Source organism: Mesorhizobium sp. MC2-1-1, assembly GCF_057597255.1.
In genome coordinates, this window is record NZ_CP195205.1 from 2,446,238 (window position 1) to 2,558,499 (window position 112,262).

General features: G+C 64.1%; 112 protein-coding genes, 2 tRNA genes and 1 riboswitch (2 of these 115 running past the window's edge). Of the genes, 43 read left to right on the forward strand and 71 right to left on the reverse strand.

Annotation, left to right across the window (positions count from 1 at the left end; translation table 11 throughout):
- On the reverse strand, positions 1–159 hold the 5' end (the start) of the coding sequence (locus tag ACR64R_RS12305; protein WP_487361891.1) for an MFS transporter. It extends 1,041 nt beyond the left edge of the window; only the first 159 of its 1,200 coding nucleotides appear in the window; its start codon is at positions 157–159; its stop codon lies off the left edge, out of view.
- A 228-nt stretch (positions 160–387) separates the two neighbouring features.
- Between ACR64R_RS12305 and ACR64R_RS12310 the strand changes: the two genes are divergently transcribed.
- Both ACR64R_RS12310 and ACR64R_RS12315 read left to right on the forward strand, forming a co-directional pair.
- On the forward strand, positions 388–1,389 hold the full coding sequence (locus ACR64R_RS12310; RefSeq protein WP_487361892.1) for a heparan-alpha-glucosaminide N-acetyltransferase: 1,002 nt from the start codon (positions 388–390) through the stop codon (positions 1,387–1,389).
- The gene (locus ACR64R_RS12315) at positions 1,386–1,865 is read left to right on the forward strand and encodes a methyltransferase family protein (RefSeq protein WP_487361893.1); all 480 of its coding nucleotides are present in this window, start codon (positions 1,386–1,388) and stop codon (positions 1,863–1,865) included. The genes ACR64R_RS12310 and ACR64R_RS12315 overlap by 4 nt, the downstream gene beginning before the upstream one ends.
- Before the next feature lie 75 nt (positions 1,866–1,940).
- On the opposite strand, the gene ACR64R_RS12320 is transcribed toward ACR64R_RS12315, so the two are convergent.
- Positions 1,941–2,327 (reverse strand): MerR family transcriptional regulator, encoded by a 387-nt coding sequence (locus tag ACR64R_RS12320; RefSeq protein WP_027168973.1) that lies wholly within the window; start codon positions 2,325–2,327, stop codon positions 1,941–1,943.
- 142 nt (positions 2,328–2,469) lie between these two features.
- Positions 2,470–3,888 carry a magnesium transporter gene (gene mgtE / locus ACR64R_RS12325; RefSeq protein ID WP_487361894.1) on the reverse strand — a complete coding sequence of 473 codons (1,419 nt, stop codon included), beginning with the start codon at positions 3,886–3,888 and terminating at the stop codon, positions 2,470–2,472.
- Between the two features lie 359 nt (positions 3,889–4,247).
- On the opposite strand from mgtE, the gene ACR64R_RS12330 reads away from it, so the two are divergent.
- The 5 genes from ACR64R_RS12330 (at position 4,248) to sucD (ending at position 9,325) form a co-directional block, all read left to right on the forward strand.
- Positions 4,248–4,919: a LuxR C-terminal-related transcriptional regulator gene (locus ACR64R_RS12330; protein ID WP_487361895.1), complete on the forward strand. Its 672-nt coding sequence runs from the start codon at positions 4,248–4,250 to the stop codon at positions 4,917–4,919.
- A 121-nt stretch (positions 4,920–5,040) separates the two neighbouring features.
- A complete protein-coding gene (locus tag ACR64R_RS12335) occupies positions 5,041–6,231 on the forward strand; it encodes an aminotransferase class V-fold PLP-dependent enzyme (protein WP_487361896.1) in 1,191 nt (396 codons plus the stop codon).
- A gap of 10 nt (positions 6,232–6,241) precedes the next feature.
- Positions 6,242–7,204: an HpcH/HpaI aldolase/citrate lyase family protein gene (locus ACR64R_RS12340; RefSeq protein WP_487361897.1), complete on the forward strand. Its 963-nt coding sequence runs from the start codon at positions 6,242–6,244 to the stop codon at positions 7,202–7,204.
- 2 nt (positions 7,205–7,206) lie between these two features.
- A complete protein-coding gene (locus tag ACR64R_RS12345) occupies positions 7,207–8,412 on the forward strand; it encodes a malate--CoA ligase subunit beta (protein WP_487362425.1) in 1,206 nt (401 codons plus the stop codon).
- Between the two features lie 13 nt (positions 8,413–8,425).
- Entirely contained in the window at positions 8,426–9,325 is a 900-nt protein-coding gene (sucD, locus tag ACR64R_RS12350) for a succinate--CoA ligase subunit alpha (protein ID WP_095764879.1), read from the forward strand.
- Positions 9,326–9,481: 156 nt separating this feature from the next.
- On the opposite strand, the gene ACR64R_RS12355 is transcribed toward sucD, so the two are convergent.
- Positions 9,482–9,566, reverse strand: a tRNA-Leu gene (locus ACR64R_RS12355).
- Positions 9,567–9,863: 297 nt separating this feature from the next.
- Between ACR64R_RS12355 and lipB the strand changes: the two genes are divergently transcribed.
- A complete protein-coding gene (gene lipB, locus ACR64R_RS12360) occupies positions 9,864–10,607 on the forward strand; it encodes a lipoyl(octanoyl) transferase LipB (RefSeq protein ID WP_487361898.1) in 744 nt (247 codons plus the stop codon).
- A gap of 157 nt (positions 10,608–10,764) precedes the next feature.
- Here lipB and ACR64R_RS12365 read toward each other — a convergent pair whose 3' ends face one another.
- From ACR64R_RS12365 to ACR64R_RS12480, 24 genes are all read right to left on the reverse strand, one after another.
- The gene (locus ACR64R_RS12365) at positions 10,765–12,015 is read right to left on the reverse strand and encodes a site-2 protease family protein (protein ID WP_487361899.1); all 1,251 of its coding nucleotides are present in this window, start codon (positions 12,013–12,015) and stop codon (positions 10,765–10,767) included.
- A gap of 528 nt (positions 12,016–12,543) precedes the next feature.
- Complete coding sequence (locus ACR64R_RS12370) at positions 12,544–12,696, reverse strand: hypothetical protein (protein ID WP_487361900.1); 153 nt, start codon at positions 12,694–12,696, stop codon at positions 12,544–12,546.
- A gap of 121 nt (positions 12,697–12,817) precedes the next feature.
- Positions 12,818–13,501, reverse strand: a complete 684-nt coding sequence (locus ACR64R_RS12375) for an ABC transporter ATP-binding protein (RefSeq protein ID WP_487361901.1) — start codon at positions 13,499–13,501, stop codon at positions 12,818–12,820.
- The gene (locus ACR64R_RS12380) at positions 13,498–14,784 is read right to left on the reverse strand and encodes a lipoprotein-releasing ABC transporter permease subunit (RefSeq protein WP_487361902.1); all 1,287 of its coding nucleotides are present in this window, start codon (positions 14,782–14,784) and stop codon (positions 13,498–13,500) included. The genes ACR64R_RS12375 and ACR64R_RS12380 overlap by 4 nt, the downstream gene beginning before the upstream one ends.
- Positions 14,781–16,109: a proline--tRNA ligase gene (gene proS, locus ACR64R_RS12385; RefSeq protein WP_487361903.1), complete on the reverse strand. Its 1,329-nt coding sequence runs from the start codon at positions 16,107–16,109 to the stop codon at positions 14,781–14,783. The genes ACR64R_RS12380 and proS overlap by 4 nt, the downstream gene beginning before the upstream one ends.
- Positions 16,110–16,684: 575 nt before the next feature.
- Complete coding sequence (locus tag ACR64R_RS12390; protein ID WP_487361904.1) at positions 16,685–16,969, reverse strand: DUF1467 family protein; 285 nt, start codon at positions 16,967–16,969, stop codon at positions 16,685–16,687.
- Positions 16,966–17,370, reverse strand: a complete 405-nt coding sequence (gene mce, locus ACR64R_RS12395; protein ID WP_487361905.1) for a methylmalonyl-CoA epimerase — start codon at positions 17,368–17,370, stop codon at positions 16,966–16,968. Before mce ends, ACR64R_RS12390 begins: the two co-directional genes overlap by 4 nt.
- A gap of 100 nt (positions 17,371–17,470) precedes the next feature.
- Positions 17,471–19,141, reverse strand: coding sequence for a ribonuclease J (locus tag ACR64R_RS12400; RefSeq protein ID WP_487361906.1), 1,671 nt, complete (start codon positions 19,139–19,141; stop codon positions 17,471–17,473).
- 97 nt (positions 19,142–19,238) lie between these two features.
- Positions 19,239–20,060 carry a biotin--[acetyl-CoA-carboxylase] ligase gene (locus ACR64R_RS12405; protein WP_487361907.1) on the reverse strand — a complete coding sequence of 274 codons (822 nt, stop codon included), beginning with the start codon at positions 20,058–20,060 and terminating at the stop codon, positions 19,239–19,241.
- 4 nt (positions 20,061–20,064) lie between these two features.
- Positions 20,065–21,501 carry an NADH-quinone oxidoreductase subunit NuoN gene (gene nuoN / locus ACR64R_RS12410; protein WP_487361908.1) on the reverse strand — a complete coding sequence of 479 codons (1,437 nt, stop codon included), beginning with the start codon at positions 21,499–21,501 and terminating at the stop codon, positions 20,065–20,067.
- Between the two features lie 13 nt (positions 21,502–21,514).
- Positions 21,515–23,020, reverse strand: a complete 1,506-nt coding sequence (locus ACR64R_RS12415) for an NADH-quinone oxidoreductase subunit M (protein ID WP_487361909.1) — start codon at positions 23,018–23,020, stop codon at positions 21,515–21,517.
- Entirely contained in the window at positions 23,020–24,993 is a 1,974-nt protein-coding gene (gene nuoL / locus ACR64R_RS12420) for an NADH-quinone oxidoreductase subunit L (protein ID WP_487362426.1), read from the reverse strand. Before nuoL ends, ACR64R_RS12415 begins: the two co-directional genes overlap by 1 nt.
- A gap of 11 nt (positions 24,994–25,004) precedes the next feature.
- Positions 25,005–25,313 carry an NADH-quinone oxidoreductase subunit NuoK gene (gene nuoK / locus ACR64R_RS12425; RefSeq protein ID WP_040982022.1) on the reverse strand — a complete coding sequence of 103 codons (309 nt, stop codon included), beginning with the start codon at positions 25,311–25,313 and terminating at the stop codon, positions 25,005–25,007.
- Position 25,314: 1 nt separating this feature from the next.
- Complete coding sequence (locus ACR64R_RS12430; RefSeq protein WP_487361910.1) at positions 25,315–25,935, reverse strand: NADH-quinone oxidoreductase subunit J; 621 nt, start codon at positions 25,933–25,935, stop codon at positions 25,315–25,317.
- Positions 25,936–26,062: 127 nt separating this feature from the next.
- On the reverse strand, positions 26,063–26,554 hold the full coding sequence (gene nuoI, locus ACR64R_RS12435) for an NADH-quinone oxidoreductase subunit NuoI (RefSeq protein WP_487361911.1): 492 nt from the start codon (positions 26,552–26,554) through the stop codon (positions 26,063–26,065).
- Complete coding sequence (nuoH, locus tag ACR64R_RS12440; protein ID WP_487361912.1) at positions 26,554–27,597, reverse strand: NADH-quinone oxidoreductase subunit NuoH; 1,044 nt, start codon at positions 27,595–27,597, stop codon at positions 26,554–26,556. The genes nuoI and nuoH overlap by 1 nt, the downstream gene beginning before the upstream one ends.
- A 2-nt stretch (positions 27,598–27,599) precedes the next feature.
- On the reverse strand, positions 27,600–29,681 hold the full coding sequence (gene nuoG / locus ACR64R_RS12445) for an NADH-quinone oxidoreductase subunit NuoG (protein WP_487361913.1): 2,082 nt from the start codon (positions 29,679–29,681) through the stop codon (positions 27,600–27,602).
- Between the two features lie 74 nt (positions 29,682–29,755).
- A complete protein-coding gene (locus ACR64R_RS12450) occupies positions 29,756–30,439 on the reverse strand; it encodes an NADH-ubiquinone dehydrogenase (RefSeq protein WP_487361914.1) in 684 nt (227 codons plus the stop codon).
- Positions 30,440–30,514: 75 nt separating this feature from the next.
- Positions 30,515–31,819, reverse strand: a complete 1,305-nt coding sequence (nuoF, locus tag ACR64R_RS12455; RefSeq protein WP_487361915.1) for an NADH-quinone oxidoreductase subunit NuoF — start codon at positions 31,817–31,819, stop codon at positions 30,515–30,517.
- A 10-nt stretch (positions 31,820–31,829) separates the two neighbouring features.
- Entirely contained in the window at positions 31,830–33,143 is a 1,314-nt protein-coding gene (locus ACR64R_RS12460) for an NADH-quinone oxidoreductase subunit E (RefSeq protein WP_487361916.1), read from the reverse strand.
- On the reverse strand, positions 33,144–34,334 hold the full coding sequence (locus ACR64R_RS12465) for an NADH-quinone oxidoreductase subunit D (RefSeq protein ID WP_487361917.1): 1,191 nt from the start codon (positions 34,332–34,334) through the stop codon (positions 33,144–33,146). It lies immediately after the preceding gene.
- 9 nt (positions 34,335–34,343) lie between these two features.
- Positions 34,344–34,949 (reverse strand): NADH-quinone oxidoreductase subunit C, encoded by a 606-nt coding sequence (locus tag ACR64R_RS12470; RefSeq protein ID WP_487361918.1) that lies wholly within the window; start codon positions 34,947–34,949, stop codon positions 34,344–34,346.
- Positions 34,950–34,953: 4 nt separating this feature from the next.
- A complete protein-coding gene (locus tag ACR64R_RS12475) occupies positions 34,954–35,535 on the reverse strand; it encodes a NuoB/complex I 20 kDa subunit family protein (RefSeq protein WP_292074920.1) in 582 nt (193 codons plus the stop codon).
- Entirely contained in the window at positions 35,526–35,891 is a 366-nt protein-coding gene (locus ACR64R_RS12480) for an NADH-quinone oxidoreductase subunit A (RefSeq protein ID WP_140644309.1), read from the reverse strand. Before ACR64R_RS12480 ends, ACR64R_RS12475 begins: the two co-directional genes overlap by 10 nt.
- Positions 35,892–36,224: 333 nt before the next feature.
- Between ACR64R_RS12480 and ACR64R_RS12485 the strand changes: the two genes are divergently transcribed.
- From ACR64R_RS12485 to ACR64R_RS12525, 9 genes are all read left to right on the forward strand, one after another.
- A complete protein-coding gene (locus ACR64R_RS12485; protein ID WP_487361919.1) occupies positions 36,225–37,433 on the forward strand; it encodes a winged helix-turn-helix domain-containing protein in 1,209 nt (402 codons plus the stop codon).
- Positions 37,434–37,488: 55 nt separating this feature from the next.
- On the forward strand, positions 37,489–38,211 hold the full coding sequence (locus ACR64R_RS12490; RefSeq protein ID WP_487361920.1) for a DUF6348 family protein: 723 nt from the start codon (positions 37,489–37,491) through the stop codon (positions 38,209–38,211).
- A gap of 59 nt (positions 38,212–38,270) precedes the next feature.
- Positions 38,271–38,473, forward strand: a riboswitch (cobalamin riboswitch).
- 40 nt (positions 38,474–38,513) lie between these two features.
- Positions 38,514–38,939, forward strand: a complete 426-nt coding sequence (locus ACR64R_RS12495) for a DUF1636 family protein (protein ID WP_487362427.1) — start codon at positions 38,514–38,516, stop codon at positions 38,937–38,939.
- 2 nt (positions 38,940–38,941) lie between these two features.
- Complete coding sequence (gene cobW / locus ACR64R_RS12500) at positions 38,942–39,979, forward strand: cobalamin biosynthesis protein CobW (protein ID WP_487361921.1); 1,038 nt, start codon at positions 38,942–38,944, stop codon at positions 39,977–39,979.
- A 17-nt stretch (positions 39,980–39,996) separates the two neighbouring features.
- The gene (gene cobN / locus ACR64R_RS12505; RefSeq protein ID WP_487361922.1) at positions 39,997–43,362 is read left to right on the forward strand and encodes a cobaltochelatase subunit CobN; all 3,366 of its coding nucleotides are present in this window, start codon (positions 39,997–39,999) and stop codon (positions 43,360–43,362) included.
- Positions 43,359–44,696, forward strand: a complete 1,338-nt coding sequence (gene cobG / locus ACR64R_RS12510) for a precorrin-3B synthase (protein WP_487361923.1) — start codon at positions 43,359–43,361, stop codon at positions 44,694–44,696. Before cobN ends, cobG begins: the two co-directional genes overlap by 4 nt.
- A gap of 3 nt (positions 44,697–44,699) precedes the next feature.
- The gene (locus ACR64R_RS12515) at positions 44,700–45,332 is read left to right on the forward strand and encodes a precorrin-8X methylmutase (protein ID WP_487361924.1); all 633 of its coding nucleotides are present in this window, start codon (positions 44,700–44,702) and stop codon (positions 45,330–45,332) included.
- Positions 45,329–46,078 (forward strand): precorrin-2 C(20)-methyltransferase, encoded by a 750-nt coding sequence (locus ACR64R_RS12520; RefSeq protein ID WP_487361925.1) that lies wholly within the window; start codon positions 45,329–45,331, stop codon positions 46,076–46,078. The genes ACR64R_RS12515 and ACR64R_RS12520 overlap by 4 nt, the downstream gene beginning before the upstream one ends.
- Positions 46,075–46,839: a precorrin-3B C(17)-methyltransferase gene (locus ACR64R_RS12525; protein ID WP_487361926.1), complete on the forward strand. Its 765-nt coding sequence runs from the start codon at positions 46,075–46,077 to the stop codon at positions 46,837–46,839. Before ACR64R_RS12520 ends, ACR64R_RS12525 begins: the two co-directional genes overlap by 4 nt.
- Here the strand turns inward: ACR64R_RS12525 and ACR64R_RS12530 are convergent.
- Positions 46,803–47,570: a cobalt-precorrin-6A reductase gene (locus ACR64R_RS12530; RefSeq protein WP_487361927.1), complete on the reverse strand. Its 768-nt coding sequence runs from the start codon at positions 47,568–47,570 to the stop codon at positions 46,803–46,805. The genes ACR64R_RS12525 and ACR64R_RS12530 overlap by 37 nt on opposite strands.
- 1 nt (position 47,571) lies before the next feature.
- On the opposite strand from ACR64R_RS12530, the gene cbiE reads away from it, so the two are divergent.
- The 9 genes from cbiE (at position 47,572) to ACR64R_RS12575 (ending at position 54,851) form a co-directional block, all read left to right on the forward strand.
- On the forward strand, positions 47,572–48,813 hold the full coding sequence (gene cbiE / locus ACR64R_RS12535) for a precorrin-6y C5,15-methyltransferase (decarboxylating) subunit CbiE (RefSeq protein WP_487361928.1): 1,242 nt from the start codon (positions 47,572–47,574) through the stop codon (positions 48,811–48,813).
- A complete protein-coding gene (locus tag ACR64R_RS12540; RefSeq protein WP_487361929.1) occupies positions 48,810–49,196 on the forward strand; it encodes a cobalamin biosynthesis protein in 387 nt (128 codons plus the stop codon). The genes cbiE and ACR64R_RS12540 overlap by 4 nt, the downstream gene beginning before the upstream one ends.
- On the forward strand, positions 49,193–49,957 hold the full coding sequence (cobM, locus tag ACR64R_RS12545; RefSeq protein ID WP_487361930.1) for a precorrin-4 C(11)-methyltransferase: 765 nt from the start codon (positions 49,193–49,195) through the stop codon (positions 49,955–49,957). Before ACR64R_RS12540 ends, cobM begins: the two co-directional genes overlap by 4 nt.
- Before the next feature lie 14 nt (positions 49,958–49,971).
- Entirely contained in the window at positions 49,972–50,769 is a 798-nt protein-coding gene (gene cobA / locus ACR64R_RS12550; RefSeq protein ID WP_487361931.1) for a uroporphyrinogen-III C-methyltransferase, read from the forward strand.
- Positions 50,766–52,082 carry a cobyrinic acid a,c-diamide synthase CobB gene (locus tag ACR64R_RS12555; RefSeq protein ID WP_487361932.1) on the forward strand — a complete coding sequence of 439 codons (1,317 nt, stop codon included), beginning with the start codon at positions 50,766–50,768 and terminating at the stop codon, positions 52,080–52,082. The genes cobA and ACR64R_RS12555 overlap by 4 nt, the downstream gene beginning before the upstream one ends.
- On the forward strand, positions 52,079–52,846 hold the full coding sequence (locus ACR64R_RS12560; protein WP_487361933.1) for an adenosylcobinamide-GDP ribazoletransferase: 768 nt from the start codon (positions 52,079–52,081) through the stop codon (positions 52,844–52,846). Before ACR64R_RS12555 ends, ACR64R_RS12560 begins: the two co-directional genes overlap by 4 nt.
- A 24-nt stretch (positions 52,847–52,870) precedes the next feature.
- Positions 52,871–53,896 (forward strand): nicotinate-nucleotide--dimethylbenzimidazole phosphoribosyltransferase, encoded by a 1,026-nt coding sequence (gene cobT, locus ACR64R_RS12565; protein WP_487361934.1) that lies wholly within the window; start codon positions 52,871–52,873, stop codon positions 53,894–53,896.
- 128 nt (positions 53,897–54,024) lie between these two features.
- Complete coding sequence (locus tag ACR64R_RS12570) at positions 54,025–54,561, forward strand: hypothetical protein (protein ID WP_487361935.1); 537 nt, start codon at positions 54,025–54,027, stop codon at positions 54,559–54,561.
- A 140-nt stretch (positions 54,562–54,701) separates the two neighbouring features.
- The gene (locus ACR64R_RS12575; protein WP_487361936.1) at positions 54,702–54,851 is read left to right on the forward strand and encodes a hypothetical protein; all 150 of its coding nucleotides are present in this window, start codon (positions 54,702–54,704) and stop codon (positions 54,849–54,851) included.
- A gap of 612 nt (positions 54,852–55,463) precedes the next feature.
- On the opposite strand, the gene ACR64R_RS12580 is transcribed toward ACR64R_RS12575, so the two are convergent.
- Together ACR64R_RS12580 and ACR64R_RS12585 are read right to left on the reverse strand one after the other, a co-directional pair.
- Positions 55,464–55,539: transfer RNA gene (locus ACR64R_RS12580), tRNA-Lys, on the reverse strand.
- A 105-nt stretch (positions 55,540–55,644) separates the two neighbouring features.
- Positions 55,645–56,547 carry a PhzF family phenazine biosynthesis protein gene (locus ACR64R_RS12585; RefSeq protein ID WP_487361937.1) on the reverse strand — a complete coding sequence of 301 codons (903 nt, stop codon included), beginning with the start codon at positions 56,545–56,547 and terminating at the stop codon, positions 55,645–55,647.
- 132 nt (positions 56,548–56,679) lie between these two features.
- On the opposite strand from ACR64R_RS12585, the gene ACR64R_RS12590 reads away from it, so the two are divergent.
- Genes ACR64R_RS12590 through ACR64R_RS12600 form a run of 3 tightly spaced genes read left to right on the forward strand, consistent with a single transcriptional unit; the run spans position 56,680 to position 59,892 of the window.
- Positions 56,680–57,966, forward strand: coding sequence for an efflux RND transporter periplasmic adaptor subunit (locus ACR64R_RS12590; RefSeq protein WP_487361938.1), 1,287 nt, complete (start codon positions 56,680–56,682; stop codon positions 57,964–57,966).
- 4 nt (positions 57,967–57,970) lie between these two features.
- Positions 57,971–58,678, forward strand: a complete 708-nt coding sequence (locus tag ACR64R_RS12595) for an ABC transporter ATP-binding protein (protein WP_487361939.1) — start codon at positions 57,971–57,973, stop codon at positions 58,676–58,678.
- Positions 58,675–59,892: an ABC transporter permease gene (locus ACR64R_RS12600; RefSeq protein WP_487361940.1), complete on the forward strand. Its 1,218-nt coding sequence runs from the start codon at positions 58,675–58,677 to the stop codon at positions 59,890–59,892. Before ACR64R_RS12595 ends, ACR64R_RS12600 begins: the two co-directional genes overlap by 4 nt.
- A 15-nt stretch (positions 59,893–59,907) precedes the next feature.
- On the opposite strand, the gene ACR64R_RS12605 is transcribed toward ACR64R_RS12600, so the two are convergent.
- A complete protein-coding gene (locus ACR64R_RS12605) occupies positions 59,908–60,627 on the reverse strand; it encodes a hypothetical protein (RefSeq protein ID WP_487362428.1) in 720 nt (239 codons plus the stop codon).
- 5 nt (positions 60,628–60,632) lie between these two features.
- Positions 60,633–61,745 (reverse strand): endonuclease/exonuclease/phosphatase family protein, encoded by a 1,113-nt coding sequence (locus ACR64R_RS12610; protein ID WP_487361941.1) that lies wholly within the window; start codon positions 61,743–61,745, stop codon positions 60,633–60,635.
- Positions 61,746–61,912: 167 nt separating this feature from the next.
- On the opposite strand from ACR64R_RS12610, the gene ACR64R_RS12615 reads away from it, so the two are divergent.
- Both ACR64R_RS12615 and ACR64R_RS12620 read left to right on the forward strand, forming a co-directional pair.
- Positions 61,913–62,488, forward strand: a complete 576-nt coding sequence (locus ACR64R_RS12615; RefSeq protein WP_487361942.1) for a BA14K family protein — start codon at positions 61,913–61,915, stop codon at positions 62,486–62,488.
- Positions 62,489–62,660: 172 nt separating this feature from the next.
- On the forward strand, positions 62,661–62,945 hold the full coding sequence (locus ACR64R_RS12620) for a PilZ domain-containing protein (RefSeq protein ID WP_487361943.1): 285 nt from the start codon (positions 62,661–62,663) through the stop codon (positions 62,943–62,945).
- A 17-nt stretch (positions 62,946–62,962) separates the two neighbouring features.
- Here ACR64R_RS12620 and ACR64R_RS12625 read toward each other — a convergent pair whose 3' ends face one another.
- From ACR64R_RS12625 to ACR64R_RS12640, 4 genes are all read right to left on the reverse strand, one after another.
- Positions 62,963–63,235, reverse strand: coding sequence for a PilZ domain-containing protein (locus tag ACR64R_RS12625; RefSeq protein ID WP_487361944.1), 273 nt, complete (start codon positions 63,233–63,235; stop codon positions 62,963–62,965).
- A gap of 244 nt (positions 63,236–63,479) precedes the next feature.
- Positions 63,480–64,499, reverse strand: coding sequence for a ketol-acid reductoisomerase (ilvC, locus tag ACR64R_RS12630; RefSeq protein ID WP_487361945.1), 1,020 nt, complete (start codon positions 64,497–64,499; stop codon positions 63,480–63,482).
- Between the two features lie 18 nt (positions 64,500–64,517).
- Positions 64,518–65,180, reverse strand: coding sequence for a TetR/AcrR family transcriptional regulator (locus tag ACR64R_RS12635; RefSeq protein WP_487362429.1), 663 nt, complete (start codon positions 65,178–65,180; stop codon positions 64,518–64,520).
- A 121-nt stretch (positions 65,181–65,301) separates the two neighbouring features.
- Positions 65,302–65,757 carry a MarR family winged helix-turn-helix transcriptional regulator gene (locus ACR64R_RS12640; RefSeq protein ID WP_487361946.1) on the reverse strand — a complete coding sequence of 152 codons (456 nt, stop codon included), beginning with the start codon at positions 65,755–65,757 and terminating at the stop codon, positions 65,302–65,304.
- Between the two features lie 96 nt (positions 65,758–65,853).
- Between ACR64R_RS12640 and ACR64R_RS12645 the strand changes: the two genes are divergently transcribed.
- Together ACR64R_RS12645 and ACR64R_RS12650 are read left to right on the forward strand one after the other, a co-directional pair.
- Positions 65,854–66,159 (forward strand): Rieske (2Fe-2S) protein, encoded by a 306-nt coding sequence (locus tag ACR64R_RS12645; protein ID WP_487361947.1) that lies wholly within the window; start codon positions 65,854–65,856, stop codon positions 66,157–66,159.
- A 1-nt stretch (position 66,160) separates the two neighbouring features.
- Positions 66,161–66,880 (forward strand): glutathione S-transferase family protein, encoded by a 720-nt coding sequence (locus ACR64R_RS12650; RefSeq protein WP_487361948.1) that lies wholly within the window; start codon positions 66,161–66,163, stop codon positions 66,878–66,880.
- On the opposite strand, the gene ACR64R_RS12655 is transcribed toward ACR64R_RS12650, so the two are convergent.
- Complete coding sequence (locus tag ACR64R_RS12655; protein ID WP_487361949.1) at positions 66,834–68,063, reverse strand: FAD-dependent oxidoreductase; 1,230 nt, start codon at positions 68,061–68,063, stop codon at positions 66,834–66,836. The two genes, ACR64R_RS12650 and ACR64R_RS12655, sit on opposite strands and share 47 nt — an antisense overlap.
- Positions 68,064–68,145: 82 nt before the next feature.
- A complete protein-coding gene (locus ACR64R_RS12660; RefSeq protein WP_487361950.1) occupies positions 68,146–68,556 on the reverse strand; it encodes a winged helix-turn-helix transcriptional regulator in 411 nt (136 codons plus the stop codon).
- 273 nt (positions 68,557–68,829) lie between these two features.
- On the opposite strand from ACR64R_RS12660, the gene ACR64R_RS12665 reads away from it, so the two are divergent.
- The gene (locus ACR64R_RS12665) at positions 68,830–69,723 is read left to right on the forward strand and encodes an SDR family oxidoreductase (protein WP_487361951.1); all 894 of its coding nucleotides are present in this window, start codon (positions 68,830–68,832) and stop codon (positions 69,721–69,723) included.
- A gap of 39 nt (positions 69,724–69,762) precedes the next feature.
- Here the strand turns inward: ACR64R_RS12665 and ACR64R_RS12670 are convergent, their stop codons facing one another.
- The 4 genes from ACR64R_RS12670 to ACR64R_RS12685 all read right to left on the reverse strand — a co-directional run bounded on the left by ACR64R_RS12670 (position 69,763) and on the right by ACR64R_RS12685 (position 75,691).
- Complete coding sequence (locus ACR64R_RS12670; RefSeq protein ID WP_487361952.1) at positions 69,763–70,803, reverse strand: SDR family oxidoreductase; 1,041 nt, start codon at positions 70,801–70,803, stop codon at positions 69,763–69,765.
- Between the two features lie 84 nt (positions 70,804–70,887).
- On the reverse strand, positions 70,888–72,807 hold the full coding sequence (locus ACR64R_RS12675; protein ID WP_487361953.1) for a potassium transporter Kup: 1,920 nt from the start codon (positions 72,805–72,807) through the stop codon (positions 70,888–70,890).
- A 147-nt stretch (positions 72,808–72,954) separates the two neighbouring features.
- Positions 72,955–74,868 carry a potassium transporter Kup gene (locus tag ACR64R_RS12680; RefSeq protein WP_487361954.1) on the reverse strand — a complete coding sequence of 638 codons (1,914 nt, stop codon included), beginning with the start codon at positions 74,866–74,868 and terminating at the stop codon, positions 72,955–72,957.
- 82 nt (positions 74,869–74,950) lie between these two features.
- Positions 74,951–75,691 (reverse strand): pyridoxine 5'-phosphate synthase, encoded by a 741-nt coding sequence (locus tag ACR64R_RS12685; RefSeq protein ID WP_487361955.1) that lies wholly within the window; start codon positions 75,689–75,691, stop codon positions 74,951–74,953.
- Between the two features lie 109 nt (positions 75,692–75,800).
- Between ACR64R_RS12685 and ACR64R_RS12690 the strand changes: the two genes are divergently transcribed.
- Positions 75,801–76,196 (forward strand): SpoIIAA family protein, encoded by a 396-nt coding sequence (locus ACR64R_RS12690; RefSeq protein WP_487361956.1) that lies wholly within the window; start codon positions 75,801–75,803, stop codon positions 76,194–76,196.
- Between the two features lie 11 nt (positions 76,197–76,207).
- On the opposite strand, the gene ACR64R_RS12695 is transcribed toward ACR64R_RS12690, so the two are convergent.
- From ACR64R_RS12695 to ACR64R_RS12735, 9 genes are all read right to left on the reverse strand, one after another.
- The gene (locus tag ACR64R_RS12695) at positions 76,208–77,335 is read right to left on the reverse strand and encodes an ATP-dependent DNA helicase (RefSeq protein ID WP_487361957.1); all 1,128 of its coding nucleotides are present in this window, start codon (positions 77,333–77,335) and stop codon (positions 76,208–76,210) included.
- Between the two features lie 137 nt (positions 77,336–77,472).
- Complete coding sequence (locus tag ACR64R_RS12700) at positions 77,473–77,823, reverse strand: nitrile hydratase accessory protein (RefSeq protein WP_487361958.1); 351 nt, start codon at positions 77,821–77,823, stop codon at positions 77,473–77,475.
- The gene (gene nthB, locus ACR64R_RS12705) at positions 77,810–78,469 is read right to left on the reverse strand and encodes a nitrile hydratase subunit beta (RefSeq protein WP_487361959.1); all 660 of its coding nucleotides are present in this window, start codon (positions 78,467–78,469) and stop codon (positions 77,810–77,812) included. The genes ACR64R_RS12700 and nthB overlap by 14 nt, the downstream gene beginning before the upstream one ends.
- Positions 78,466–79,086 (reverse strand): nitrile hydratase subunit alpha, encoded by a 621-nt coding sequence (gene nthA / locus ACR64R_RS12710; protein WP_487361960.1) that lies wholly within the window; start codon positions 79,084–79,086, stop codon positions 78,466–78,468. Before nthA ends, nthB begins: the two co-directional genes overlap by 4 nt.
- Positions 79,087–79,149: 63 nt before the next feature.
- Complete coding sequence (locus ACR64R_RS12715; RefSeq protein ID WP_487361961.1) at positions 79,150–82,305, reverse strand: efflux RND transporter permease subunit; 3,156 nt, start codon at positions 82,303–82,305, stop codon at positions 79,150–79,152.
- Positions 82,302–83,573, reverse strand: a complete 1,272-nt coding sequence (locus ACR64R_RS12720; RefSeq protein WP_487361962.1) for an efflux RND transporter periplasmic adaptor subunit — start codon at positions 83,571–83,573, stop codon at positions 82,302–82,304. The genes ACR64R_RS12715 and ACR64R_RS12720 overlap by 4 nt, the downstream gene beginning before the upstream one ends.
- Before the next feature lie 210 nt (positions 83,574–83,783).
- Complete coding sequence (locus ACR64R_RS12725; protein WP_487361963.1) at positions 83,784–84,380, reverse strand: LysE family translocator; 597 nt, start codon at positions 84,378–84,380, stop codon at positions 83,784–83,786.
- Positions 84,381–84,497: 117 nt separating this feature from the next.
- Positions 84,498–85,070, reverse strand: coding sequence for an acetolactate synthase small subunit (gene ilvN / locus ACR64R_RS12730; protein WP_487361964.1), 573 nt, complete (start codon positions 85,068–85,070; stop codon positions 84,498–84,500).
- A gap of 147 nt (positions 85,071–85,217) precedes the next feature.
- Positions 85,218–86,999, reverse strand: a complete 1,782-nt coding sequence (locus ACR64R_RS12735; protein ID WP_487361965.1) for an acetolactate synthase 3 large subunit — start codon at positions 86,997–86,999, stop codon at positions 85,218–85,220.
- 382 nt (positions 87,000–87,381) lie between these two features.
- Here ACR64R_RS12735 and ACR64R_RS12740 point away from each other — a divergent pair, with 382 nt between their 5' ends.
- Both ACR64R_RS12740 and ACR64R_RS12745 read left to right on the forward strand, forming a co-directional pair.
- Positions 87,382–89,301: a sigma-54-dependent Fis family transcriptional regulator gene (locus tag ACR64R_RS12740; protein ID WP_487361966.1), complete on the forward strand. Its 1,920-nt coding sequence runs from the start codon at positions 87,382–87,384 to the stop codon at positions 89,299–89,301.
- Positions 89,302–89,570: 269 nt separating this feature from the next.
- Positions 89,571–91,379 carry an NAD(P)-binding domain-containing protein gene (locus ACR64R_RS12745; RefSeq protein ID WP_487361967.1) on the forward strand — a complete coding sequence of 603 codons (1,809 nt, stop codon included), beginning with the start codon at positions 89,571–89,573 and terminating at the stop codon, positions 91,377–91,379.
- A gap of 51 nt (positions 91,380–91,430) precedes the next feature.
- Here ACR64R_RS12745 and tmpB read toward each other — a convergent pair whose 3' ends face one another.
- Together tmpB and tmpA are read right to left on the reverse strand one after the other, a co-directional pair.
- A complete protein-coding gene (tmpB, locus tag ACR64R_RS12750; RefSeq protein ID WP_487361968.1) occupies positions 91,431–92,021 on the reverse strand; it encodes a (R)-1-hydroxy-2-trimethylaminoethylphosphonate oxygenase in 591 nt (196 codons plus the stop codon).
- On the reverse strand, positions 92,018–93,169 hold the full coding sequence (tmpA, locus tag ACR64R_RS12755) for a 2-trimethylaminoethylphosphonate dioxygenase (protein WP_487361969.1): 1,152 nt from the start codon (positions 93,167–93,169) through the stop codon (positions 92,018–92,020). Before tmpA ends, tmpB begins: the two co-directional genes overlap by 4 nt.
- Before the next feature lie 110 nt (positions 93,170–93,279).
- Between tmpA and ACR64R_RS12760 the strand changes: the two genes are divergently transcribed.
- Positions 93,280–94,164, forward strand: coding sequence for a LysR family transcriptional regulator (locus tag ACR64R_RS12760; RefSeq protein ID WP_487361970.1), 885 nt, complete (start codon positions 93,280–93,282; stop codon positions 94,162–94,164).
- On the opposite strand, the gene ACR64R_RS12765 is transcribed toward ACR64R_RS12760, so the two are convergent.
- The 3 genes from ACR64R_RS12765 to ACR64R_RS12775 all read right to left on the reverse strand — a co-directional run bounded on the left by ACR64R_RS12765 (position 94,156) and on the right by ACR64R_RS12775 (position 95,611).
- Positions 94,156–94,695, reverse strand: coding sequence for an N-acetyltransferase family protein (locus ACR64R_RS12765; protein WP_487361971.1), 540 nt, complete (start codon positions 94,693–94,695; stop codon positions 94,156–94,158). The two genes, ACR64R_RS12760 and ACR64R_RS12765, sit on opposite strands and share 9 nt — an antisense overlap.
- A 37-nt stretch (positions 94,696–94,732) precedes the next feature.
- Positions 94,733–94,897, reverse strand: a complete 165-nt coding sequence (locus ACR64R_RS12770; protein WP_487361972.1) for a hypothetical protein — start codon at positions 94,895–94,897, stop codon at positions 94,733–94,735.
- 147 nt (positions 94,898–95,044) lie between these two features.
- A complete protein-coding gene (locus ACR64R_RS12775; protein ID WP_487361973.1) occupies positions 95,045–95,611 on the reverse strand; it encodes a helix-turn-helix domain-containing protein in 567 nt (188 codons plus the stop codon).
- A 152-nt stretch (positions 95,612–95,763) separates the two neighbouring features.
- Between ACR64R_RS12775 and ACR64R_RS12780 the strand changes: the two genes are divergently transcribed.
- A complete protein-coding gene (locus tag ACR64R_RS12780; RefSeq protein ID WP_487361974.1) occupies positions 95,764–97,596 on the forward strand; it encodes an ATP-binding protein in 1,833 nt (610 codons plus the stop codon).
- A 166-nt stretch (positions 97,597–97,762) separates the two neighbouring features.
- Here the strand turns inward: ACR64R_RS12780 and ACR64R_RS12785 are convergent, their stop codons facing one another.
- A complete protein-coding gene (locus ACR64R_RS12785; RefSeq protein WP_487361975.1) occupies positions 97,763–98,554 on the reverse strand; it encodes a GGDEF domain-containing protein in 792 nt (263 codons plus the stop codon).
- A gap of 126 nt (positions 98,555–98,680) precedes the next feature.
- Positions 98,681–99,625, reverse strand: a complete 945-nt coding sequence (miaA, locus tag ACR64R_RS12790; RefSeq protein ID WP_487362430.1) for a tRNA (adenosine(37)-N6)-dimethylallyltransferase MiaA — start codon at positions 99,623–99,625, stop codon at positions 98,681–98,683.
- On the opposite strand from miaA, the gene serB reads away from it, so the two are divergent.
- Positions 99,615–100,502 (forward strand): phosphoserine phosphatase SerB, encoded by an 888-nt coding sequence (serB, locus tag ACR64R_RS12795; RefSeq protein WP_487361976.1) that lies wholly within the window; start codon positions 99,615–99,617, stop codon positions 100,500–100,502. The genes miaA and serB overlap by 11 nt on opposite strands.
- Positions 100,499–101,071, forward strand: a complete 573-nt coding sequence (locus ACR64R_RS12800) for a GNAT family N-acetyltransferase (RefSeq protein ID WP_487361977.1) — start codon at positions 100,499–100,501, stop codon at positions 101,069–101,071. The genes serB and ACR64R_RS12800 overlap by 4 nt, the downstream gene beginning before the upstream one ends.
- A gap of 45 nt (positions 101,072–101,116) precedes the next feature.
- On the opposite strand, the gene ACR64R_RS12805 is transcribed toward ACR64R_RS12800, so the two are convergent.
- The 6 genes from ACR64R_RS12805 to ACR64R_RS12830 all read right to left on the reverse strand — a co-directional run bounded on the left by ACR64R_RS12805 (position 101,117) and on the right by ACR64R_RS12830 (position 106,731).
- Positions 101,117–102,634: a DegQ family serine endoprotease gene (locus ACR64R_RS12805; RefSeq protein WP_487361978.1), complete on the reverse strand. Its 1,518-nt coding sequence runs from the start codon at positions 102,632–102,634 to the stop codon at positions 101,117–101,119.
- A 155-nt stretch (positions 102,635–102,789) separates the two neighbouring features.
- A complete protein-coding gene (locus ACR64R_RS12810; protein ID WP_487361979.1) occupies positions 102,790–102,975 on the reverse strand; it encodes a DUF2065 domain-containing protein in 186 nt (61 codons plus the stop codon).
- Positions 102,976–102,981: 6 nt separating this feature from the next.
- The gene (gene hflC, locus ACR64R_RS12815) at positions 102,982–103,944 is read right to left on the reverse strand and encodes a protease modulator HflC (RefSeq protein WP_487361980.1); all 963 of its coding nucleotides are present in this window, start codon (positions 103,942–103,944) and stop codon (positions 102,982–102,984) included.
- Positions 103,944–105,053, reverse strand: a complete 1,110-nt coding sequence (gene hflK / locus ACR64R_RS12820; protein WP_487361981.1) for an FtsH protease activity modulator HflK — start codon at positions 105,051–105,053, stop codon at positions 103,944–103,946. The genes hflC and hflK overlap by 1 nt, the downstream gene beginning before the upstream one ends.
- A gap of 140 nt (positions 105,054–105,193) precedes the next feature.
- Complete coding sequence (locus tag ACR64R_RS12825; protein WP_487361982.1) at positions 105,194–105,712, reverse strand: dihydrofolate reductase; 519 nt, start codon at positions 105,710–105,712, stop codon at positions 105,194–105,196.
- Positions 105,712–106,731, reverse strand: a complete 1,020-nt coding sequence (locus ACR64R_RS12830) for a DUF4424 domain-containing protein (protein WP_487361983.1) — start codon at positions 106,729–106,731, stop codon at positions 105,712–105,714. The genes ACR64R_RS12825 and ACR64R_RS12830 overlap by 1 nt, the downstream gene beginning before the upstream one ends.
- A gap of 142 nt (positions 106,732–106,873) precedes the next feature.
- On the opposite strand from ACR64R_RS12830, the gene cobF reads away from it, so the two are divergent.
- A complete protein-coding gene (gene cobF, locus ACR64R_RS12835) occupies positions 106,874–107,635 on the forward strand; it encodes a precorrin-6A synthase (deacetylating) (protein WP_487361984.1) in 762 nt (253 codons plus the stop codon).
- A gap of 23 nt (positions 107,636–107,658) precedes the next feature.
- Here the strand turns inward: cobF and ACR64R_RS12840 are convergent, their stop codons facing one another.
- The 4 genes from ACR64R_RS12840 to modA form a co-directional block, all read right to left on the reverse strand.
- On the reverse strand, positions 107,659–108,000 hold the full coding sequence (locus tag ACR64R_RS12840; RefSeq protein WP_140755223.1) for a winged helix-turn-helix domain-containing protein: 342 nt from the start codon (positions 107,998–108,000) through the stop codon (positions 107,659–107,661).
- Between the two features lie 84 nt (positions 108,001–108,084).
- On the reverse strand, positions 108,085–109,197 hold the full coding sequence (modC, locus tag ACR64R_RS12845; RefSeq protein WP_487361985.1) for a molybdenum ABC transporter ATP-binding protein: 1,113 nt from the start codon (positions 109,195–109,197) through the stop codon (positions 108,085–108,087).
- Positions 109,194–109,898, reverse strand: a complete 705-nt coding sequence (modB, locus tag ACR64R_RS12850; RefSeq protein WP_487361986.1) for a molybdate ABC transporter permease subunit — start codon at positions 109,896–109,898, stop codon at positions 109,194–109,196. The genes modC and modB overlap by 4 nt, the downstream gene beginning before the upstream one ends.
- A 22-nt stretch (positions 109,899–109,920) precedes the next feature.
- Entirely contained in the window at positions 109,921–110,715 is a 795-nt protein-coding gene (gene modA / locus ACR64R_RS12855) for a molybdate ABC transporter substrate-binding protein (RefSeq protein ID WP_487361987.1), read from the reverse strand.
- 141 nt (positions 110,716–110,856) lie between these two features.
- On the opposite strand from modA, the gene ACR64R_RS12860 reads away from it, so the two are divergent.
- The gene (locus tag ACR64R_RS12860; protein ID WP_487361988.1) at positions 110,857–111,084 is read left to right on the forward strand and encodes a TOBE domain-containing protein; all 228 of its coding nucleotides are present in this window, start codon (positions 110,857–110,859) and stop codon (positions 111,082–111,084) included.
- 5 nt (positions 111,085–111,089) lie between these two features.
- Here ACR64R_RS12860 and ACR64R_RS12865 read toward each other — a convergent pair whose 3' ends face one another.
- Together ACR64R_RS12865 and ACR64R_RS12870 are read right to left on the reverse strand one after the other, a co-directional pair.
- On the reverse strand, positions 111,090–111,884 hold the full coding sequence (locus tag ACR64R_RS12865) for a thymidylate synthase (protein WP_487361989.1): 795 nt from the start codon (positions 111,882–111,884) through the stop codon (positions 111,090–111,092).
- Positions 111,885–112,212: 328 nt separating this feature from the next.
- Positions 112,213–112,262: the final stretch of a DUF2853 family protein gene (locus tag ACR64R_RS12870; RefSeq protein ID WP_278048133.1), read on the reverse strand. Its footprint extends 262 nt past the window's final position; 50 of the gene's 312 nt are visible here — the last part of the coding sequence; the start codon falls outside the window, past its right edge; its stop codon occupies positions 112,213–112,215.

Genomic DNA, 112,262 nt, shown 5'->3' on the forward strand with positions numbered 1-112,262 from the left:
GATCCGCTCATTGTGCAGGATCTCGTAGGCCTGGATCGGGATCACGCTGGAGATGGTGGCGCGCGCGAAGGATTCAACCGCGTAGAGCGAGGCGAATGTGCGCGCATCCGCCGGCCGCAGGGCCGGAAGCCAGATCGGATGGCGCACATGGGTGGACATCGCCCCTCCGAGGCGTGATTCACGCATCCAAATCTGGCCGGGCCAGCTGCCGGCCAGTAGCAGGAAACCGACCCCCAGAGGCCGAAAAGCGAAGCCTGCCAAAGGCTTCCCGCGTCTGGCCTAAAGCCGAATTTCAGGGCTGCCATGAAATGGATTGATGCCGCCTGCTTCTGGAGTCCACTTGAACCGTGATAGTCGTTGGGCACGACTGAATCGGATTGCGTGACGATGAGCCTGCAAACGACGAGCGACCCTGTTCAGGAAGCGCCCAAGCCCGGCCGCATCGCCGCCTTCGACATCCTGCGCGGCGTCGCGCTGATCGCGATGGCGAGCTATCACTTCACCTGGGACCTCGAAAACTTCGGCTACACCACGCCTGCCCTCACCGCCTTCGGCTGGTGGAAATTCTACGCGCGCTGCATTGCCTCCACCTTCCTGTTCCTGGTCGGCGTCAGCCTCTTCCTCGCCCATGGCCGCCAGATCCGCTGGCCGGGCTTCTGGAAGCGTTTTGCCATGGTGGCCGCGGCGGCGGTCGCCATTTCCGCGGTGACTTATTTCGTCACCCCGGACGGGTTCATCTTCTTCGGCATCCTGCATGAGATCGCGCTGGCCAGCCTGCTCGGCCTCGCCTTTCTCAGGCTGCCATGGCTGCTGACGGCAATCATTGCCGCCGCCGTCATTGCAGCGCCCTACTATCTGCGCTCGGAGCTCTTTGACCATCCGGCGTTGTGGTGGGTGGGCCTTTCCGCCACCAACCCGCGTTCCAACGACTATGTGCCGCTCTTCCCGTGGTTTGGCGCGGTGCTTGCGGGCATCGCCGCGGTCAAGCTTGCTTCCGCATCGGGCTTGCTCGCCCGCTTGGGAACATGGGTGCCCGGCCGCTGGTCGAAACCGCTGACCTTCATCGGCCGGCACAGCCTCGCCTTCTACCTGATCCACCAGCCGCTTCTGTTCGGATCGGTGTGGCTCTTCTCGCAGATCGTGCCCGCCGCTCCTCAGGACAAGGAAGCCGGCTTCCTGCCGGCTTGCCAGGCGCAGTGCGAACAACAGCGGGACAGCAAGTTCTGTTCCAGCTATTGTGGCTGCATGCTGGATACGCTGAAGGGCGAAGGGACTCTCGCAAAGCTCTCCGGCAACGACCAGTCCAGCGTCTGGAAATCGCATCTGGCCGACCTGGCGGAAACCTGCACCGCCGCGACCGAGAATCAGATGGAGGGAGGGCAGCAATGACGGATATCGTGAAGCCCCGACACGGGATCATTCCCTGGCCGCCGGTGATCTATGTCGTGGCGATCGCGGCGAGCGTCGCCCTCGGACTGCTTTATCCGCTGCCCTGGATCGGCGACATATTCGGCGATCTCCTGTTCGGCGTCGGCTGGGTGGCGCTGTTCGGTGTCGCCATGCTCTGGATCACGGCCATCCGCGCCATGTTCCGGGCGAGGACGACGCTCGATCCCAACGCCGAGCCCGATCATCTGGTGACGTCTGGCCCCTTCGGCATCACCCGCAACCCGATGTATCTCGCCAACACTCTGCTACTGATCGGCGTCGCCTTCATCACAGGCATCGCCTGGTTCCTGCTCTTTGCCTTCCTCGCCGCCTTCGCGACGCAGAAGCTGGCGATCGAGAAGGAGGAAAAGATCCTGGCGGCGAAGTTCGGCAAGAAATACCGCGACTACGCCAAGAGGGTGCGGCGCTGGATTTGAGACCGTCTGCTGAGCGGCCTGGCGATTAGCCTAAACGTTCGAGACATCGTCATCCTCAGCTTGACCCGAGGTTCCCTAGGTGTTGACGCCCAGCTCGGCCAGCCGCTCCACACAGGACTCCTCGGCCTGGTCGAGCTCTGCCAGCGTTTCCTCGAGGTCGCGCCGCTTCTGGCGCAGATCCTCGCGCTTTTCCTCGATACGCTTGATCATCAGCTTGAGCTGGCCGACCTCACCGGGCGGCTCCTTGTACATCTGGATGATCTCGCGGATCTCGTTGATCGAGAAGCCGAGCCTTTTCCCCCGCATGATCTGGCGAATGAGATGCCTGTCCGACGGCCGAAAAAGCCGCGTGCGGCCGCGCCTTACGGGCTGCACCAGCCCTTCGTCCTCGTAAAAACGCAGCGTCCGCGTCGACACGTCGAATTCGCGTGTCAGCTCGGTGATCGTATAATATTCCCGCATTCCCGCTCCCAAGCCCGGGCATCGCCGCCTGAAGCGTCGCCCTTACTCCGACCATACCCATCCAGCGCCGGAATCGGCGCGTGACCCCGCGGCAACCTCGCACGGCATTTACGTAAAAGTCAATTAATAGAGGCTTGTCGGTCTAGGGCACTCTGAACCACCAAGTCGCCAACCCAAGAAAAGCGAAGAACCCAACACAGTCGGTAACCGTGGTGACGAACACGGCCGAGGCCACTGCCGGATCGATCTTGAGACGGTCGAGCACCAGGGGAATGAGGATCCCGGCCAGCGCGGCGGCAAACATGTTGATGATCATCGCCGCCGCGATGATGCCGCCCAGATTGGGATCTCGGAACCAGGAACCGGCAACAATGCCGATCAGCACGGCAAAGACGATCCCGTTGATGAGACCGACGCCGAGTTCGCGGCGGATGATGCGGGCGGCATTGTAGATATCGAGATCCTTGGTCGCCAGCGCACGCACGGTGACGGTCATCGTCTGCGAGCCGGCGTTGCCACCCATGCCGGCGACGATCGGCATCAGCACGGCAAGCGCCACTATATGCTCGATCGTGTTGTCGAACAGGCCGATCACCGACGCGGCGAGAAAGGCAGTCAAAAGGTTGACCAGCAGCCACGGCACGCGCGATCGCGATGTGGCGAGCACCGTGTCGGACAGTTCTTCGTCGCCGACACCGCCCATGCGCAGAAGATCCTCCTCCGCCTCTTCCTGGATGACGTCGACAACGTCATCGATGGTCAGCACGCCGACCAGCCGACCGTTCTCGTCGACCACTGCCGCGGAGAGCAGGTTGTACTGCTCGAACTCGCGCGCCGCCTCTTCCTGGTCCATAGTGACTGGGATCGCGTGCAGGGTATCATGCATGACGTCCTCGACCTTCACCGCGCGCTCGGTGCGCAGGATCTGGTCGAGGTCGATGGCGCCAACCAGCTTGAAGCTCGGGTCGATGACGAAAATCTGGCTGAAGCGCTCGGGCAGGTTCTCGTCCTGGCGAAGGTAGTCGGTGGTCTGGCCGATGGTCCAGAACGGCGGCACAGCGACAAACTCGGTCTGCATGCGCCGGCCGGCGGTTTCTTCCGGGTAGTCGAGGGCGCGACGCAGCCTGATGCGCTCGGTGAAGGGCAGTTGAGATAGGATCTCGTCCTGGTCCTCCTTCTCGAGGTCCTCCAGAATGTAGACGGCATCGTCGGAATCGAGTTCCTGCACCGCCTGCGCGATCTGCTCGTTGGGCAGGTTATCGACGATGTCGAGCCTAATCGCCTCGTCGACCTCGGTCAGCGCGGAGAAGTCGAAGTCGGCGCCGAGCAATTCGACCAGAGCGCGGCGCTGTTCGGGATGGAGTGCCTCGAGCACGTCGCCGAGTTCCGACTGGTGTAGGCCGCCGACTTCCCGCTTGAGGGTGATCGTGTCGCGGTCTGCGATAGCAGCGCCGATCTGGGCAAGGAAAGAGGAGCGGACAGCGCCGTCCTCGCCATAGATCTCGGCGTGGTGTTCCTCGGCGGGCGCGGCGCCTGTCGTCTCTTTGTCCTGGTCTTCCACCAGCGCCTCCCGCAACGAGGAATCCCGAAATGAGGTCTAGTGCATGATCACCAAAAGTGGAAACCGCATTTCGGGAAATCCAAACCCTAGGCGGTAGATAGCGCGGCGAAAGGACTCGTCATGGAAAGATGTCGTTCTAGCGTACGGAATAACCGAGGAAATATTGCGGTTGTGTTCGCCCCCAGCGGCCCAAGAGCAGCGAACGGCGCTTGCATGGCGGCTGCGACGATCGCTTCAGCCGGCGCGACAACGCATGTCGCTGGGGAAAGAGCACCACTTCACCGTTGAGGCAGAATTGTCGGGGTGCGCGATCGGCTGGATCGGCGCATCGCTGAACGGTCCGAGGACAAACGCTGCCCTTGAACATCAAGTCTGGAAAGACGAACGGGGAAAATGCCGAACGGCGCGTTCGCGTGGTCGTTGCCGAGCGCAATCCATTCGTCGTTTCAGCGCTCCGTGAAATGCTGGAATGCGACGGCCGTTTCGATTTGCTCGGCGCCGTATACAGCGGCGCGCAATTCCTGGACCTTGCCGCCACCACGAAATTCGATGTCGCCATCATCGGCTGGAAGCTTGCCGACATGGATAGCGCCGACGTCCTGACGGAAGTTCAGAATCGCCAGCTTGGCGTGCGCATCACCGTCTTCTCCAACGACCATGACATCGGCATCCTGAAGCAATGCGTGCGCCTCGGGGCGCAGGGCTACTGTTTCCAGTTCGATGATCCGCCGGTTATCTTCGAAACGATCCTGGCGGTCGCGCATGGCCGCATCTGCATTCCCTATATAGACATCAACAAGGTCAACGACACGCCTTTGTCCCGGCTCACCGTGCGCGAACGCGAGTTGCTTGCGGTGCTTTCCGACGGCTGGACCAACCTGCAGATCGCGACGCGGACGGGGATTTCGGAGAATACGGTGAAGTATCACCTGAAGAATCTCTACGACAAGCTGGACGTGCGCAACCGTGCCATGGCCGTCGCGCTCTATTCCAGCGAGAAGCAACGCACGCCCAAATCGCCTATCGGGTAGGCCAACCGGGTAGGACCGTCCCACCCGCCGGGGCCAACAACTTACCCGGCAAGGTGTTGTTGGCGAGCCCCGCCAGGACGAGACTTCCTCCACCATCCCAAACGACCGGAGGAGTTCGCGCATGGCTGGCTACACGCATCTTTTCATCCCGGGGCCTACCAACATTCCCGAACAAGTCCGGCAGGCCATGAACCTGCCGATGGAGGACATGCGCGCCGCCTCCTTCCCCGACCTGACGCTGCCGCTGTTCGAGGACATCAAGAAGGTCTTCAAGAACGAAACCGGCCGCGTTTTCATCTACCCTTCCTCCGGCACCGGCGCCTGGGAAGCGGCGATGACCAATGTGCTCAGCCCCGGCGACCGGGTGCTGATGTCCCGCTTCGGCCAGTTCTCGCATCTGTGGGTCGACATGGCCGAGCGTCTCGGCTTCGAGGTCGAAATCATCGACTGCGAATGGGGAACCGGCGTGCCACTCGACATCTACGCGGAGCGGCTGAAAGCCGACAGGGCGCACCGCATCAAGGCGGTCTTCTGCACCCAGAACGAGACGGCGACCGGCGTGACCAGCGACGTCGCCGGCTGCCGCGACGCGCTCGATGCGGCGAACCATCCGGCGCTTCTCTTCGTCGACGGCGTCTCGTCGATCGGCTCGATCGACTTCCGCCAGGAGGAGTGGGGCGTCGACTGCGCGGTCAGCGGCTCGCAGAAAGGCTTCATGCTGCCCGCCGGCCTCGGTTTCCTGTCGGTCAGCAAGAAGGCGCTGGCCGCTTCACGCGTTTCGACGCACCGCCGCTGCTTCTTCTCCTTCGAGGACATGATCCGCGCCAACGATGCCGGCTATTTCCCCTACACGCCGGCCACCCAGTTGCTGCGCGGCCTGCGCGCCTCGCTCGACCTGATCGAGCAGGAAGGGCTGGACAACATCTTCGCCCGCCACCATCGCCTTGCCGAAGGCGTGCGCAGGGCAGTCGACGCCTGGGGCCTCAAGCTCTGCGCCAAGGCGCCGAAATGGCATTCCGACACGGTCAGCGCCATTCTCGTGCCGGAAGGCGTCGACAGCGGCGAAGTCGTCAAGCGCGCCTATCAGGCCTACCAGACGTCGCTCGGGGGCGGCCTCAACAAGGTATTCGGAAAAGTCTTCCGTATCGGCCATCTCGGCTGGCTGAACGAAGTGATGGTCTGCGCCTCGTTGTCGGCGGCCGAAATGGCGCTGCTGGATTGCGGCGTGCGCCTGGCGCCCGGCTCGGGCGTGGCCGCTGCGATCGAGCATTTCCGCCGCACGGCCGATGTACCGGTCGCCAAGGCGGCGTGAGGGGCGGACCATGAGCCACACCATCAACCACCTGAAGAAACTGCGGCTCCAGCGCAGCGAGCTTGCCGTTCCTGGTTCGAGCCCGGAAATGATCGACAAGGCGGCAAACAGCACCGCCGACTTCGTCTTCCTCGACATCGAGGACGCGGTTGCGCCGCCCGACAAGGAACGCGCCCGTAAGAACATCATCCAGGCGCTCAACGACATCGACTGGCGTGCCAAGGGCAAGACCGTCTCGGTGCGCATCAACGGCCTCGACACCCACTATATGTACCGCGACGTCGTCGAAGTCATGGAGCAGGCCGGAGACAGGCTGGACACGATCCTGGTGCCTAAGGTCGGCGTGCCGGCCGACCTCTACATGGTCGAGGCCATGGTCAATCAGATCGAGATGGCCAAGGGTTTCAAGACCCGCGTCGGCCTCGAGGCGCTGATCGAGACGGCGCTCGGCATGGCCAATGTCGAGGCGATCGCCGCCACGCCCGGCCGGCTGGAAGCCATGCATTTCGGCGTCGCCGACTATGCCGCCAGCAACAAGGCGCGCACCGTCAACATCGGCGGGCTCAATCCCGACTATCCCGGTGACCAGTGGCATTTCGCCTTGTCGCGCATGACGGTCGCCTGCCGGGCCTATGGCCTGCGCGCCATCGACGGACCGTTCGGCGATTTTTCCGACCCGGAAGGCTACAAGGCTGCCGCAAGGCGTGCGGCAGCACTCGGCGTCGAAGGCAAATGGGCGATCCATCCCTCGCAGATCACCTTGGCCAACGACGTGTTCTCGCCGCCGGAAAAGGAAGTCACACGTGCCCGCCGCATCATCGAGGTGCTGAAGGAAGCCGAGGCACTCGGCAAGGGCGCTGCTGCCCTCGACGGCAAGATGATCGATGCGGCGTCCGAGCGCATGGCACGCAACGTGCTGGTGGTGAACGAGGCGATCGAGCGCGCAGGCCAGGCACACGCCGCCGCGCAGTAGAAATTACCCGGGAGGACAGAATGGACATCCACGAATACCAGGCCAAGGAACTGCTCGCCCGCCACGGCGTGCACGTGCCGCGCGGCGGCCTTGCCTACAGCCCCGAGCAGGCGACCTATAGGGCACGCGAGATCGGCGGCTCGAAATGGGTGCTGAAGGCGCAGGTTCACTCCGGCGCGCGCGGCAAGGCCGGCGGCATAAAACTCTGTTCCAACGACGAGGAGATCTCCAACGCGGCGGAAGCCATGCTCGGGCGCAAGCTGGTGACCCAGCAGACCGGTCCGCGCGGCAAGCTGATCTCGCGCCTCTATCTCGAGGAAGCCGTCGACATCGCGCAGGAGCTCTATCTCGGCTTCGTGCTCGACAGGAAGGAAGAGCGCGTGATGATCGTGGCCTCGGCTGCCGGCGGCATGGAGATCGAGGACATATCTGAAAAGCAGCCGGATTCCATTATCCGCGCCACTGTCGATCCCGGCGTCGGCATGCAGGGCTTCCAGGCACGCGAGATCGCCTTCGGCCTCGGGCTCGAGAGCAACCTGATCGGGAAGGCGACCGAGACCATCCTCGGCTGCTACCAGGTGTTCCGCGATTACGATGCCTCGATGCTGGAGATCAATCCGCTGGTGGTGACGCGCGACGGTAGCCTCGTCGCGCTCGACGCCAAGATGTCGTTCGATGAGAATGCGCTGTTCCGTCGGCCGGAGATCTCAGAGCTGCGCGACAAGAGCCAGGAAGACCCGCGCGAGACATTCGCCAGCGACCGCGGCCTCTCCTATGTCGGCCTCGACGGCAATATAGGCTGCATCATCAACGGCGCCGGGCTGGCCATGGCGACGATGGACATGATCAAGATCGCCGGCGGCGAGCCGGCCAACTTCCTCGACATAGGCGGCGGCGCTTCGCCCGAGCGGGTGGCGAAATCCTTCCGGGCCGTGCTTGGCGACAGACAGGTCCAGACCATTCTGGTCAACATCTTCGCCGGCATCAACCGCTGCGACTGGGTTGCCGAGGGCGTGATCAAGGCGATCCGCGAGGTCGGCGTCGACGTGCCGCTGGTGGTGCGGCTGTCCGGCACCAAGGTCAAGGAAGGCCGCAAGATCCTGGCCGATTCGGGCGAGAAGGTGATCGTCGCCGACACGCTTGCTGAGGCCGCCGAAAAGGCCGTCGCCGCCTGGCGCGCGGCGGCCAAGAACAAGAAAGCAGCCTGAGGGAGGTCGACAAATGGCAATCCTGCTCAACCGCAGCACGCGCGTGATCGTGCAAGGGTTCACCGGCAAGATCGGCAGCTTCCACGCCGACGACATGAAGCGCTACGGCACCAAGCTGGTCGGCGGCGTCACCCCCGGCAAGGGCGGCCAGACGCATCTCGGCCTGCCGGTATTCAACACCGTCAAGGGCGCGGTGCGCGAGACCCGCGCCGAGGCCAGCATCGTCTTCGTGCCGCCGCCCTTCGCCGCCGATTCGATCATGGAAGCAGCGGACGCCGGCATCAAGCTTTGCGTCTGCATCACCGACGGCATCCCTTCGCAGGACATGATGCAGGTCAAGCGCTACATGCGCCGCTACCGGTTCGAGGACCGCATGCGCCTCGTCGGCCCCAACTGCGCCGGCGTCATCACGCCCGGACAGGCGCTGATGGGCATCATGCCCGGCAGCATCTATCTGCCTGGACGCGTCGGCATCGTCGGCCGCTCGGGTACGCTTGGCTATGAGGCCGCCTCGCAGATGAAGGCGCTGGGCATCGGCGTGTCGACCAGCGTCGGCATCGGCGGCGATCCGATCAACGGTTCGTCCTTCAAGGACATCCTGCAGCTTTTCGAGCGGGACGACGACACCGACGCCGTTGTGATGATCGGCGAGATTGGCGGCCCGCAGGAAGCCGAAGCCGCGATCTGGGCGCGCGACAATATGCGCAAGCCGCTGATCGCCTACATCGCCGGCCTGTCCGCCCCGAAAGGTCGCCGCATGGGCCACGCGGGCGCCATCATCTCCGCCTTTGGCGAGTCGGCGCAGGAGAAGGTCGAGATCCTGAAGGAAGCCGGCGTCGTCATCGTGCCGACTCCCGCCTCTTTCGGCGAAGTCGTGGCCGACACGCTGGCACGTACCAAGAAGGCGGCCTGAGCGACTTAGCCCGAGGGCTTTTGCTCCACTTGAGCTTTTAGCGCGGCGGCGGAGCCTCACGGTCCGTCGCCGCAGTCTTTTTGGCCACGACAACTGCCGACGGTGACGACGACCATCACCTGCCGGCGCCAAATCGCAAGGCATTCAGGGAGAGCCTGGTGCGGTCGAGAAGACTCGAACTTCCACGGGTTGCCCCACAGCGACCTCAACGCTGCGCGTCTACCAATTCCGCCACGACCGCACGTGGTAGGAGCCGGAACCGTCCGGCCCGGGGCCTGTAGCAAATCGTTTCCGGCGAAACAAGTGCGCCGTGAGGAATTATCGCTGATGCATGTCGCCCAAAGGCGCGCGGCGGTTTTGGGAGAACGCCATGCCTCGGGCAAAGCTGCCGGCACAATGCCTCGCAAGCGCGCATTGAGCTCATCGAACTGGACGTTTCGGCCGTTTGCCGCCATATGAAGGGCAAATGCATGTTCGCCCAAAAGTGCAGGACATTTTTTGGGGGGGACGACATGCATAAGCTGGAAACGATCATGCCATGACAGACCGCAGCCAGATCGCCACGTCGTTCCTGCCGCTCCCCGGTTCGGCGCCGGTGGAATGGGTGATCGAGCCTGGCCTCACCGCCTATCCGGACGCGCTGGCCTTCATGGAGGCGCGCGCCGAGGCGATCCGCGGTGGTGCTGCCGGCGAGATGGTCTGGCTGGTCGAGCATCCGCCGCTCTACACCGCCGGCACCAGCGCCCGAGTCGAGGACTTGATCGACCCCGACCGCTTCCCGGTCTTTGCCGCCGGACGCGGCGGCGAATACACCTATCACGGTCCGGGACAGCGCGTGGCCTATGTCATGCTCGACCTCCAGCGCCGGCGCGAGGATGTGCGCGCCTTCGTCGCCGCGCTCGAGCAATGGATCATCGGAACGCTCGCCGCGTTCAATGTGCGAGGCGAGCGGCGCGAGGACCGGGTCGGCGTCTGGGTGGTGCGACCGGATCGCCCTGCCCTGCCGGATGGCACGCCGGCCGAGGACAAGATCGCGGCCATAGGCATCCGGCTCAGACGCTGGGTGAGCTTTCACGGCATCGCCATCAATGTCGAACCGGACCTCGGCCATTTCGGCGGCATCGTGCCCTGCGGCGTCTCGGACCACGGCGTGACCAGCTTGGTCGATCTCGGCCTGCCGGTCACCATGGCCGACCTCGATCTCGCGCTCAAATCGGCGTTCGAGGACGTCTTTGGACCTGCCGCGATTCCAATCCCGGAGCCATCCCGCAAGGCCGGCTGAACGTCGCTCCGCCTGGGAGTGTGTTGAGTTTCAGGTCAGGTCGAGACGAAAACTGTGGGTTCGAAGAACCGGAGCGGAGCGTACTTGAAGTACGTGAGCACCGGAAGCGCAGGTAGCCGCCGTTTGCAGGCCGACCCCACTTGAAACTCAACACACTCTACATCAGCTGCGCCGAGGCCCACAGCATCCCATAGCCGTGGATGGCAAACACCGCGAGCAGCGCGCCGGCCATGGCCAGCCGGTCAAAAGTCGGTATCGGCTTCAGTTCGTGACGCGGCTTCACGCCGCTGCCCATGGTGATCAGGCTGAGGATCGAGAACACCGCGCCGGCGATCAATAGAAAACTCGGCGAGAAACCGGCCTGCCAGCCCAGCGCCAGAAGCGCCGACAAAAGCAGGAAAGACGCCAGCGCGAGCGCCACCGGACCCTGGCAGATCTGGCGCAGCACTTGGCCGCCATCGAACTTCCACACCGGCACCAGATTGGCGATGTTGAACAGCGATAGGCAGCCGGCAAGCGTTGCCAGCAGCATGGCGGCCAGGCGATCCCCCTCTTCATGAGCGAAACCGGTGGCGGCAATCAGCACCGGCACCAGGAACGCGGAAAAGCCCGCCCCCATCAGCGCCACGAACGCAACCTCGAATCGGCTGTCATACGGTCTGCCGCCGATCGCGATGCCACCAAGCAGCGGAATGAAGATCATCCGCGCGCGACGATGCCCGGTCAGCCGGAAGGCCGCCATATGGCCGAGCTCGTGCAGGGCGACCACCGAGGTCAGGATCGCGGCGAGCGCAAAGCCGGCGATATTGAGGCCGAAGAACGGCCATAGGATCAGCGCCGAAAGCACGGCGAAGCCGATCTGGCTCACCGGATGCTCGAACCAACCGCCTTTGCGATAGGCGCCGGTGGCCGACCACACGGCAAGCTTGCCCAGTTCTCGGCGCATGGCGAAGAAGCGGAAGACAAGGAACGCAAACCCTCGATAGCGGTCGGTCTGGGTCAGGGTGACCCGCGTGGCCCCCCTCTCGGAGACAAGCTCCGCGGTCTCGCGATAATTCGCCCAGAAAGATGGATCGAGCGCCGTGTCCTCGACGACCGTCATCGAAAAGTAGCTACCTTCCTTCACATCCTCGAACCGCGCCCTGCGTTCGATCGGCCGGCCATCCCGCCCTTCCCAAGACAGTCTGATCAGCGCCATCCCCCCGCTGTCCGGAGGTTCGGCGGAAAGGATCTCGCCGGACCAGCCGGCATCGTCGCCGAAGGGCCACAGCGCCTGCCAGAGGCGATTGCGGTCGGCCTTGATAACGCGGCTGACCGTCACCGTGCGCGATCCGAGCGGCACGGTCATCAGAAGAAAGATCAGTCCGAGATTGCCGGCCACGAGAGTGACCGTGACGATGATCGACACTGCCTTGGCTTCCCTGTTTTGGGCTCCCTGCCTTGAAGGGGCAGCCTAGCGGCGGCTCGGCCAAGAAAGACTTAACAAAGGGCGAACCCTTGCTCGTCCTCAACGTGTTCGGGCTCTTGCCCGTCCCAAGGCGGGCTGTTGCCCATTCCAGGGCGGGCTCCTGCCCGCCCGAACAACGGTTGGGCATTTGCCCGTCCCGTACCGCGGCAAGGCCGCCTGATCACATGGCGCCGATCCAGATCGCCATGGAAACGAGGAAGGTGCTCATGCAAACCAGCGAGACGACATCCTGAACCAGATCAGACATAACTCTCTCCGTTGTTGGTATGTTCGTAATTTGTTCTAATTTTGTTCGAATGTCAACGACCATCCTGACGCGACGACAGGGAGAGAATTTCGCACAGTAAATGAAATGTTAATCGCTCGCCGCGAGGAAGGCGCTGTGCTGCGCGACGCTATCGGTTGCCGGCCCCGTCTCCCAACGTGCTGGCGTATACCAGCTGTCTCGGCGGCAAGAGCGCCCGAAGCCTACGGCTGCGGGCAGCCGCAGGTCTCACGGTTGAAGCCTTGGACGCACCGGTACGAGCCGGCATGCGGGCAACCGAAAAGCAGGGAATAAGCGGCCGAGAAGGCGAGCGCCAGGAACAACAGCGCGACAATTACGAGAACGACCTTTTTCACGTCTACCTCCGACCGGCGAGAGGTCTCATTCTGCGACGTTCGTGGCGGGCGCGTCGGGCCGACAAGCATTGCTGTCTAAAGCTGGCTCCAGGCCGCGCGATTGGGGATAGTCGGCCTGGCCTCAGAGAGGCACGACCTTGCCCTCGGCCAGCGTCAGCCGCCGGTCCATGCGCCCTGCGAGCTGGTGATTATGGGTAACGATCAGCGCCGCCAACCCGGATTGCCGGACCAGGGCTTCGAGCGCGTCGAAGACGTAGGAGGCGGTCGTCGGATCGAGATTGCCGGTCGGCTCGTCAGCCAGAAGCACAAGCGGCGCGTTGGCGACCGCGCGGGCGATGGCGACGCGCTGTTGCTCACCACCCGAAAGCTCGGCCGGCCGGTGCTGCGCGCGCTTGCCGATCTGCATGTAGTCGAGAAGCTGCGCCGCCCGCTCGGACGCTTCCTTGGGAGGAAGCCCCTTGATCAGCTGCGGCATCATGATGTTCTCGAGCGCGGAGAACTCCGGCAGCAGATGATGGAACTGGTAGACGAAGCCGATATCGTTGCGGCGTATCGCGGTGCGTTCGTCGTCGGAAAGCCGGCCGCAGGCGCGGCCGCCAAGGATCACGTCGCCCGCATCGGGCCGCTCCAGCAGTCCCGCCGTATGCAGCAGGGTCGACTTGCCGGAACCTGATGGCGCCACCAGCGCCACCATCTCGCCGCGCCTGAGCGATAGGTCCGCGCCGTTCAGAATGGTGAGCTTGCGCGGCCCCTGGACATAGTGCCGCTCGACGCCTTTCAGTTCGATAATGGCTTCGGCCATCACTCGTACCTCAGGGCTTCGACCGGATCGAGCCGGGCCGCTCGCCAGGCCGGAAACACCGTCGCGATGAAGGAGAGGCCCAGCGCCATGATGACGACATAGGTCGTCTCGCGCGGGTCCATCTTCGCAGGCAACTGGCTGAGGAAGTAGAGCTCCGGATTGAACAGGATCCTGCCGGTCATCCACGAGAAGAACTGGCGGATCGATTCGATGTTGATGCAGATGACGACACCGAGCAGCACGCCGGCTATGGTGCCGGTGACGCCGATCGCCGCGCCCGTCATCAGGAAGATGCGCAGGATCGCCCCGCGCGAAGCTCCCATCGTACGCAGGATGGCGATGTCGTGCCCCTTGTCCTTCACCAGCATGATGAGGCCCGAGATGATGTTGAGCGCCGCCACCAGAACGATCAGCGTCAGGATCATGAACATGACGTTGCGTTCGACCTGCAGCGCCGAAAAGAAGGTCTCGTTGCGCTGGCGCCAGTCGACGAGATCGACCGGGCGCTGCGCCGCCTGCTCGACCAGCGGCTTCAGCGCGTCGACATTGTCGGGATTGTCGACATAGATCTCTATGGTCTGCGCGCGCCCGTCCATGTTGAAATAGAGCTGCGCTTCCGAGAACGGCATGTAGACGATCGAGCTGTCATATTCCGACATGCCGACCTCGAAGATCGCCACGACCTTGTAGCCCTTCATGCGCGGCGTGGTGCCGAGCGGCGTCACGTCGCCGTCGGGAGAGATCAGCGTGATGGTGTCGCCGAGAACCAGCCCGAGGCTCTCGGCCATTCGCTTGCCGATCGCCACGCCTTCGCCGGTGTCGAAACCGTCAAGCGTGCCCTGCTTGATGTTGCTGGAGACGATCGAGATCTTGCCGAGATCCTCGCCGCGTATGCCGCGCACCAGGGCGCCCGTGCCGCCACCGACATTGCCTTGCGCCAGTACCTGGCCGTCGATCAGTGGAATGGCGTATTTGACGCCGGAAACGCCGTTGATGCGGCTCGCCACCTGGGCGTAGTCCTCAAGCGGCGAATCGAGCGGCTGCACGATCAGGTGGCCGTTCACGCCGAGGATGCGTGTCAGCAATTCGGCCCGAAAGCCGTTCATCACCGCCATGACGACGATCAGCGTCGCGACGCCGAGCATGATGCCGAGAAAGGAGATCGAGGCGATGACGGAGATCACCGTCTCCTTGCGCCGCGACCGCAAGTAGCGCCACGCCACCATGCGCTCGAAGCCGGAAAAGGCGCCCGCCCCTGACCTGGCCGCTGCCGCCGCCTCGCTCATGCGGCGATACCCAGGCGCTTCTTGGCTTCGGCGATCGGCAGAGTCAAGCGCTCGCCGGACCTGCGGTTCTTGATCTCGACCTCGCCGGCCGCCACCCCGCGTGGGCCGACGATCACCTGCCACGGCAGGCCGATCAGGTCGGCTGTGGCGAACTTGCCGCCTGGCCGCTGGTCGGTGTCGTCGTAAAGCACATCCTTGCCGGCGGCATTCAATGCGGCATAGAGATCGTCGCAGACCCGGTCGCATTCACCGTCGCCGACTTTCATGTTGATCAGGCCGAGATCGAAAGGCGCCACCGCTTCCGGCCAGATGATGCCGTTCTCGTCATGGCTCGCCTCGATGATCGCCGCGACCAGGCGCGACGGGCCGATGCCGTAGGAACCGCCGGACGCGTAATAGTCCTTGCCGTCGGGGCCGGTCACCTTGGCGTTCATCGGCTTGGAATACTTCTCGCCGAAATGGAAGATGTGCCCGACTTCGATACCGCGCGCCGAAAGCCGGTCGCCTTCGGCGACTTTCTCCCAGGCCGCCTCGTCATGCATTTCGTCGGTTGCGGCGTAAGGCGTCGTCCATTTCTGCACGATATCGCCTATCTCGGCATCGTTGGAGAAGTCGGTGTTCGCGCCCGGCACGTCGAGCGCGAGATAAGCGCGGTCGCAGAATACCTGGCTCTCGCCGGTCTCGGCCAGGATGATGAACTCATGGCTGAGGTCGCCGCCGATCGGCCCAGTGTCGGCACGCATCGGAATGGCCTGCAGCCCCATGCGCGTGAACGTCCTGAGGTAGGAGACGAACATGCGGTTGTAGGCGGCCTTGGCGCCCTCGAAATCGAGGTCGAAGGAATAGGCATCCTTCATGAGGAATTCGCGCGAACGCATGACGCCGAAGCGCGGGCGCACCTCGTCCCGGAACTTCCACTGGATGTGGTAGAGATTGAGCGGCAGGTCCTTGTAGGACTTGACGTAGGCGCGGAATATCTCGGTGACCATCTCTTCGTTGGTCGGACCGTAGAGCATGTCGCGGTCCTGGCGATCCTTGATGCGCAGCATCTCCTTGCCGTAGTCGTTGTAACGGCCGCTTTCGCGCCACAAATCGGCCGACTGGATGGTCGGCATCAGTATTTCCAGCGCGCCCGCGCGGTTCTGCTCCTCGCGGATGATCTTGCAGACCTTGTCCAGCACGCGCTTGCCCAGCGGCAACCACGAAAAGCTGCCCTGCCCCTGCTGGCGGATCATGCCGGCGCGCAACATCAGCCGGTGCGAGACGATTTCGGCCTCGCGGGGATTTTCTTTGAGAATAGGCAGGAAGTAGCGCGACAAACGCATGGACTGGTCCGTGAATGAAGATGGCGGCGCGGGGAATCGGCGCAACCGAAGCTGCTTGCCCGGGCTTCATAGCCATTTCATGGCCGAATGGAAACCCGAGTGCCCCAAAGTATCGGGGCCTTCTGCACCTTACCAAAAGGACGATTCCGGCCGCCAAGTGCCGCAACTGGCTTTTTGATCGATTCACAAGCAAGCCCTGCCGTACTATTGTGCAGTGCAGCACGATATTGCCTGTTTAGGGGCAAAATTCTTCGTGACATTTTCACCTGCCTTGGTCTAGTGTGCCACGATAACCGAGAGGGCGGAGAAATATCTGCTCTCCTACGCGGTCAAAGTCTTGGGAGGATGCGATCTAGGCGCGGTAACTCGCTGCCGCCGGACACCGGAAACAGATCGGACGCGTTTAAATTGCAAGGCCTCGTGCCTTGCATTTTTTTTGTGCAATCGTCTGCTTAGCCCAGCCTTCTGCCCGACAGCCTGACCAGAATGCGCTCGCAGAAATCGGAAGCCGGCTTCCGATTTCAACCTTGGCGCGAGCGCGCTTCCCAATACTTGCGAAGACTATATCTTCGTCGTCAGTGACGGACGTCCGGCGTGAAGTCCGGCATGATGCGCATGATGTCGTCGAAGCTGAACCCCAGCCCCGTCGTCAGGCCATAGATGGTGCCCATGACGAGTACCGTCGCGATCGTGGCGCGCAGGAAGGCGCGCCGCATATGCGGGCCGCGCGGCGCGCTGGAAACCGTGCCCAGCGTGACATCCTTATCGTCGTCCTGCGTGCGCAGGCTGAACGGCAGGACGACGAACAGCATCAGCCACCAGGTGACGAAGAACAGCGCCGCTAACAGAACCCAGTTCATGCCTGCTCCAGTTCGACAAGCGTGCCGAAGAAATCCTTGGGATGCAGGAACAGCACCGGCTTGCCATGCGCGCCGGTCTTCGGGTCGCCGTCGCCAAGTACGCGAGCGCCGCTCGCCTTCAGATGATCGCGAGCAGCCAGGATGTCGTCGACCTCGTAGCAGACGTGATGCATGCCGCCTGAAGGATTCTTTTCGAGGAACGCCGCGATCGGCGAGGCGTCGCCCAAAGGTTCAAGCAGTTCGATCTTGGTGTTGCCGACATCGACGAACACCACCGTCACACCGTGCTCCGGCAGCGCCTGCGGCGCGCTCAATCGCGCGCCCAGCGTATCGCGATAGGCGGCCGTTGCCGCGGCCAGATCCGGCACGGCAAGCGCGACATGGTTCAAGCGTCCCAGCATTGGCGGTCTTTCCTTGGCGGTAGGCAGTAGGCAAGAAGCAAGTTTGGCGCGCTAAAAGGCAATCGCCTTTCCTATTGCCTACTGCCTAATCCCTATTGCCTCATCTCGTAACGAACACCGTCACCAGCGGCTTCTTACCCCAGGCTTCGTTGGCAGCGCCGCGAACGGCGCGGCGCACCGCCTCCTGCACTAGGTCGAGGTCTTTTCGGCGCTGGCGTGGAATGGAGTCCACCGCGCCGATTGCCGCATCGAGCATCAGGTCTTCCAGCGTCTCGCCGCTGGCATCCGCCTCGGCGACGCCGATCGCCACCAGATCGGGATCGCCGGCAAGCTCGTATTTCTCGTCGAGCACCACATTGACCGCGACATGGCCGGCGAAGGAGAGCTTGCGGCGATCGCGTATGCCCATCGCCTGGTCGGTGCCGATCAGGAAGCCATCCTTGTAGAGTCGGCCGAACGGCACCTGGTCGATGATCGTCGCGGGACCGGGCCAGAGCCTCAGCATGTCGCCGTCGCGCACCTGCGCCACCTGGCCGATGCCCGACATCGACATCAGCGAGCCCTGCGCCACCAGATGCGCCGCCTCGCCATGCACGGGAACGCCGATCTGCGGCCGCACCCATTCATACATTTTGCGCAATTCGCTGCGGCGCGGATGGCCGGAGACGTGCACCAGCGCGTCGCCGTCCTCGATGATCTTCATGCCCAGGTCGATCAGCCGGTTTTTGATTTCCAGGATCGCTCTTTCGTTGCCGGGAATGGTACGCGAGGAAAACACCACCGTATCGCCGGCCGTCAGCGCCATCGACTTCATCTCGTCGCGCGAAAGCTTTGCAAGCGCGGCGAGCGGCTCGCCCTGGCTGCCGGTGCAGATGATCACCAGGTTCTCGCGCGGTATATAGCCATAGTCTTCCTCGGAGATGAATTCCGGAAGGCCGTCCATGTAGCCGAGTTCACCAGCCACATCGATGACGCGCCTCAACGAGCGGCCGAGCACGAGGCACTGCCGACCGGCATCGCGCGCCGCGCGCGCTATCGAGACGATCCGCCCGACATTGGAGGAGAAAGTGGTGACCGCGACGCGGCCCTTGGCCTTCTCGATAACGCCCTTGAGGCCTTCGCCGACCGCCACCTCCGAGGGCGACTCCCCTTCCCTCAACGCATTGGTGGAATCGCAGATCAGCGCCAGCACGCCCTTGTCGCCATAGGCGCGGAAACGTGCCTCGTCGGTCTTCGGCCCGATCGTCGGCTCCGGGTCGATCTTCCAGTCGCCGGTATGGATGACCGTGCCGGCCGGCGTGGTGATCGCCAGCGACATCGGCTCGGGAATCGAGTGCGCCACTGGAATGGCCTCGATCTCGAAAGGTCCGATGGTGAATTTTTCGCCAGCCCGGTAGACCGTAGCCGGAATCTTCGGGGCATTGCGCTCGCCCTGCCGCTTGGCTTCGAGCAGCCCCGCGGTGAACGGCGTCATCCATACAGGCGCCTTGAGCCTCGGCCAGATGTCGAGCAGCGCGCCGTAATGGTCCTCATGCGCATGAGTGATGACGATGCCACGCAAGCCGTCGATGTTCTCCTCGATGAAGCGCGTGTCGGGCAGGATCAGATCGACGCCGGGATGTGCGCTATCAGGGAAGGTAACGCCGACATCGACGACGATCCATTCGCGTGCGTCGGCGGGTCCATAGCCGTAAAGGGCGAAGTTCATGCCGATCTCGCCGACGCCGCCCAGCGGCGCGAAAACGAGCTCGGCGTTTTCCGTGTTCGCCATGAAATACTTCCTTCCTGGCCTCGTTAGGCCAAGCCATTAGAGCAATTCCGGGAAAAGTGCGTAACGGTTTCCCGTCCGGAATTGCGCAAGAACAAAACTATGCCCGGGCCGAGGCGACGGCGCCGAAATGCACGTCACCGGCCGCGATGGTCAGAACCGATCCCTCATCGTCGCGGATCACGAAACGGCAGTCCTCGTCAATGGTCTCGAAGACGCCGCGCACCACATTGCCGTCAATTCTGACAGCAACCTCGCCGCCAAGTCCCGCAGCGCGGGCAAGCCACCGTTTCCTGATGGCGTTGAGCCCGCGCCCGTCGTCCCACACTCGGGCATTCTCGCTCCAGGCGTCCGAAAGCGCCAGGAACAGGGTTTCGGCGTCGCACCCGGCGCCCAGGGCCTGCAGGGAAGTCGCCGGATAAGGCAGGTCTTCCGGATAGGCCACGACATTGACGCCAATGCCTATTGCGACGGCGAAACGGCCGCCTTCCAGCATGGTCGATTCCAGCAGGATGCCGGCAAGCTTGGCGCCCGAGGCCAGCACGTCATTCGGCCATTTCAGTTCGAAGCGGTCGCGGCCCTGGCTCGCGCCATCCAAAGCGACGGCGATCCGGCTCTTCGGCACGACGGCGTCGAGCGCGTCGGCCAGCGCCAGCCCCGCAACGAAGCCGAGCGTCGCGGCAAGCCGCAGTTCGCCGCCCGGGACCAGGAGAAGCGTTGCCGCGAGATTGCCCTCGGGCGTGGCCCAGACACGGCCGCGCCGGCCGCGACCGCTTTCCTGCTTCTTTGAAACCACCCAGAGCTTGCCGGGATCGCCGGCGCGAGCGTGGTCCAGCGCCAGCGCGTTGGTCGAGCCGACACTGTCATGGGCCTCGAACCGGAACCCTTCCGACGCCGCGGTTGGAGCCAGCCGAAACGCCATCCCGTCAGAAGAAGGTCTTCGCGGCGGCTTCGGCATAGCTGCCGATCGGTCCGCCGATCAGCACGTAGAACAGCACGAAGGCGCCGCTGACGCCAAGCACGAGGCGCAGTTCCCCGGCCATCGGCACGAAGCCGCCGACCGGCTCGTCGAACCACATGATCTTGATGATGCGCAGGTAGTAGTAAGCGCCCACCACCGAGGCCAGCACGCCGATGATCGCCAGCGCATAGAGATGGGCGTTGATGGCCGCGAGGAACACGTACCATTTCCCCCAGAAGCCCGCGAGCGGCGGAATGCCGGCCAGCGAGAACATCAGGATGGTGAGGATGGTGGCCATGACCGGGTTGGTCGAGGCGAGGCCGGAGAGATCGCTGATCTGCTCGACATTGCCCTCCTTGCGCCGCATGGCGAGGATGAAGGCGAAGGTGCCGAGCGTCATCACCAGGTAGATCAGCATGTAGATGGCCACGCCGCGCACGCCGGCCTGGCTGTTGGCGGCGAGGCCGACCAGCGCGTAGCCCATATGGCCGATCGAGGAATAGGCCATCAGGCGCTTGATATTGGTCTGGCCGATGGCCGCGAAAGCGCCCAGCACCATCGAGGCGATCGAGATGAAGACGACGATCTGCTGCCAGTCCGAAGCGATCGGCTTGAAGGCGCCCATGGTGACGCGCACGATCAGCGCCATCGCCGCCATCTTCGGCGCCGCCGCCAGGAAGGCGGTGATCGGCGTCGGCGCGCCTTCATAGACGTCCGGCGTCCACATGTGGAACGGCACCGCGGAAATCTTGAAGGCGAGGCCCGCAAGCACGAACACCAGGCCGAAGACGAGCCCGAGCTGGCGCTCGCCGCTGCCCAAGGCCGTCGCGATCTCCTGGAAGCCGGTGTTGCCGGTATATCCGTAGACGAGACTGATGCCGTAGAGCAGCATGCCCGAGGACAGCGCGCCGAGGACGAAATACTTCAGGCCCGCTTCGGTCGAGCGCAGGTTGTCACGGTTGATCGCCGCCAGCACGTAGATCGAGAGCGACTGCAGCTCGAGACCGAGATAGAGCCCGATCATGCCGTTGGCCGAGATCATCAGCAGCATGCCGAGCGTGCATAGCAGGATCAGCACCGGATACTCGAACTTGTCGAAATGCTCCTGCCTGGCGAAGCGCATCGACATCAGAAGCGTCACGACCGAGCCGATCAGCGCCAGCATCTTCATGAAGCGCGAGAACGGATCCTGGACGAAGGCGCCGCCATAGGCGGTGCCGAGGCCGCCGGACCAGGCGAGCCACAACCCGGCGACCGCCAGGATGACAATGGCGAGGCCCGAAACGGTCATGGCGCTGTTGGAGCGCGAATAGGCGCCCACCATCAACAGCGCGAGCGCGCCGATGGCGAGGATCAGTTCCGGCGTCGAGAGCGAAAGGCTGGAGAGAAGGTCCGGCGTCATGGTTTATCCCCAGTCAGTTCGCCGCCGCGGTCTGCGCGGAATTAATGGATGCGGTGACGTTGGTGACGAGCGACTTGACCGAGGCAGCCGTCGCGTCGAACACCGGCGCCGGGTAGACGCCGAAGAAGATCACCAGCACCACCAGCGGGTAGATGATCGCCTTCTCGCGCGGCGAGAGGTCCAGCAGGCTCTTCAGGCTGTCCTTGGTCAGCGCGCCGAATATCACCCGGCGATAGAGCCACAGCGCGTAAGCCGCCGACAGGATGACGCCCGTCGCCGCGAAGAACGCCACCCAGGTGTTGACCTTGAACACGCCGAGCATGGTCAGGAACTCGCCGATGAAGCCGCTGGTGCCCGGCAGGCCGACATTGGCCATGGTGAAGATCAGGAACACAGTGGCGTATTTCGGCATGTTGTTGACCAGGCCGCCATAGGCGTCGATCTCACGTGTATGCATGCGGTCGTAGATGACGCCGACGCACAGGAACAGCGCGCCCGAGACCAGGCCGTGGCTGAGCATCTGGAAGATCGCCCCCTGCACGCCTTCCTGGTTCATGGCGAAGATGCCCATCGTCACGAAGCCCATGTGGGCGACCGACGAATAGGCGATCAGCTTCTTCATGTCCTCCTGCATCAGCGCCACCAGCGAGGTGTAGATGATGGCGACCACGGAGAGCGTGAACACCAGCGGCGCGAACATCGCCGACGCCTCCGGGAACATCGGCAGCGAGAAGCGAAGGAAGCCGTATCCGCCCATCTTCAGCAGGATGGCGGCCAGGATGACCGAACCCGCCGTCGGCGCCTCGACGTGGGCATCGGGCAGCCAGGTGTGCACCGGCCACATCGGCATCTTCACTGCAAAAGAGGCAAAGAAGGCAAGCCACAGCCAGGTTTGCATGCTGGCGGGGAAGCTATGCGTCAGAAGCGTCGGGATGTCGGTCGTGCCGGACTGGTAGAACATCGCCATGATGGCGAGCAGCATCAGCACCGAGCCGGCGAGCGTATAGAGGAAGAACTTGAAGGAGGCATAGACGCGCCGCTTGCCGCCCCACACGCCGATGATGATGAACATCGGGATCAGGCCGGCCTCGAAGAAGACGTAAAACAGCACGATGTCGAGCGCGCAGAACACGCCGATCATCAGCGTCTCGAGGATCAGGAAGGCGATCATATAGGCCTTGACCCGCTTCTCGATCGCCTCCCAGGAGGCGAGGATGGAAAGCGGCATCAGGAAAGTCGTCAGGATGACGAACAGCATCGAGATACCGTCGACGCCCATGTGATAGGAAATGCCCGAATCCAGCCAGGCGTATTTCTCCACGAACTGGAAGCCGGCCTGCGAATTGTCGAAGCCTTTCCAGATGAACAGCGACACCAGGAAGGTGAAAGTGGTCGTCGCAAGCGCGATACCGCGGATGTTGCGGCGCGCATTCTCGCTGTCGTCGCTGATCGGTAGAATGAAGAGAACACCAACCAGCGGCAGGAAGGTGACCAGCGAAAGGATTGGCCAGTCGGTCATCAGAGCATCATCCAGGTGACGAGAGCGGCCACGCCGATCAGCATGGCGAAAGCATAGTGGTAGAGATAGCCGGTCTGCAGCTTGACGACCCGGTTGGTGACGTCGACGACGCGCGCCGAGATGCCGTCGGGGCCGAGGCCGTCGATGATGGTGCCGTCACCGGTCTTCCACAGGAACCTGCCGAGGCGCTTGGCCGGCTGCACGAACAGGAAGTCGTAGAGCTCGTCGAAATACCACTTGTTGAGCAGGAAGGCGTATAGGCCGCGATGCTGCGCCGCCAGTTCCTTAGGCATCTCCGGCTTGCGGATATAGAACTGCCAGGCGACAGCCAGGCCGATCAGCATGGCGACGAATGGCGCCAGTTCCACCCATAGCGGCAGTTCGTGGATCTCGTGCAGGATGTGGTTGTCCGGCAGCGTGAACAGCGACGCCTTCCAGAATTCGGCATAGCCTTCGCCGATGAAAGCGCCGTGGAAGATGATGCCAGCGAACAGCGCGCCGGCCGCCAGCACATAGAGCGGCGCCAGCATTACCGGCGGCGATTCATGGACATGGTGCATGACCTCGTGGCTGGCGCGCGGCTCGCCGTGGAAGGTCATGAAGATCAGCCGCCACGAGTAGAAGCTGGTGAAGCAGGCCGCGACCACCAGCAGCACGAAAGCAAGGCCCGCGACCGCGTTGTGGCCGGCAAACGAGGTTTCGATGATGGCGTCCTTGGAGAAGAAGCCGGCGGTGCCTATCACCGTTGCCGGGACGCCGACGCCGGTGAGCGCCAGCGTGCCGATGATCATCATCCAGTAGGTCGTCGGGATCAGCTTGCGAAGGCCGCCCATCTTTCGCATGTCCTGCTCGTCGGACACCGCGTGGATGACCGAGCCGGAGCCCAGGAACAGCAGCGCCTTGAAGAAGGCGTGCGTGAACAGATGGAAGATCGCCGCGCCGTAAGCGCCGACACCGAGCGCCACGAACATGTAGCCTAGCTGCGAGCAGGTCGAATAGGCGATCACGCGCTTGATGTCGTTCTGGACGAGGCCGACGGTCGCCGCGAAGAAGGCGGTGAAGGCGCCGATGAAGGTGACGACGGTGAGCGCCGAATGCGACAGCTCGAACAGCGGCGAAAGCCTCGCCAGCATGAACACGCCGGCGGTCACCATGGTCGCCGCGTGGATGAGCGCGGAGACCGGGGTCGGGCCTTCCATGGCGTCCGGCAGCCAGGTGTGCAGCGGCACCTGCGCCGACTTGCCCATGGCGCCCATGAACAGCAGCAGGCACACCACCGTCAGCGCAGTCTGCTTGTCGAGCGCATGGCCGAGGAAGGTGAGCACCGCGGCGCCCGCCGGTGCGCCTTCCGCCGGCAGGAAGGATGCCGCATTGGCAAATACGGTGCTCAGATTGACAGAGCCGAACAGCACGAACACGCCGAAGATGCCGAGCGCGAAGCCGAAGTCGCCCACGCGGTTGACGACGAAAGCCTTGATCGCGGCGGCGTTGGCCGACGGCTTCTTGTACCAGAAGCCGATGAGAAGATACGAGGCGAGGCCCACGCCCTCCCAGCCGAAGAACATCTGGATGAGATTGTCGGCCGTCACCAGCATCAGCATCGCGAAGGTAAACAGCGACAGATAGGCGAAGAAGCGTGGCCGGTTCGGATCGTGGTGCATGTAGCCGATGGAATAGATGTGCACCAGCGCCGACACCGTGTTGACGACGATCAGCATCACCACCGTCAGCGTGTCGATACGAAGCGCCCACGAGGCGTCGACGCCGCCCGACTGGATCCAGCGCAGCACCGGCACGGTGAACACCTCGCCATGGCCGAAGCCGACGGTGAAGAAGGCGATCCACGACAGCACCGCCGCGATCACCAGGAAGCCGGAGGTGATGTATTCGGAAGCCTTGGCGCCGAGCGAATTGCCGAACAGGCCGACAATCAGGAAGCCAAGCAGCGGAAGGAAGACGATAGCCTGATACATGATGGTTCCCGTCAACCCTTCATCGCGCTCACGTCTTCGACCGCGATCGAGCCGCGGTTGCGGAAGAAGACGACAAGAATGGCAAGACCGATCGCGGCTTCGGCGGCGGCGACCGTCAGCACGAACAGGGCGAAGACCTGTCCGACGAGGTCATGCAGCGCCGCCGAGAACGCGACGAAGTTGATGTTGACCGCAAGCAGGATGAGCTCGACCGACATCAGGATGACGATGATGTTGCGGCGGTTCAGGAAGATGCCGAACACGCCGAGCGTGAACAGGATCGCCGATACGGTCAGATAATGTGCAATGCCGACGACCATCTCAGATGCCCTCGCCCGATTTGACCTTGCGGATTTCCATGCCCGTCGCCGGCGTGCGGCCGACCTGCGCCGCGATCGACTGCCGCTTGACGCCTTCCTTGTGGCGCAGCGTCAGCACGATGGCGCCGATCATGGCGACCAAAAGCACGAGGCCGGAAATCTGGAAGTAATAGAGGTAGTCCGTATAGAGGATGTCGCCGAGCGCGGCCGTGTTGGAGCGCGTGGCGAGATCCGGCGTCGCCTTGGCGACCGTCGAGGCAAGCTGCGGCGCGAATGTGTAGCCGCCGAGCACGATGATCAGCTCCGCCGCCAGGATCAGCCCGACCAGCGCGCCGATCGGCGCGTATTGCAGCGCGCCCTGCTTCATCTCGGCGAAGTCCACGTCGAGCATCATGACGACGAACAGGAACAGCACCATGACCGCGCCGACATAGACGACGAGCAGGATCATCGCCAGGAACTCGGCACCCGTCAGCATGAACAGGCCGGCGGCATTGAAGAAGGTGAGGATCAGGAACAGCACGGAATGCACGGGGTTGCGCGACGAAATGACCATGAAGGCCGACGCCACGGCGATAAAGGCGAAGAGGTAGAAAAAGGCCGCCTCTAATCCAGTCAGCATGGGTTCCCCCGGGTTCCTGTCGGATCGGACATTCGTCCTCTCCGTACTCTCTGGCTTCGTTCCGCCTCCGGTGCCGAAGCCGCGTTGTCCTTAGACGAGGCCCCTCGCCCCGTCCATGCGTCAAATGTCAGCGATAAGGCGAGTCCAGCGCGATGTTGCGCGCCAGCTCCCGCTCCCAGCGGTCGCCGTTCGCGAGCAGCTTTTCCTTGTTGTAGTAAAGCTCCTCGCGCGTCTCGGTCGCGAATTCGAAATTCGGCCCCTCGACGATGGCGTCGACTGGGCAGGCTTCCTGGCAGAAGCCGCAATAGATGCACTTCACCATGTCGATGTCGTAGCGCACCGTGCGGCGCGTGCCGTCATTGCGGCGCGGACCGGCCTCGATGGTGATCGCCTGCGCCGGGCAGATCGCCTCGCAGAGCTTGCAGGCGATGCAGCGTTCCTCGCCGTTGGGGTAACGGCGCAGCGCATGCTCGCCGCGGAAGCGCGGGCTGGTCGGCCCCTTCTCGTGCGGATAGTTGATCGTCTCCTTCGGCGCAAAGAATTGGCGCATCGACAGGAAGAAGGCGCTGACGAAATCCTTCAGCAGCAGCGACTTTGCGGCCTGGGCCAGAGTGGACATCACGCAAACCCCGTGATCTTGAGGAAGGCCGCGGTGGCCACGACCATGAACAGCGACAGCGGCAGGAAGACCTTCCAGCCCAGGCGCATCAATTGGTCGTAGCGGTAGCGCGGCACGAAGGCCTTCACCATGGAGATACCGAAGAACACAAAGCAGACCTTCAGCACGAACCAGATGACGCCAGGCACCCAGGTGAATGGCGCGAAGTCGAATGGAGGCAGCCAGCCGCCGAGGAACAGGATGGTCGCCAGCGCGCACATCAGCACGATGGCGACATACTCGCCGAGGAAGAACAGCAGGAACGGCGTCGACGAATATTCGACCATATGTCCCGCCACCAGCTCCGATTCGGCCTCGACGAGGTCGAAGGGCGGTCGGTTAGTCTCGGCCAGCGCCGAGATGAAGAAGACGACGAACATCGGGAACAGCGCCAACCAGTTCCAGTCGAGGAAGGTGTTGGGCAGGCCGAGCCGCGTGCCAAGCCCATCATGCTGCGACAGCACGATGTCGGAGAGGTTGAGCGAGCCCGCGGTGAGCAGCACGGTCACGATGACGAAGCCGATCGAGACTTCGTAAGACACCATCTGCGCGGCCGAGCGCAGCGCGCCGAGGAACGGGTATTTGGAGTTGGATGCCCAGCCACCCATGATCACGCCATAGACCTCGAGCGAGGAGATGGCGAAGACGTAGAGGATGCCGACATTGATGTTGGCGACTGCCCAGCCTTCGCTGACCGGAATGACGGCCCAGGCCGAAATGGCCAGCACCGCCGACACCAGCGGCGCCAGCAGGAAGACGCCTTTGTTGGCGCCGGACGGGATCACCGGTTCCTTGAACACGAATTTCAAAAGGTCGGCGAAGGCCTGAAGCGTGCCCCACGGGCCGACGACGTTCGGGCCGCGGCGCAGTTGCACCGCCGCCCAAATCTTGCGGTCGGCGTATAGAATATAGGCCACGAAGACCAGAAGCACGACGATCAGCACGACCGACTTCAGAAGGATCAGCAGCGCCGGCAGCACGTAGAAGGAGAAGAAGGTGTCCATGCTTATTCCGCCGCCTGCTTGAAGCCGCTCTTGGCCAGCGCCGAGCATTCCGCCATCACGGCCGACGCCCGCGCGATCGGGTTGGTCAGATAGAAGTCCTTCACCGGCGAGGTGAAGGTGCCCTTGTTCAGCCGTCCGCCGAGCTTAGCCACTTTCGCGATGTCGTCGCCGCTGCCAGCCAGCACCTGGTCGATGCGGGCGAGATGGGGGAATTCGCCATAGAGCCTGGCACGTAGTTGCGCCAGCGAATCAAATGGCAGCCTCTTGCCGAGCACGTCCGAGAGCGCCCGCAGGATCGCCCAGTCCTCGCGCGCCTCGCCGGGCGCGAAGCCGGCGCGATTGGTCTGCTGGACGCGCCCTTCCGTGTTGACATAGGTGCCGGACTTCTCGGTGTAGGCGGCAGCCGGCAGGATGACGTTGGCGCGATGCGCGCCGGCGTCGCCATGCGTGCCGATATAGACGACGAACGCGCCTCCGGTTCTCGACATGTCGATCTCGTCGGCGCCGAGCAGGAACAGAAGATCCGTGTCGCCGAGCATGCCGGCAACATTCTTGCCGCCCTCGCCAGGCACGAAGCCGACATCAAGGCCGCCCACGCGTGCCGCCGCGTTGTGCAGCACCGCGAAGCCGTTCCAGTCGGCGGTGACCGCGTTGACGGCGGCCGCGAGCCTTGCCGCCTGGCCGAACACGGCCGCGCCGTCCGATCGGGCCAGCGCGCCCTGGCCGACGATGATCAGCGGATGCGTGGCCTTGCTCAGTACCTCGAAGAACTTGCCGTTGCCGTCGGCAAGGTCCTTCAGGGATTCGGGGCCGGCGCCTATGAGCTCGTAGTCGTAGCGTGTGTCGCCGATCTCGCCGATGACGCCGACCGGCAGGTTGCCGACGCGCCAGCGCTTGCGGATGCGCGCGTTGAGCACCGAGGCTTCGAAGCGCGGATTGGCGCCGATGATCAGCACCGCATCGGCCTGCTCGATGCCTTCGATGGTCGGGTTGAAAATATAGCTGGCGCGGCCGAGGGCCGGGTCGAGCGCTGCGCCATCCTGGCGGCAGTCGATGTTCTTGGAGCCGAGCGCGGCCATCAGGAGCTTGAGCGCGTAGATTTCCTCAACGGCAGCAAGATCGCCGGCGATCGCGCCGATCCGCTCGGGCGCCGTCTTGCCCACTTCGTCCTTGATCGCCGCGAAGGCTTCCGCCCAGCTTGCTGCTGCCAGCTTGCCATTCTTGCGTACGTACGGACGGTCGAGGCGCTGCGTGCGCAGGCCGTCCCAGATGAAGCGGGTCTTGTCGGATATCCACTCCTCGTTCACCGCCTCGTTGACGCGCGGCAGGATGCGCATCACTTCACGGCCCCTGGAATCGACGCGGATCGCCGAGCCGACCGCGTCCATGACGTCGATCGATTCCGTCTTGGTCAATTCCCACGGCCGCGCCTGGAAGGCGAACGGCTTGGAGGTCAGCGCGCCGACAGGGCACAGATCGATCACGTTGCCCTGCAGTTCCGACGTCATCGCCTGTTCGAGATAGGTGGTGATCTCGGCATCCTCGCCGCGGCCGATCAGGCCGAGTTCGGAGATGCCGGCGACCTCGGTGGTGAAGCGGACGCAGCGCGTGCAGTGGATGCAGCGGTTCATCACCGTCTTGACCAGCGGGCCAATATACTTGTCTTCGACGGCGCGCTTGTTCTCGTGATAGCGCGAGGAATCGACGCCGAAGGCCATCGCCTGGTCCTGCAGGTCGCACTCGCCGCCCTGGTCGCAGATCGGGCAATCCAGCGGATGGTTGATCAGCAGGAATTCCATCACGCCTTCGCGGGCCTTCTTGACCATCGGCGTGTTGGTGAAGATTTCCGGCGGCTCGCCGTTCGGGCCGGGGCGCAGGTCGCGCACGCCCATGGCGCAGGACGCCTGCGGCTTGGGCGGGCCGCCCTTCACCTCGATCAGGCACATGCGGCAATTGCCAGCGATGGACAGCCGCTCGTGGAAGCAGAAGCGCGGCACTTCCGCGCCGGCATCCTCGGCCGCCTGCAGCAGCGTATAGTGGTCGGGTACCGTGATCTCTTTCCCGTCGACCTTTAGCTTTGCCATTCGCCTCAAACCCCTGCGGATGTTCCGCAATCTCTATTTCCGGGCACGACCGACGCCGCGCCCGGCACTACAATTCACTTGGCCGCGTCGAGCGCCGCCGCCTGGGCAGTCCAGTCGTCGCGACCGATGCGGCCGGCGAGCGACAGATAATCCTCGACCCAGGCGATCTCTTCCGACGTCCAGGCGGCGATCTGGCCATAGGTCCAGATGCCCAGACCGTTGAGCACCTTCTCCAGCTTCGGCCCGATACCCGAAATCGCCTTCAGGTCCGACGGTTTGGCCGGCTTGTCTACAGCCCTGGGCTGCCTGAAATCCTCGGGCATCAGCCCGGTCGCGACGGGCTGCGCGACAATATCGGCCCCGGTCGCGTCGAGCGCCTTCTCGGTCGCATTCGCCGCGATGTCGGTCACGTCGCGGGCAAAGGTCTGCGCCTCGGCGATAAGCGTCTCGGTCGCCTTGCGTGCCTTGGACGCGTTGGCGGCCGCTTCGCTCTGCGCCTCGAGATCGTCGAGGAAAGGCTGGAACATGCGCTGCGAAGCTTCCAGCGCACCGGCGAACGCGCCCATCCACATGCCGGCGGCATGGTTGGCAAGACCGATGCCAAGGGCCGACATCGCCGCGGCGCCCGCGACCGGATGCGCCATAAGGTTGACGGCGCTAGCCATCTCCTTCGGCATCATCTTGGTCAGGTCCTGGTTCATCTTCTCGAATTGGTCCCAATAAGGCATGAACGGATAGGGTATCGAATACGGCGCCATAGAGATCTCCTGGTCGTTTCTTCGTATGCCCCGCCCCTGCTTTCAGTCGTCGGGCCAAGCCCGTATTTCAAAGTCTTATTCCGCCGCCACCATCACCGGCTCGACCCGGTGCGCATTGCGCGAAAACTCGTCGATGCGGCGCTCGACCTCGCCGCGGAAATGCCGCATCAGGCCCTGGATCGGCCAAGCCGCCGCGTCGCCCAGCGCGCAGATCGTGTGACCCTCGACCTGCTTGGTGACGTCGAGCAGCATATCGATCTCGCGCTTCTGCGCCTCGCCGCGCACCAGCCGCTCCATCACTCGCCACATCCAGCCCGTACCCTCACGGCACGGCGTGCACTGGCCGCAGCTCTCATGCTTGTAGAAATAGGAAAGCCTGGCGATCGCCTTCACGACATCGGTCGACTTGTCCATGACGATGACGGCGGCGGTGCCGAGGCCGGATTTTAGGTCGCGCAGCGCGTCGAAATCCATCGGCGCGTCCATGATCTGCTCGGCAGGCACCAGCGGCACCGACGCGCCGCCCGGGATGACGGCGAGCAGGTTGTCCCAGCCGCCACGGATACCGCCGCAATGCGTCTCGATCAGCTCGCGGAACGGGATCGACATTGCCTCTTCGAAGGTGCACGGGTTGTTGACGTGGCCGGATACGCAGAACAGCTTGGTGCCGGCATTGTTCGGGCGGCCGAAGGACGAGAACCAGGCAGCGCCGCGCCGCAGGATGGTCGGCGCCACCGCGATCGATTCGACGTTGTTGACGGTGGTCGGGCAGCCATAGAGGCCGACATTGGCCGGGAATGGCGGCTTCAGCCGCGGCTGGCCCTTCTTGCCCTCCAGGCTTTCGAGCAGCGCGGTCTCCTCGCCGCAGATATAGGCGCCGGCGCCATGATGCATGTAGACGTCGAAGTCGTAGCCGGACGTGTTGTTCTTGCCGATGAGCTTCGCCGCGTAAGCCTCGTCGATGGCGCGCTGCAGCGCCTCGCGCTCGCGGATGAACTCACCGCGCACATAGATGTAAGCAGCGATCGCGCCCATGGCGAAGCCGGCGACCAGCGCGCCCTCGACCAGCGTGTGCGGATCGTTGCGCAGGATGTCGCGGTCCTTGCAGGTGCCAGGCTCCGATTCGTCTGCGTTGATGACGAGGTAGCTCGGCCGGCCGTCGCTCTGCTTGGGCATGAACGACCATTTCAACCCGGTCGGGAACCCTGCGCCGCCACGGCCGCGCAGGCCGGACGCCTTCATCTCGTTGACGATCCAGTCGCGCCCCTTGGCGATGAGGCCCGGCGTATCGTCCCAGATACCGCGCGACTGCGCACCAGACAGCGAGGTGTCGAAGAGGCCGTAGATGTTGGTGAAGATGCGGTCTTTGTCCTGAAGCATTTCTCGTCCCTCAGACCGGCTTCTTGCCGAAGACGCGGATGTATTCGGCGACACCGCCCTTGGCGAGCGCCTTGGCCTGCTTCACCCAGTCGTCGCGCTCGATACGGCCGCTGAAATTGAGATAGCCGTCGACCCATTCGCGCTCGGCTTTCTTCCAAGATGCGACCTGCGCGAAGGTGTAGATGCCCAGCGAATGCAGGGTCCCTTCGATTTTCGGACCGACGCCAGAGATCAGCTTTAGATCGTCGACCGTTGCCGGGCGCTCGATGCCGGCGGGCCGGTTCTTGTCCTCGAGCGAAGGTTTCGCCGATTTCGCCGCAGCCTGCTTGGTTTCCGGCGCCTTGAAAGCAGCGGCCGGCTCGGCCTTCGTCTTCGGCCCGCTACGCGGCTTGGAAACCGCCTCGACTGCCGGATCGGCTTGGTTGGCGTTGGCGGCCGAGTGGCGCGGCGCCTTGACGCTGGCGCCGTTCTCGGTGGCCGGGGCGACCTTGACCGGCGACGGCGTGTTCAGCGCCGGGCTGGTTTCAGCCGCGTGGGTCTTCGGCTTGCTGGATTTGGATGGCGCAACCGGGGCCGAGGCGGCTGGTGCCGGAGCCGCTGTGGCCTGCGAGACGACGGCGGCAGGTGCAGTAGCCGGCGCCGCGGCGGCGGCGTCCTTGGGGGCTTTCGCCGCCGCCTTGGCTTCCTTTTCGCGCGTCGACTTCAGGATCGCCTTCTCGCTCGTCAGCGTCTTCAATCCACCGGCCGGCTCGGAGCCGTGGCGGCCGTTCTGCGGACCGGGCTTCACCTCGGCGCCCTTGCCGGCGTCGTAGAGATCGATGATCTCGGCCAGCCGCTCGGGCGTCAGGTCCTCGAACGTGTCCTTGAAGATCATGACCATCGGCGCGTTGACGCAGGCGCCGAGGCATTCGACCTCCTCCCACGACAGCGTGCCCTTGTCGTTGGTGTGGAACTGGTCGTGATGGATCTTCGAGCGACACACATCCATCAGCGCTTCCGAGCCGCGCAGCATGCAGGGCGTGGTGCCGCAGACCTGGATATGCGCGCGCGTGCCGACCGGATTGAGCTGGTACTGCGTGTAGAAGGTCGCGACCTCGAGGCCGCGGATGCGCGGCATGCCGAGCATGTCGGAGATGGTCTCGATCGCCGCCTTGGTGACCCAGCCTTCCTGTTCCTGCGCGATCATCAGCAGCGGGATGATGGCCGACTGTTCTCGCCCCTTCGGGTATTTGGCGATCCACTGCTGCGCCGCCGCCGCGTTCGCCTCGTTGAAGGCGAAGGTAGCGGGCTGGACGCTGGCATCTGCGAGACGGCGGACTGACATTTAGCGATCGACCTCACCAAACACGATGTCGAGGGAGCCAAGCACGGCGGTGACGTCGGCCAGCATGTGGCCGCGGCACAGGAAGTCCATGGCCTGCAGATGTGCGAAACCGGGCGCGCGCAGCTTGCAGCGATAGGGCTTGTTGGTGCCGTCGGAGACCAGATAGACGCCGAACTCGCCTTTCGGCGCCTCGACGGCCGCATAGACCTCGCCGGCCGGCACGCGATAGCCCTCGGTGTAGAGCTTGAAGTGATGGATCAGCGCTTCCATCGAACGCTTCATCGCCGCGCGCTTCGGCGGCACCACCTTGCCGTCGAGGTTCGACACCGGGCCGGCGCTTTCCTTGCCGAGCAGGAGATCGACGCACTGGCGCATGATCCTGGCCGACTGGCGCATCTCTTCCATTCGCACGAGGTAACGGTCGTAGCAGTCGCCGTTCTTGCCGATCGGGATGTCGAAATCCATCTCGGAATAGCATTCATAGGGCTGCGACTTGCGCAGGTCCCAGGCGGCGCCCGAGCCGCGCACCATCACGCCCGAGAAACCCCAGGCCCAGGCATCGGCCAGGGACACGGTGCCGATATCGACATTGCGCTGCTTGAAGATCCGGTTGGGCGTCAGCAGCGCGTCGAGATCGTCGATCGACTTCAGGAACGGGTCGATCCACTTGCCGATGTCCTCGACCAGCTTCTGCGGCAGGTCCTGGTGGACGCCGCCCGGCCGGAAATAGGCAGCATGCATGCGCGATCCCGAGGCACGCTCATAGAACACCATCAGCTTTTCGCGCTCGACGAAGCCCCACAGCGGCGGCGTCAGCGCGCCGACGTCCATCGCCTGCGTCGTCACATTGAGGATGTGCGACATGATGCGGCCCATCTCGGAATAGAGCACGCGGATCAGCTGGCCGCGCTTCGGCACCTCGATTTCGAGCAGGCGCTCGACCGCCAGCGCGAAGGCATGCTCCTGGTTCATCGGCGCGCAATAGTCGAGCCGGTCGAGATAAGGCACCGCCTGGAGGTAGGTCTTGGCCTCGATCAGCTTCTCGGTGCCGCGATGCAGCAGGCCGATATGCGGATCGACGCGGTCGACCACTTCGCCGTCCAGCTCCAGCACCAGGCGCAAAACGCCATGCGCCGCAGGGTGCTGCGGACCGAAGTTGATGTTGAAGTTGCGGACGGAGGTCTCAGCCATCGTGGCGCCTCAATTTGCCTTCGCCTTCTCATCCCCCGGAAGGACGTAATCCGTCCCTTCCCACGGGCTCAAGAAGTCGAAGTTTCTGAATTCCTGCTTCAATTCCACCGGCTCGTAGATAACCCGCTTGGCCTCGTCGTCGTAGCGAACCTCGACGAAGCCGGTCAGCGGGAAATCCTTGCGCAGCGGATGCCCCTCGAAACCGTAGTCTGTGAGGATACGGCGCAGGTCCGGGTGGCCGCTGAACAACACGCCGTAGAGATCGTAGGTCTCACGCTCATACCAGTCGGCGCCGGGATAGACGGCGGTCAGCGACGGCACCAGGGTCTCCTCGTCGGCCTGGACCTTGAGGCGGATGCGCACATTCTGCTTCGGCGACAGCAGGTGATAGACGACGTCGAACCGCCTGGCGCGCGACGGGTAATCCGCTCCGCAGACGTCGATGATCGAGATGAACTGGCAGCGCGCATCGTCGCGCAAGAAGGTCGCCATTTCGATCAAGTTAGCCGGCTCGACAGAGACCGTCAGCTCGCCATAGGCAAGCACGGCCTCGCCGATGCGGCCGGAGAGCTTCTCGCCGAGATAGGTGGAGAGTTCGTTCAACGCCTGGGTCATCGACTCACCGTTCGATCGTGCCGGTGCGGCGGATCTTCTTCTGCAGAAGGAGAATGCCGTAGAGCAACGCTTCCGCGCTCGGCGGGCAGCCGGGCACGTAGATGTCGACCGGCACGACGCGGTCGCAGCCGCGCACCACCGAGTAGGAATAGTGGTAGTAACCGCCGCCATTGGCGCAGGAGCCCATCGAGATGACGTAGCGCGGCTCCGGCATCTGGTCGTAGACCTTGCGCAGCGCCGGCGCCATCTTGTTGGTCAGCGTGCCGGCGACGATCATGATGTCGGACTGGCGCGGAGACGCGCGCGGCGCGACGCCGAAACGCTCCGAGTCATAGCGCGGCATCGAGGTGTGGATCATCTCGACCGCGCAACAGGCGAGGCCGAAGGTCATGAACATCAGCGAGCCGCTGCGCGCCCAGGTAATGAGCGCTTCGGTCGAGGTGACGAGGAAGCCCTTGTCGGCCAGTTCGTCATTGATCTGCAGGAAGAAGGGATCGTCCTCCCCCACCGGCCTGCCGGTATTGGGGTCGATGATGCCCTTGGGCTTCGGCGCGACGAGGGTGCCTGAACTGTCGTTCAATCCCATTCCAGCGCTCCTTTTTTCCATTCATAGGCAAAGCCGATGGTCAGCACCGCCAAAAACACCATCATCGACCAGAAGCCGAGCATGCCGACCTTCGAGAAAGACACCGCCCATGGAAACAGGAAGGCGACCTCGAGATCGAAGATGATGAACAGGATCGACACCAGGTAGAAGCGGATGTCGAATTTCATTCGGGCGTCGTCGAACGAGTTGAACCCGCATTCATACGCCGAGAGCTTTTCCGGGTCGGGATTGCGGTAGGCCACCAGGAACGGCGCTATGAGGAGCGCCAGACCGACGACCAGCGCCACGGCGATGAAAAGAACGATCGGCAGATATGAACTCAGGAGTGCGCTCATGCGGCGGCTTTCCTTAGGCGGGCAGTTCACTTTGATTACAGCAACGAACCCTAATGCGGAAGCGTGACAGTTAACCGCTGAACCGTTTTAGGAGGCCCATGCTGCATTGCGGCGATGGGTTAGCGCAGCGGTTTCGGTGACGCAAGTCAAACCTTGTTCAAATCGCGGCTCTGGACGCCTCATCGCAAGAAACTGGTCCGATCCAATCCTGTTTGATTTCCTTCATTTTTCACTCCACTTTTATCTCCTGACATATATCCCGCCATTTGCCTGCTAGCATGGCCGGAATCACCGGCTGAAAATCCAACGGATGATCGAGGCAAGGACACCTTGATGAAGGAGAAAATCTCGCTCGCCATGGCGAGGCGCATTGCGCTTGGAGCACAGGGGTTCAACGATCCTCGCCCCGGCGGCGTTCCGGATCGCCGCCACCTAACCCGCGTGCTGTCGCGAACCGGCCTCTTGCAGATCGATTCCGTGAGCGCCGTGGTGCGCGCCCATTATATGCCGCTCTATTCGCGCCTCGGCCCCTACCCGCTTGCGCTGCTCGACAACGCCGCAGTCAGCCGCAAGCGCGCAGTCTTTGAATATTGGGCGCACGAGGCGTCGTTCCTGCCTGTCGAGACCTACCCTTTGATGCGCTGGCGCATGCAGCGCGCCGAGCAGGGCGACGAGATGTATCTCGGCCTCGCCAAATGGGGCCGTGAGCGCAAGCCGATGATCGACGAGATTTATAAGGAGGTAGTCGATCGCGGGCCGATCGCCGCGTCCGACATCGAGGGCCACAAGGGCAATGGCGGCTGGTGGGGCTGGAGCGAAGCCAAGCACGCTTTCGAATGGCTGTTCTGGGCCGGCCGCATCACCACTGCGTACCGGCGCGGCTTCGAGCGCTACTACGACCTGCCCGAGCGCGTTTTGCCGCAGGCGGTGCTCGACCTGCCCGTACCCCCGGTCGAGGACGCGCATCGCGAATTGCTGCGCATCTCGGCCCGCGCCCACGGCATCGCAACCTACGGCGATCTGCGCGACTATTTCCGCCTCGCACCGGGCGATACGAAGGATCGCATCGAGGAACTGGTCGAAACGGGCGAATTGCTGCCGGTGAAGGTCGAAGGCTGGGACAGGACTGCCTATCTCCACAAGGACGCGCGAATTCCGCGCCGGATCGAGGCGCGCGCCCTGCTCGCACCCTTCGATCCCGTCGTCTTCGAGCGCACCCGGACCGAGAAGCTCTTCGGCTTCCGCTACCGCATCGAGATCTACACGCCGGCCGAAAAGCGCCAGTACGGCTATTACGTGCTGCCCTTCCTGCTCGGCGACCGGATCGTCGCCCGCGTCGATCTCAGGGCCGACCGTCCGGCCAGCGTGCTGCGCGTCCACGCAGCCTATGCCGAAGCAGGCGCACCGCCTGAAACCGCCGCCCAGCTCTTCGACGAGTTGCAGCAGATGCAGGCATGGCTCGGCCTTGAGGCGATCGAAGTGACGCCTGCCGGCGACCTCGGACCGGCGCTGCTCAGCGTTGCCGCTGCCGAGCGCTCTTGACATCAGCGAAAGGCTACAGTCGTCTGACAAGGTTTTGTCGGCCTAAGTTCGAAGGATGGCGTCGCAAGAGGTTCTCGACCTGATTCACGAGGCGTTGATTGCGCATGAGATCGGCGCCGTCCGCGGACAGAACGATGTGACGCTTGAGCTGGAGGACCTTCGCTTTGAGGCCGAGATTTTCGACAGAGAGCAGCGGGAAGCAACAACCTGGCTTGTCGTCGAAATCCACATCTTCTCACCGTTGCTTGGATCTCAGCCTGTTATCGAATCCTTCGTTGGGATGGGCGAAACGCGTCAACAGGCGATAGTCCAGGCATTTGGAAAGTTTCTGATCGGCGTATTTCACGTGCTGATCGAGGGCTTGGCGAAACATGTTTGCGAGAACATGCAAGCCGAGATCGAATTCTGGCGTCGAAACGATGCCAGCTGGAAGGTGTATAGTGGGCCCGTCATTACTCAGGCCGTGACGGAATGCACGCTTAACCGGACATTTCCGGCGTTCTACGCCCAGCTGGAAAAACTGTTCTCCACAACCGTTCGCCCCGGCAGTCATTTTGCGCGGGTATTCGTGGCAAGCCACGGCGGACAACTTGTAGGCAAGGAAGTTCTGCTGGATAACGAAACATGGCCGGAGGCCCAGGAACTACTCGTCGGCTGGGACTGGCAGCACGGCGATAGGTACCAGGCATTGCGCCAGGTCATTCTTGCGTTACCGGAAGACAGACCGGTTGCGGCGAGCCGTTGGGCGCAGCTCGGCAAGAAAATTTTGCGGCGCTGATTGCAACTGGCCGACATCGCGGTGTCGTAGCCGCGCGTTGACACTACCGCCTGCAAAAGCCTAAATCCGCTCCAGACGGTCCCCTACCCGCAACGGCAGGGGCCAAGAGGGAATGCGGTGCGGGTCAAAACCCAAATCCGCGGCTGTCCCCGCAACTGTGAGCGACGAGCCTCGGCCGAAAACCACTGGGGTATTCCCGGGAAGGCGGCATTCAGGGCGACGACCCGCAAGCCAGGAGACCTGCCGTCTGAGACATTAGGTATCCGAATGCCCGGCGGGTTTTCCGGGCAAGGAGCATGGTTTTGGATCGCAACGGCAGTTTCCCGGCAAACAGTGCGGATATTTCGTCCGAGCCCGACACGCTGGCCGGTGTAACCGTCATCGTCTGCTCCTCCTGCCGCGACGAGACCGGCTCGGAAGCGCATCCGCGCGCCGGCGCGCTGCTGGCCGAAGACACGCGCCGCGCCGCATCGGCCGAAAACATCCGCATCCGCACCGTCGAATGCCTCGGCAATTGCAAGCGCCGGCTGAGCGCCGCGCTGCTGCGCGACGGTTGCTGGAGCTACGTCTTCGGCGATCTGGGTACCGCCAGCGGCGCCGACCTCGTCACCGGCGCCAAACTCTTCGCGACTTCGACCGACGGCCTGATCCCCTGGCGCGGTCGGCCCGATTCCCTCAAGCGCGGCCTCGTTGCCCGCATCCCACCCCTCGACATGCTGAAGGACTGACCATGACCGCCTCCGTTTCCCGCGTGCCCTGCACCGTCGTCACCGGCTTCCTCGGCGCCGGCAAGACGACACTGATCCGCAACCTAATCGAAAACGCCAAGGGCAAGCGGCTGGCGATCATCGTCAACGAGTTCGGCGATGTCGGCATCGACGGCGAAATCCTGAAAGGCTGCGGCGTCGACGCGTGCCCGGAGGAAAACATCGTCGAACTCGCCAATGGCTGCATCTGCTGCACGGTCGCCGACGATTTCGTGCCGGCGCTCGACCAGATCCTGTCGCGCACGCCCAAGGTCGATCATATCCTGATCGAGACCTCAGGCCTCGCTCTGCCGAAACCGCTGGTCCAGGCCTTCCAGTGGCCGACGGTGAAGAGCCGCGTCACGGTCGACGGGGTCATAGCCGTCGTCGATGGCCCGGCGCTCGCAGACGGTCGCGTCGCCTCCGACATGGATGCGCTGCAGGCACAGCGCGCGGCCGACGATTCGCTCGACCATGACGATCCAGTCGAGGAAGTTTTCGAGGACCAGATCGCCTGCGCCGACCTGATCATCCTGTCGAAGAGCGACCTCATGGACGCTGCCGGCTCGGCGCGCGCCAACGCCGTCATCGGCGAGCATGTGGCGCGCGCTGTCAAGGTCGTACCGACCACGCAGGGCAAGGTCGACCCTTCCGTGCTGCTCGGCCTCGGCCTTGCCGTCGAGGACGACATCGAGAACCGCAAGACCCATCACGACGACGAGCTCGACCATGAGCATGACGATTTCGATTCCTTCGTCATCGACATCCCGTCGATCGCCAATCCAGATGAACTGGCCAAACGCGTCGCCCTTGCCGCCGAGCAGGAAAACGTGTTGCGCGTCAAAGGCTTCGTCGAGGTTGGCGGCAAGCCGATGCGGCTCCTGCTGCAGGCCGTCGGCCCTCGCGTCAACCATTACTATGACCGCGCCTGGACGGCCGATGACGACCGCCGCTCGCGGCTCGTCGTCATCGGCCTCAAGGGCCTGAACCGCCCGGCGATCGAACAGATCCTTGCCGGCTGAGGCAAATCCAGACCGCAATGCATATCCTCGCCACCACGTCCGCTTCGCTCGATAATCTCGCCGAGCCGATCGACCTCAGGCAGACGCCTGCGGATGTCGTGGCCCTGTCCTTCACCGACAGCGATCTCGCAGGTTTGGCCACAGCCTGGAAAGCGGATGCCGCGCGGTTGCCGTCGATGCGGCTGGCGCCCCTTCGCGACCTTCGCCACCCCATGTCGGTCGACCTGTGGATCGACAGCGTCGCCCGCCATGCCAAGGTCATCCTCGTCCGCATCCTCGGCGGCTATGAATGGTGGCGCTACGGCTGCGACCAGCTCGCCGCGGTCGCGCACCAGCGCGGCATCAAACTGGCGCTGCTGCCCGGCGAAAGCCATGACGAGGACCAGCGCCTGATCGAGGCATCGACCTTGCCGCGCGCAGAACTCGACGCCCTGCTCGGCTACTTCCGCGAAGGTGGCCCGGCGAACATGGCGGCGCTGGTGCGAAGGCTGGCAAGGCTCGCCGGATCGGAGACGGCGGCGGCCGAGCCGGTCGGCGTGCCGAGGGCGGGATACTATCAGCCAGGTATCGGAGCCGTAGAGAAGCCTGAGCTTTCAACCGTCGGCTCTCCCGTCGTCCCCATCCTCTTCTACAGGTCGATGCTGCTTGCCGCGGACGTCGCGCCGATTGACGCACTGGCCGAGGCCTTAGATGCGCGAGGCGTAGCCCCTGTGCCGATCTTCGTGTCCAGCCTGAAGGACCCGGCGTCTCTCGCATTCGTCGAGAACGCGATCGCCTCGCTGACGCCATCGGCCATTGTCACCGCAACCGCCTTCGCGTCCGGCGCGGAACCTGGCGCCGAAACCCTGTTCGACCGCGCCGCCGTGCCCGTCTTCCAGGTGATTGTCGCTACAACGCGGCGCGAGGTCTGGGAAAAGAACCAGCGCGGCCTGGCGCCGGCCGATCTCGCCATGCATGTCGTGCTGCCCGAGCTCGACGGCCGCATCCTGGCGGGCGCGATCTCGTTCAAGGGCGAGGTCGAAACCGATCCGGCGCTGGCCTTTCGAGCGTTTGCGAACCGGCCGGAAGCGGATCGCGTCGCCCAGGTTGCCGGGCGCATCGCTGCCTTTATCCGCCTGCAAAGGACGCCGCGAGCCGAGCGCAGGCTTGCGATCCTCATTCCGGACTATCCGAGTGCGCCCGGCCGGACCGGATACGCCGTCGGGTTGGATGTGCCGTCCAGCGTGCTTGCCATGCTGCATGACCTGAAGGAACAGGGCTATGCGGTTGAAGGGATTCCTCAATCGCCGCGCGCGTTGCTGGATGCGCTGGAGATGGGCGGCGTTCAGCTCTCGCTGACGGACTATCAGTTCTTCTCGAAGGGGCTGCCGGCGGAAGCTGCGGCGGCGGTCGAAGCCGCTTGGGGCAAGGCAGAACGTGGCGCGACAGGACGCGAGCCTTCGCAGCCAGCGGGCGAAACGCGCTTCCCCTTCCGCGCCGCGACCTTCGGCAACATCACCGTGGCGCTCGCCCCCGATCGCGGCCGTTCGGCCGACCGCCGCTCCGACTACCACGACCCGACGCTGCCCCCACGCCACGAACTGATCGCCTTTGGCCTGTGGCTGCAGAAGTCGCTTGGCGTGCATGCCATCATCCATGTCGGCGCCCATGGCACGCTGGAATGGCTGCCGGGCAAGACCGTCGCGCTCTCCGACAATTGTTTCCCGGAGATCGTCACCGGCTCGCTGCCGGTCATCTACCCCTTCATCGTGTCCAATCCCGGCGAGGCGGCGCAGGCCAAGCGCCGCATTTCGGCTGTCACGCTCGGACACCTGCCGCCACCACTGACCGCCGCCGGCCTCGACGAGGCGCAACAAACGCTCGAGCGGCTGGTGGATGAGTATGCCCAGGCCGACGGGCTCGACCGACGCCGCCGCGATCGCCTGGCAAAGCTGATCGTCGAGACGGCGCGGGAAACAGGGCTGGCCTCGGAAGCCGGCGTCGCCAAGACCGATCAGCCCGATGAAGCGCTGCGGCGCATCGACGCCTGGCTCTGCGACCTCAAGGATTTCGCCGTCAAGGACGGGCTGCATGTCTACGGTCGCGCACCGGCGGACGAAGCCGATCCGCTGCGCCGGCAAAGCGCCGATGCGGAGAAGGCAGCCCTGCTTGCCGCGCTCGAAGGCCGCCACATCAAGGCCGGACCGGCCGGCGCGCCGGCGCGCGGCCGCGCCGATGTGCTGCCCACCGGCCGCAATCTGTTCACATCCGACCCGCGCACCATGCCGACACCGACCGCCTACGACCTCGGCCATGCCGCGGCGGAGGAGGTGGTGCGCGGCTACATGCAGAGCCACGGCGATTGGCCGCGCTCGCTGGTCATCGATCTCTGGGGCTCCGCCTCCTTGCGCACCGGCGGCGAGGAAATTGCGCAAGGGTTGGCGCTTATGGGCTGCCGCCCCCAATGGGATGCCGCAACCGGCCGCGTCACCGGCATCGAGGTGCTGCCGCCAGCCACGCTCGGCCGCCCGCGCATCGACGTCACCTGGCGCATTTCCGGCCTGTTCCGCGACATGTTCCCGACCCAGATCGCGCTGATCGACGCCGCCGCCAACGCCGTCGCCGGCCGCGATGAGGACGATTCCCAGAATCCGCTTGCCGCCGCTACACGCGCCGAAGGTAAGATCGGTCCGCGCATTTTCGGTACCTCGCCCGGCACCTATGGCGCCGGCGTCGAGGATTTGCTGTCGCGCGGGGAGTGGGGCGCGCGCGAGGAGATCGGCCGCGCCTATCTGGACGCCACCTCGCATGCCTATGGCGGCGCCGACGGCGAGGCGGTGTCGGCGCCCGGCGCCTTCGAGGGCCGCATCGCCGAGGCTGACCTCCTAGTTCACACCGGCGACGATCCGGGCCGCGACATTCTCGAAGGCTCGGCCGACGTCGCCTTCATCGGCGGCTTTTCGGCAGCGCTTGCGGCACTCGGCAGGAATGCCGACGTGATCGTGCTCGACACGACCGATCCGAAAAAGCCGAGGCCGCGTTCGGTCGGCGAAGCGGTTTCTCGCGTGGTGCGTGCACGCGCCGTCAATCCGCGCTTCATCGCCGGCCAGATGCGCCACGGCCCGCGCGGCGCCTCGGAATTCGCCGAAACGGTCGACCGCCTGGTCGGTTTCGCCGAAACCACCCATGCCATTCCCGGCGCCCTGATCGAGGCCGTGCATGACGCCTATATCGGCGACGCCGACGTCCGCGCTTTCCTTTTGCGCGAGAACCCCGCCGCCGCGAAGGTCATCGCCGAGCGTTTCCTCGCTGCGCGCCGTCGCGGGCTCTGGCATCCACTCCGGAATTCCATCGACGACGATCTCGCGGCCTTGATCGCCGAGGCGCAGGGAGTCGCGGCATGAACGCCTTTTCACGACGCGGCGCCTGCCCTGCGCTGAGCGCGCCGATGCAAACCGGCGACGGACTTCTTGTGCGGCTCAATCCGGTCACTGGAGGGCTTGCGCCCAACTTGCTGATCCGACTCGGCGAATCCGCGCTGCGCCACGGCAACGGCATCATGGAAGTGACTGCGCGCGGCAGCCTGCAGATTCGGGGCCTGACGACGGAAAGCGCGCGGCTGCTGGCGGCCGAGGTGGATGCCCTGGGCATCGCGGTGCGTAGCGGCGTCCCCGTCGAGTTCGGGCCGCTGGCGGGGATCGATCCGCAGGAGACCGCGGATCCGAGACCGCTGGCTGAGCTGGTCGCAGTGGCGATTGAAGAGGCCGGGCTGGCGGGAAGGCTTGGGCCGAAGGTGTCGGTGATCGTCGACGGCGGCGGGCAACTGACCATGGACGCGGTGACGGCTGACGTAAGGTTGAGCGCAGTGCGGACCACCTTTGGCGTCCAGTGGAGCGTGGCGGTTGCGGGAGGGGCGGGAAGTGCAAAACCCCTCACAACGGTCGATGCCGATGCAGCACGCGACATTGCCGTGGCAGCGCTCAGGATGGTCGCAGAAAAGGGCCGCGAGGCGCACACACGTGATTTGTCCGAGCGACAATTGGCATCTCTCGCAGGTTGGCACTCCTTCGCGCTCCCCTCCGTTAGGACAGGGATTGGCGCGGTAGATGGCCATCGCTTGCCGATTGGCCTTTTCAACCTCGGCACCACGCAAGCCCTCGGCATCGCCCTGCCCTTCGGCAGCATGCCGGCACAGAATCTCATCGAACTCGCCGCCCAAGCTGTGAACCTCGGCGCCACCGAAATCCGCTTCGCCCCCGGCCGCGCCCTGCTCTTCCTCGGCCTCTCGGCCCCTTCCTCGCTCCAGTCCTCCGCCGCCACCCTCGGCTTCGTCACCTCTCCCACCGACGCGCGCACCCGCATTGCCGCCTGCCCCGGCACACCAGCCTGCGCCTCGGGCCGCATCGCCACGCGCGCCATCGCCGAAACCGTTGCAAAACAAAGCGCCGACCTCCTCGACGCCTCGCTCATCCTGCACATTTCCGGCTGCGCCAAGGGCTGCGCGCATCCAGGCCCGGCAGCGCTCACGCTGGTCGGCGACGAAAACGGAGCCGGACTTGTCGTGGACGGGACGGCAAAGGCCCTTCCTGCCGGATACAGGCCGGGCTATGACGCCGCGCGCGGGGTCGCCGGCATAGCGATGGCGGTCCACGATGCGCGACATCCCGGCGAGACCATTGCCGCCTGCCTGGCAAGGCTTGGGGCGGCAGACATCGCCGAACTCTATCGACGGAACTGAAGCATGGCCGCCTACGACTATATCCATGATGGGATGGCGATCTACGAGCGCTCCTTCGCCATCATCCGCGCCGAGGCGGATCTGTCTCGTTTCTCCGAGGCCGAGGCCGATGTCGCGATCCGCATGATCCATGCCTGCGGTCAGGTCGAAGCCGCCAGCCATTTTGTCTTCTCCAGCGATTTCGTCGATGCGGCCCGCGCGGCACTTGCCGACGGCGCGCCGATCTTCTGTGACGCCGAGATGGTCGCGCATGGCGTCACCCGCGCCCGCCTGCCGGCCGGCAACGAGGTGATCTGCACGCTGCGCGACCCGCTTACGCATGACATCGCCAAGGCTATCGGCAACACCCGCTCGGCCGCCGCGATCGACCTCTGGGGCGAGCGCATGGCAGGCTCTGTCGTTGCCATCGGCAACGCACCGACCGCGCTCTTCTACCTGCTGGAAAGGCTGCGCGACGGCGCGCCAAGGCCCGCCGCGATCATCGGCATGCCGGTCGGTTTCGTGGGTGCGGCCGAATCCAAGGACGCGCTGGCCGAGAATCCCTACGGCGTGCCCTATGCCATCGTACGCGGCAGGCTGGGCGGCAGCGCCATGACCGCCGCCGCGCTGAATTCACTGGCGAGGCCCGGCCTGTGAACGCCCTCTTGAAAGGACGCCTGGTCGGCGTCGGTACTGGTCCGGGCGACCCCGAGCTTCTGACCCTGAAGGCGGCGCGCGCGCTGGCCGAGGCCGACGTCGTCGCCTATTTCGCCAAGCGCGGCAACAACAGCAACGCGCGCGCCATCGTCGAGGCCCGCTTTCGGTCGGACATGATCGAATTGCCCCTGCTCTATCCGGTGACCACCGAGATCGACAAGGATCACGAGGACTACCGTTCGCAGATCACAGATTTCTACGAGCAGTCGGCGGAGCAGGTCGCCGGGCATCTCGGCGCCGGCAGGATGGTGGCGGTGCTTTCGGAAGGCGATCCGCTTTTCTACGGCTCCTACATGCATCTGCATGTGCGCCTGGCGCACCGCTTCCCGACCGAGGTCATCCCCGGCATCACCGCCATGTCCGGCTGCTGGTCGCAGACAGGGCTGCCGATCGTCCAGGGCGACGACGTGTTGACCGTTCTGCCGGGCACGATGAGCGAGTTCGAGCTGACCCGCCGACTCGCCGACACCGATGCCGCCGTCATCATGAAGGTCGGGCGCAACCTGCCGAAGATCCGCCGCGCGCTGGAAGCGACCGGCAAGCTGGCCAGGGCCGTCTATGTCGAGCGTGGCACCATGCCGGGCAGCATTTCCATGCAGCTTGCCGACAAGCCGGATGACAAGGCCCCCTATTTCGCCATCGTGCTGGTCGCCGGCTGGTCGGCGCGCCCCGGAGCCAAAGCATGAGCGGCCGCCTCACCGTCATCGGCCTCGGGCCCGGCAATGCCGACCAGGTCACGCCGCAGGCCGCCAACGCCGTGGCCGAGGCTTCCTTCTTCTATGGCTACAAGCCCTATCTCGACCGGCTGCAACTGCGGCCGGATCAGATTCGCGTCGCCTCCGACAATCGAGAGGAGCTTGCCCGCTCCAACGATGCGCTGGCCAAGGCGGCCGAGGGCCATAGCGTGGCCGTCGTTTCCGGCGGCGATCCCGGCGTCTTCGCCATGGCGGCGGCTGTCTGCGAGGCGATCGAGGCCGGGCCGGCGGAATGGCGGGGAATCGACCTTGCGGTCGTTCCCGGCGTCACCGCCATGCTTGCGGTCGCCGCGCGCATCGGCGCGCCGCTCGGCCACGATTTCTGCGCCATCTCGCTGTCCGACAATCTTAAGCCCTGGGAGCTTATCGAGCTGCGCCTGCTGGCGGCGGCCGGAGCCGGCTTCGTCATCGCGCTCTACAACCCGATCAGCAAAGCCCGCCCCTGGCAGCTCGGCCGCGCGTTCGAATGCCTGAGGGCGATCCTGCCCGGCACCACTCCGGTAATCTTCGGCCGCGCCGCCGGCCGGCCCGACGAGCGCATCGAGGTTTTCCTGCTGGCGGACGCCGACGCGGAAAAAGCCGACATGTCGACCTGCATCATCATCGGCTCGCCCGAGACCCGCATCATCAAGCGAGGCGAAAAACCCGCGCTGGTCTACACGCCCCGTTCGGCAACCGGGTCGAAAAAATGATCGACTCTTGCCGCCAGCGCATCGACGGTTTCGGCCGAGGGCACGTCAGGCAGCGCCGGCCGGCGGATCATGACAACTTGGATGCCGAGCGCCCGCGCCGCGGCGATCTTGCCATAGGTCGCCTCGCCGCCGCTGTTCTTGGAAACGATGGCGTCTATCCCATATTTTTCGAGCAGCGCCCGTTCATCGGCTTGGGGAAACGGTCCGCGCGCCAGCAGGTAGAGCGCGTCGGGCACGGCAAGCTTCGGCTCGACCGGATCGACGCTGCGGATCACATAGCGATGCTGCGGCGCGGCCTCGAAGGCGCCGGCCTCCTGCCGGCCGATCGCCAGGAACACGCGGCGCGGCGCCGGACCGAGAGCACTGACCGCCTGAGCGACATTGTCGACCAGCGTCCAGCGATCGCCCGCGACAGGCTCCCAACCAGGACGCCGCAGCGCAAGGACCGGCACGCCGGACTGCCTGGCCGCTTCGGCGGCGTTGGCGGAAATGCGGGCGGCGTAAGGATGCGTGGCATCGATCAGCAGATCGATATGCTCTTCACGGAGATAGGCCGCCAACCCGGCGCCGCCGCCGAAGCCTCCCACGCGCACCGGCACGCCTTGCGCGGCCGGGCTCTCTGTGCGGCCGGCCAGCGACAGCATGACCGAGAAATCCGCTCGGCGGGCGAGCTTCCCCGCCAGTTGCCGGGCTTCCGTCGTGCCGCCGAGGATCAGGATATGGTGGGTCATCATGCCTGCTAAGGGTCCGCGCGCCGCCAAGCCAGCCTCGAAATGGCTGACCATCGTCGGCATCGGCGAGGACGGTGTAGCGGGTCTCGGCGACGAGGCCAAGCATCGCATCGCGCAGGCGCAGGTCGTGTTTGGCGGCAAGCGGCACCTCAGTCTTGTCGCGTCGCTGGCCAAGGGCGAAGCTCGCCCGTGGCCGACGCCCTTCGATGCCGAAATGCGCGACGTGCTGGCGCTGAAAGGCAAGAAAATCTGCGTGCTCGCGTCCGGCGACCCGTTCTTCCATGGTGTCGGCGTCACGCTGGCGCGCAAGGTCAAGCCGGAAGAGATGCTTGTCCTGCCGGCACCGTCGTCGCTGTCGCTGGCCGCATCCCGTCTCGGCTGGGCCTTGCAGGACGTGGAGACCATCTCACTGCATGGCCATTCGATCGACCTGATCCGGCCCCTGCTACACCCCGGCGCGCACATCCTTGCCCTGACATCCGACAGCAACGCCCCGGCGGCCGTCGCCGGGTTGCTCGACGAACTCGGTTTCGGCCCTTCTCGGTTGACCGTCCTCGAAGCGCTTGGCGGTGCGGATGAAGCGCATCGAACCTCGCACGCGGATGCCTTCGATCTCAAAAACATCAATCCGCTCAACGTTCTGGCGCTGGAAATTGAATCGGCGCCGGATGCTCGCGTCCTGCCCTTGACAGTTGGCCTCTCCGACCATCTGTTCGAGCATGACGGCCAGATCACCAAGCGCGAGATCCGCGCCATGACGCTGTCGGCGCTGGCGCCAAGGCGCGGCGAATTGCTGTGGGACATCGGCGCCGGTTCCGGCTCGATCGGCATCGAATGGATGCTGGCGCATCCTTCGCTGCGCGCCATTGCCATCGAGGCCAACGACGAACGCGCCGCTCGCATCCACCGCAATGCCGCGCATTGCGGTGTGCCGGGTCTTGTCGTGATCGAAGGCTCGGCGCCCAAGGCGTTCGCGAAGCTCGACACACCTGACGCGATCTTCATCGGCGGCGGCGGCAGCGATGCCGGCGTGCTGGAGAAGGCGATCAAGGCGCTCCGACCCGGCGGCCGGCTGGTCGCCAACGCCGTTACGCTCGAAATGGAAACGCTGCTGCTCGACCAGCACAACCAGCGCGGCGGCGACCTGATCCGCATTGCCCTGTCGCGCGCGGCGCCTGTCGGCTCCATGCAGGCCTGGCGCCCGGCCATGCCGGTCACGCAGTGGAGCTGGGTCAAGCCATGATGGTCGCGGGCATCGGCAGCCGCAAGGGCGTAAGCGTCGAGGAAGTGCTGGCGGCGATCGAGACCGCGCTGGAAGCACACGGCCTTGCGATATCAGCGCTTTCGGCGCTGGCGACCGCCCCGGTGAAGAAGGATGAGGCGGCGATTTCCGCCGCCGGCCGCTCACTCAACCTGCCGGTGGTGATCGCCGATGAACGGGTCCTGCAACTTGCATCGCCGGGCGCCCGCAGCCGCCGCGACCTCTCACAGGGCCGCGCCGGCACGCCGTCGGTCTCGGAGGCGTCGGCGCTTGCGGTTGCCGGAGCCGGTGCACGGCTGCTAGGGCCGCGCACCGTCGTTGGTCCGGTCACCTGCGCCATCGCCATCAGCGGAGACGCGCCATGAAGGTCCATTTCATCGGCGCCGGCCCGGGTGCCGCCGATCTCATCACGCTGCGCGGCGCGCGGCTCCTGGCCAGTTGTCCGGTCTGCCTCTATGCCGGCTCGATCGTCGCGCCGGAATTGCTCGAGCATTGCGCGCCCGGCACCAGGTTGATCGACACCGCGCCGATGTCGCTTGACGAGATCGAGGCCGAATATGTCGCCGCCCACAAGGCCGGGCACGACGTCTCACGCTTGCATTCCGGCGATCTTTCGGTTTGGAGCGCGGTTGCCGAGCAGATAAGGCGGCTGGAAAAGCACGGCATTCCTTACACGCTGACCCCGGGCGTCCCCTCCTTCGCGGCGGCGGCGGCGGCACTTCGCCGCGAGCTCACCATTCCCGAGCTCGCCCAAAGCCTGGTGCTGACCCGCGTTTCCGGCCGCGCCTCGAAAATGCCGCCGGGCGAGACGCTTGCCGGCTTCGGCCGCACCGGCTCCACGCTTGCCATCCATCTTGCCATCCACGCCATCGACCGCGTCGTCGCCGACTTGACGCCGCTCTACGGCGCCGAATGCCCGGTCGCGGTCGTCTTCCGGGCGTCCTGGCCTGACGAGCGTATCCTGACCGGCACGCTCGGCACCATCGAAGCGCAACTGGCGGATAAACCGATGGAGCGCACGGCGATCATCTTCGTCGGCAGTGCGCTCGCGGTGCAGGATTTCAGCGAAAGCTCTTTGTACGACGCCCACTACCAGCGGCGTTTTCGCGGACGGGACGGATTGTGAACGGCGGCGCCAATATGAACGGACGGGCAACGGTGCAGCAGGCGCTGGCGCGGCTGAACTTCAAGCCGCGCGAGCTGGAGCCCGGTCATGTCTGGCTGGCCGGCGCCGGCCCGGGCGATCCCGGCTGCCTGACGCTTGAGGTGCTTGCTGCCCTCGGACAATGCGACGTGCTGGTCTATGACGCTCTGGTCTCGCCCGAGGTCGTGGCCGTGGCCCAGGGCGCTGAGCTTTTCTACGTCGGGAAACGCGGCGGCCAGCCCTCGATGAAGCAGGACGACATCAACGCGCTCTTGTTGCGATTGGCGCGTGAGGGCCGCCGCGTCGTTCGCCTCAAGGGCGGCGACCCCTATATTTTCGGGCGCGGCGGCGAAGAGGCCTTGGCGCTGGCGGGCGAAGACATTCCGTTCCGTGTGCTTTCCGGCCTGACCTCCGGTCTCAGCGCGTTGGCCGCCACCGGCATACCCGCCACCATGCGCGGCATCAACAAGGCCGTCATCCTCGCCACAGGTCATGCGGCCGGCACCGATGACGACATCGACTGGACCGCGATCGCCCGCACCGGACAGCCGGTCGTGGTCTATATGGGCATGGCCAACTTGCCGGTGATTGCGGCCAAGCTGCTCGAGGGCGGCCTCGCGCCTTCGACCCCGGCCGCGGTGATCGTCGCGGCGACCACGCCGCGGGAACGCATCCTCGTCGCCACGCTCGCCACCATCGCCGACGAGGCCGCGGCCGCCGGACTCGCTTCCCCGGCGCTGATCGTCATCGGCGGCATCGTCGCAATGCGCGCGGCACTCGCGGGCGGCGCATGAGCGCGCGCGCGATCATCATCGGCGCGCCGCGCTCCGGCTCAGGCAAGACCAGCGTGACCATCGGCCTGTTGCGCGCGCTTGCCCGGCGCGGTCTGAAAGTGCGCGGCGCAAAGTCGGGCCCAGACTATATCGATCCCGGCTTCCACGCTGCCGCCACCGGCCTTGCCGGCGTCAATCTCGACAGCTGGGCGATGTCGCCTTCCCTGCTCAATGCTCTGGCGGCCCAGGCGGCGGATGACGCCGAATACATCATCCTCGAGAGCGCGATGGGCCTGTTCGACGGCATCCCCGCGCCGGAGGGCCGCACGGGTTCCGCCGCCGATCTCGCCCGGCTCTACGGCCTGCCGGTGCTGCTGGTGCTCGACGTTTCCGGACAGTCGACCACTGCGGCTGCGGTGGCCAAGGGTTTCGCGACCTATGATGCGGATGTGCGCATGGCCGGCGTCGTGCTCAACCGGCTCGGCAGCGAACGCCACCGGCGGCTGTCAGGCGACGCGATCGAAGCGATCGGCTTGCCCGTGGTAGGCGCCATCCTGCGCGATCCGAACCTCAACCTGCCAGAGCGGCACCTTGGCCTCGTCCAGGCCGGCGAGTATGAGAACCTGATGGCGCATCTCGACCGGCTTGCAGACATGGTGGAGAAATCGCTCGACATCGACGCCATCCTGGCGCTGGCCACCCCGCTGGAGCCCACGGCCGGTGACTTCGGTGACGCGCTGCAGCCGCCGGGGCAGCGGATCGCGTTGGCGGAAGATGCCGCCTTCACCTTCCTCTATCCCCATGTCGCCGCGTATTGGCGCAAGGCGGGCGCCGAGATCGTGCCTTTTTCGCCGCTTGCCGATGAGGCACCTGCGCAGGACTGCGATGTTTGCTGGCTGCCCGGCGGCTATCCCGAACTGCATGCCGGCAAGCTCGCGAACGCGACAAACTTCCAGGCTGGAATGGCGCGCTTCGCGGCGGCGAAACCGGTCCATGGCGAGTGCGGCGGCTTCATGATGCTGGGCGAAATGCTGGAAGACGCGGACGGCGTGAGCCACAGGATGCTCGGCCTGCTAGGCCACTCGACCAGCTTCGCCAAGCGCAGGATGAACCTTGGTTATCGCGAGGCGCGGTTGCGCGCCGCCTGCCCGTTGGGGTCGGAAGGCACGCTGATACGCGGTCATGAATTCCACTATGCGCAGATGACCGCCACCGGCAACGACGCGCCTTTGGCCGACCTTGCCGACGGCCAGGGCAATCCGCTTGGCGCTTCGGGCTACCGCCGCGGCCATGTCAGCGGCACCTTCTTCCATGCCATAGCGAGGAGCGCATGAACGGCCCTTCCGCGCCCCGGCAATTGCTTGACGATATCGGCCTCAGTCTCGTCTTCTTCACCAGGCTGCGGCTGCCGTCGAGCGATTTCGGCGGCCGCAGCCTGGCGGATGCCATCTGGGCGGCGCCCTTCGCCGGCCTCGCGGTGGCGATCATCGGCGCCCTCGTCTACGCCATCGCCGACGTGTTCGGCCTGACGGCCGGGCCGGCCTCGGCGCTTGCGCTCGCCGCGACGATGTTGGTCACCGGCTGCCTGCACGAGGACGGGCTTTCCGATATCGCCGATGGTTTCGGCGGCGGCGGGACGCGCGAGAAGAAGCTGGAGATCATGCGCGACAGCCGCATCGGCGCCTATGGCGCCGCCGCGCTTGGGCTGTCGCTGCTCATCCGCTGGAGTGCCCTGTCCGCACTCATCGGCCCTGGCCACGTGTTCCTGGCGCTGTTCGCCGCGCATGCCGCCTCGCGCGGCCTGTTCGGTGCCTTCATGCATCTTGTGCCGCCGGCCCGCGGCGACGGTCTGTCTGCCAATGCGGGCTCCGTCACGACCGAGACCGCCATGATCGGCGCGGCGCTCGGTGCGGTAGCGCTGCTGGCGCTCGGCCTTGGCGGCGCGATCGCCGCGCTCATCCTGCTCGCCCTTCTCTTCACGGCCTTCCGCGCGCTTTGCCTCGGTCAGATCGGCGGCCAGACCGGCGACACGATCGGCGCGCTGCAGCAGCTCGGCGAGATCACGGTGCTGCTTACCGCTTCCGTTTGCCTTTCCTGATTCTCTTTCGGAGACCTTGCCCCCATGTCCCCCCAATCGACTGCGTTCAAATCCCTCGAAGACCTGCGCGCCGCCTGCCTCGGCCTTCCTGCCGGCAGCGACGCTGCCGCCAGCGCCATTGCGAGACGGCAGGATACGCTGACCAAGCCGCAAGGCAGCCTCGGCCGTTTGGAAACGATCGCAGCCTGGCTCGGCCGCTGGCAGGGCCGCGACATGCCGAAGCTCGACCATGTCAAGGTCTTCGTCTTCGCCGGCAATCACGGCGTCACGGCGCAGGGCGTATCGGCCTATCCTTCCGAAGTCACCGTGCAGATGGTGGCGAATTTCGCCGGCGGCGGCGCGGCCATCAACCAGCTTGCCCGTATCGCCGGCGCCAGTCTCGACGTCATCCCGCTTGATCTCGACCATCCGACCGGCGATTTCACCATAGTGCCGGCGATGGACGAACAGGCATTCCTCGCAGCCGTCTCGGCCGGCTACGATGCGGTGACCAAAGATCTGGACCTCGTCTGCTTCGGCGAGATGGGCATCGGCAACACAACGCCGGCGGCGGCGATCTCGACGGCTCTTTTCGGCGGCAGCGCGGAGAAATGGACCGGGCGCGGCACCGGCGTCGACGACGCTGGCCTGAAGCGCAAGGTCGTGGCCATCGAGGCAGGCCTCAAGCGCCATGCCGATTCGCTGTCGGACCCGCTCAAGATCGCCGCTGCCCTTGGCGGACGCGAACTCGCCGCCATTCTCGGCGCCACGCTTGCCGCGCGCCACAACAACGTACCTGTGCTGCTCGACGGTTTTGTATGCACCGCCGCGGTCGCACCATTGGCAAGGCTGCACCCGACCGGTCTTGCCCACACCATCGCCGCCCATGTCTCCGCCGAAGCCGGCCACCGCCGCCTGCTGGAGGCGCTCGGCCTGCCGCCGCTGCTCGATCTCGGCATGCGGCTTGGCGAAGGCTCAGGAGCCTGCCTGGCCGTCAACATCGTGCGCTCCGCACTCGAATGCCACGCTAGGATGGCGAGCTTCGCCGAGGCCGGCGTTTCGGAGAAATAAGCCAGAGATGGGGCGTTTCGCCGTCTCCAAGACCGGCAAAACTCCTATCTGGTCATCCAAGGCGCAATGTCACCCGTTCACACCGGGCGATCTCGCGGGCAGTCTTATTGCGAGGCGGCGAACCCGCATTGCTTCTGTTCCCCTTCGATCTGCATCGTGATGCGGATGGGCTTGCCGGCGCCGGAACCTCGTCGAACCGCATCAGCCCGACGGGTACTTATACCGACAATTTCGACGCGACACGTTGGCTGGTCAGCTCCACCCTCCAGGGAAAATGGCAATATGACGCTTGGACCTTCTCGCCGCGGGCGCGATTCTCCTATTTCCAGGAGACCTCGGACGCCTATGTCGATGGCCTTGGCGTGCCGATTCCGTCGGTCGCCACAAGTCTCGGCCAGATAGCCCTTGGTCCCGGCGTCTCATACCGCTATTTCACTGACCAGGGCGTGGCGCTTGATTTCGGTCTTCGCCTCGACGGCATCTTCAACATCGGCGACACCTCAGCGGACGGCGGCGGCGATTTCCACGGCCGCGCCGAGGTGAGCGTGGATGCCAGCATGCCCGGCGGCGCGCGGCTCGGCTTGTCCGTCGCCCAAGGCGGGATCGGCGGCAACAGCGCGGACTATCTCAGCGGCCGCCTGAGGGTCTCCACCCCGCTCGACTGAGCCGGTTCAGGAACCTGCCGCGTCATTGAACGTGGGTGGAGAGGTGCGCGAATACAGCTCTTCCAGCAGTCGCGCGTGCGCAATGTGGATCACAACCCTCGACATCATGTCGAAAAGGCAAGTCCGTGGTGGCGCGGGCAGTGTCTGTAATATCTGCCTGGGGCAGCAGTCCCGGTGGCCTCTATGCGTTCCGTATCGACGCCAAAGGGGTTCAGGCGATTGTCCAGCGCAATCCCTCGCCGGGGACCGTCGGCAACATTACCCCGGTCTACACGACAGGCAAAGGCTAGCCGTCACCGCGCTCAGCCGCCCACTTTTGGCGATAGTCGGTTTCTCGTAGGATTTCTTCACGCGCTTCATAAGCCCCTCCTAAAACGCACTTCGCTTTCGTTACCTTGATTTTGCCGGGGGCGCTAGATAGGCGGCAGTCCCAGCGAGGCAGATAGGCAAGCTTTTGGCCCGATGACAAAGATTGACGCGGACCATGGGATTTGTATGGGAGGTGTCGTTAGCACCGTCGAGAGCGCTATAGGGTCATAGCAGGCACGCGCCCTGATCGCGGCCTAAACGAGCGTGATAGAATGCGGTTTGCCTCCCTCCATCCTGGAAAGCTTTTTGGTACAGCGATCACCCAATCATGTGGCGATATTGACCGTTTGGCGGTCGCGTGAGGAATTGCAAGCCACGGCCGACAGCGGAGCTGAGCCGGTTGCCTGCCGCCTGACCGGGAAGCGGGCGAGCAACCACAGCTCAACTTTCACGACGTTCTGCTCGCGGTCTGAGATTGGCGGCTGGCGCAGGCAGCGAAGCCGCATGTCACTTTTTCATGACATGTCACCAAATCGAGCAGCCGCTGCAGTTCGGCTGTGGCCCGGATTTCTTAGAATTTTCAAAAAGTTGTTTGGTGGGTGTGCACAGGATCGAACTGTGGACCCGCTGATTAAGAGTCAGCTGCTCTACCAACTGAGCTACACACCCACACCGCCGGGAAAACCAGCGTCGGCGGCGCATATAGCCGCCGCTTTCGGTGATGTCCAGCCCTGCCGGATCATTTCCCGACAAATCGCCGAATTGCCGCAGGACTCACACCAGAAGTGTGCCTTCCGCGACCTTGATCGCATGGCCGCCGATGCGCGCGGAGGCCAGTTTACCGGCCTCGACATTGAGTTCGAGTCGGATGCGCGACGGACGGCCCATTTCCAGCCCCTGCTCGATCCAGAGCTGCGAAGTGCCGTCGGTGGGCGCATCAAAATGCATGATGGCGCCGGCAAAGGCGGCCGCCGCCGACCCGGTCGCGGGGTCCTCGTAGGAGGGAGTACCGGGCACGATCATGCGCACGTGGAAGGCGCTGTCGTGATGGACCGTCTCGCGGCAGTAGACATAAGGGCTGGCAAAGGCCCATTCACTCTTGCGTGGCGCCAATTCCGACCACGCCTGATTGTCGAGCCTGACCTTGGCCGCCGCCTGCAGGTCCGCCACCGGAATGGTCACGTAGGGCACGCCGGCCGACCAGAAGGCGACGCGATGATTCTCGAAGCCGATCTCGTGCGGAGCTAGGCCGAGCGCCGCGCCAACCGCGTCCGGATCGGCCTTGAGCTCCAGTGGTTCCGGCAGTTTCGCCAGATCGAACTCGGCGAAGGTCGAGCCGTCATGCTTGCTCACCGCGCAGCGCACCGGGCCGATGTTCTCTTCCAGCACGAAGATCCCCGTCTCTTCGCCGGCGAGTTCGGCCAGCGCGATGGCCGAGCCGACGGTCGGATGGCCGGCGAACGGCATTTCATAGTCTGGCGTAAAGATTCGAACACGGTTGCGGTGCCTCGGATTGTCGGGCGGCAGCAGGAATACCGTCTCGGAAAGATTGAATTCGCGCGCGATCGACTGCATGCCGGCAGTGTCGAGTCCGTCGCTGTCCAGCACCACCGCGAGCGGATTCCCAGCCAGCCTGTCGGTGGTAAACACGTCGTAAAGCAAGTAGTTGCGCGCCATGGAGAAAACCTTTCGCTTCGCCCCGAATTTCTGCCTCAATCCCAACATGAGGGAAATTTAATTTGAAATTCGAACCTTAAGGCCTGATCTGTGCATGGATAGGGACATCGATTTTCAGCATAGGGGTCCGGGGTGGATCAGATTGTCAATCCGCCAAACGCGGAATCCGATACTTCCATAGAGGCGGCGCTCGGGCTCGACCGCAAGGGCGTAAGCCGCAAGCGACGCCGCTTCGGGCTCTACGTGCTGCTGGCGATAGCGATCATCGCAGCCGCCATTGCCCTCTATCGATGGTATGCGGCGGCACCGCCAAGGATTGAATACACCACCGTGCCCGCGGCAATCGCCGACCTCACAGTCGAGGTATCGGCCACCGGCACGCTGCAGCCGCTGACCCAGGTCGACATTTCCAGCGAGCTTTCCGGCATCGTCCGCTCGGTCGCGGTCAACGAGAACCAGCAGGTGAAGAAAGGCGACGTGCTGGCGACGCTCGACACGGCCAAGCTCGAGGTCCAGATCGAGCGCGCCACCGCCTCGGCCAAGGCGGCGGCCGCCGCCGTCGAGAACGCCAAGGTGACGTTGCAAGAGAACGAGAACGCCGTGATCCGCGCAAGCGCGCTGACCAAGCGCGGCATGGCGACGGACCAGTCGCTCGAAGCGGCGACCGCGACGCGCGACCGTTCCAAGGCGGCGCTCGACAGCGCCGAGGCCAATCTCGCGATTGCCCAGGCAGATCTCAAGGCGCAGCAGACAGATCTCGCGAAAAGCACCATCTATGCGCCGATCGACGGCATAGTGCTGACACGCTCCGTCGATCCAGGCCAGACGGTCGCCTCCTCGCTGCAGGCGCCCGTGCTCTTCGTCATTGCCGCCGACCTTCGCAACATGGAGCTGCGGGCCGCTGTCGACGAGGCCGATATCGGTCAGGTCACGCAAGGCCAGCATGCCCGCTTCACCGTCGATGCGTTCCCGGACCGCCCGTTCGATGCCGCGATCCGCGACATCTCCTACGCATCGGCCACCACCGACGGAGTCGTCACCTACAATGCGCGGCTCGAAGTCGACAATGGCGAGCTTCTGCTCAGGCCGGGCATGACGGCAACGGTTTCGGTCGTCACCCGGCAGGCCAAGGGCGTGCTTACTGTCCCCTCCACCGCGTTCCGCTATCGGCCGACGCAACAGGCGGTGCGTAGCTGGAGCTTGAGCGACCTGTTCACAGGCCGCATGGGCCGCCCCAGCCGGCAGCGCGAGCCGACCAAGGCGCCGACCGACGGCTCGCGCACGCTTTATGTACTGGAGAATGGCCGCCCGCATGCCGTGAACGTCAGGATCGGTTCGACCGACGGCGAGTTGACCGAGGTCACGTCCGGTCTCGACGAGGGCGCGCAGGTCATCACCGGCGCTCAGCCGCGGAGCTGACGAAATGTCGGCTCCCTTGCTCATCAGTTTCGACAAGGTCTGGAAAACCTATGGCGAGGGCGAGGCCCGCGTGCACGCGCTGGCCGGCGTCGATCTGGCCATCCGGCGTGGCGAATTCGTCGCCATCATGGGCCCTTCCGGCTCGGGCAAGTCGACGGCGATGAACATCATCGGCTGCCTCGACACGCCGACGGCCGGAACCTACTCCTTCATGGGCGACGATGCGGGCCGGCTCGACCGCAACCGCCGCGCGCTTTTGCGCAATCTTTATGTCGGCTTCGTCTTCCAGGGTTACAATCTGCTGCCGCGCACCACGGCGGCTGAAAATGTCGAGCTGCCGCTGATCTATCGCGGCGTCGCCGCGCGCGAGCGCCGCGACCTCGCCATGCAGGCGCTGGCCGAGGTCGGGCTTGTAGGGCGCGAGCACCACACGCCGTCCGAGCTCTCGGGCGGCCAGCAGCAGCGCGTTGCGATCGCCCGCGCCATCGTCACCAGGCCGACATTGCTTGTCGCCGATGAACCGACCGGCAACCTCGACACGGCGCGCACGCATGAGATCATGGAGTTGCTGACCAGGCTCAACGCCGAGCTCGGACTTTCCATCGTCATGGTCACGCATGAAGCCGACGTCGCGGACTATGCCGGCCGCACCATCCGCTTCGTCGACGGCCATGTCGCCTCCGATACCTTGAAGGCAGAGGAAGCGGCATGATCTGGGAGACCGTCCGCCTCTCGCTGCGCTCGATCCGCCGCAACGTATTGCGCTCGTTCCTGACGCTGCTGGGCATCGTCATCGGCGTCGCCGCCGTCATCGCCATGCTCACCATCGGCTCCGGCACGACGGAGAAGGTCAAGGCTGACATTTCCAAGCTCGGCAGCAACCTTCTCGTCGTCCGCGCCGGTCGCCCCGCGGGGCCAGGCGGTCCGGGAGGTCTCGACCAGGCGGTCCGGCCGCTGGCTGAAAAGGACGTCACGGCGCTCGTCGCGCATCTGAGCGGCGCGCGCGCGATTTCGCCTGCCTCGCAAAAGCAGGTTCGCGTCATCTTCGGCACCGAAAGCCTGACCTCGGGCGTGACCGGAACCGACAGCGCCTATCTCGACGCCCGCGACTGGAAGCTGGCGTCTGGACGGCCGTTCAGCGATTCCGAAACGCGCGCCGGCGCCGGCGTCTGCCTGATCGGCGAAACGGTGCGCCAGCAGTTCTTCGGCGCCGGTGATCCGGAGGGTGAGATCATCCGCGTCAACCGCACCTCCTGCAAGATCATCGGCCTGCTCGAGCCCAAGGGCTATACCGGCTTCGGCCAGGACCAGGACAATGTCGTGCTGATGCCGCTGCACGCCTATCAGCGGCGCGTCGCCGGCAACCGCGATATCGACAACATCTACATCGCCGCCGACGACCGCACCCCGACCAGCGAGTTGCAGCCGCGCGTCGAGGACATTTTGCGCGACACGCGCCGCATCACTCCGGATCGCGATCCAGATTTCGCCATCCGCGACATGACCCAGATCGCCGACGCCATGACCAGCGCGACGACCACCATGACCGGCATGCTGGGCGCGGTCGCCGGCGTCAGCCTCCTGGTCGGCGGCATCGGCATCATGAACATCATGCTGGTCTCGGTCACCGAGCGTACCCGCGAGATCGGCATCAGGCTCGCCATCGGCGCGCACGAAAAGCACATCCTCATCCAGTTCCTGGTCGAGGCAACGGTGCTGTCGCTGCTTGGCGGCATCATCGGCATCCTGATCGGGCTTTCGCTGGCCGGCCTTGCCTCGATGGCGCTGACGATACCCTTCGCGCCGAGCCCCGCCGTCATCCTGCTCGCCGTCGGCTTCTCGGCGCTGATCGGCATGGTGTTCGGCTTCTTCCCGGCGCTGCGCGGCGCCAGGCTCGACCCGATCGATGCGCTGCGGCACGAATGAACGCGTCAGGCGGCGTCAGGCGCCATCTTTGGAAAAATGCCACTCGATCAGCGGCTTCATATGCCCCATCAGACCATCGGGCAGGTCGGCGGCATCGCGGATGATGACCGGACCCTCGATCTCCGGCTCCGCCACTTCGGCGACGAAGGCGCTGATGCGACGCGCCAGTTGATCGGCCGGCTCGGCGACCCGGTAGCGGCGGAAGATCACCGTGCCGCTCGCCGTCGACAGCGCGTGATAGCGCTGTCCGCGTTCAGCCTGCGACAGGTCGAGCCCTGTCTCCTCCCCCACCTCGCGGATCATGTTGAAGTCGACATCGACCAGCCCGTCTCGGAAGTCGACCGGCTCGAAGGAACCGGCGGCGAAATAGACGCGGCCGGCATTGACGGTGTGCGGGCCCATGCGGATCGCCACCAGCGCATTGTCGCCGGCGACCAGCATGGCGTGCGCATAGGCATGCTCGGCGCCGGAATTCTCGCGACGCTTGCGCCATAGCATGAAGGTCGAATAGCTCACCGCGTGGCAGCGCCCGACGAGGCGGCTGTCTCCGTAAGCGAGCTCGGAAAGCAACACCACGGTGCCGTCGAACAGCGCCGGATTGGCCGCCATCTCCTGCCGCCAGTTCTCGGCGATCGCCTCCGTGTTGCTCAGCGCGAAAGGGTGCGGACCTGGATCCAGGCGAACGTCGATCGCGTCGACGGGCAGGATGACGTTGCGGGGCAGATCGAAACTCAAGGCACTCACGCCATGTCCAGGGTGATCGCGACGGGGCAGTGGTCCGACGCCTTCGGCCTGTCCCAGCCGGTGCGCGGGAAGCGCTCGACCTCCTGGCCAGCCGGAAAGATGGTGCGCCACGGCTGGCCGTTGCGGACGATGTCGGGCACCGCCGTCGCGTTCTTTGCCGCAAGGGCCTTCGACAGGAGGATGTAGTCGAGCTGGCACAGATGCCGTTCCTCCGGGCCGCGGGTGTGGTAGAAGCTCCAGCGGTCCATCTCCGGCCGCCGCTCGACGACGTTCTCGCAGAAGCCGCCGGCGGTCAGCACATTGATGCTGGACTGGGCTTCATCCGCGACCTCGAAGCGATAGCCGTCGAAGTTGTCGCCCTCGATCTTCACGCGCTGCCGGTAATCGTTCATGTCGCCGCAGATCGCCCAGCGCTTGTCGGCGGCGTGATCCTTGCCGAAACGCTCCTCGATGATACGGCGCACGGCCTGCGCCTCGGCCATGCGCAGCGGCATCGTCGCCTCTCGGCCGTCGAGCCCGTTGCGCGGCGAGCCCATCGACTTGAAATGCACGAGATAGAGCGTCAGCGGCAAGCCGCCGATGGTGAGGTCGACCTCCAGGCAGTCCCGGCGAAAGATACGATCGCCGGCCACCTGCCCGAGCGCCGCGATCTCCGGCGTGAAGAGGCCGAACTGCTCGAACGTGACATAGGCATGGCTCGTCATGCGCACGAACTCGATCGGCTGGCCCTGCATGGTCTCGTTGCGCATCATCACCGCGACATCGATGCCGCGGAAGTCGTTGCCCGCCGTGGTGTATTTCTGACGATAGCCCTGCCCGATCATCTTGAAGAGATATCCATATTCGAATGCCTTCAGCGCCTCGATATTGTCGACCTCCTGCATGCAGATGATGTCCGCGCGGGTGGCCGCGATGGCGAGCGCCGTCAACTGGCGGGTGTCGTCGGACTGGGCGATCGCGCGAGCCTGTTCAAGGATCCGGTATTCGGCCTCGCTCTGGATGTCGAACAGCGCCAGCGCGCGGTCTTCGTTGAGCTGGTTGCGATAGCCTGAGAAATCGAACCTGTTCATCAGGTTCTCGACATTGAAGGTGGCGAGGCGCAGCGACATGGCCGTGACCTTTGCCCGCAAGAGGGGGCGAAGACAAGAGCAGGGCTCGATGCTCGTCATGGTTGACGGAACCTTTCCGTTCATCGTCCGTTCAGACGCTAAGATCCAACAATACGCCCTTTCCCCGGGGTTCTCTGGGCGTGGGGCCTTACTCCTTGGAGAGTGAAATGAAATCGCTGTTCTCTTCCCTGAGATCCGGGTTCCTTACCCTGGGTCTCGTGGCCGGCGTTGCAGCCCCATCTGTCGCGGGCCCGATCCTGCAACCCGATCTCTCGGCCGCGACAAATACCGCCGCGCCCAACATCATTCCCGTGCGTGACAGTTGGGCCGGCGGCAACAACAACAACTTCCAGGACTGGCGCTGGCGCCGCCACGGCGGCGACTTCAAGTGGCGCGGCGACCGCCATTTCTCCCGCAACTGGGACGGCCGCAGATGGAATGATGACGGCGACTGGCGCTGGCGGCATCACCATCACCGGCATTTCCGGGACGGCGACGCGGCGATCCTAGGGCTGGGCCTCGGCCTGGGTTTGGGCAGCCTCGCCTATGGAAACTACTATGACCCGTACTATTCCGATCCCTATCCGCGCTACGTCCAGCCGCGGCGCATCTACCGCACGGAACGGCTGTCCAGCGCGCATGTGCGGTGGTGCTATGATCGCTACCGGTCGTACCGCGCCTGGGACAATACTTTCCAGCCCAATTATGGCCCCCGCAAGCAATGCTGGTCGCCCTATAGTTGAGCTCACCGCCAACGGAGACAAGAGAACGGCGTCCGTCGCGGCGCCGTTTGTATTTTGTCACAACCCTTTGCCCAGCCGCGATAATCCTAAATTTATGGACAGTGCCTATTGATCCAGGCCGGGGGCTCACATGCCGATTCGCGGCGAGAATTCGCCAGGACGTAACTTGCAAATGGCCGAAAACGAACTCAGGATCCAACGCCGACAGCGCGTTTTCAAGGGTGCGGCCATCCTGACCGGCATCAACAATTCCGAGGTGAGGTGCACGGTGCGCAACATGCATTCGAAAGGCGCGGAGTTGAAAGTGCCGATCGACGCGCGCGTCCCGGATGAATTCCTGCTTTATGTGCCGGTGGACGGCATCGGTTACAGGGCGGTGGTGCGCTGGCGACGCGAGGATCGGATTGGGGTCGAGTTCACCGGCACCGAGCCCAAGCCTCACTGGCACTACGGCTGAAGGGCGGATCCCCCTTTTCAAGCGACGAACTGAACGCCGACCAGTCCCGCCAAGCGCCAGCGTACAAGTGCGCCGCGCGCAACGCCGTCAACCATCAGCTCGAAGCCGTGGGGCACCCCGGTGGCGTCGCCGAAGCTCAGTTGCGCGCCGTGTTTCGATTCGTTGCGCACCAATCCTTCGACCGTGCCGAAGCCGCCATTGAACCGCAAAGTCGCACCCCGGAGCACACGCCTGCGCCGCTCCGTCCGGCGCTCGCCAGCCAATCCAGCGCCACTATAGGTCGTTTCCATAGCTGTCTCCCATCACTGTCCGGCCATGCGAAGCGAATTGCATGCCAACTAAGCGTATCGGAATGATACAGCCGGACAAGAAAAAGCCGGCGGATCACTCCACCGGCTTCGTCGGGCCGCTCTCGTCGACCAGCCTGTTTTCAGCGGTAAGCTTTGGCCTTGGCGACCTGCTTATCCTTGGCGATCACCCGCACGACCACAGGGCGAAGCCCGAGGACGCGCAAAGCAAAGAAGCTGGATCGCCTCAGTTCTTGGCCTTGTCGACCAGCTTGTTCTTGGCGATCCACGGCATCATCGCGCGCAGCTTGGCGCCGACTTCCTCGATCTGGTGGCCGTCGTTCATCCGGCGGATGCCCTTGAAGCGCGCCAGACCGGCGCGGTATTCCTGCATCCATTCCGAGGTGAACTTGCCCGTCTGGATGTCCTTCAGGACGCGCTTCATCTCGGCCTTGGTCTCCGCGGTGATGATGCGCGGACCCGAGACATATTCGCCCCACTCGGCGGTGTTCGAGATCGAGTAGTTCATATTGGCGATGCCGCCTTCATAGATCAGGTCGACGATCAGTTTCACTTCGTGCAGGCATTCGAAATAGGCCATTTCCGGCGCGTAGCCTGCTTCCACCAGCGTCTCGAAACCGGCACGGATCAATTCGACCAGACCGCCGCACAGCACCACCTGCTCGCCGAACAGGTCCGTCTCGCATTCCTCGCGGAAATTGGTCTCGATGATGCCGGACCGGCCGCCGCCGACGCCGCAGGCATAAGAGAGCGCGAGGTCGAGCGCGTTGCCCGAAGCATCCTGGTTGACGGCGACCAGGCACGGCACGCCGCCGCCCTTCTGATATTCGCCGCGCACCGTGTGGCCCGGGCCCTTCGGCGCAATCATGACGACGTCGACCGAAGCCTTCGGTTCGATCAGGCCGAAATGCACATTGAGGCCGTGCGCGAAGGCGATCGCGGCGCCGTCGCGGATGTTCGGCGCGATTTCGTTCTTGTAGATGTCGGCCTGCAGTTCGTCGGGCGTCGCCATCATCATCAGGTCGGCCCATTTGGCCGCGTCCGCCACGCTCATCACCTTGAGCCCGTCGGCCTCGACCTTCTTGGCGGTGGCGGAGCCAGCCTTGAGGCCGATAGCAATCTCCTTGACGCCCGAGTCCTTAAGGTTGAGCGCATGCGCCCGGCCCTGGCTGCCATAGCCGATGATGGCAACTTTCTTGCTCTTGATCAGATTGAGATCGGCGTCACGATCGTAATAGACACGCATTTGGGGTTCCTTCCCGTGCTAAAGGCCTTGCAGCCGGTTGTGTGCTCCGAAGAGAGCGAGAAACTGTTGCGTCGCGCGGCGGGCATCACCCCCGATCGTCGCCTCAGTCAATTCCACCCGATCGCCGAGCAGCAGACGGATCTGCACGTCCCGGCCGACCAGGCCGAAAAAGGTCCGGAACGCCGTTTCGGCGTCCTCGAAATCGAGCAGCCCTGCTTGGCGTCCGGCTTCCAGCACCGGCTTCAGGCGCCTGGCCAGCGCGAAGCGGCCGTTCTGCAGCACGATCGCACCGAGATCGTCCTTGCCGGAACCGGCATGGCCGACCGCCACACGGTTCAGCGCTATCGAAGTGTCGCTGGAGATAACCTTCAACCAATCTGAAGCGAACCGCTCAAGGCTCGCCGTGAGCGACGCGATATCCAGCCGCTCGCGGTCGACGGCCGCGACGCGCACCTTGGACGCTTGCCATTGTACCGTGGCGTTGAGCAGTCCATCGCGGTCGCCGAACCATTTGTAGAGCGTTTCCTTGGAGCAACTGGCCCGCCGCGCCACCGCGGTCATGGTCAGATTGTCCCCTTCCTCGACCAACAAGCGCAGCGCCGCATCCAGAACGGCCCGCTGGCGCTCGGTGAGCGTTTCGCTTGTGTCGATATCCGCAGGCTGCAACACGACTGATCCCATCCCGGGCGCGCCCTCAGTGGCGTACCGTACGTTACGGTTCGGCTTATCGCCCATTCCTCTTTACAGCGCAAGGGCGGAGCAGAAAAATCTCGGCCGAGGCGGCGGGTTCATGCTTGCGCGGCTAGTTCCCGATCGGCGGGTGCCTCAGCCGCCCGAGCAGCGCCGCCAGCGTGTTGAGCTCTTCGGTTGAGAGCCTGCTGTCCATCTGCTCGGTGATCGAAGCGCCATAGACGGACCAGATGCGGCGGCGCATGTCCCGGCCGCTGGGCGTGATGCGCACGGTCTGGCCCCGGCCGTCATCCGAAACCGGCAGTTTTTCGACCAGGCCGTCCGCTTCCAGCCGCGCCAGCAGCCTGGAAACGCTGTATTGCGCCAGCAGGACGCGATCGACCAGTTCGAACGGCCGCAGCCCGTCCTCGCCCGCCTCCGCAAGCTCGTGCAGCACGTCGTACCAGGCCAGCGGCGGCAGCCCGCCGGCCTTCAGGGACTCTTCGATCCTGTCGACGAGCTGGCGCGAGACGCGCATAAGGCGCGCCCAGGCGGCAACAGCCTCGGGTGATGGAGATTTTTCCGTCATCGAAACAGCCTACAAGATAGATGCAATTGCATCAAGCTTGACTATCAATGCAATTGCATCCATATAGATGCAATTGCATTGAAAAGGAGTGATCCGGTGAAACATAAAATCTGCAAGGTCGCCGATATCCCGCAAACCGGCAGCCTGATCGCGCCCTTCTTCGGGCGCGAGGTCCATGTCTGGCGCAGCGGCGAGCGCATCCGCGCGGCGGCCAATGCCTGCCTGCATTTCGGCGGACCGCTGGATTGCAAGGACGGCACCTTCGTCTGCCAGTGGCATGGTGCGAAGTTCGACATGGCAAGCGGCGAGCGTTTGGACGGACCGGCGCCGAAAGGCTCTCACCTGATGTTCCTGTCGACCCGCGTCGAGGATGGCGTCCTCAACTATGTGTGGGGAGAGTGAAATGACCGCAAGGCTCGTCCTCGTCAGCCATCATCTCTGCCCCTACGTCCAGCGCGCGGCGATTTCGCTTGCCGAAAAGGGCGTGCCGTTCCAGCGGATCGATGTCGATCTCTCCAACAAACCTGACTGGTTCAAGGCGATCTCGCCACTCGGCAAGGTGCCGCTGCTGCGTGTCCGGCACGGCAGTGCGGAGGAAGTAATCTTCGAATCCGCCGTCATCCTCGAATTCCTGGAAGAGTCGGAAGCCAATCCCTTGCACCCGGCCGATCCGCTGGCACGGGCCAGGCATCGCGCCTGGATCGAATTCGGTTCGGCCATCCTCAACGCCATCGGTCGCTTCTATTCCGCTGCCGATGAAGCTGCTTTCCTCCATGAAAGCAGAGGCTTGTCCGGTATGTTCGCGCGTGTGGAGGCGGAATTGTCGGCAAGGCAAAGTGGCCCGTGGTTCGCCGGCGAAGGCTTCTCGCTGGTCGACGCCGTCTACGGACCGGTCTTCCGCTATTTCGACACTTTCGACCGCATCGGCGATTTCGGCATTCTGGACGGCAAGCCCCTCGTGCAAGCCTGGCGCGAAGCCTTGAGCGAACGTCGGTCGGTCACCGAAGCGGTCAGCCCAGACTATCCGCGGCGGCTGCAGGACTTCCTTCGGGCAAAGGGATCTTACCTCTCCGGGATCATCCGGCGGCAGGCCATTGCAACTCCGCAAGCCCGATCCGCCTGAACGGGTCGATCACCGTGCCGGCGACCATGGCGGCAAGGAACTGCGGCCCCGGCGGGATTCTTGCCAGCACCGCCACCATGCGGTCGCGGACAAAGGGCAAGGCTGCGGAGTCCGATTGATAGAACGGCGTCAGCGTCAGCGACAGCGCCTGGAAGACGCGCACGTGCCAACGGCGCGCGCTTGCATAGGTCGCAAGCGCGTCATCGATGCCGCTGGTCCGCGCCAGCGCATGGCTGAGGGCGGCGGCGTCGAGCAGCGCCATGTTCGCGCCTTGCCCGAGTTGCGGACTGGTCGAATGCGCGGCGTCGCCGATGACGGCAAGCCGCCGGCCTGCCGGCAACACCATGGTGTGATGGGCATACCGGGCGAGCGAGAGTTGCTCGAAACTGTCGATCTGACTGGTGAAAGCCTCGCATTCAGGCCACACCGAAACCACCCTCGCCTTCCAGGCATTGAGCCCTCTGGCCATCACCTGTTCGACATCGGCCGGCTTCAGGCTCCAGAAGAAGGCCGCCATGTCTTTCGCGCCAGGCTCAGGCCGGCCGATCGGCAGCACGCCGACCATGATGCTTGCCTTATCGTAGCGCTGCAACAGCGCGCGTTTGTCGAAGCCGTCCCGCCAGCCGAGCGATGCCCAGAACGCGCCATAGGCGAGCGGACGCGGCATGGCGGCATCGCCGAGATGGTGCCGCAGCTTCGAGCGCGCACCGCTGGCATCGACAACGAGGTCGAATGGACCTAGCCGCTTGCCGTTGCCACAGACGAGCGTCGTCCGCTCGCCAGCCTCCAGCGTCTCGACCTCGACATTGGTTTCGATGGCGATCGCTTCTCGCAAGGCGGCGCGGTAGAGCACGCCAAACAGTGCCGCCCGGTGCACGGCGAGGCCGAAGCGGCGGCTGCGCCGCGCGCCGTAGCGGACTTCGAGCACCGTACGTCCGCTGCCGGCGTCGGTGCCGTGCAGCCGTTCGATGCGGCTGCCTAATGCCAGAATCTCGTCAAGCAGGCCGAGATCGGCAAGCACGGTCAGCCCGGTCGGTTGCAGGATGAGGCCGGAGCCGACCGGCTTCGGCTCATCGAAGCGTTCGAAAATGGTGACCTTGTGCCCGGCGCGCTTCAGGTAAAGCGCTGCGGCCAGACCTGCCGGACCGGCGCCGGCAATTGCGATGTCGTAAGACTTGCTCATCATCCCCCAACCCGAACCGGCGGGAGAATCCCGCGAGGAAAGCGCCGGATCAATCGGGCGCTTTGACGCTTATATGCAGAAATCAGCCTTGGGTGGCGTCGAAGGCCGCGCGCGCGTCGCGCACCGCGTCATGGTTGAGTTCGGCCCATTGAATGAGCTGTTGCAGGGGCAGGAACATCGAGCGCCCAAGATCGGTAAGGCTGTATTCGACGCTTGGCGGCTTGGTCGGGAAAACTTCGCGATGTACATAGCCGTCGCGCTGCAGCTCGTAGAGCGTCTGCGTCAGCATGCGCTGCGAGATGTCCGGAACCAGCCGGCGCAGCTCACCGAAGCGATAAGGCTTCTCGGCCAGCGCCATCACCAGCAGCGAACTCCATTTGCCGCTGATGCCCTGAATCACGTCGCGGACCGGGCAATCGGCGAAATTGCCGCCGCCCGTCATGGCCTTATAGACCTCGAGCTTGGCTTTCAGATTGAAGATCTTGCTGTCCATCGCGACACCCGCTGATCGAAACTGAAGCATGTCTCCCGAAAGTGGGAGCCGGTTTTCGGGATAAAGACATGCATAAACCAAGAAACCTAAAGCGCATGGAGCGAATCTGAAAGATCGCGACGCGCTTTAGGCCGGCCAGGGTAGTTCCCTTGCCGTGCCTACCTCCCGAAAAACTGCCCTCTTTACGGCCGGTGGTCAATTCCTATTTTAGTGCTGGTCTCTTTTTGAGACCTTCTAATTGATCCGCCTTCGACACAATTCTCAGGGACCCCCATGACCGAAACCCTCCTCGTCACCGGTGCCTCCGGCCAGCTTGGCCGCGCCGTCATCAATCACTTGCTGGATGCGCAGAAAATTGCGCCCTCGAGCATCATCGCCGCCACCCGCAACCCGGAAAACCTCGCCGACGTGGCGGCACGCGGCATCGCCGTCAGGGCCGCCGACTTCAACGACGGGGCCTCGCTGGAAAAGGCATTTCGAGGCGCCGACCGCGTGCTGATCATCTCGACCGGCGACCTCGATTTGAAGACGGGTCGGCGCTTGAGGCAGCATGAAACCGCGGTGGCGGCAGCCAAGGCGGCAGGCGTTTCGCATCTGCTCTACACCTCGATGCCCAATCCCGAGCCCGGCTCGCCAGTGCTCTTTGCCGGCGACCATTACGGCACCGAGCAGGCGATCAAGGCGAGCGGCATCCCCTACACCATCTTCCGCAACGGCTGGTATCAGGAGAACCTGTTCATGTCGCTGCCGCACGCCATTTCGTCGGGCAAGTGGTACACGTCGGCCGCCGACGGGCGCATCGCCCACGGCGCGCGCGACGATATGGCGGCCGCCATCGCCGCCGGCCTTGCGTCCGGCTCGAAGGAAAGCCACTTCTACACGCTGACTGGCCCGCAGGCCTACACCACGAACGAGATTGCGACGCTTGTAAGCGAGGTGACCGGCAAGCCGCTGGAGGTCATCCAATTGCCCGACGAGGCGCTGACCGAGGGCGTGAAGGCGGCGGGCGTTCCCGAGGAATTCGCCCGCATCATCGTCTCCTTCGATGCCAACACGCGTGCCGGCCGCATTGCAGAGGTGACCGACGCCGTCCAAAGACTCTCGGGCCGCAAGCCGCGGACGCTTAGGCAGTTCCTAGAGACAAACAAGGCTGCCCTGCTCGGCTGAAGTCTGGCGCGCTCGGGGAGGCCACCCTCCCGGCGCGCCTCACTTCGTCTTCTTGAGCAACCCAAGCCGGATAAGGCTCTCGGCGGTCGCGACAAGCGCGTCTTCCCGCGACCGCGGCATCCAACCGAGTATGCGCATGGCCCTGGCGGCCGTCGCGTTCCTCGGCTTGCCCAGTTCCGGCACGATCTGGGCCGCCTGCCCGTCGAACAGCCCGACGATCCGGATAAGCCAGTCGGGCAGCACTCTGGTCGTGACGCGCGACGCCGCGGTGCCAAGTCGCGCTCTCAGCGTCCGAGCGATCTCCTGCGTCGTCATGAAATCGCCGCTGACGGCCAGGAACCTCCCGCCCCTGGCGGCGGGATTGGTCATGGCGCGCAGATGCAGGTCCGCGACGTCGCGCACATCGACCACGCCGAACACCATGCGCGGCAGGCCGGGCATCCCGCCATCCATCAGACGCCTGATGAAGTCCGTCGAGGTCGAATGATCCGGCCCCAGGACCGGTCCGAAGATCCCGACCGGATTGACGACCGCCAACTCCAGTGACCCGCCTTCGCGATCGATGAAATCCCACGCCGCCCGCTCGGCCAGCGTCTTCGATTTCACATAGGCGCTCACTGGCTCGTTCAGATTGGTCCAGTTCTCCTCCGTGAACGGATGGCCGGCAACCGTCGCCTGGCCGTAGCCGATGGCGGCAAAGGACGAGGTGAGCACGACGCGTTCGACGCCGGCATCGCGCGCGGCGCGCAGCACGCGCAACGCCCCTTCCCGGGCCGGGACGATCAGTTCGTCCTCATGTCTCGGCACTCCAGGCGGAAAAGGCGAAGCGACGTGAAGGACGTATCGGCATCCGGCGACCGCTTCGGGCCAGCCTTTGTCGCTCGTGAGATCGGTGTAGGCAAAGGAAAGCGCGTCGCCAGGCTCGACGCCGCCGACCTTCAGCATGGCGAGAACATCGGCCTCGCGCCTGGCGGAGCGGACGGTCGTGCGCACGTGGTATCCCGCGTTCAGAAGCGCCAGGATGCAATGAGCGCCAAGGAAGCCGGACCCGCCGGTCACAAGCACCAATTCGCCGCTCATGCCCGCCTCCTTTCGAGAGCAATTCCTCAAAAGCGGCGCCTGCCGTCGGGAATTGTCTAACGGCGGCCTGTGCCGCGCATTTACTCAGATCGCGACCTGCGTGCCGATCTCCACCACGCGCCCGGTCGGAATCTGGAAATACTCCGTCGCGTCCGCCGCCGTCTTCGCCAGGCCGATGAACAGCCGGTCCTGCCAGATCGGCATGCCGGAATTGGGCGAGGCCTTCAGCGAGCGCCGCGACAGGAAGAAGGACGTCGTCATGATGTCGAACTTCCAGCCCTGCTTGCGGCAGATGGCCAGCGCGCGCGGAATGTTCGGCTGCTCCATGTAGCCGAAGGTCAGCGTCACGCGCATGAAAAGCTCGTTGACCGTCTCCAGCTTCACGCGTTCGCTGTCGGGCACGACCGGCTGCGGCGCCGTCACCACCGACAGGATGACGTTCTTTTCGTGCAGCACCTTGTAGTGCTTGAGGCTGTGCATCAGCGCGGTCGGGGCGCTGAGAGGATCGCTGGTCAGGAACACCGCCGTGCCCGACACGAGCTGCGGCTTCTTCTTCAACAGGTTCGCCGCCAGGAAATCGAGCGGGATCTCGTTGCGACGTGTCTTGTCGAACAGGTAGCGGCTGCCGCGCACCCAGGTCCACATTCCGAGGATGATGGCGAAGGCGACAGCGAGCGAAGCCCAGCCGCCTTCGAAAACCTTGACGATGTTGGAGGCAAAGAAGCCGATATCGATGAGCGCGAACATCGCCGTCAGGGCGGCCGCCGGCCAGATGTTCCATTTCCAGATGCGGGTCATGACGATAAACAGCAACGTCGTCGTCACCAGCATGTTGCCGGTCACCGAGATGCCGTAGGCCGAGGCAAGCTTGCTGGACTCGCCGAAACCGACCACCAGCAGCATCACCACCAGCGCCAGGAGCATGTTGACCCGCGGCATATAGACCTGGCCGGACTGTTTCTCCGACGTATGCAGGATTTCGAGCCGGGGCAGCATGTTGAGCTGCACCGCCTGCCTGGTCAGCGAATAGGCGCCGGAGATGACAGCCTGGCTCGCAATGACAGTCGCTGCCGTCGCCAGCACCACCATGGGGATGAGGGACCAGCCCTCGTTCATCTCGAAAAACGGATGGCCGACTACACCGCCCTTGGCCAGCACGTACGCGCCCTGCCCGGCATAGTTCAAAAGCAGGCATGGAAACACGATTGCGAGCCATGCCAGCACGATCGGCTTGCGGCCGAAATGGCCAAGGTCGGCATACAGCGCCTCGGCGCCGGTAACGGCCAGGAAGACGGCGCCGACGGTGACAAAGGACACGTCCGGCGAATTGATGAAGAAGGCCACGATGTAATGCGGGCTTATCGCCCACAGGATTTCCGGATCGGCGATGATGTGCTTCAGACCCGAAAGCCCGATGGCGAGAAACCAGACAGCGGTAACCGGGCCGAACACCAGGCCGACGCCGCCGGTTCCGAAGCGCTGGACCGCAAACAGCATCGCAAGGATCAGCAGGGTCAGCGGCACGACATAAGGCTGGAAAGCCGGCGTCACGACATTCATGCCCTCGACCGCCGAAAGCACCGAGATGGCGGGTGTGATGACCGCGTCGCCGAAGAACAGCGATGCCCCCACGATACCGATGCCAAGCACGATCGCCGAGCGTGTCGGGAAGGTGCCGCGCGCCAGCGCCATCAATGACAGCACGCCGCCCTCGCCACGGTTGTCGGCGCGCAGCACGAACATGATATACTTCACCGTCACCGTGATGGTTAGCGACCATATGATCAGCGACAACACGCCGAGGATATCGGCGCGGTTCGCCACGTCACCGCCGGAAGAGGCGTGCAGCGCTTCGCGAAACGCATAGATCGGGCTGGTGCCGATGTCGCCATAGACCACGCCGAGAGCGCCAAGCATCAGCACCTTGGTGCTGTGCTGGGCGCTCTCCGCGTGGCCCGATTGGTCGACGGGTTCTGCGTCTGCACCACCATTGGCGAGGGCCATGGACGACACTCCGATAAAATGCGCGGTGCTCTACGCTTGCTGCGGTGCAATATCAAGTGCCCTGGCGTTAGGGCTCCCATGCCGCCCACGCAGGGCTTTCAGCATATGGGAGCGCTCGCCCCCATTTATCCAACGCAAATCGCGGCCTCAGATCGCGACCTGCGTGCCGATCTCCACCACGCGCCCGGTCGGAATCTGGAAATACTCCGTCGCGTCCGCCGCCGTCTTCGCCAGGCCTATGAACAGCCGGTCCTGCCAGATCGGCATGCCGGAATTTGGCGAGGCCTTCAGCGAGCGCCGCGACAGGAAGAAGGACGTCGTCATGATGTCGAACTTCCAGCCCTGCTTGCGGCAGATGGCCAGCGCGCGCGGAATGTTCGGCTGCTCCATGTAGCCGAAGGTCAGCGTCACGCGCATGAAAAGCTCGTTGACCGTCTCCAGCTTCACGCGTTCGCTGTCGGGCACGACCGGCTGCGGCGCCGTCACCACCGACAGGATGACGTTCTTTTCGTGCAGCACCTTGTAGTGCTTGAGGCTGTGCATCAGCGCAGTCGGGGCGCTGAGTGGATCGCTGGTCAGGAACACCGCCGTGCCCGACACGAGCTGCGGCTTCTTCTTCAACAGGTTCGCCGCCAGGAAATCGAGCGGGATCTCGTTGCGGCGTGTCTTGTCGAACAGGTAGCGGCTGCCGCGGATCCACGTCCACATGATCAGCCCCATGATCGAAGCGACCGTGATCGACACCCAGCCGCCCTCGACGATCTTGACGACATTGGCCGAGAAGAAGCCGATATCGATGACGCCGAACAGCAGCACCAGCGCCAGGGCGAGCCCCAACTGCCATTTCCAGAGCCAGCGCATGACGACGAACAACAGGATTGTCGTCATCAGCATTTCGCCGGTCACTGAAATGCCATAGGCCGAGGCGAGCGCGCTCGAGCTGCCGAACCCGACGACCAGAAGCATCACGCCGAGAGCGACCAGGAGATTGACCCTCGGCATGTAGATCTGGCCGCTCTGCATCTTGGATGTATGCTGGACCTCGATACGTGGCAAAAGGTTGAGCTGCACCGCCTGCCGGGTAAGCGAGAAGGCCCCCGAGATCACCGCCTGACTGGCGATGACCGTTGCCGCCGTCGCCAGACCGACCATCGGCATCAACGCCCATTCGGGCAGCATCTGGAAGAAGGGGTTGGTGGGCTTGCCGCCATGCGACAGCACGAACGCGCCCTGCCCGAAATAATTCAAGAGCAGGCAAGGAAAGACGATTGCAAACCAGGCCATCACGATCGGCTTGCGGCCGAAATGGCCAAGGTCGACATAAAGCGCCTCGGCGCCGGTGACCGCCAGGAAAACGGCGCCGACGGTGACGAAAGCCCCGGTTGGCGTGGTCGCCAGGTAGTAGATCGCGTAATACGGATTGATCGCGAGGAAAACGGAAGGATCGTCGACGATGTGGTAAAGCCCGGCCGCGCCGATCGCCAGGAACCATGTCGCCGTTACCGGCCCGAACACCGCCGCCACCTTGCCCGTGCCGAAGCGCTGCACGGCGAAAAGCACTGCCAGGATGACCAGCGTGATCGGGACCACGAAAGCATCCAGCGCGGGCGTGACGACTTCCAGGCCTTCAACCGCCGACAGCACGGAGATCGCCGGGGTGATGATCGAATCGCCGAAGAACAATGCCGCGCCGCAAAGGCCGATCACCAGGATGAGACGTGAGCCCGGGGGATATGCGCTGCGCGCCAGCGCCATCAGCGACAGTGTGCCGCCCTCGCCCTTGTTGTCGGCCCTGAGCACGAAAGCGACATATTTGATCGTGACGATGATGGTGAGCGCCCAGACGATCAGCGATAGAACGCCCAGCACATCGTGGCGGGCAACCGAGCTTGACGAGGCATGCAACGCCTCGCGGAAGGCGTAGATCGGGCTCGTGCCGATATCGCCGTAGACGACGCCCAACGCGCCAAGCATGAGCACCTTGGTGCTTTGCTGCCGCTCGGTCTCGCCGTGGCTCGAACGTTCGAGGGATTCCGTTTCGCCGGTGTTGGCTAGCACCATGAACCCCACTTCACCGATTCGTCACGTTTCGTGGTCGCCGCAACGTGGGGCGCACCAAAACCCCCAAACTACGCAAGGCGCCCTACCATCCGCAGGCCTTCAAGAACCGCCCAACCGTGCCGGCCATGCCATACTCCAGCGCATCCGCTGTCAACCCATGTCCGATCGATACTTCGGCTAAAGCCGGAATCCGTTTGGCCAATGCCGGCAGGTTCTTCACGGTCAGATCGTGGCCGGCATTGACGCCAAGCCCCGCCGCAAATGCTGCGTCGGCGGTTTTTCCCAGTCTTTCCAGCTCCTTCGCAGCTTTCGCGGAATCGGAATGGAAGCCGCCATAGGGGCCTGTATAAAGCTCGATGCGGTCAGCGCCGGTGTCGCGGGCCGCATTTACGCCTGCGGGGTCCGCGTCGGAGAACAGCGACACACGGAACCCACCTTTTTTCAATCGCTTGACCATCGGCGTCAGGAACGCTGCCTGGGCGACGAAGTTCCAGCCGTGGTCGGAAGTCGCCTGCGCCGGGTCGTCCGGCACCAGGGTCACCTGCTCGGGCTGGTTCTTCTCGACAAGCGCCAGGAAATCCTCGGTCGGATAGCCCTCGATGTTGAACTCCGCGCCTGGAAATTCGTCGTCGATCAGCGCCCTGATCTCCGGCAGGTCCGAATGCCTGGTGTGCCGCTCGTCAGGCCTGGGATGCACCGTCAGCCCGTGCGCGCCGGCGGCAAGGGCGATACGGCCAAGTCCGGTGACGCTCGGCCATGGCAGGTCTCGACGGTTGCGCAGCGTGGCGACGGCATTGAGATTGACCGAGAGCTTGGCGGGCATGAAATGGCGTCCAGTGGATCGGCGGGCATCTATACCGCCTTTGACGGGAACAGATAGAGGGTTTCGCGTGTTCCAGGGGATAGATGGAGGCTAACAGAAGGACCTGCCAGTGAATTTCCTCGAAGCCGTGCCGGCGATCCGCCGCATCGAAACCAATCGCGACGCGCTTTTCGCCATCGACGTCGTCGGCGACGTCTCGCCGGCCGACGCGGAAAACCTTTTCGGCCTGCTCGAGGCGGCCTACGCATTGCATCCGAGGGTCGACGTGCTGGTCAGGCTGACCGACGAGGAAAGCGTGGACTGGGCCAATATTTCGCAGGACACGCTCCGGCAGGGCGTGGCCCATGCGATGGAGCATGTCGTGCGCTGCGCCGTCATCGGTGAACCGGGTTGGGCATCGCTCGTCGCTGGCGTTTTCCCCGAGGCGCTGCCTTTCGAACTGAGACGCTTCGATGTGGACGATGAGGAAGCTGCCTGGCAGTGGCTCGGTGCGAGGCCTGCCTGAGACCCGAGGCGCTACCGTACGACCGTCAGCCGTTCTGCTGCGCGGGTAATGGCGGTATAGAGCCAACGCTGCCGGGTTTCCTTGAAGGCCCAGCTCTCGTCGAACAGCACGACGTCGTTCCACTGCGAGCCCTGCGCCTTGTGCACGGTCAAGGCGTAGCCATAGTCGAAATCGTCGAAGCGCTTCTTCTGCTGCCAGGGGATTTCGGCATCCGGATCCTCGAACGCAGCCTTGAGCAGCTTGATCTTGGCGACGCCGCGGTCGGGATCATCCTCTTCCGGTGAGACCAAGAGGTTGATGCCGGGCTTCACCGTCTCGCGCGACGAGGTCATCACCTTCCATAGGGAACCGTTGAGCAGCCCTTTGGCCGGATCGTTGCGCAGGCAGACGAGCTTGTCGCCCGCCTGCGGGAAGTCGGCGTTGAACCCTTTCAGCTCGCGCAGCCGCTGGTTATAGCGGCGGCGCGTGCGGTTGGTGCCGACCAGCACCTGATCGGCCTTGAGCACCAGATCCTGGTTGACCGCTTCCCTGCCGATTACCTGCGCCGTGCCGTAGTCCCCATGTATGAATTCGCGGCCCTCGCGCACGTCGAGGGCGAGGCGGATGATGGGATTGTCGCGCGCCTGGCGATGGATTTCCGTCAGCAGCACATCCGGTTCGTGCTCGGTGAAGAAGCCACCGCCGGAGATCGGCGGCAATTGTGCCGGATCGCCAAGCACCAGGATCGGCGTGCCGAAGCTCATCAGGTCGCGGCCGAGCTGCTCGTCGACCATCGAGCACTCGTCGATGACGACGAGCTTGGCGCGCGAAATCGGGCTTTGCCGGTTGAGCGAGAAGGTCGGCGACATTGAGGTCTTGCCGGTCACCTCGTCCTCGACCGATTCCTCGCCCTTCGGCCTGTAGATCAGCGAATGGATGGTGCGGGCGTTGGTCGCGCCCTTGGAGCGCAGCACCTGCGCCGCCTTGCCGGTGAAGGCGGCGAATTGCACCTGCCCGTCGACATGCTCGGCGAAATAGCGCGCCAGCGTCGTCTTGCCGGTGCCGGCATAGCCGAACAGCCGAAAGACCTGCGGCCGGCCCTCTTTGAGCCAGCGCCCGACCGCTTTCAGAGCCTCGTCCTGTTGGGGAGAGAATTCCATCAGCGCGAGAGACCGGATTCGCAAGGGAAAGACAAGACAGCCGCCATCATGTCAACGTCATCGGCCAAGCATGAGGCGCCTCAAAGGTCTCACAATACCAGGCGTGAACAGGAACGTAAAGAGAACAAACGAGCTTACTATCTACCTGCGCCTGGATCGTTCTCCAGCAGGATCGGCCTGCCATGGGGCGTGGCGTGGGCGGCGCGCTCCCATGCGGCGGCGAGTTCGTCCACCTCGCCCTTGTCGGCGATCCCCTTGCGCGACAAAAGCTTTTCCAGCGCCGCCAGCCAATGTTCGTAGTAGTCGTGCCCGTCGCTCGCGGCGCCCGGTTGCTTGACCTCGGCCGACAGCGCCTCTGCCCATTCGCTCCAAGAAAACAAGCCCTTGTCGTGCAGCGCGACGGTCAGGGCAAAGGCTTCGGCCTGCCACGGCTCGGCGAAGGCCGGCTCATCGAAACCGGCCGGCAATGCGCCGTCAGGCCGGCTCAAGATAGCTCTCCCATGCGTCGATCGAGACGCTCAGCGTCGGATCGGCGCCCTCGCCCCAGATTTCCGCCCCGTCTAACACCACCGTATAGACCCATTGCGGGTTCTCGCCCCTGCCATGGGCATTGCTGTCGGGAAAGACAAAGCCGCCGCGAACGGCCTCGATAACCCCGGTCTTGCCGCGTGCATAGCGCGGCAGACGCGTATGGCCGGTCGGGTTGAAATTTTTCGTGCGCACGCGATCGCCCGCCCGGAAACGCGCCGGGCCGGCAACGGGCCGGTCGCACGGCCCGCCCTTGGCGAGCACGGCCGGCACGTCCGCCGCCTTCAGCACTCTTTTCGGCGTTGCGGATGGATCGACCGCCTTGCCGGCGGCAAGGTCGCGCTGGGTGACGAAGCCATGGCGCTTCAGCAAAGCCTCCAGCGCCTTGATCCAGATCTGATAGTAGCTCGATGAATAATAATCGGCCGGATGCAGCGATTCCCGCGCATGCCGGCTCTCATCGATGTTCCAGGCACCCATGGCGCCGGCCGTAAGCGTGACGCCAAGCGCCCGCTTCTCCCATTCGGCGTGAAAATAAGGTTCGTCCTTCTCGGGCGCGACCGGCCCGAAACCCATCTGCCCGCCGAGGTCCTGCGGCCCGTTCATGCCGACACCCCTTCCGCCGGCTCTTTGGCCAGCGCCGTGCCGATCATCGCATCGCGGCTCACCAGCCCGGCGAGCTGCTCCTCGCTCCAGCCGTCGGTGCCATCTGGACGCATCGGCACGACCAGATAGCGAAGCTCGGCCGTCGAATCCCAGACGCGGATCTTTCTCTGCGCCGGCAGCGTCAGCCCAAACTCCTCCAGCACGCCGCGCGGATCGATGACCGCCCGCGAACGATAGGGCGGCGCCTTGTACCAGACCGGCGGCAGGCCGAGCACCGACCACGGATAGCAGGAGCAGAGCGTGCAGACGACAAGGTTGTGCGTCTCCTCGGTGTTGAACACCGCCTGCATGTGCTCGCCCTGGCGGCCGCTATAGGAGAGCGATTCGATCGCCGCCGTCGCGTCGCGCTTGAGCCATTCGGCATAAGCCGGATCGCTCCAGGCTTTCGCCACCACCCGTGCGCCGTTGCGCGGGCCGATCTTCGTCTCATAGGTATCGACGATGACGTCGATGGCCGCGGGGTCGATCAGGCCCTTCTGGGTAAGCATGGTTTCCAACGCGCGTACGCGCGCCGCGAACGGGTCGAGCTCGTTGTCGTGATCATGATCGTGGGACATGACACGAGGTTACGATCGCCCACACCGCGCCGCAAGCATCACGGCTTGGGCCAGAACCGCCGCCTATTCGGCGGCGGTCTTATGCGGGATATCGTCGTTGGTGTCGAACAGCGAGCGTTGCTCGCCGTTGTCCACCGCATGCAGCGCCGGACTGCTCTTCCTTGAGGAGAGGCTGAGCAGCCAGCCCGAGAAATTCTCGAAATAGACGTAGATCACGGGGGTCACGAACAGCGTCAGCGCCTGCGAGGCGAGCAGGCCGCCGACCACGGCGACGCCGAGCGGCTGGCGCAACTCGGCGCTCGCGCCAGTGCCGAGCGCGATCGGGAACGTGCCCATCAGCGCGGCTAGCGTCGTCATCATGATCGGCCGGAACCGCATCAGGCAGGCCTTGTGGATGGATTCCTTCGCCGACATGCCCTCTCGTCTGAGCTCTAGCGCGACGTCCACCATCATGATGCCGTTCTTCTTGACGATGCCGATCAGCATAAGGATGCCGATCACCGCGATCACCGAAAGATCCATGCCGGCAAAGCGCAGCGCCACCAGCGCGCCCAGCACCGCCGACGGCAGGCCGGTGAGGATGGTAAGCGGGTGGATGAAGCTCTCATAGAGCATGCCGAGCACGATGTAGATCGTCAGGATGGCGCCGCCGATGAGCAGGCCCTGGTTGGCGAGCGAATCCTGGAAGGTCTTGGCGGTGCCGGCAAAGGTCGTGGAGATCGCCGTCGGCATGCCGATCTGGTCTTTGAGCTGGTCGATGCGGGTGACGGTGTCGCCCAGCGATACGCCCTGCGGGAGATTGTAGGAGATCGTCACCGCCGGAAGCTGGCCGAGCTGATTGACCGTCAGCGCGCCCGCTGTACGGTCGACATGGGCGAATGCGCCGAGCGGCACCAGGCTGCCGCTAGCGGTCCTCACCTGGATGGCCAGCATCCGCTCCGGCGACCAGTTGATCTTGGGATCAAGTTCGGTGACGACCGCATAGCTGTCCGCGGAACCGAAGATCGTTGAAACCTGATCCGTTCCAAACCCTCCATAAAGAGCCGTACGCAGCGTGCTGGTATCGATGCCGAGCTGGGCGGCCTTGTCACGGTCGATCACCAGGGAAGCCTGCAGGGCATTGTTCTGCAGATCGCTGGTGACGTCGGTGAAGGTCGCGTGGTCGGCCGCCATCGCGTCGTTCAGCTTTTGCGCCCAGATGTCGGTCTGGCCGGTATCGAGGCCCTGTACCACGAGCTGATAGGCGCTGGCGGACTGCCGCGAGCCCAGTCTGAGGTTCTGCACCGGCTGCATATAGGCCTCGATGCCAGCAACATCCGACAGTTGTTTCCTCAGATCGGACTGCACCTTATCGATATCGGGTCGCTGGCTCTTGTCCTTCAACTGAACATAGAGCCGGCCTTGATTGAGCGCGCTTTGGCCGCCGCCCACCGACCAGGCGACATGCGTCACATAAGGAGAATGCGTGAAGACATCGGCAACCTGCTGTTGGAGCTTGACCATGGCGTCGAAGGAAATGTCCTGGCGTGCGAGCGTGGACACCGAGATCTGGCTTATGTCTTCTTGCGGGAAGAAGCCCTTCGGCGAAATCTGGACCAGCCATACCGACGCCGCCGCGGTGCCGGCGAAGACGAGGAACACCAGGAAGGTGTGCCGCAGGCAGAAGCCCAGGATCCAGTCATAGCCACGTGTGATGAGATCTGGCCTGTGACCGGGCGCATGTCTTTCACGGTCGGACTTGCTCACCGACAGCAGACGCGAGCAGAGCATCGGCGTCAGCGTCAGCGACACGAACATCGAGGCCAGGATCGCAACGGTCACCACCACGGCGAACTCGTTGAAGATGCGCCCGATGACGCCGCCCATCAGAAGCACCGGGATGAACACCGCCACCAGCGAGATCGAGATCGAGATGATGGTGAAGCCGATCTCGCGCGCGCCCTTCAGCGAGGCGTCGAAGGCCGACAGCCCATCCTCTTCCATGTGGCGGAAGATGTTTTCCAGCATCACGATGGCGTCGTCGACGACGAGGCCGACGGCTAAAGTCAGGCCCATCAGCGAGATGTTGTCGATGGAAAAGCCGAACAGGAACATTGCGCCGAGCGTGGCTATCAGCGAGATCGGCACCGCCACCGCCGGAATGATGGTTGCCGTCACGCGGCGCAGGAATACGAAGATCACCATCACGACCAGAGCGATGGTCAACAGCAGCGTGAACTGGACGTCATCGACGGCCTGGCGGATCGAGATGGACCGGTCGTTGAGCAGCTTGATCTGGGCAGCAGCCGGCATCTGGTCCTGGAAGGACGGCAGCATCGCCTTGACCTTGTCGACGACGTCGACCGTGTTGGCATCGGGCTGGCGCTGAACCGCCATGATGATGGCGCGCGTGCCATCATACCAGCTTGCGGTCGTCGTGGTCTCGACCGAGTCGACGACGCGGGTCACCTCGCCCAACCGCACAGGATGACCATTCTTGGTGGCGATGATGAGATTGGAGAAGCCCGCCGCATTCGCGAGTTGCGTGTTGGCGGTTATGGTCAGTTGCTGCCTATTGTTCTGCAGCACGCCAAGCGGCGTGTTGCTGTTGGCCGAGGCGATCGCCGTCTGCAGCTGATCGATCGAGATGCCTCGCGCTGCAAGCGCGGTCGGATCGATCTGGATGCGCACGGCATATTTCTGCTGGCCGAAGATCGAAACCTGCGCGACGCCATCGATGGTCGAGAGCGAAGGCGAGATCACGTTTTCGGCGAAGGCGTCAAGATCCGTCAGCGGGACCGTGTCGCTGACAAGCGACATCAGAAGGATTGGTGCATCGGCAGGATTGACCTTGCGATAGCTCGGCGGCGAGGTCATTTCCGGCGGCAGCGATTTTTGCGTTCGCGCGATGGCAGCCTGCACGTCCGCGGCGGCGGCGTCGATATCGCGGTTCAGCACGAACTGGATCGCAATCGAGGTCTGGCCGAGCGAGTTGGTGGTCGAGATCGAATCGATACCGGCTATCGTCGCGAATTGCTTGATCAGCGGCGTCGCCACTGATGTAGCCATTGTCTCCGGCGAAGCTCCGGGCAGGCTTGCCGAGACGTTGACCACCGGAAATTCGGCGCTCGGCAGGGCCGCCACCGGTAGGAACTTATAGGCAAAAATGCCGCCCAGGATCAGGGCGAACGACATCAGCAGCGTGGCGACCGGTCTGCGAATGCAGAATTCGGAGATCATTGGGCAGCTCCGCTAGCCTTGTCTGCCTCCGCGACCTTGGGTGATGCCTGCTCGCCGGATCCGGCAGCCTTGCCCTCATGCACAGCCGCGCCGTTCTTCAATCGGGTCTGGCCCTCGACGACGACCTTCTCACCGCTCTTCAGACCCTCGCTGATGGCGCTGTTTTCGCCCTGCGTTAGCGCCACCTGCACCGGGCGCATCTCCACCGTGTTGTCGGGCTTGATGACATAGACGAAGGGACCCTGTTGGCTGGGCTGTACCGCGACTGTCGGAACCGAGGTCATATGCGGCATCGTGCCAGCTTCGAGCACCACATTCACATACTGCCCCGGCCACAGCGATAGATCCGAGTTCGGTACGCTGGCCCGCGTGGCAATGGTGCCGGAAGCCGTATCGACGCTCGAATCGACGAAATCGAGCGTGCCTTTGCCGATCGGCGTGGGATCGCCGTTCTTGGTCAGCGTCACATCGCCTTGCTGCGGGTCGGCGAGCGCCTTGTGCAGCAGAGCAAGGTTGCTCTCCGGCAACGTGAAATTCACCTGCAACGGGTCCATCTGCGTGATGGTGACCAGCGGCGTCGAACTGCTCGAATTGCCATTGCTGGTGGTGACGAGGTCGCCGACCGACACGTTGACGGCGCCCAGCCTGCCCGAGATCGGCGCCAAAATGGTCGCGTAGCTCAACTGCACTGTGTCGGCGTCGATCGTCGCCTTGTCGGCATCGATGGTCGCGGCCGCGGCTCTCTGCGCCGCCAGCGCCTGGTCGTAGGTCTGCTGCGTACCTGCCTGCTTGGCGACAAGATCCTTGGCGCGCTGCAAATCGGCCTCGGCACTGACCTGCATCGCCTGGTCCTTGGCAAGAGTCGCCTGGTCCTTGGCCAGTTGCGCCTTCAGGGCGCGATCATCGAGCGAGAACAACACATCGCCCGCCTTCACCATCTGACCGTCCTTGACGTGGATGGACACGATCTGGCTGGAAACCCGGGCATTGATGCTCACCACCGAAGGGGACGAGACGAAGCCGATGGCATAGCGACGGATCGGGAAATCAGCGGTCGTCGCGGTGGCCGAGACGATGGAGGCGGAACGCGCGCCGCCACTGCCGCCTTTCGCATTATCCGATGCCTTGGCGCTCTTGTTTGTGCCGCCGGCCCCCTGCAGGCCAGAGATTAGTTGCTGCACCTTGCCCAAGGCCGCGGGAGATAAATAAAGCCCGGCGCCGGCCAGGCATGCGACCGCCACCACTGCAAAGGCGATTTTCCCGCGCATCGACAACTGTCCTCTACCCGACACGCCGATTCCGGTGGTCCATTTCTGCTCAGTTCACGGCCTCGCGCCGCGATGTCGTGGAGTAGATAGGACAAGGCCTTGGCGGAAAAGGGCCAAAACGCGGCATTACGAAGATTTAATGTGCACTGCACAATGGCAGGCAGCCGGCGGACGCGCCGCGACAAGACCACCCGCCGGTCCGAAATCAGCTCACCGGAGCATCGGCCACAGCGTCGCCGCAAGCAGCACGCCCATCGCGATATTGAACCATTTCAGCCGCATCGGATCCGACAGGAAGCCGCGCAGCGCCGTGCCGAAGCCGGCCCAGACGGAGACGCTGGGCAGGTTGACGATGGTGAAAGCGATCGAGATCAGCGCTACCGAAACGAACGGGTGGTCTGGATTGGTGTAGACAGCCATGGCGGTGATGGCCATCACCCATGCCTTGGGGTTGACCCACTGGAATGCGGCGGCGTCGATGAAGCGCATCGGCCGTCCCTCCGCCCCTTTTCCGTCGCCCACCGACCGCGACATGGCGATCTTCCAGGCGAGGTAGAGCAAATAGGCGGCGCCCGCGATTTTCAGCGCGCTATGCAGTGCCGGGAACGCCGTCAGCACCGCGCCAAGCCCGAAGCCGACGGCAAGAAGCAGGACCAGGAAGCCGATGCTGATGCCCAGCATATGGGGAACCGTCCTGGCAATGCCGAAATTGACGCCGGAAGCGAGCAGCATGAGGTTGTTCGGGCCCGGCGTGATCGACGTCACGAAGGCGTAGACCAACAGAGCAAGGAACGCATTGAGCGACATGTTATCCTCCCAGATATGGCAGCCTTATTGTCCTTTTTTGAAAGACGCGCCAAAGCCACCGGAAGGGGACTGCCGGACCAGAGACGAGATGAAAGGAGCGGGTGAGCGTCCCCGCCTTCACATTCCCTGCGGACCGCGGTTCATCGCCGCCACGCCAGTGCGGCAGATTTCGACAAGGCCGAGCGGCTTCATGATGGCGATGAACTGATCGAGCTTGGAACCCTTGCCCGTGATCTCGAAGACGAAATGCTCGGTGTTGGCGTCGATGACCGAGGCGCGGAACGCATCCGCGAGCCGAAGTGCCTCGACCCGGGCGTCGCCGGTGCCCGCGACCTTGACCAGCGCGAGCTCGCGTTCCAGCGGCCGCTCCTGCCCAAGCTCACGCGAGCGCACGGTGAGGTCGACCACCCGGTGCACCGGCACTATGCGCTCGAGCTGATGCTTGATCTGCTCCATCACATGCGGCGTGCCGCGCGTCACGATGGTGATGCGCGACAGATGCTTCTCGTGCTCGGTCTCGGAAACGGTGAGGCTTTCGATGTTGTAGCCACGGCCCGAGAATAGGCCGATGACGCGGGCGAGCACGCCCGGTTCGTTATCGACCAGCACGGAAAGCGTGTGCGTTTCCGGCTTCTCGGTTTCCTTGGCGATGAAGTAGGCCGAGCCGGTCGGTTGAAGCTGTGCGTTCATGACATGAATCTCGATTTCAAACTCTTGAGCTAATTCTCTGTGTGCGCACGGCTTCTCGCGACAGCCCTGCCTTAGAGCATGATCCCGGAAAGTGGAAACCGGTTTTCGGCGACGATCATGCTCCAAGAATTCCGATCCATCGGCTGGCTACACCAGTTCCCTGCCCTTGGCGTCGATGGCGTTGGCGACCGCCTCGTCGGTGGCCTCATCCGGCAGAAGCATTTCGTTATGCGCCTTGCCTGACGGGATCATCGGGAAGCAGTTGGCCAAAGTCGCCACGCGGCAGTCGAACAGGACCGGCTTTTTGACAGAGATCATCTCCTTGATCGCGTCGTCGAGTTCATCTGGCTTGTCGCAGCGTATGCCGTGGCCGCCATAGGCCTCCGCCAGCTTGACGAAATCCGGCATCGCCTCGGTGTAGGAATGCGACAGCCGATTGCCGTGCAGCAGCTGCTGCCACTGGCGGACCATGCCCATATACTGGTTGTTGAGGATGAAGATCTTGATCGGCGCCTCATACTGCACCGCCGAGCTCATCTCCTGCATGGTCATCTGCACGGAGGCATCGCCCGCGATATCGATGACCAGCGCGTCGGGATGGGCGATCTGCACGCCGAGGGCCGCCGGCAGGCCATAGCCCATCGTGCCCAGGCCGCCCGACGTCATCCAGCGGTTCGGCTTGTCGAAATGGTAGTGCTGCGCCGCCCACATCTGATGCTGGCCGACCTCGGTGGTGATGTAGGTGTCCATGTCCTTGGTCAGCGCGTAGAGCCGCTGGATCGCGTATTGCGGCATGATCACGTCGCTGTTCATCCTGTAGGCGAGCGAATCCCGCGCGCGCCATTTCGCGATCTGCTCCCACCAAGGATAAAGCGCCTTCTTGTCGGCCTTGACGGTCGCCCGCCACAGCCGCACCAGATCTTCCAGCACGCGACCGACGTCCCCCAGTATCGGGACATCCGCATGCACGTTCTTGTTGATGGAGGACGGGTCGATGTCGATGTGGATCTTCTTCGAGTTAGGCGAGAACGCGTTGAGCCGGCCGGTGATGCGGTCGTCGAAGCGCGCGCCGATGCAGATCATCACGTCGCAGTCATGCATCGCCATGTTGGCTTCGTAGGTGCCGTGCATGCCGAGCATGCCGACCCAGTTCTTGCCCGATGCCGGATAGGCGCCGAGTCCCATCAGCGTCGAGGTGATCGGGAAACCGGTGAGGTCGACCAGCTCGCGCAGCAGATGGCTGGCTTCCGGGCCGGAATTGATGACGCCGCCACCCGAATAGATGATCGGCTTCTTCGCGCCGGCCATCAGCTCGACAGCGGCTTTGACCTTTTCCAGGTCGCCCTGGACCTTCGGCTTGTAGCTGGTGCGCGGCGCCGTCTGCGGCGGCACGTAGATGCCCTTGGCGAACTGCACGTCCTTCGGGATGTCGACCACGACCGGGCCAGGCCGGCCGGTCGTCGCGACATGGAATGCCTCGTGGATGGTGGCGGCGAGCTGGTTGACGTCCTTCACCAGCCAATTGTGCTTGGTGCAGGGCCGCGTGATGCCGACCGTGTCGCATTCCTGGAAGGCGTCGGAGCCGATCAGCGAGGTCGGGACCTGACCGGTGAGGCAGACCAGCGGAATGGAATCCATCAGCGCGTCCTGCAGCGGCGTCACCGCGTTGGTGGCGCCGGGACCGGACGTCACCAGAAACACGCCGGCCTTGCCGGTCGAGCGCGCATAACCTTCGGCCGCGTGGCCCGCGCCCTGTTCGTGCCGGACCAGGATGTGCTCGACCTCGTCCTGCTGGAATATCTCGTCATAAATTGGAAGGACCGCGCCGCCCGGATAGCCGAAGATATGCTTGACGCCGTTGTCCTTCAGCGCCTGCACCACCATTTCGGCGCCCGTCATTTCACGCCGCTCGTTCTGTCCATTGCTCATCGGTCTGGTCCCGTACTGTCCGCCATCTGGCGATTGCTGGTCGTTTAGTTGGATTTCAGGCAATAAAAAAGGCCCCCGAGGGAGCCTGTGTGGTGCGCATGGGAGGTTTTCGCCCGGCGGTTACACCGCCTTGCCCACGCGCCAGCCTACGAGAATGAGTGCCGTTTTCATCGGCGCGGACAATAGAGGCGAAAACGTGGGCTCGTCAATGGGGTCTCGGGTGAATTCACTCGCCTTGTGAGAACTGCATGCCCACGCGCTACCATAGTACAGTTGAGCCCTCGCCGCCGAAACACCAGTATGCGCTGGCGCACGTCGCCCAAAAGTGTGGGAGGTTTGGGAGAACGACATGCAAAGGTGACGTTGGCTGCGAGGAGGACGCATGGCTGGCGAACGGGAGCATATCCGCGAGATCGAGCAGGTGCTGTCCGGCGCACGCTCGGTCCGCGACGATATCGTGGTTCAATCCTGGCTGCGCTGCATCGACAAGCATCGGCTTGACCCGGCTCGGCCGACGGAAGCCTACATCGTTCCCGATACCCAGTTGCGCGAGCATCTCGAGCAGTCCGAAAGACTGATCGCCATTGCCCGCAGCGGGCTGGAGACACTGTTCAAGCAGGTGGCTGGCCAGAACTACGTCCTCCTGCTCGCCGACGCAAAAGGTGTCACCGTCGACTTCCTCGGCGACCCGCTTTTCATGGACCAGTTGCGCACGGCCGGTCTCTACCTTGGCTCCGAGTGGTCAGAAAGCCGCACCGGAACATGCGGCGTCGGCTCCTGCATCGTCACCGGCGAGGCGATGACCATCCACCAGACGGACCATTTCGACACCACCCACACGCCGCTTTCCTGCACCGCCGCGCCGATCTTCGACACCAACGGCGAACTGACCGCCGTGCTCGACATATCGCTGCTGCGCTCGCCGCAGCCGAAAGTCAGCCAGAACCTCGCCCTTCACCTGGTTACGGCGTCGGCCCGCCGCATCGAGCTCGCCAATTTGATGGCGCAGATGCATTCGGAATGGGTGCTGCGCTTCTCCCGCTCGCCCGAATTCCTCGACGTCGACCCGGAAGCAGCCCTCGCGCTCGACGCCTCGGGCCGCATTCTCGGCACCACGCGCGGCGCGGCCCTGCTTCTGGCGCAAGCCGGCGGCGTCGACTGGAGGCTTTCCTCGCCGATCGGTCAGCCGATCTCGCGTTACCTCGACATGGATATCGACGACTTGCCGAATTTGACGCGCGGGCGGCCAACCGAGGAGCGACTGGTGTTCGGCCGCAGCGGCAGCGCGCTGTTCGCGCATGCCATCGAGCCACAGCCGTCGAGCGGACGTCGCGCTCCCGCCGAGGCGCTGCCGAAACCGATCGCAGAACTTTCGGACGGCGATCCCGCCATGGCGGCCATGCAGGTGCGGGCCGCCAAGCTGGCGCGCACCACCATCCCGATCCTGATCCATGGCGAGACCGGTTCCGGCAAGGAGTACCTCGCTCGCGCGCTCCATGAGAGCTCCGGACGCTCCGGTCCGTTCGTGGCCATCAATTGCGCTGCCATTCCCGAGCACCTGATCGAGAGCGAGCTGTTCGGGCACGCCGCCGGCGCCTTTACCGGCGCCACGGCCAAGGGACGCAAGGGGTTGATCGAGAGCGCCGACGGCGGCACGCTGTTCCTCGACGAGATTGGCGACATGCCGTACGCGCTGCAATCGCGGCTTTTGCGAGTGATCGCCGAGCGCGAATTGATCCCGGTCGGCGGCATTGCGCCCCGGCCTGTCGACATCAAGATCATCTCCGCCTCGCATCATGATCTGCGTCAGCTGGTCGCCGAGGGCCGTTTCCGCGAGGACCTGTTCTATCGGCTGAACGCCGCCTCTCTGAGCTTGCCGGCGCTGCGCGAACGCACCGATTTCGAATGGCTGCTGGACCGGCTGGTCGGCGAGCGGGTGCGCCTTGCCGGTCGCCCGGCAAGGCTGTCGCCGGCCGCGCGGCTGGCGCTGATCCGCCATGGTTGGCCCGGCAACATCCGCGAACTCGTCAACGCCGTCGACCTGGCGATTGCGCTTTGCGACGATGAGACGATCCAACCTTCCGATCTGCCCGATTTCGCCAAGTCCCGCGCGGCGGCCTCGGTTCCGCCCGCCAGCCTGGTCGCTTTGCGCGCCCCCTCGCCCGAAGAAGAGCGCGCGGCCCTGCTGGCCGTGCTGGCGGAAACCGGCTGGAACATCTCCGAGGCCGCGCGGCGTCTCGGCGTCGATCGCACAACGGTGCATCGCCGCATGAAGCGTCTGCGGCTGGAGGCGCCGAACTGAGCATGTCGCCCAAAAGTCCGCAGCGGTTCCGGGACAAGGACATGCGTCAGGGCAAGAAACTGGAAGCGCGCCGCCTGAATCCGCTTCAAAGCGCGGCGCTTTGATATTGCAAGGGCTGTGGCGCGCCGTGGCGCCTGCAACAGAAATGCAACAGGCAAGACGACGGAAGAGCGTTCCAACAGATTGATTTCATTGCGATCCCTGACCAGCGCCACGGTTGGCACGGTGCTTGCTGCTCATGGCGCACTCTAGCAAGTGGAGGAGAACAAATGCTCGAGAGAACACCAACCACCAAGGCGCAGGCGTTGCTCGATAAGTTCGGCAAGGCGCTGGAAGCCGGCGACATAGAAAGCGCCGTCAACTGCTTCCAGGCCGATTGCTACTGGCGCGACCTCGTCACGTTCACATGGAATCTCAAGACGATGGAGGGCCAGGATCAGATCCGCGACATGCTGAAGGCGACGCTGGCCACCACCAAACCGACCGGCTGGGCGGTGGCCAAGGGCGAGGAAGCGACCGAGGATGGCGGCATCACCACCGCCTGGATCACCTTCGAGACGAGCGTGGCGCGCGGTTTCGGCCTTGTGCGGTTCAAGGGCGACCTGATCTGGACCCTGCTGACCACGATGTCGGAGCTGAAGGGCTATGAGGAGAAAGCCGGCTTCACCCGCCCCCTTGGCGCCAAGCACGGACATGGCAAGGGACGCAAGACGTGGCGCGAGGAGCGCGACGACGAAATCGCCGAGCTCGGTCACTCCCGGCAGCCCTATGTCGTCGTCATCGGTGGCGGCCAGGGTGGAATTGCTCTTGGTGCAAGGCTGAAACAGCTCGGCGTGCCGACCATCATCATCGAGAAGAACGAGCGCCCGGGCGATTCCTGGCGCAAGCGCTACAAGTCGCTCTGCCTGCACGACCCGGTCTGGTACGATCACCTGCCCTATATCGACTTTCCGAAGAACTGGCCGGTCTTCGCGCCCAAGGACAAGATCGGCGACTGGCTGGAGATGTACACCAGGGTGATGGAGCTGAACTACTGGTCCTCCACCACCGCGAAATCGGCCAAATATGACGAGAAGGCCAAGGAATGGACCGTCGTCGTCGACCGCGACGGCAAGGAGATCGTGCTGAAGCCCAAGCAACTGGTGCTGGCGACCGGGATGTCCGGCAAGGCGAACTGGCCGAAATACAAGGGCCAGGACATCTTCAAGGGCGAGCAGCAGCACTCCTCGACCCATCCCGGTCCGGACAAATACCGTGGCAAGAAGGTGGTGGTCATCGGCTCCAACAATTCCGCGCACGATATCTGCGCGGCGTTGTGGGAAGGCGGCGCCGACGTGACCATGGTGCAGCGGTCCTCCACCCATATCGTCAAGTCCGACACGCTGATGGATATCGGGCTTGGCGCGCTCTATTCGGAGCAAGCGGTCGAGAACGGCATGACGACGCGCAAGGCCGACATGATCTTCGCTTCGCTCCCATACCGCATCCTGCACGAGTTCCAGATTCCGCTTTACCAGCAGATGAAGGAGCGCGACGCGAAGTTCTACGAGGATCTGGAAAAGGCCGGCTTCATGCTCGACTGGGGCGACGACGGCTCGGGCCTGTTCATGAAGTATCTGCGCCGAGGCTCCGGCTATTATATCGATGTCGGCGCCTGCGACCTCGTCATCGATGGTTCGATCAAATTGAAGAGCGGTCCAGGCGCCGCGGTGCAGGAACTCACCGAAACCGGCGTCAAATTCGTCGACGGCACCGAATTGCCGGCCGACCTGGTGATCTATGCCACCGGCTACGGTTCGATGAACGGATGGGCGGCGGACCTCATCTCGCAGGAGGTAGCGGACAAGGTCGGCAAGGTCTGGGGGCTCGGCTCCAACACCACCAAGGATCCGGGTCCCTGGGAGGGCGAGCAGCGCAACATGTGGAAGCCGACGCAGCAGGAAGCGCTGTGGTTCCACGGCGGCAATCTCCACCAGTCACGCCACTATTCGCAATATCTGGCGTTGCAGCTCAAAGCCAGGCAGGTCGGCTTGCCGACGCCGGTCTATGGGCTGCAGGAGGTCCATCACAAGAGCTGACGCACTGCGCTCTTGTGGATGGCAGAAGCCCGGCCAGCCGGGCTTCTGCGTCTACGCCGCCTTTTCCGCCGCGAACTTTTTCACCACGCGCTCCAGCAGCGGCACATAGTCGCGAAAAGCCCGTGTCTTCATGTCAGCGACCTTCCCGCCCTCGTCCCAGATGCGCACTCGCACCGCCTCATCGTGGAACGGATTGCGGCGGAACTCGGCCACTTCCTCCGCGCTCATTGGCCCGCCTTGAAACGACAACGTATGCACGGAGGCGGGCGACAGCTTGGCGAAATAGGTCGGATCGGTGGCGCAGAGATAGCGTTTGGCAGAGACATGCAGCCTGACGCACTCGACGATGACCGGTGGAAAGAAAGGCGCCAGCACCTCGCCGCCCGCCTCGTCATGATGCTTGTCCTCGACGTCGTCGGGCGAATAGGTTCCGAACTCGCTGGTATAGTGGCCGATGTCGTGCAGCAGTGCCGCCGCGACAAGCTCCTCCGGCGCGCCGTCCTGCTCGGCCAGCCACGCGCCCTGCAGCATATGCTCGGACATCGTGACGGGCTCGCCGAGATAGGATTCGGCGCCGCGGCGCTCGAAGATCTCGGCGATGAACTCCACGATGTTGCCTGTGTTCAATTCGTCAGGTTTCATTCGGCCGCCTCCCTGAAATCGTGCTCGATGGCCGCGAGCGTCGAAAGCAGGCCATCCTTGTCGGCGTAGCAGCCCTGCAGCCAGCGCTTGCCGCTGCCGGAGAAGGCCTTGCGCGCATGCATGACGCGCGTGTTGTCGACGATGAAGGATTGCCCCGCCTCGAGCTTGAAGGTCACCTCGAAGGAAGGATCCTCGATCAGCTCGGCGAACCGGCGGTAGGCGGCGTAATATTTGTCCATCTCGGCGAAGGGCACGTCGACGGCCGGGGCCAGCGAGCGGTTGTTGAAACGGATGCAGATGAGCTCCCCATCGGGTCCGAGCTCGATCATTGGTCGTTTGGACTGCAGCCGCACGCCCGACGAGCCGGCATATTCGAAACGCGCCGGATGGGAAGAGAGCAGCCGGAAGCCGTCGGGGTCTTCCGCCTGCAGTGCCGCCGCCACCGCGAACCCGTCGACGACGCTGGATTCCCCGCCTTCGACCGTGTTCTCGATGCAGGCGAGGATCTGCAGCGTCGGCACCGGATCGCGGTAGGGATTGTCGGTATGCGCCTGCAGGCCGAGATTGGTGTAGGCGAGATTGTTGGGATTGACCTCGGCGCGCACCTCGAACCAGCGCCCGTAATTGGTCTCCCGGATATAGCCGAAAAGGTCGGCCACCTTGCATAGCGCGCCGGATTCCGTGGGCAGGCCATCCATGACGGCAAAGCCATAGGTCCTCACGGCTGAAAGCCATTTGCGCAAGATGCCGCGGTCTTGCAAGGCCGCCGCGTAGCTGGCGCGCGGCACCGAATTCTGCATTGTCGCCTTAGTCCAGCGCTGAATAGCGTCGCCGATCCAGCCGGACTGCCGAGATTCGGCGCGATCATAGGCGTTGGCCCTCAGCCATTGGGCCGGGAAGCTGACCGTCTTGTCCTCGGGCACGAACCTGACCTCCAGCGCTCCGCCTTTGATCTCGGCCGCGCCAATCCGCGTTTGCGCCGGAATGTCGAGGATGGTTATCAGCCTCTGGCCGTTGCCTGCGCTGCGCGTCTTGTCGTCCAGCGCATTGTCGCGCAGCCATATGGCGTGGAAACGGCTCGCCGTTCCATCCTTCCAGCCAAGCTCGATCGTTCGTCCCTCGTCGCCTGGCGTTGCTCTTGTCAGCATGTTCCGGAAGCTCCCATCTTGACCCGCCACTGCGAGCACGGATTGCATCCTGACTTCGTTAGAGGCATAACTCAAATTATCGTTTTTCGGGTAATGGCACTGAATTTCTGATGGCTGGAAAAGCGCCAGATGCGATGCCGCCTCTCGACTGGCTGCGCAGTTTCGAGGCCGCCGCCCGCCTGTCGAATTTCACCGCCGCGGCCGCCGAACTCGGCTTGACGCAGGCCGCCGTCAGCCAGCACATCCGCTTTCTGGAAGAGCGGCTCAAGACGCGACTGTTCGCGCGCCTGGCGCGCGGCGTGGCGCTGTCGCCGGAGGGCGCGGCTTATCTTCCCCACATCCAGTCTGCATTCGCGATAGTCGGCAACAGCACCAACGAATTGTTCCAGCCCCGTGCGGTTCAGACCGTCAGCATCCGCGTCCCCATCTCCTTCGCACTGCTGGTGCTGGTCCCGGCTCTCCCCGACCTGGCAAGGGCGCTGCCACGCGTCAGGCTCGATCTAGCGACCATCCATCGGCCGACCGATTACGACCAGCCGGGCTCGGCACTCGACATACGCTTCGGCAACGGATCCTTTCCCGGGCGCGAAGCCGACCGGCTGACCGCCGAACGGCTTGTCCCGGTCGCGGCTCCAACACTCGCGCTCGGTGGCGATTGGACGTCGTTGCCGCTGCTCCTGGTTGCGGGCGCGCGCGAGATGTGGGCGGAATGGTTTGCAGCCGCCGGACTTGCCGGTCATTCCCACCGTTCGCATCGCTTCGACAGTTTCGTCGCCGCCATGGAAGCGGCGAAAGCGGGCGCCGGGGCGCTGCTGGGATCTCGGCCGCTGGCCGACACCGCGCTCAGGGACGGCGCTCTGGTCAAGCTTTCGGATTTCGAGCTGTCCAGCCCGTCGGGGCATTTCCTGACGAGGCCGTCATCGTCGCGACTGTCGGGCGCCGAGCAGGATTTTCGCCGCTGGCTTATTGCGCGCGCGGCCGGCAACTCAGCTTAGCGTGCGGGCCTCCGCCCCTATCCGTTTCCAGTAGATAAGGGTACCGGTCAACCCCCCATAGGGCTTCAGCGCGAAGTCGGGGATCTCACCGGTCAAGGTGAAGCCGAGTTTCTCATAAAGCCCGGCCGCGCCCTCCTCGCTCGCCGTGTCCAGCACCAGCAGCGTGCGACCTTTTTCGACGGCCAGTTCCTCGGCTGCCCGCATCAGTCGGGTCGCGACTCCCCTGCCGCGATGGTCCCGGGCGGTCATCAGCTTGGCGATCTCGGCGCGATGCGGCTGATTGGGCGGGAAGTCGAGGAGCAGCGTGACGGTGCCGGCGAGCGCCCCGTCCCGCCATGCGCCCAGCACCGCCCTTTCGCCGCGCGCGGCCGCGGCAAGCGACTTGCGCCAGAAATCCCGCGCGGCTTCCGGCGACAATGGATGCATGAAGCTCACCGAGCCGCCGGAGGCGACAGTATCCATCAAAAGATCGGCCAGCAGTGCGGTGGTTGCCGCATCATCGGTCAACGCCCGAATTTCAAGGGAATTCATGCTGTTGCTCTCCAAAAGACGAGCCATCGGGACAAGGTCATTCGAAATGGCTGATCCGCTTGCGTCGCCGCGCCCGCCGGATTTCGGCGATACGCTCGGCGTCGTCCTCGCCGAGATGGCCGCCGCGCCCCAGGATCTCGAGCGTATATTCCTCATAGGTCAGCCCGAGCCGCTCGGCCCGCTCCAGCCGCATCAGCATCACGGCGTGGCTCGGCGCCTTCCAGGCTCTGGCGTGCGCGGCTCGCCAGGCGAGGAAAACATAGGCGTCGCCCTTGCTCGGGGCAGGCCGTCATGGTCGTCGAGCGGCGGCCGCCATTGTGCGAGCGTCTTGGCCGGCGCGACATCGGGATCAATCCCTGACCAGCGCCACGAGATACTCCGCCGCATCCGGTCCTGGAGCATGAAAGATGCAGTCGGAGGGCGCGCCGAGCGCCAGGCAGTCGCCGGGCTCGAGCCTGTGCACCACATCGCCTTCGGTGAAGTCCAGCCTGCCGTCGATCAGCCATATCTGCTGCTTGATGAAGGCGTAGGATGCGGCTGGAAGACAGACCCTGGCGCCCACCGGTAGGCTGACCCTGATCAGTTCGAGCGGCATGTGCGATGCCGGCGACAGATGCCGCCTGATGTAACCTGTCGCCGGGTCCTGCCAGACCGGCTGCGCGTCCTTGCGCGAAACGCCGCCGCCTTGCATCTCGGCCCGTGCGATCAGCGTCGACAGCGTCATGCCGAAAGCCGCCGCGATGCGCACCAACAGCGCCGCGGTCGGACTGGTCGTGCCGCGTTCAATGGCGCTCAGCATCGCCTTGGACACGCCCGAGCGCTCCGCAAGCTCGGCCAGAGACCAGCCCCTCACCGTCCTTTCGGATCGTATCCGCCTGCCGATTGTGGCGGCGATATCATTCGATATATCATCCATTCGTCCAATATATCGGAATTGCGAGCCGTGAAAAGAGCCCGTTCGATCGAATTGGCGCGGCCGCCTTAACACCCCCTACACCATTCGACCTCACCTCAATTTAACCCCGATTGAATACGGTCGACGCTCAAGGGAATGGGACAAGGTCAGGCATGTTTGTCGAACGCGAAGCCTCAGTTGGCGAACCGACTTCGCAGGAGCGCCGCAATGCCCTGCAAAGCGACAAACGCATTCTCGGCAATGTCGTGCAATGCGACGGCGCCCGCGCCACCATCAGCGCCTATGCCGAGGATGCGGACGGCACGGTCACCGGCCAGTGGACGGTCGGCAAGATGATCTCCATCAATCTCGGCAGCACGCGCACGGTCGGCCTTGTCTATGCGATCGGCAAATCGGATCGCGCCTGGAGCAATGAGGGCCAGAACCCGATCGAGGTCAGCATCGAACTGATCGGAGAAGTGCGCGACGCCGCTGAGCCTGGCGCAAAACCGGTTTTCGACCGCGGCATCACCGCCTATCCGCATATCGGCGCCATCGCCCACCGTATTCGCAGCCGCGACCTGCAGGCGGTCTACGATCTGGCCGGACGCCATTCGGTCACTATCGGCACACTGTCGCAGGATGAGTCGATCGATGCCCACATCGCCATCGACGATACGCTGGCGCGACATTTCGCCATCGTCGGCACCACCGGTGTCGGCAAGTCCACCGCGGTCTCGCTGCTACTGCGCAAGTCGATCGAGGCGCGCCCGGATCTGCGCGTACTCATCCTCGATCCGCATAACGAGTTCGCAGCCTCGCTGCCGGAATATTGCGTCAAGGTCGATTCAAAGACGCTCGACCTGCCATTCTGGATGTTCAGGCTGGAGGAATTCGCCGAAGTGCTGTTTCGCGGCCGGGAGACGGTGCCCGAGGAAGTGGACGTGCTGCGCGACCTGATCCCGGCCGCCAAGAACCTCTATCGCAATCCCGGTTCCGGCAGCTATGTACGGCGCGGCAGCGACGCGCTGACTGCGGACACACCGGTGCCTTACCGCATCGCCGATCTCATCAAGCAGATCGACGAGCGGATGGGGATGCTTGAGAGCAAGAATGACCGCCCCATCCTGAAGTCGCTGAAGACGCGCATCGAATCGGCTGCCGCCGACCCGCGCTACCGCTTCATGTTCAATTCCCGCCTGATCGAGGACACGATCCACGAGACGATCGGCAATATCTTCCGCGTACCCAGCCACGGTCGCCCGGTGACCTGCTTCGAGATGGCAGGCATGCCTTCGGAAGTGGTCAACTCGGTATGCTCGGTGCTGGCCCGTTTGGCCTTCGACCTGGCCTTGTGGAGCGAGGGCCGGCTAAGGCTGCTTCTGCTTTGCGAGGAAGCGCACCGCTATATGCCGGCCGATCCGCGCCTCGGCTTCGCGCCGACCAGACACGCCCTGTCGCGTATCGCCAAGGAAGGCCGCAAATATGGCTGCTACCTGGGCGTCGTGACCCAGCGTCCTGGCGAACTCGACCCGACCATCCTGTCGCAGTGCTCGACCTTCTTTGCCATGCGCCTTGCCAACGAGCAGGACCAGGCAATCATCCGTTCGGCAATCGCCGACTCCTCGGCTTCCACGCTGGCGTTCCTGTCCTCGATGGGGCAGCGCGAAGCCATCGCCTTCGGCGAAGGCGTGGCGACGACCATGCGTCTGAAATTCGAGAAGCTGGCGCAGGAGTTCATTCCCGGAACCGCGAAAAGGGAGCAGGTCGCGCCCTCCCTGGACGGCAGCGACGTCGATCTGGCCCTGATCGTTGAGCGGCTCCGCAACGTGCCGAAGCCGCAGCAGGCCATGGCTTTCGCCGAGGCCGTGGACTTTACCCGTCAAGCTGGCGACCCGGACTACAAGAAGCCGGCTACCGCTCCACGCGTGCCGCCGGACGACGACTTCGACACACGCTACGGTCTGAAGCCCTCGACCTTCGGCATGCGTCAATTGAACGATTGATCAGCCCGCCTCGCAGGTACGGCCAAATTCCGGACAGGAATTCATCAGGCCGGATCGAATGACGTGGCTTTCGAGAAGCCGGAGCGGAGCGGACATTCTGTCCGTGAGCACCGGAAGTCGAGAAAGGCGCGTCAGTCGGCCGGCCTCATGAATTCATGTCGGAATTTTAGGCGCAGACGCGGTTGCGACCCTGCTTCTTCGCCTCATAGAGCTGGCGGTCGGCGCGGCGGTAGAAATCCTCGGCGCTCTCCTTGTGGTCCCAGACGGCAAGGCCGACGCTGGTGGTGACCTTCAGCCGCACGTTGCCCGACATGATCGACAGATTGGCGATCGCCTTGCGGATGCGCTCGGCGAATCTGGCGAGCAACTCGACGTCCATGTTGGGCGTGACGACGGCAAATTCCTCGCCGCCCAGCCGCGCCACCACATCATGATAGCGCGTCATGCCCCTCAGGCATGTGGCGACGGCCCTCAGCACCTCGTCGCCGACATCGTGACCATGCGTATCGTTGACCTGTTTGAAATGATCGAGATCTAGGATCATCAGCCCGACCGGCCTGTCGATGCGGCGAAATTCCTGGAGATATTCACGCAGCGCATCGTCGAAATAACGGCGGTTCTGCATGCCGGTCAGACCGTCGGTCAGCGCCGCCTGCTCAAGCGTTTGCGAACGGGCGCTGAGCGAAACCGTCATGGCCCTGAGCTTGCCCTCTTCCCGCACCTGGCCGCGGATCAGCGGGTAGATGAAGAAGGTGCCAAAGAACAGCGCGGTCGCCAGCAGCGCGCCGGTAACGAACAGCAGTTTGTTGAGATAGACGATCTTGTCGACGCGCGACGCGGTGTCGAGGTCAGAGGCAATGTCCTGCAATTGGCCATAGGCATGGAAGGTCACCAGGCCGGCGGCCAGGATCACGAAAATAAACACGAAAAATGCGGATTCCGCCTTATGGAAACGCATTAACTCCCCGCGGCACTTAAACCCCTGCCGTTATGGCATGGCGGACCTTACGGACCGTTAACCCGGACAACCCTAGCGAGAATTAGAGTCAGGGACTTTAAGTCACTGATTGAAAAAGGCTTCTGGTCAGTCCCGAGCTGGCGGCTCGTCGCCGGGCCGCAGCCTGCGCCACTCCGCGCCAAGCTGGTGCCTGAACCAGGTCGACTGACGCTTGGCATACTGACGGGTCGCGATCTTGGCGCGCTCGATCGCCTCCGGAAAACCCGACTGCCCAGCCATCGCCGCTTGCAGCTCCCGCACACCGATCGCCTTCATTGCCGGCAGGTCGGGATCGAGGCCGAGCGCCGTCAGCTGGCGCACTTCGTCGAGCGCGCCCTTGTCGAGCATCTGGTCGAACCGCGCTTCTATGCGCCGGACCAGTTGCTCGCGGTCCGGCTCGATGACCAGGAAACGCGCGCTGTCGCGATCGATCAGCGGCCGGCCCTGCGCCGCCTGCCATTCCAGGATCGAGCGTCCCGAGGCGTCGAGCACTTCGAGTGCGCGCACGATACGCTGACCGTCGGTCGGCCTGAGTTGCATGGCCATGGTCGAATCCTCGCGCATCAGAAGGCGATGCAGCCTTTCTGCCCCCCGTTCCTTGAGCTCGTAGCGCCAGCGCTCGCGCACGGCGGGCGGAATGTCCGGCATGTCCGAGATGCCTTCGGACAGTGCACGGAAATAAAGTCCGGTGCCGCCGACGAAGATGACCGGCCGGCCCGATAGTGCGCCGTCTCCCATCAGCCTTGCCACATCGCGCAGCCAGGTCCCGGTGGAATAGGCGGTGGAGGGGTGCACGTGGCCATAGAGGAAGTGCGGCACGCGTGCCATCTCCGCGGCGCTCGGCCGCGCCGTCAGGACATCGAGGACCGAATACCCCTGCATGGAATCGGTGTTGACGATGACCCCGCCGCCGCGTTCGGCGAGATCGAGCGCCAGTGCCGACTTGCCGCTGGCCGTCGGCCCGGCTATCAGGATCGCGTTCTCGACGCGGCCTTCGCCCGCCCCCCTGCCGGAATGTTCGATGCCGCTGATCGCCACGCTAGTGTCCCGTCCAAAAGCCCGCGCCGTGCCGGCCTCGCTAGCGAATATGGCCTTGCGGGCCGCCGGCGCAAGCGCCGTTCATTGGCTGGATGAGGACGTCGCATGCGACCTCGTTTTGCCGCGGAGTTCGGATATCGGCGAAGTCACCGCCAATCTGCGCGCGGCGCTGGCTTCCGACCCGGTCGACGTCGTCGTCCAGTCCGCCCAGGGCAGGCGGAAGAAGATCCTGCTCGCCGACATGGATTCGACGATGATCGACCAGGAATGCATCGACGAGCTCGCCGACGAAATCGGCGTCAAGGACCATGTGGCGGCGATCACCGCGCGCTCAATGAACGGGGAGATCGCCTTCGAACCTGCCTTGCGCGAACGCGTCGCCTTGCTGAAAGGCCTCGACACCGCGGTGGTCAACCGCATCATCGCCAACCGGCTGACGCTTGCCGCCGGCGGCCGCGCCCTGGTGCAAACGATGCGCGCCCATGGCGCCTGGACCGCGCTGGTTTCGGGCGGCTTCGACGTCTTCACCAGCCGCATCGCCGAAATGCTTGGGTTCCAGGAAAACCGCGCCAACCGGCTGATCGAGGAAGAGGGAAAATTCGCCGGCATGGTGACCGAGCCTATCCTCGGCCGCGCCGCGAAGGCCGAAGCGCTCCTGGACATAGCGGCGCGGCTCGCGCTGACCACGCAGGATGCCATCGCGGTGGGCGACGGCGCCAACGATCTCGATATGATCCGTCTTGCCGGCACCGGGGTCGCCCTGCACGCCAAGCCGGCGGTGGCCGAGCAGGCACGTATCCGCATCGATCATGGCGACCTGACCGCGCTGCTCTATCTCCAGGGCTACCACCGGGATCAGTTTGTCGAATGACGCCGATCCGCACCGGGCGCCTCGTCCTGCGCAACTGGGAAGAACGCGACCGCGATCTCTTCCATCGCATCAACTCCGACGAGCGCGTGATGGAATTCTTCCCGTTCCGCCGCGACCGCGCCGCGGCTGACGCCAAGATGGACGAGGTCCGCTCCTGGATCGATGACGATGGTTATGGCTTCGCCGCTGCAGAGATCGCCGCGACCGGCGAATGCATCGGCTTCGTCGGCTTGTCCGGAACGGAGGACATAGACGTGCTGGCGCCCGGCACGATCGAGATCGGCTGGCGGCTGGCGCCCGAATTCTGGGGTCAGGGCTATGTCACGGAGGCCGCCGAGGCCTGGCTCGCCTTTGGTTTCGAAGCGCTCGGCGTCGACGAAATCGTGTCTTTCGCGGTTGCCGACAACCATCGCTCGACCGCAGTCATGAAGCGGCTCGGCATGCGTGCCGATCCGAGCGCCGATTTCGACCATCCCGCAGTCCCCGACAGCCAACCGCATCTCAAGCGGCATGTTATGTACCGGCTGTCGCGGGTGGACTGGCAGGCACGAAAAAGGACGGCTCGCTAGCCGTCCTTATCATTGAACATCAATCTGTTGCCCGGCTTTCCGGACTCAATCCATCCGGATCGTCACGAAGCGCAGCTCGCCGGTCTTCGAGGCCAGCATCAGGAGCGCATTCTTACGGCCCTGCTCCTTCAGCGCGCCGATCCGGTCCATCACGTCCTTCGGCGTGCCGACGGATTCCTGCGCGATCTCGGTGATCACCTCGCCGGGCTGGATGCCGCGCTCGGCGGCGGCCGAATCCTTGGCGACATCCGTGATGACAACGCCCGACACGTCGGCTGCAATGCCGAACTTCTGCCTGGTCTGGTCATTGAGCTCACCGACCGTCATGCCGAGCACCGAAGCGGTCGACACCGGAGGCGCTGCCTTGTCGCCATTGCCCTGGTCGGTGCCGCCGTTCTCGCCGCTGGCCAGCTTCTCGCCGTCCTCGAGCCGGCCGAGCGTCACCTTGACGGTCTGCTCGACGCCCTTGCGCACGATGACGACGTCGACCGCCTTGCCGACCGGGCTTTCGGCGACGACGCGCGGCAGGTCGCGCATTTCATGGATGTCCTTGCCGTCGAACTTGATGATGACGTCGCCGGCCTGCACCGTGCCGTTGTCGACCGGCCCGCCCTTGATGACGCCGGCCACCAACGCGCCCTTGGCGGTCGCCATGCCGAGGCTTTCGGCGATGTCGGCCGTCACCGGCTGGATGCGCACGCCGAGCCAGCCGCGCCGCGTCTCGCCATACTGGCGGAGCTGGTCGACGACGCCCGCGGCGAGCTGCGAGGGGATGGAGAAGCCGATGCCGATCGAGCCTCCCGACGGCGAGATGATTGCCGTGTTGATGCCGATGACCTCACCCTGGTCGTTGAACAGCGGGCCGCCGGAATTGCCGCGATTGATGGCGGCGTCTGTCTGGATGAAGTCGTCATAGGGTCCGGAATTGATGTCGCGGTTGCGCGCCGAGACGATGCCGACCGTCACCGTGCCGCCAAGGCCGAACGGATTGCCGATCGCCATCACCCAGTCGCCGACGCGCATCTTGGTGGAATCGCCGAACTTCACCGCCGTCAGCTTGTGGCCCTTGGGGTCGACCTTCAGCACCGCGACGTCGGTCTTGGTGTCGGTGCCCACAAGCGTCGCCTTCAGCGTCACGCCGTCGGAGAAATTGACCTCGATGTCGTCGGCGTCGGCGATCACATGGTTGTTGGTCACCACGATGCCCTGCTCGGCATCGATGACGAAGCCGGAGCCTAGCGACTGCACCTTTTGCGCTGCACCGCCCTTGTCGCCGCCACGGTTCTTGAAGAAATCATCGAAAAAGTCCTGGAACGGCGAGCCTTCGGGCAGTTGCGGCATCGGCACCGCGCCCGGCCCTTCCGAGCCCTTAACCGTCTGCGAGGTGGAGATATTGACCACGGCACCCAGCAGGCGCTCGGCGAGATCGGCGACCGAAGGCGGTCCGTCGGAGGCTATCGTCGGCGTGACGAAAGACGGAACAGCAACAATGCCGACCGCGAATGCCGTGGCGCCGGCAAGGAAGGCGCGGCGCGCCGCGCGCAAAAAGCTGTCGGATGTCATCGTGGCCTCCCGAAAATCTGAAACCGAGCGTCTGAAAAGACAGGCGTTTCCGCAAAGACGCCCTGCCCGGCTCATGTTGGCAAGAAATAAGGCACGTTTGCGGCTAGTGCCATGATCAGGATAAATCGTCGGCCGCCGCGGTACCAACGAATTCGTCAGCCGCGCACCAGCCAGACGACGCCGACGCCGATGGCGATCGCCACCAGTCCGCCGATCCGCAGCACATTTTCCGGCACCGACAGCACCTCGGCGGCGAGTTTCCGGGCCAGAGCCGGAAACCCTCCATAGACCAGCCCTTCGATCACGAGGACCAGGCCCATTGCCGCCATAAAATCCTGCACCGCCCGCTACTGGGCGGTGCTGGGTTGCGGGGCCGGTGCCGCCGGCTGCCCCGTTCCGGGCTGCGGCGCCGCCGGCTGACCGGGCTGGGGCTTGCTGTCCGGATCGCGGAAGTAGCGGAAGAATTCCGACTGCGGCGACAGCACCATCGTCGTCCCGGTGTTGTCGAGCGCAGTGCTGTAGGCATTCATCGAGCGGTAGAAGTCGAAGAAGGCCGGATCGCGCTTGTAGGCGTCGGCGAAGACCGAGGCGCGCTGCGCCTCGCCCTGGCCGCGCAGGATTTCCGCCCCCTTCTGCGCCTCCGCGATGGTCTCGACGACATCGCGGTCGGCTCGCGCCCGGATGGTCTGCGCCGCCACGTTGCCTTGCGCCCTCAGCCGCTCGGCCTCGGCCAGACGCTCGGCCTTCATGCGGTCATAGGTCTGCTGCGAGACCTCGGCCGTCAGATCGGTCCGGCGGATACGGACATCCTCCACGTCGAGACCGAGCGAGGTCGCGTCCGGACGCAGTTGATCGCGCACCTCGCGCATCATGTTGCCGCGCTCTTCCGAAAGGGCGGCCTCGAAATCGCGCAGACCGTAGACGCGGCGCAACGCCGCATCGAGACGAGTCCTGAGGCGGGCCTCGGCGAGTTCGACCTGCCCGGACACGGCCGCGCGGAAGGTGCGCGGATTGGAGATGCGGTAGGCGATGAACGCGTCGACCTCGTAGAACTTGCCGCCGGAAACCTGGACTCGGATGTTATCGAGATCGAGGCGCATGACCCGCTTTTCGATCATTTGCACGCTGTCGGCATCGAAGAAGGGGAACGGCGCCTTGAAATAGATGCCAGGATCGTTCTTGACGTCGATGATCTCGCCGAACCTCAAGACGATCGCCTGCTGGCCGGCATTGACCACGTACACCGCCGAATAGAGCAGGAACAGAAGAACGGCCGCGATAACCGCGAAGATGGGAAGACGGTTCACCATCACTGGTTACCTCCCGTCGTGGCGCCCACGGCCGGCGCCGGCGGCGCCTTCGGCTGCAATGCCGGCAGCGGCAGGTAAGGCAGCACGCCCTGACCGTTGCCCTGCTCGACGACGACCTTGTTCGAGTCCTTCAGGATCTTCTCCATGGTTTCGAGATAAAGACGCTTGCGCGTGACGTCGGGCGCCTTGGCATATTCATCGTAGACGGAGATGAAGCGCTTCGCCTCGCCCTCCGCCTCCTGCACGACGCGGTTCTTGTAAGCGGTCGCGTCTTCGCCGATCTGCGCCGCCTCTCCGCGTGCCTGACCGATCTTCTGGTTGGCATACTGCTGGGCCTGCGCGACGAATTTGTCCTGGTCCTGCTCGGCGCGTTGCACTTCGTCGAAGGCATCGGCCACCTCGCGCGGCGGCGAGGCGTCCTCGATCGAAACCGCGTTGACCTGCAGGCCGGCCTTGTAGCCGTCGAGCGTGCCCTGGATGATCTCGCGCACGGAGGTTGCGATACCCTGGCGATCGTCGCGGAAGATGTCAAAGGCCGGGCGCCGGCCAACGACTTCGCGCATCGCGCTCTCGGCGACCTGCGCCAGCATACCGTCGGGATCCGAGACGTCGAACAGATAGGCCTTCGGATCGGAAACCTGGTAGGCGACCGAGAACTGCACATTGACGATGTTCTGGTCGCCGGAAAGCATCAGCCCGGAGCCGCTGCTCGATCCGCCGCCGACACTGACGAGCTGCTCGGAGATCTTGACCGTCTCGACCGTTTCAACCGGCCACCAGTGGAAATGCAGGCCCGGTTCCGAAAGCTGAGCCTTCGGCTTGCCGAAGCGCAGTTCGACCGCGACCTCGTCCGGCTGGACGGTATAGATCGCCTTGAAGGCCCAGAGCGCAATGAGCGCCAGCGCGATCAACCCTAGAACCGCCGGGCTGGCGCCCCCGCCACCCGGAAGCGCGCGCCGCAGCCTGTCCTGGCCGCGCCGGATGATGTCTTCGAGATCGGGAGGCGAACCTTGCGGGCCGCTCGGCCCCTTCGGTCCCTGCCCCCAGGGCCCCTGATTGCCGCCGCCGCCCCATGGGCCGCCGCCACCGCTCTTGTCGTTCCAGGGCATGAATGTCCTTTCGCTTCGGTTCCCTCAGGCCTTACGGCGCAATCCTAACGTCGTTCTTCTATAGGGACGCCATGGCATGCTTTCAACGCGAGAGCCACCGCCACCGTCCGATTTGGGCCGATAGCGACCGTTTGTCGTCGTCAACGGCCGCCGCGACGGCGTTCGTAGACGGTGTAGCGCGTCGCGTGGCTGTCCTTCTCGCCGGCGGCAAAATCCTCGGCGCTGACGATTTGCCACGTGCTTGGGTCAATCGGGGGGAAATGGGCGTCGCCGTCGACGCTGGCCAACACATGCGTAACATGCAGGCGGTCGGCGATCGGCAGGGCCTGAGCATAGATCTCGCCGCCACCGACCACGCAGATTTCCCCGGCGCCCGCCATGCAGCGGCCGCGTACCTTGGCCAGCGCGATCGCGTCATCCAGCGAGTGTGCCACTTCTGTGCCCTCGGTGCGCCAGCTCTTGTCGCGCGTCACCACGATGTTCAGACGGCCGGGCAGCGGCCGGCCAATACCTTCATAGGTCTTACGACCCATGACGATCGGCTTGCCCATCGTATCGGCCTTGAAGCGCTTGAGATCGGTGGAAAGCCGCCACGGCAGCCCGCCTTCGCGCCCGATCACGCCGTTCTCGGCAATGGCGACATAAATGGCGACGTCCATCAGTTGGCGTCTCCGCCATTGTTGTCCGAAGGTTCCAGCAGCAGGATGTCGATGTTGCGCTCGGGATAGAAATCCTTCGCGGTCACCTCGAACGTCGTCGGCCCGACTTTCTTGACGTTGTCGCCGCAGAAAGAGACGAGGTTCTTGGGGCTGCCCTTGTCGATCGTCAGCTTGAAATTGCCGATATTGCCGGAAGCCCAATTGCCCCCCGTGGTGAGGATGTAGGCGATCCGGCTCTCGTAATATTTCGGGTAGCCATCCGGATTTGCCTTGGCTGCCTTGCGCACCGCGTTGTCGAATGTCTCGTCCATGCAATAGCGGGTCTTGTAATTATCGTATTGCGGGCTCTGGAACTGGCCGTCGGAGAAAAAGCTGACCGAGGAAGTGCCGCCGACGCTGGGCTTGTAGCGGTGCGAGACATGGACTTCCTTGTTGGCCGGGAAAGTCGAACGCCACCAGTAGGTCGAGCGCAACTGCCAGAACGGCACATAGGAGCTCTGCATGCCCGACCCGTTATCGGCGGTATCCTCGATGATGATCCCGCGGTCTTCCCAATCCTTGGTGACGTCCTTGGGCAGCTTCGCCAGGGCCGCCTTGGCGGCGTCGCCGAACGGATAGAGCGGCACGTTCTGCGCCTTGAGATCAGCCGTGATGTCGATGCCGAGCGCCAGGGCCTTCTGCTCCAGTTGCGGCTTGGCGTCGACACCATCGATCGTCACCTCGAAGCCGAGGAAGTTGTCGCTCTGCGCTTCCGGGATCGCCGGCATCTCGTTGGGATCGCCCTCTATGTCGGGCATCGGGAACGCGACGATGGAGCTGACGTCCTTGTCGGTGTTGTTTCGGAAGACATAGTCGACCGTCACCTTCTCCGGCGAGATGAAAAGGTCCTCGCTTTGCATGGCAACGGCGTCGCTGCGCGACAGGATCAGCCCGCCGGTGCCCAGCTCGGCGACGGAATCATTGGCGAAGGCCGGCGCAGCAATGACCGCCAGCGCTGCGGCCAATACGGTGCGTAACATGAACCCCTCCTCTGTAGCGCGATACCGGGACCAGCCGGGTGCGTTCTTCCATCTACCCGTTTCAAGATAGCCTTTCAAAGCCCTTCGTCGCCGGATACGGGTCCTTCTGGACACCGCGCCGCCGATCGGGCAGGAGATCGCCATGCGCAAGCTTCTCGTCATCGGCATCGGCGCCGGAAATCCCGACCACATGACGGTCCAGGCCATCAACGGCCTGAACCGTGCCGACGTGCTGTTCATTCCGGACAAGGGCGCGAAAAAGAACGATCTCGCCGATCTGCGCCGGCAGATCTGCGACCGCTTCGTGATCAACCCGAAATCGCGCCGGGTCGAGTTCGAGGTGCCGGTACGGGCAGAGCCGACATCGTCCTATCGCGCGACGGTCGACGACTGGCACGAAGCGATCGCAGAAATCTATGAGAGCCTGATCCGCGACGAACTTGCCGAGGATGGTTGCGGCGCCTTGCTGATCTGGGGCGACCCGTCGCTCTACGACAGCGCGCTGCGTATCCTCGAACGCGTTCGCCTTAGGGGCAATGTCGGGTTCGAGCTCGAGGTCATCCCCGGCATAACCGCGATCCAGGCGCTGGCCGCCGCCCATGCGACCGCGCTCAACCTCATCGGCGATTCGATCCTGGTCACCACCGGCCGACGGCTGACCGAGGAAGGTCTGCCCGCGAATGCCGGCACCGCGGTGGTCATGCTCGACGGAAAGTGCGCCTTCAACACGTTGGCCGATAAGGATGTCTTCATCCAGTGGGGCGCTTATCTCGGCACTGCGGACGAAATCGTCATCTCCGGCCGCTTGGGCGACGTTGGTGCCGAAATCGAAAGGGTTCGTGAGGACGCCCGGCGCAAGAAAGGCTGGATCATGGACACCTACCTGCTGCGCAAGCCAGAATAGGCGACAGAGGGCTGCCCTACTGCCTACCCAGCATCGATCTCCGCCTGCAGGGCCTGCATATGGATGGCGGCGGCCGACGAAGCGGCTCGCTCTATGGCCCGGAACCGGCTGACGACCGCCAGCCCCACCGATGTCAGTTGCGCGCCACCGCCTTTGCGGCCCCCGGTCTGCGCCGCGACCAGCGGCTTGCCGAACACGCGGTTCATGTCCTCGACCAGATCCCAGGCATGCTTGTAGGACATCTCCATGCCGCGCGCCGCGGCGGAGATCGAGCCGAAGGCGGCGATCTGCTCCAGAAGCTCGATCTTGCCCGGGCCGATCCGGCCATCTGGGTCGAGATTTATCCGCAGGCTTAGCGACGGCATGTCCTGTTCTCCGCAATCATGTCGAGGTTAGCCCTTTTGCGGACAAAGCGCTATTCCAAACCAACATAGCGACATACGCATCCATCATCCATCGGCCTCCGCTGGCAACCCGACGGCGGTCGTCGCGCTGTCGAAGCTCACCGTCTTGATCACGGCGAAGACCTTGTGCCCAAGCGCGAGGCGCAGGGTTTGCCTTGACTGTTCGGTGATGCGCGCCAGAACGGTCGAGCCGTTGCAATCGATGGCGATTTCCACCGTAGGCCCGGTTCCCGGCCTGATGGCGGAAATTGTGCCCGGCAAAATGTTGAGCGCGCTGAGGCCCGTCGGTTGCTCGGTCGCAACCATGACGTCGCGGGCCCGGACGCGCAGCCGCACCGAAGCTCCGACCGCATGTGCAAGACGCGGCACGCGGATTTCGCCGGCCTGCGAGGCAAGCACCGTCATGCCGAAAGCCTGGTCGTGACGCAGAACCTTGGTGTCGAGCACGGCACCGCCCTCGCCGCGCTGCTCCGCCGGTAACAGGTCGAGCCGCTGCATGATTGCGGCTGTCGGACCCGAGGCCGCGACCTTGCCTTGCGAGAGCACAACGACGTCGCTTGCCAGCCGCGCCACCTCGGCGACGGAATGGCTGACATAGACGATCGGCACCTTCGTCTCATCGCGCAGCCGCTCGATATAGGGGAGGATCTCGGCCTTGCGCGCCTCGTCGAGCGAGGCGAGCGGCTCGTCCATGAGCAACAGTCTCGGACTGGCAAGCAGGGCACGGCCGATCGCCACCCGCTGCTTCTCGCCGCCCGACAATTTCGCCGGCCGCCGGTCCAGCAGATGAGCGATGCCAAGCAGGTCGATCACCGCATCCATCTTGGCGTAGCGTTCGGAAGAAGGCGTGAACCAGCGGCCGTATCGCAGATTGCCGGCGACGCTCATATGCGGGAACAGCCGCGCATCCTGGAACACCATGCCGATCCGCCGTCTGTGCACCGGCACGAAGATGCGCGCGGCGGTGTCGACCAGCACGCGTCCGTCGATGGCGATGCGGCCCCTGCCTGGAGGGATTAGGCCCGCGATGAGATTGATCAGCGTCGATTTGCCGGAGCCGGATGGCCCGAACAGCGCGGTCAGCCGGCCGGCGCTCTCGAACCGCGCTTCCAGGGCGAAGTCGCCAAGCCGGTGGTGGATATCGACCGAGAGAGTCATTCGATGTCCATCCGCCGCCCGACGCGCCGCGCCAGCACCTCCGACGCGATGAGCGCAACCATCGAGATGGCGATCGAGATCAGCGTCAGCCTGAGCGCGCCCTCGTCGCCGCCAGGCACCTGTGTAAGGGTATAGATGGCCGAGGGCAGCGTCTGCGTTTCGTTGGGAATGTTGGAGACGAAGGTGATCGTGGCGCCGAACTCGCCCATCGCCTTGGCGAAGGAAAGGATCGCGCCGGCGATCAGGCCGGGCAGGATCAGCGGTAGCGTTATGGTGGCGAACACCCAGAGCTGATTGGCGCCGAGCGTTCCGGCCGCCGCCTCGATTCTGCGGTCGACCGCCTCGATGGAGAGCCGGATCGCCCGCACCATCAGCGGAAAGCCCATGACGCCGCAGGCCAGCGCCGCGCCGGTCCAGCGGAACGAAAAGACGATGCCGAAATGCTCGGCAAGGAAGGCGCCCGCCGGCCCGCGGCGGCCGAAGGTGAGTAGGAGCAGATAGCCGGTCACCACCGGCGGCATGATCAGCGGCAGATGCACCAGCACGTTGAGCACCGTCTTGCCCCAGAAACGGCCGCGCGCCAGCAGGAGCGCGATCAATATGCCGGGTGGCAGGCTGGCGGTCATCGCCACAGTCGCCACCTTGATGGACAGCCGGACCGCATTCCATTCGTCGGGAGTGAGGTCCAGCAGCCAATTCATCGTTGTGTTTGCGCGCTCTTTCTCAGTTGCTCGGCGCTAGCACCGTAAAACCCTGCTCCTTGAAGATCTCGGCGGCCTTGGCCGACTCGACGCATTTCAGGAAGGCAGCCGCATCCTTGTCCTTCGAATCCGCGGTCTGGGCAATCGGGTAGATGATCGGCGGATGCGAATCCTCCGGAAAGGTGCCGACGATCTTGACGCCCTTTTCGGCATGCGCGTCGGTGGCGTAGACGATGCCCAGCGCCGCCTCGCCCGTCGAGACCAGCTTGAGTGCCGCGCGCACATTCTCGGCCTGCGCGACCTTGCCCTCGACCGACGACCAGACGCCCAGCGATTCCAGCGCCGCCTTGCCGTATTTGCCGGCCGGCACGGCCTTGAAATCGCCCATGGCAAGCTTGCCGTCGCCGATCAGCCCGGCAAGGTCGAAGCCTTTCTCGACCTTGGTCTCGACCTTGGAATCCTTCGGAGCCGCCAGCACGATCTGGTTGCCTAGCAGCTTCACCTGCGTATCCGGCTTGATCAGCTTCTTGTCCGAGAGATATTTCATCCAGTCGAGGTCGGCCGAGACGAAGATGTCGGCCGGCGCGCCGCCTTCGATCTGCTTGGCCAACGCCGAGCTCGCCGCGTAGGATATGGTTGCGGCTTTGCCGACTTCCGGCTCGCATGCCTTGTTGACCGCATCGAGTGCGTCCTTGAGGCTCGCGGCGGCAAATACGATCACCTTGTCCTCGGCACGGGCCGCCGGCACCGTTGCCATCAGCACTGCCGCCAGACCGCCAGCGGCGATCGCCTTCAGTCCAAAACCCTTGCCCGTCATGAAGTGTCTCCCTCGTTCCAAACCGTACGGCCCAAAGCCTTGGACCGATATATCCGGATGAACATAACAAGGGAAGGCTTTTCACCTGCCGTGGCATTGTGTGCCGGCGTGGTCCCGGCCTACGATGGATGCGAAACAGCGATGCTGAAGGAGAGACGCAGGAAGATCAGCGCCCGCAACATCCTCAAGGGTAAGGTGACCGGGATCGCCAAGGGAGCCACGACGTCGCATGTCAGGATCGACATCGGCGGCGGCGTCATCGTCACCGCGTCGATCACCAACGAGGCGGTCGGCGACCTCGCGCTCGAAAAAGGCAATCAGGCCTATGCGGTGATCAAGGCTTCGGACGTGATGGTCGGCATCGACTGAGAAAGCTAGACGGCGATCGGCGCCTTGATGCTCGCATCGGCGAAATAGTTCTCGAGGCGGAAATCCTCGAAGCGGAAGGCGAAAAGGTCCTTCACCTCCGGATTGATCCACATCGTCGGCAGGGCCTTGGGCGTGCGCCGCATCTGCTCGCGCGCCTGCTCGAAATGGTTCGAATAGAGATGCGCATCGCCCAGCGTGTGGACGAAGTCGCCAGGCTTCAGCCCGGTCACCTGCGCCACCATCATGGTGAGCAAGGCATAGGAAGCGATGTTGAACGGCACGCCGAGGAAAATGTCGGCCGAGCGCTGGTAAAGCTGGCAGGAGAGCCGGCCTTCCGAGACATAGAACTGGAACAGGCAATGGCAGGGCGGCAGCGCCATCGCCTCGACTTCGGCCGGATTCCAGGCCGAGACGATGAGCCGCCGAGAGTTGGGATTCCTGCGTATCTCCTTCAGAAGATTCGCGATCTGATCGATCTCGCCGCCATGACCGTCCGGCCATGAGCGCCACTGCTTGCCGTAGACCGGGCCGAGATCGCCGTTCTCGTCGGCCCATTCGTCCCAGATGGTCACACCATGATCGTTGAGATATCTGATGTTGGTGTCGCCGGCCAGGAACCACAGAAGCTCGTGGATGATCGACTTCAGATGCAGCTTCTTGGTGGTGGTGACCGGAAAGCCGCGCGACAGGTCGAAGCGCATCTGGTAGCCGAATACCGAGCGCGTGCCGGTGCCCGTACGGTCGCCACGGTCGGCGCCGTTCTCCAGCACATGCTTCAACAGGTCGAGATATTGGCGCATCGGCTCCGCCTCGATTCGGATAACGGGCCATCATAACGAATGTGCGCGCCGACGCCACGCCCGTCTCAAATCCTCCCCTAAGCAAGTAGGCAGGACCTTTTCAGAATTCGCTCTGGCGAGTCGAATAGCGTGGTTTTCGAGAACCGGAGCGGAGTGTACCAAGGTACGTGAGCAACGGAAGCGCGGAAACCGCCCGCGCATGCCCCCGAAAATCGAAGCGATTTTGGAGAAGGATCATGCGCAAACCAAAGTGCTACAGCGTCCTTTGCGCGTCCACAAGGACGCGCTGCGCTGTAGTCGGCCGCCAGACTAGAATTATCAAAAGTTCCTACAGCGAGCCGAGTTTGCCGAGATCCTTCGCAACCAGGTAATAGAAGG

Bases quoted from the DNA above. Each gene is read 5' to 3' on its own strand.
- cobG (WP_487361923.1), top strand. From the start codon at position 43,359: ATGAACGCCTTTTCACGACGCGGCGCCTGCCCTGCGCTGAGCGCGCCG.
- ACR64R_RS12655 (WP_487361949.1), bottom strand. From the start codon at position 68,063: ATGAGCAAGTCTTACGACATCGCAATTGCCGGCGCCGGTCCGGCAGGT.
- ACR64R_RS12620 (WP_487361943.1), top strand. From the start codon at position 62,661: ATGGCCGAAAACGAACTCAGGATCCAACGCCGACAGCGCGTTTTCAAG.
- ACR64R_RS12840 (WP_140755223.1), bottom strand. From the start codon at position 108,000: ATGCCGTCGCTAAGCCTGCGGATAAATCTCGACCCAGATGGCCGGATC.
- ACR64R_RS12610 (WP_487361941.1), bottom strand. From the start codon at position 61,745: ATGTCGCTGCGCCTCGCCACCTTCAATGTCGAGAACCTGATGAACAGG.
- ACR64R_RS12695 (WP_487361957.1), bottom strand. From the start codon at position 77,335: ATGGAATTCTCTCCCCAACAGGACGAGGCTCTGAAAGCGGTCGGGCGC.
- ACR64R_RS12735 (WP_487361965.1), bottom strand. From the start codon at position 86,999: ATGAGCAATGGACAGAACGAGCGGCGTGAAATGACGGGCGCCGAAATG.
- nuoL (WP_487362426.1), bottom strand. From the start codon at position 24,993: ATGTATCAGGCTATCGTCTTCCTTCCGCTGCTTGGCTTCCTGATTGTC.
- ilvN (WP_487361964.1), bottom strand. From the start codon at position 85,070: ATGAACGCACAGCTTCAACCGACCGGCTCGGCCTACTTCATCGCCAAG.
- cobA (WP_487361931.1), top strand. From the start codon at position 49,972: ATGAACGGACGGGCAACGGTGCAGCAGGCGCTGGCGCGGCTGAACTTC.
- ACR64R_RS12800 (WP_487361977.1), top strand. From the start codon at position 100,499: ATGACGCCGATCCGCACCGGGCGCCTCGTCCTGCGCAACTGGGAAGAA.
- modC (WP_487361985.1), bottom strand. From the start codon at position 109,197: ATGACTCTCTCGGTCGATATCCACCACCGGCTTGGCGACTTCGCCCTG.
- ACR64R_RS12390 (WP_487361904.1), bottom strand. From the start codon at position 16,969: ATGAACTGGGTTCTGTTAGCGGCGCTGTTCTTCGTCACCTGGTGGCTG.
- ACR64R_RS12315 (WP_487361893.1), top strand. From the start codon at position 1,386: ATGACGGATATCGTGAAGCCCCGACACGGGATCATTCCCTGGCCGCCG.
- ACR64R_RS12595 (WP_487361939.1), top strand. From the start codon at position 57,971: ATGTCGGCTCCCTTGCTCATCAGTTTCGACAAGGTCTGGAAAACCTAT.
- ACR64R_RS12600 (WP_487361940.1), top strand. From the start codon at position 58,675: ATGATCTGGGAGACCGTCCGCCTCTCGCTGCGCTCGATCCGCCGCAAC.
- ACR64R_RS12780 (WP_487361974.1), top strand. From the start codon at position 95,764: ATGTTTGTCGAACGCGAAGCCTCAGTTGGCGAACCGACTTCGCAGGAG.
- ACR64R_RS12745 (WP_487361967.1), top strand. From the start codon at position 89,571: ATGCTCGAGAGAACACCAACCACCAAGGCGCAGGCGTTGCTCGATAAG.
- ACR64R_RS12320 (WP_027168973.1), bottom strand. From the start codon at position 2,327: ATGCGGGAATATTATACGATCACCGAGCTGACACGCGAATTCGACGTG.
- proS (WP_487361903.1), bottom strand. From the start codon at position 16,109: ATGCGTTTGTCGCGCTACTTCCTGCCTATTCTCAAAGAAAATCCCCGC.
- ACR64R_RS12740 (WP_487361966.1), top strand. From the start codon at position 87,382: ATGGCTGGCGAACGGGAGCATATCCGCGAGATCGAGCAGGTGCTGTCC.
- ACR64R_RS12560 (WP_487361933.1), top strand. From the start codon at position 52,079: ATGAACGGCCCTTCCGCGCCCCGGCAATTGCTTGACGATATCGGCCTC.
- ACR64R_RS12415 (WP_487361909.1), bottom strand. From the start codon at position 23,020: ATGACCGACTGGCCAATCCTTTCGCTGGTCACCTTCCTGCCGCTGGTT.
- ACR64R_RS12775 (WP_487361973.1), bottom strand. From the start codon at position 95,611: ATGGATGATATATCGAATGATATCGCCGCCACAATCGGCAGGCGGATA.
- ACR64R_RS12540 (WP_487361929.1), top strand. From the start codon at position 48,810: ATGATGGTCGCGGGCATCGGCAGCCGCAAGGGCGTAAGCGTCGAGGAA.
- ACR64R_RS12625 (WP_487361944.1), bottom strand. From the start codon at position 63,235: ATGGAAACGACCTATAGTGGCGCTGGATTGGCTGGCGAGCGCCGGACG.
- nuoF (WP_487361915.1), bottom strand. From the start codon at position 31,819: ATGCTTCAGGACAAAGACCGCATCTTCACCAACATCTACGGCCTCTTC.
- nuoG (WP_487361913.1), bottom strand. From the start codon at position 29,681: ATGGCAAAGCTAAAGGTCGACGGGAAAGAGATCACGGTACCCGACCAC.
- ACR64R_RS12715 (WP_487361961.1), bottom strand. From the start codon at position 82,305: ATGATCTCCGAATTCTGCATTCGCAGACCGGTCGCCACGCTGCTGATG.
- ACR64R_RS12525 (WP_487361926.1), top strand. From the start codon at position 46,075: ATGAGCGGCCGCCTCACCGTCATCGGCCTCGGGCCCGGCAATGCCGAC.
- ACR64R_RS12405 (WP_487361907.1), bottom strand. From the start codon at position 20,060: ATGGCGTTTCGGCTGGCTCCAACCGCGGCGTCGGAAGGGTTCCGGTTC.
- ACR64R_RS12765 (WP_487361971.1), bottom strand. From the start codon at position 94,695: ATGAATTCCCTTGAAATTCGGGCGTTGACCGATGATGCGGCAACCACC.
- nthA (WP_487361960.1), bottom strand. From the start codon at position 79,086: ATGTCCCACGATCATGATCACGACAACGAGCTCGACCCGTTCGCGGCG.
- ACR64R_RS12555 (WP_487361932.1), top strand. From the start codon at position 50,766: ATGAGCGCGCGCGCGATCATCATCGGCGCGCCGCGCTCCGGCTCAGGC.
- ACR64R_RS12310 (WP_487361892.1), top strand. From the start codon at position 388: ATGAGCCTGCAAACGACGAGCGACCCTGTTCAGGAAGCGCCCAAGCCC.
- ACR64R_RS12475 (WP_292074920.1), bottom strand. From the start codon at position 35,535: ATGGGATTGAACGACAGTTCAGGCACCCTCGTCGCGCCGAAGCCCAAG.
- ACR64R_RS12450 (WP_487361914.1), bottom strand. From the start codon at position 30,439: ATGGCGCCGTATTCGATACCCTATCCGTTCATGCCTTATTGGGACCAA.
- ACR64R_RS12825 (WP_487361982.1), bottom strand. From the start codon at position 105,712: ATGGACGTCGCCATTTATGTCGCCATTGCCGAGAACGGCGTGATCGGG.
- ACR64R_RS12640 (WP_487361946.1), bottom strand. From the start codon at position 65,757: ATGACGGAAAAATCTCCATCACCCGAGGCTGTTGCCGCCTGGGCGCGC.
- ACR64R_RS12530 (WP_487361927.1), bottom strand. From the start codon at position 47,570: ATGACCCACCATATCCTGATCCTCGGCGGCACGACGGAAGCCCGGCAA.
- ACR64R_RS12615 (WP_487361942.1), top strand. From the start codon at position 61,913: ATGAAATCGCTGTTCTCTTCCCTGAGATCCGGGTTCCTTACCCTGGGT.
- ACR64R_RS12725 (WP_487361963.1), bottom strand. From the start codon at position 84,380: ATGTCGCTCAATGCGTTCCTTGCTCTGTTGGTCTACGCCTTCGTGACG.
- ACR64R_RS12635 (WP_487362429.1), bottom strand. From the start codon at position 65,180: ATGGGATCAGTCGTGTTGCAGCCTGCGGATATCGACACAAGCGAAACG.
- cobW (WP_487361921.1), top strand. From the start codon at position 38,942: ATGACCGCCTCCGTTTCCCGCGTGCCCTGCACCGTCGTCACCGGCTTC.
- hflK (WP_487361981.1), bottom strand. From the start codon at position 105,053: ATGCCCTGGAACGACAAGAGCGGTGGCGGCGGCCCATGGGGCGGCGGC.
- ACR64R_RS12340 (WP_487361897.1), top strand. From the start codon at position 6,242: ATGAGCCACACCATCAACCACCTGAAGAAACTGCGGCTCCAGCGCAGC.
- ACR64R_RS12430 (WP_487361910.1), bottom strand. From the start codon at position 25,935: ATGCTGACTGGATTAGAGGCGGCCTTTTTCTACCTCTTCGCCTTTATC.
- nuoK (WP_040982022.1), bottom strand. From the start codon at position 25,313: ATGGTCGTCGGCATTGCACATTATCTGACCGTATCGGCGATCCTGTTC.
- ACR64R_RS12490 (WP_487361920.1), top strand. From the start codon at position 37,489: ATGGCGTCGCAAGAGGTTCTCGACCTGATTCACGAGGCGTTGATTGCG.
- nuoN (WP_487361908.1), bottom strand. From the start codon at position 21,501: ATGACGCCGGACCTTCTCTCCAGCCTTTCGCTCTCGACGCCGGAACTG.
- serB (WP_487361976.1), top strand. From the start codon at position 99,615: ATGCCGCTGATCGCCACGCTAGTGTCCCGTCCAAAAGCCCGCGCCGTG.
- cbiE (WP_487361928.1), top strand. From the start codon at position 47,572: ATGCCTGCTAAGGGTCCGCGCGCCGCCAAGCCAGCCTCGAAATGGCTG.
- ACR64R_RS12380 (WP_487361902.1), bottom strand. From the start codon at position 14,784: ATGAGCGAGGCGGCGGCAGCGGCCAGGTCAGGGGCGGGCGCCTTTTCC.
- mce (WP_487361905.1), bottom strand. From the start codon at position 17,370: ATGCTGGGACGCTTGAACCATGTCGCGCTTGCCGTGCCGGATCTGGCC.
- nuoH (WP_487361912.1), bottom strand. From the start codon at position 27,597: ATGGACACCTTCTTCTCCTTCTACGTGCTGCCGGCGCTGCTGATCCTT.
- ACR64R_RS12485 (WP_487361919.1), top strand. From the start codon at position 36,225: ATGAAGGAGAAAATCTCGCTCGCCATGGCGAGGCGCATTGCGCTTGGA.
- cobN (WP_487361922.1), top strand. From the start codon at position 39,997: ATGCATATCCTCGCCACCACGTCCGCTTCGCTCGATAATCTCGCCGAG.
- modB (WP_487361986.1), bottom strand. From the start codon at position 109,898: ATGAATTGGCTGCTGGACCTCACTCCCGACGAATGGAATGCGGTCCGG.
- nthB (WP_487361959.1), bottom strand. From the start codon at position 78,469: ATGAACGGGCCGCAGGACCTCGGCGGGCAGATGGGTTTCGGGCCGGTC.
- modA (WP_487361987.1), bottom strand. From the start codon at position 110,715: ATGACGGGCAAGGGTTTTGGACTGAAGGCGATCGCCGCTGGCGGTCTG.
- ACR64R_RS12785 (WP_487361975.1), bottom strand. From the start codon at position 98,554: ATGCGTTTCCATAAGGCGGAATCCGCATTTTTCGTGTTTATTTTCGTG.
- cobT (WP_487361934.1), top strand. From the start codon at position 52,871: ATGTCCCCCCAATCGACTGCGTTCAAATCCCTCGAAGACCTGCGCGCC.
- cobM (WP_487361930.1), top strand. From the start codon at position 49,193: ATGAAGGTCCATTTCATCGGCGCCGGCCCGGGTGCCGCCGATCTCATC.
- ACR64R_RS12465 (WP_487361917.1), bottom strand. From the start codon at position 34,334: ATGGCTGAGACCTCCGTCCGCAACTTCAACATCAACTTCGGTCCGCAG.
- ACR64R_RS12830 (WP_487361983.1), bottom strand. From the start codon at position 106,731: ATGTTACGCACCGTATTGGCCGCAGCGCTGGCGGTCATTGCTGCGCCG.
- ACR64R_RS12805 (WP_487361978.1), bottom strand. From the start codon at position 102,634: ATGACATCCGACAGCTTTTTGCGCGCGGCGCGCCGCGCCTTCCTTGCC.
- sucD (WP_095764879.1), top strand. From the start codon at position 8,426: ATGGCAATCCTGCTCAACCGCAGCACGCGCGTGATCGTGCAAGGGTTC.
- ACR64R_RS12585 (WP_487361937.1), bottom strand. From the start codon at position 56,547: ATGGCGCGCAACTACTTGCTTTACGACGTGTTTACCACCGACAGGCTG.
- tmpB (WP_487361968.1), bottom strand. From the start codon at position 92,021: ATGAAACCTGACGAATTGAACACAGGCAACATCGTGGAGTTCATCGCC.
- ACR64R_RS12720 (WP_487361962.1), bottom strand. From the start codon at position 83,573: ATGCGCGGGAAAATCGCCTTTGCAGTGGTGGCGGTCGCATGCCTGGCC.
- cobF (WP_487361984.1), top strand. From the start codon at position 106,874: ATGCGCAAGCTTCTCGTCATCGGCATCGGCGCCGGAAATCCCGACCAC.
- ACR64R_RS12760 (WP_487361970.1), top strand. From the start codon at position 93,280: ATGGCTGGAAAAGCGCCAGATGCGATGCCGCCTCTCGACTGGCTGCGC.
- ACR64R_RS12480 (WP_140644309.1), bottom strand. From the start codon at position 35,891: ATGAGCGCACTCCTGAGTTCATATCTGCCGATCGTTCTTTTCATCGCC.
- ACR64R_RS12650 (WP_487361948.1), top strand. From the start codon at position 66,161: ATGACCGCAAGGCTCGTCCTCGTCAGCCATCATCTCTGCCCCTACGTC.
- ACR64R_RS12335 (WP_487361896.1), top strand. From the start codon at position 5,041: ATGGCTGGCTACACGCATCTTTTCATCCCGGGGCCTACCAACATTCCC.
- tmpA (WP_487361969.1), bottom strand. From the start codon at position 93,169: ATGCTGACAAGAGCAACGCCAGGCGACGAGGGACGAACGATCGAGCTT.
- ACR64R_RS12665 (WP_487361951.1), top strand. From the start codon at position 68,830: ATGACCGAAACCCTCCTCGTCACCGGTGCCTCCGGCCAGCTTGGCCGC.
- hflC (WP_487361980.1), bottom strand. From the start codon at position 103,944: ATGGTGAACCGTCTTCCCATCTTCGCGGTTATCGCGGCCGTTCTTCTG.
- ACR64R_RS12670 (WP_487361952.1), bottom strand. From the start codon at position 70,803: ATGAGCGGCGAATTGGTGCTTGTGACCGGCGGGTCCGGCTTCCTTGGC.
- ACR64R_RS12470 (WP_487361918.1), bottom strand. From the start codon at position 34,949: ATGACCCAGGCGTTGAACGAACTCTCCACCTATCTCGGCGAGAAGCTC.
- ACR64R_RS12400 (WP_487361906.1), bottom strand. From the start codon at position 19,141: ATGGCGAACACGGAAAACGCCGAGCTCGTTTTCGCGCCGCTGGGCGGC.
- ACR64R_RS12680 (WP_487361954.1), bottom strand. From the start codon at position 74,868: ATGGTGCTAGCCAACACCGGCGAAACGGAATCCCTCGAACGTTCGAGC.
- ACR64R_RS12660 (WP_487361950.1), bottom strand. From the start codon at position 68,556: ATGGACAGCAAGATCTTCAATCTGAAAGCCAAGCTCGAGGTCTATAAG.
- ACR64R_RS12860 (WP_487361988.1), top strand. From the start codon at position 110,857: ATGCTGAAGGAGAGACGCAGGAAGATCAGCGCCCGCAACATCCTCAAG.
- ACR64R_RS12460 (WP_487361916.1), bottom strand. From the start codon at position 33,143: ATGTCAGTCCGCCGTCTCGCAGATGCCAGCGTCCAGCCCGCTACCTTC.
- lipB (WP_487361898.1), top strand. From the start codon at position 9,864: ATGACAGACCGCAGCCAGATCGCCACGTCGTTCCTGCCGCTCCCCGGT.
- ACR64R_RS12685 (WP_487361955.1), bottom strand. From the start codon at position 75,691: ATGCCCGCCAAGCTCTCGGTCAATCTCAATGCCGTCGCCACGCTGCGC.
- ACR64R_RS12515 (WP_487361924.1), top strand. From the start codon at position 44,700: ATGGCCGCCTACGACTATATCCATGATGGGATGGCGATCTACGAGCGC.
- ACR64R_RS12675 (WP_487361953.1), bottom strand. From the start codon at position 72,807: ATGGCCCTCGCCAATGGTGGTGCAGACGCAGAACCCGTCGACCAATCG.
- ilvC (WP_487361945.1), bottom strand. From the start codon at position 64,499: ATGCGTGTCTATTACGATCGTGACGCCGATCTCAATCTGATCAAGAGC.
- nuoI (WP_487361911.1), bottom strand. From the start codon at position 26,554: ATGTCCACTCTGGCCCAGGCCGCAAAGTCGCTGCTGCTGAAGGATTTC.
- ACR64R_RS12865 (WP_487361989.1), bottom strand. From the start codon at position 111,884: ATGCGCCAATATCTCGACCTGTTGAAGCATGTGCTGGAGAACGGCGCC.